Origin of the sequence: Blastococcus sp. TF02-8 (genome assembly GCF_003319175.1) — a bacterium.
GTDB lineage: Bacteria > Actinomycetota > Actinomycetes > Mycobacteriales > Geodermatophilaceae > Blastococcus.
Window position 1 is genome coordinate 505,211 of the sequence record NZ_QOHK01000002.1, and the last position, 90,679, is coordinate 595,889.

At 71.6% G+C, this 90,679-nt stretch carries 96 protein-coding genes, 4 tRNA genes and 3 pseudogenes (1 of these 103 only partly in view); 90 read left to right on the plus strand and 13 right to left on the minus strand.

All coding sequences use genetic code 11. From position 1 onward, the window contains the following. The 7 genes in view from DQ237_RS06585 to DQ237_RS06615 are tightly spaced (at most 46 nt apart) and all read left to right on the plus strand, a layout consistent with a single transcriptional unit that may run on beyond the window. Positions 1–298 carry the end of an NADH-quinone oxidoreductase subunit J gene (locus DQ237_RS06585; protein ID WP_113798325.1) on the plus strand. Its footprint begins 521 nt before the window's first position, so only the last 298 of its 819 coding nucleotides appear in the window; its start codon lies beyond the left edge, outside the window; it ends in the stop codon at positions 296–298. Continuing rightward, positions 295–594, plus strand: a complete 300-nt coding sequence (gene nuoK, locus DQ237_RS06590) for an NADH-quinone oxidoreductase subunit NuoK (protein WP_113798327.1) — start codon at positions 295–297, stop codon at positions 592–594. The genes DQ237_RS06585 and nuoK overlap by 4 nt, the downstream gene beginning before the upstream one ends. Before the next feature lie 16 nt (positions 595–610). Further along, entirely contained in the window at positions 611–2,506 is a 1,896-nt protein-coding gene (gene nuoL, locus DQ237_RS06595; protein WP_240619453.1) for an NADH-quinone oxidoreductase subunit L, read from the plus strand. Between the two features lie 46 nt (positions 2,507–2,552). Further along, positions 2,553–4,151 (plus strand): NADH-quinone oxidoreductase subunit M, encoded by a 1,599-nt coding sequence (locus DQ237_RS06600; protein WP_240619454.1) that lies wholly within the window; start codon positions 2,553–2,555, stop codon positions 4,149–4,151. Then, complete coding sequence (gene nuoN, locus DQ237_RS06605; RefSeq protein ID WP_113798331.1) at positions 4,148–5,695, plus strand: NADH-quinone oxidoreductase subunit NuoN; 1,548 nt, start codon at positions 4,148–4,150, stop codon at positions 5,693–5,695. Before DQ237_RS06600 ends, nuoN begins: the two co-directional genes overlap by 4 nt. Position 5,696: 1 nt before the next feature. Beyond that, complete coding sequence (locus tag DQ237_RS06610) at positions 5,697–6,749, plus strand: polyprenyl synthetase family protein (protein WP_113798333.1); 1,053 nt, start codon at positions 5,697–5,699, stop codon at positions 6,747–6,749. Between the two features lie 13 nt (positions 6,750–6,762). Beyond that, complete coding sequence (locus DQ237_RS06615; RefSeq protein ID WP_113798335.1) at positions 6,763–7,875, plus strand: sorbosone dehydrogenase family protein; 1,113 nt, start codon at positions 6,763–6,765, stop codon at positions 7,873–7,875. Here the strand turns inward: DQ237_RS06615 and DQ237_RS06620 are convergent. Beyond that, complete coding sequence (locus tag DQ237_RS06620) at positions 7,859–8,530, minus strand: pyridoxamine 5'-phosphate oxidase family protein (protein WP_113798337.1); 672 nt, start codon at positions 8,528–8,530, stop codon at positions 7,859–7,861. The two genes, DQ237_RS06615 and DQ237_RS06620, sit on opposite strands and share 17 nt — an antisense overlap. A 73-nt stretch (positions 8,531–8,603) precedes the next feature. Between DQ237_RS06620 and DQ237_RS06625 the strand changes: the two genes are divergently transcribed. Beyond that, complete coding sequence (locus DQ237_RS06625; protein ID WP_113798339.1) at positions 8,604–10,040, plus strand: PLP-dependent aminotransferase family protein; 1,437 nt, start codon at positions 8,604–8,606, stop codon at positions 10,038–10,040. Here DQ237_RS06625 and DQ237_RS06630 read toward each other — a convergent pair. Both DQ237_RS06630 and DQ237_RS06635 read right to left on the minus strand, forming a co-directional pair. Further along, the gene (locus tag DQ237_RS06630) at positions 10,030–11,124 is read right to left on the minus strand and encodes a 2-oxoacid:ferredoxin oxidoreductase subunit beta (RefSeq protein ID WP_205730097.1); all 1,095 of its coding nucleotides are present in this window, start codon (positions 11,122–11,124) and stop codon (positions 10,030–10,032) included. The two genes, DQ237_RS06625 and DQ237_RS06630, sit on opposite strands and share 11 nt — an antisense overlap. After that, complete coding sequence (locus tag DQ237_RS06635; RefSeq protein WP_113798341.1) at positions 11,121–13,118, minus strand: 2-oxoacid:acceptor oxidoreductase subunit alpha; 1,998 nt, start codon at positions 13,116–13,118, stop codon at positions 11,121–11,123. The genes DQ237_RS06630 and DQ237_RS06635 overlap by 4 nt, the downstream gene beginning before the upstream one ends. A 194-nt stretch (positions 13,119–13,312) precedes the next feature. On the opposite strand from DQ237_RS06635, the gene htpX reads away from it, so the two are divergent. Then, complete coding sequence (gene htpX / locus DQ237_RS06640; RefSeq protein WP_113798343.1) at positions 13,313–14,185, plus strand: zinc metalloprotease HtpX; 873 nt, start codon at positions 13,313–13,315, stop codon at positions 14,183–14,185. Positions 14,186–14,365: 180 nt separating this feature from the next. On the opposite strand, the gene DQ237_RS06645 is transcribed toward htpX, so the two are convergent. Further along, positions 14,366–14,857: a YajQ family cyclic di-GMP-binding protein gene (locus tag DQ237_RS06645; RefSeq protein WP_113798344.1), complete on the minus strand. Its 492-nt coding sequence runs from the start codon at positions 14,855–14,857 to the stop codon at positions 14,366–14,368. Positions 14,858–14,971: 114 nt separating this feature from the next. Between DQ237_RS06645 and DQ237_RS06650 the strand changes: the two genes are divergently transcribed. Next, positions 14,972–15,053, plus strand: a tRNA-Tyr gene (locus DQ237_RS06650). A 54-nt stretch (positions 15,054–15,107) separates the two neighbouring features. On the opposite strand, the gene DQ237_RS06655 is transcribed toward DQ237_RS06650, so the two are convergent. After that, positions 15,108–15,539 (minus strand): pilus assembly protein TadG-related protein, encoded by a 432-nt coding sequence (locus DQ237_RS06655; protein WP_113798346.1) that lies wholly within the window; start codon positions 15,537–15,539, stop codon positions 15,108–15,110. 596 nt (positions 15,540–16,135) lie between these two features. Between DQ237_RS06655 and DQ237_RS06660 the strand changes: the two genes are divergently transcribed. The 7 genes from DQ237_RS06660 to DQ237_RS06690 all read left to right on the plus strand — a co-directional run bounded on the left by DQ237_RS06660 (position 16,136) and on the right by DQ237_RS06690 (position 21,551). Next, positions 16,136–18,679: a bifunctional diguanylate cyclase/phosphodiesterase gene (locus tag DQ237_RS06660; RefSeq protein ID WP_113798348.1), complete on the plus strand. Its 2,544-nt coding sequence runs from the start codon at positions 16,136–16,138 to the stop codon at positions 18,677–18,679. A gap of 94 nt (positions 18,680–18,773) precedes the next feature. Beyond that, positions 18,774–18,846: transfer RNA gene (locus DQ237_RS06665), tRNA-Thr, on the plus strand. Between the two features lie 56 nt (positions 18,847–18,902). Then, positions 18,903–18,976, plus strand: a tRNA-Met gene (locus DQ237_RS06670). Positions 18,977–19,080: 104 nt separating this feature from the next. Then, positions 19,081–19,245, plus strand: a complete 165-nt coding sequence (rpmG, locus tag DQ237_RS06675; protein WP_040338575.1) for a 50S ribosomal protein L33 — start codon at positions 19,081–19,083, stop codon at positions 19,243–19,245. A 31-nt stretch (positions 19,246–19,276) separates the two neighbouring features. Next, positions 19,277–19,720 carry a MaoC family dehydratase N-terminal domain-containing protein gene (locus DQ237_RS06680; RefSeq protein ID WP_113798350.1) on the plus strand — a complete coding sequence of 148 codons (444 nt, stop codon included), beginning with the start codon at positions 19,277–19,279 and terminating at the stop codon, positions 19,718–19,720. Continuing rightward, entirely contained in the window at positions 19,717–20,124 is a 408-nt protein-coding gene (locus DQ237_RS06685) for a MaoC family dehydratase (RefSeq protein ID WP_113798594.1), read from the plus strand. Before DQ237_RS06680 ends, DQ237_RS06685 begins: the two co-directional genes overlap by 4 nt. Further along, a complete protein-coding gene (locus tag DQ237_RS06690) occupies positions 20,121–21,551 on the plus strand; it encodes a M1 family aminopeptidase (RefSeq protein ID WP_113798352.1) in 1,431 nt (476 codons plus the stop codon). The genes DQ237_RS06685 and DQ237_RS06690 overlap by 4 nt, the downstream gene beginning before the upstream one ends. A 4-nt stretch (positions 21,552–21,555) precedes the next feature. Here the strand turns inward: DQ237_RS06690 and DQ237_RS06695 are convergent, their stop codons facing one another. After that, a complete protein-coding gene (locus DQ237_RS06695; protein ID WP_113798354.1) occupies positions 21,556–22,812 on the minus strand; it encodes a pyridoxal phosphate-dependent aminotransferase in 1,257 nt (418 codons plus the stop codon). A 229-nt stretch (positions 22,813–23,041) separates the two neighbouring features. Here DQ237_RS06695 and DQ237_RS06700 point away from each other — a divergent pair. The 20 genes and pseudogenes from DQ237_RS06700 to DQ237_RS06795 all read left to right on the plus strand — a co-directional run bounded on the left by DQ237_RS06700 (position 23,042) and on the right by DQ237_RS06795 (position 47,316). Then, positions 23,042–23,114: transfer RNA gene (locus tag DQ237_RS06700), tRNA-Trp, on the plus strand. Between the two features lie 145 nt (positions 23,115–23,259). Continuing rightward, positions 23,260–23,772, plus strand: a complete 513-nt coding sequence (secE, locus tag DQ237_RS19895; protein WP_205730098.1) for a preprotein translocase subunit SecE — start codon at positions 23,260–23,262, stop codon at positions 23,770–23,772. Positions 23,773–23,817: 45 nt separating this feature from the next. Continuing rightward, entirely contained in the window at positions 23,818–24,708 is an 891-nt protein-coding gene (gene nusG / locus DQ237_RS06710; RefSeq protein WP_113798356.1) for a transcription termination/antitermination protein NusG, read from the plus strand. Between the two features lie 100 nt (positions 24,709–24,808). Next, positions 24,809–25,237, plus strand: a complete 429-nt coding sequence (gene rplK / locus DQ237_RS06715; protein WP_113798358.1) for a 50S ribosomal protein L11 — start codon at positions 24,809–24,811, stop codon at positions 25,235–25,237. 86 nt (positions 25,238–25,323) lie between these two features. Next, positions 25,324–26,043: a 50S ribosomal protein L1 gene (gene rplA, locus DQ237_RS06720; protein WP_113798360.1), complete on the plus strand. Its 720-nt coding sequence runs from the start codon at positions 25,324–25,326 to the stop codon at positions 26,041–26,043. 340 nt (positions 26,044–26,383) lie between these two features. After that, positions 26,384–26,890, plus strand: a pseudogene (rplJ, locus tag DQ237_RS06725) (50S ribosomal protein L10); the annotation flags it as partial. Positions 26,891–27,033: 143 nt separating this feature from the next. Further along, positions 27,034–27,426: a 50S ribosomal protein L7/L12 gene (gene rplL / locus DQ237_RS06730; protein ID WP_113798364.1), complete on the plus strand. Its 393-nt coding sequence runs from the start codon at positions 27,034–27,036 to the stop codon at positions 27,424–27,426. A gap of 343 nt (positions 27,427–27,769) precedes the next feature. Beyond that, positions 27,770–28,906 carry an ABC transporter ATP-binding protein gene (locus DQ237_RS06735; RefSeq protein ID WP_113798366.1) on the plus strand — a complete coding sequence of 379 codons (1,137 nt, stop codon included), beginning with the start codon at positions 27,770–27,772 and terminating at the stop codon, positions 28,904–28,906. 80 nt (positions 28,907–28,986) lie between these two features. Then, a complete protein-coding gene (locus DQ237_RS06740; RefSeq protein WP_113798596.1) occupies positions 28,987–29,718 on the plus strand; it encodes an ABC transporter permease in 732 nt (243 codons plus the stop codon). 74 nt (positions 29,719–29,792) lie between these two features. After that, positions 29,793–30,587, plus strand: coding sequence for an ABC transporter permease (locus DQ237_RS06745; RefSeq protein ID WP_113798597.1), 795 nt, complete (start codon positions 29,793–29,795; stop codon positions 30,585–30,587). 7 nt (positions 30,588–30,594) lie between these two features. Beyond that, the gene (locus DQ237_RS06750; protein ID WP_113798368.1) at positions 30,595–31,977 is read left to right on the plus strand and encodes an MCE family protein; all 1,383 of its coding nucleotides are present in this window, start codon (positions 30,595–30,597) and stop codon (positions 31,975–31,977) included. Between the two features lie 49 nt (positions 31,978–32,026). Further along, on the plus strand, positions 32,027–33,094 hold the full coding sequence (locus DQ237_RS06755; RefSeq protein ID WP_113798370.1) for an MCE family protein: 1,068 nt from the start codon (positions 32,027–32,029) through the stop codon (positions 33,092–33,094). Continuing rightward, complete coding sequence (locus tag DQ237_RS06760; protein ID WP_113798598.1) at positions 33,094–34,122, plus strand: MCE family protein; 1,029 nt, start codon at positions 33,094–33,096, stop codon at positions 34,120–34,122. Before DQ237_RS06755 ends, DQ237_RS06760 begins: the two co-directional genes overlap by 1 nt. Continuing rightward, positions 34,122–35,357 (plus strand): MCE family protein, encoded by a 1,236-nt coding sequence (locus DQ237_RS06765; RefSeq protein ID WP_113798372.1) that lies wholly within the window; start codon positions 34,122–34,124, stop codon positions 35,355–35,357. Before DQ237_RS06760 ends, DQ237_RS06765 begins: the two co-directional genes overlap by 1 nt. Further along, positions 35,357–36,616 (plus strand): MCE family protein, encoded by a 1,260-nt coding sequence (locus DQ237_RS06770; protein WP_113798373.1) that lies wholly within the window; start codon positions 35,357–35,359, stop codon positions 36,614–36,616. The genes DQ237_RS06765 and DQ237_RS06770 overlap by 1 nt, the downstream gene beginning before the upstream one ends. Then, positions 36,613–37,881, plus strand: coding sequence for an MCE family protein (locus DQ237_RS06775; RefSeq protein WP_113798375.1), 1,269 nt, complete (start codon positions 36,613–36,615; stop codon positions 37,879–37,881). The genes DQ237_RS06770 and DQ237_RS06775 overlap by 4 nt, the downstream gene beginning before the upstream one ends. Positions 37,882–37,961: 80 nt before the next feature. Beyond that, positions 37,962–38,678 carry a hypothetical protein gene (locus DQ237_RS06780; RefSeq protein WP_147251754.1) on the plus strand — a complete coding sequence of 239 codons (717 nt, stop codon included), beginning with the start codon at positions 37,962–37,964 and terminating at the stop codon, positions 38,676–38,678. A 7-nt stretch (positions 38,679–38,685) separates the two neighbouring features. After that, positions 38,686–39,435: a hypothetical protein gene (locus DQ237_RS06785; protein ID WP_113798379.1), complete on the plus strand. Its 750-nt coding sequence runs from the start codon at positions 38,686–38,688 to the stop codon at positions 39,433–39,435. Between the two features lie 491 nt (positions 39,436–39,926). Continuing rightward, positions 39,927–43,319, plus strand: a complete 3,393-nt coding sequence (gene rpoB, locus DQ237_RS06790) for a DNA-directed RNA polymerase subunit beta (RefSeq protein WP_113798599.1) — start codon at positions 39,927–39,929, stop codon at positions 43,317–43,319. 91 nt (positions 43,320–43,410) lie between these two features. Further along, positions 43,411–47,316, plus strand: a complete 3,906-nt coding sequence (locus tag DQ237_RS06795) for a DNA-directed RNA polymerase subunit beta' (RefSeq protein WP_113798381.1) — start codon at positions 43,411–43,413, stop codon at positions 47,314–47,316. A gap of 149 nt (positions 47,317–47,465) precedes the next feature. Here DQ237_RS06795 and DQ237_RS06800 read toward each other — a convergent pair whose 3' ends face one another. Next, positions 47,466–48,506 (minus strand): LLM class F420-dependent oxidoreductase, encoded by a 1,041-nt coding sequence (locus DQ237_RS06800; protein ID WP_113798383.1) that lies wholly within the window; start codon positions 48,504–48,506, stop codon positions 47,466–47,468. Positions 48,507–49,031: 525 nt separating this feature from the next. On the opposite strand from DQ237_RS06800, the gene rpsL reads away from it, so the two are divergent. From rpsL to truA, 37 genes and pseudogenes are all read left to right on the plus strand, one after another. Next, positions 49,032–49,406 (plus strand): 30S ribosomal protein S12, encoded by a 375-nt coding sequence (gene rpsL / locus DQ237_RS06805; protein WP_012950487.1) that lies wholly within the window; start codon positions 49,032–49,034, stop codon positions 49,404–49,406. After that, positions 49,406–49,876 (plus strand): 30S ribosomal protein S7, encoded by a 471-nt coding sequence (gene rpsG, locus DQ237_RS06810; protein ID WP_113798385.1) that lies wholly within the window; start codon positions 49,406–49,408, stop codon positions 49,874–49,876. The genes rpsL and rpsG overlap by 1 nt, the downstream gene beginning before the upstream one ends. Positions 49,877–49,962: 86 nt before the next feature. Further along, complete coding sequence (fusA, locus tag DQ237_RS06815; RefSeq protein WP_113798387.1) at positions 49,963–52,062, plus strand: elongation factor G; 2,100 nt, start codon at positions 49,963–49,965, stop codon at positions 52,060–52,062. Positions 52,063–52,154: 92 nt separating this feature from the next. After that, positions 52,155–53,348 carry an elongation factor Tu gene (gene tuf / locus DQ237_RS06820; RefSeq protein WP_113798389.1) on the plus strand — a complete coding sequence of 398 codons (1,194 nt, stop codon included), beginning with the start codon at positions 52,155–52,157 and terminating at the stop codon, positions 53,346–53,348. A 131-nt stretch (positions 53,349–53,479) separates the two neighbouring features. Beyond that, on the plus strand, positions 53,480–53,785 hold the full coding sequence (gene rpsJ / locus DQ237_RS06825; RefSeq protein WP_014377994.1) for a 30S ribosomal protein S10: 306 nt from the start codon (positions 53,480–53,482) through the stop codon (positions 53,783–53,785). A 15-nt stretch (positions 53,786–53,800) separates the two neighbouring features. Next, positions 53,801–54,466 carry a 50S ribosomal protein L3 gene (gene rplC, locus DQ237_RS06830; protein WP_113798391.1) on the plus strand — a complete coding sequence of 222 codons (666 nt, stop codon included), beginning with the start codon at positions 53,801–53,803 and terminating at the stop codon, positions 54,464–54,466. After that, entirely contained in the window at positions 54,463–55,236 is a 774-nt protein-coding gene (gene rplD, locus DQ237_RS06835) for a 50S ribosomal protein L4 (RefSeq protein WP_113798393.1), read from the plus strand. The genes rplC and rplD overlap by 4 nt, the downstream gene beginning before the upstream one ends. After that, positions 55,233–55,535, plus strand: coding sequence for a 50S ribosomal protein L23 (gene rplW, locus DQ237_RS06840; RefSeq protein WP_104523787.1), 303 nt, complete (start codon positions 55,233–55,235; stop codon positions 55,533–55,535). Before rplD ends, rplW begins: the two co-directional genes overlap by 4 nt. A gap of 76 nt (positions 55,536–55,611) precedes the next feature. Continuing rightward, positions 55,612–56,445 carry a 50S ribosomal protein L2 gene (gene rplB, locus DQ237_RS06845; protein WP_075013309.1) on the plus strand — a complete coding sequence of 278 codons (834 nt, stop codon included), beginning with the start codon at positions 55,612–55,614 and terminating at the stop codon, positions 56,443–56,445. Positions 56,446–56,468: 23 nt separating this feature from the next. Then, entirely contained in the window at positions 56,469–56,750 is a 282-nt protein-coding gene (gene rpsS, locus DQ237_RS06850; protein WP_089336464.1) for a 30S ribosomal protein S19, read from the plus strand. Positions 56,751–56,770: 20 nt separating this feature from the next. Further along, positions 56,771–57,121 (plus strand): annotated as a pseudogene (gene rplV, locus DQ237_RS06855) (50S ribosomal protein L22); the annotation flags it as partial. 113 nt (positions 57,122–57,234) lie between these two features. Beyond that, complete coding sequence (gene rpsC / locus DQ237_RS06860; RefSeq protein ID WP_113798397.1) at positions 57,235–58,152, plus strand: 30S ribosomal protein S3; 918 nt, start codon at positions 57,235–57,237, stop codon at positions 58,150–58,152. 3 nt (positions 58,153–58,155) lie between these two features. Further along, positions 58,156–58,572: a 50S ribosomal protein L16 gene (rplP, locus tag DQ237_RS06865; RefSeq protein ID WP_014377986.1), complete on the plus strand. Its 417-nt coding sequence runs from the start codon at positions 58,156–58,158 to the stop codon at positions 58,570–58,572. After that, on the plus strand, positions 58,572–58,805 hold the full coding sequence (rpmC, locus tag DQ237_RS06870) for a 50S ribosomal protein L29 (protein ID WP_113798398.1): 234 nt from the start codon (positions 58,572–58,574) through the stop codon (positions 58,803–58,805). Before rplP ends, rpmC begins: the two co-directional genes overlap by 1 nt. Continuing rightward, on the plus strand, positions 58,802–59,092 hold the full coding sequence (rpsQ, locus tag DQ237_RS06875; protein WP_113798400.1) for a 30S ribosomal protein S17: 291 nt from the start codon (positions 58,802–58,804) through the stop codon (positions 59,090–59,092). Before rpmC ends, rpsQ begins: the two co-directional genes overlap by 4 nt. 212 nt (positions 59,093–59,304) lie before the next feature. Continuing rightward, complete coding sequence (gene rplN / locus DQ237_RS06880; RefSeq protein WP_091929103.1) at positions 59,305–59,673, plus strand: 50S ribosomal protein L14; 369 nt, start codon at positions 59,305–59,307, stop codon at positions 59,671–59,673. Positions 59,674–59,708: 35 nt separating this feature from the next. Further along, positions 59,709–60,023 carry a 50S ribosomal protein L24 gene (gene rplX / locus DQ237_RS06885; protein WP_113798601.1) on the plus strand — a complete coding sequence of 105 codons (315 nt, stop codon included), beginning with the start codon at positions 59,709–59,711 and terminating at the stop codon, positions 60,021–60,023. 35 nt (positions 60,024–60,058) lie between these two features. After that, positions 60,059–60,613: a 50S ribosomal protein L5 gene (gene rplE, locus DQ237_RS06890; protein ID WP_205730111.1), complete on the plus strand. Its 555-nt coding sequence runs from the start codon at positions 60,059–60,061 to the stop codon at positions 60,611–60,613. A 19-nt stretch (positions 60,614–60,632) separates the two neighbouring features. Then, positions 60,633–60,818, plus strand: coding sequence for a type Z 30S ribosomal protein S14 (locus DQ237_RS06895; RefSeq protein ID WP_091981751.1), 186 nt, complete (start codon positions 60,633–60,635; stop codon positions 60,816–60,818). A gap of 125 nt (positions 60,819–60,943) precedes the next feature. Continuing rightward, positions 60,944–61,354 carry a 30S ribosomal protein S8 gene (gene rpsH / locus DQ237_RS06900; protein WP_113798404.1) on the plus strand — a complete coding sequence of 137 codons (411 nt, stop codon included), beginning with the start codon at positions 60,944–60,946 and terminating at the stop codon, positions 61,352–61,354. A gap of 14 nt (positions 61,355–61,368) precedes the next feature. Next, positions 61,369–61,908 (plus strand): 50S ribosomal protein L6, encoded by a 540-nt coding sequence (rplF, locus tag DQ237_RS06905; protein ID WP_113798406.1) that lies wholly within the window; start codon positions 61,369–61,371, stop codon positions 61,906–61,908. Further along, positions 61,908–62,309, plus strand: a complete 402-nt coding sequence (rplR, locus tag DQ237_RS06910; RefSeq protein ID WP_113798408.1) for a 50S ribosomal protein L18 — start codon at positions 61,908–61,910, stop codon at positions 62,307–62,309. Before rplF ends, rplR begins: the two co-directional genes overlap by 1 nt. 49 nt (positions 62,310–62,358) lie before the next feature. After that, positions 62,359–62,973 (plus strand): 30S ribosomal protein S5, encoded by a 615-nt coding sequence (rpsE, locus tag DQ237_RS06915; protein WP_026857030.1) that lies wholly within the window; start codon positions 62,359–62,361, stop codon positions 62,971–62,973. A 1-nt stretch (position 62,974) separates the two neighbouring features. After that, the gene (rpmD, locus tag DQ237_RS06920; RefSeq protein ID WP_113798410.1) at positions 62,975–63,154 is read left to right on the plus strand and encodes a 50S ribosomal protein L30; all 180 of its coding nucleotides are present in this window, start codon (positions 62,975–62,977) and stop codon (positions 63,152–63,154) included. A gap of 19 nt (positions 63,155–63,173) precedes the next feature. Next, complete coding sequence (gene rplO, locus DQ237_RS06925; RefSeq protein WP_369832201.1) at positions 63,174–63,611, plus strand: 50S ribosomal protein L15; 438 nt, start codon at positions 63,174–63,176, stop codon at positions 63,609–63,611. 134 nt (positions 63,612–63,745) lie between these two features. Next, complete coding sequence (gene secY / locus DQ237_RS06930) at positions 63,746–65,056, plus strand: preprotein translocase subunit SecY (RefSeq protein ID WP_113798414.1); 1,311 nt, start codon at positions 63,746–63,748, stop codon at positions 65,054–65,056. Continuing rightward, on the plus strand, positions 65,056–65,670 hold the full coding sequence (locus DQ237_RS06935) for an adenylate kinase (RefSeq protein WP_113798416.1): 615 nt from the start codon (positions 65,056–65,058) through the stop codon (positions 65,668–65,670). Before secY ends, DQ237_RS06935 begins: the two co-directional genes overlap by 1 nt. A 40-nt stretch (positions 65,671–65,710) precedes the next feature. Further along, positions 65,711–66,568 carry a type I methionyl aminopeptidase gene (gene map, locus DQ237_RS06940; RefSeq protein WP_240619458.1) on the plus strand — a complete coding sequence of 286 codons (858 nt, stop codon included), beginning with the start codon at positions 65,711–65,713 and terminating at the stop codon, positions 66,566–66,568. Positions 66,569–66,868: 300 nt separating this feature from the next. Next, positions 66,869–67,090: a translation initiation factor IF-1 gene (gene infA, locus DQ237_RS06945; RefSeq protein ID WP_012950459.1), complete on the plus strand. Its 222-nt coding sequence runs from the start codon at positions 66,869–66,871 to the stop codon at positions 67,088–67,090. A 67-nt stretch (positions 67,091–67,157) separates the two neighbouring features. Then, on the plus strand, positions 67,158–67,271 hold the full coding sequence (gene rpmJ, locus DQ237_RS06950) for a 50S ribosomal protein L36 (protein WP_012950458.1): 114 nt from the start codon (positions 67,158–67,160) through the stop codon (positions 67,269–67,271). Between the two features lie 14 nt (positions 67,272–67,285). Then, complete coding sequence (gene rpsM, locus DQ237_RS06955) at positions 67,286–67,660, plus strand: 30S ribosomal protein S13 (RefSeq protein WP_113798418.1); 375 nt, start codon at positions 67,286–67,288, stop codon at positions 67,658–67,660. 140 nt (positions 67,661–67,800) lie between these two features. Continuing rightward, a complete protein-coding gene (rpsK, locus tag DQ237_RS06960; RefSeq protein WP_026857037.1) occupies positions 67,801–68,208 on the plus strand; it encodes a 30S ribosomal protein S11 in 408 nt (135 codons plus the stop codon). 35 nt (positions 68,209–68,243) lie between these two features. Next, entirely contained in the window at positions 68,244–68,870 is a 627-nt protein-coding gene (gene rpsD / locus DQ237_RS06965) for a 30S ribosomal protein S4 (RefSeq protein ID WP_113798420.1), read from the plus strand. Positions 68,871–69,021: 151 nt separating this feature from the next. After that, positions 69,022–70,098 carry a DNA-directed RNA polymerase subunit alpha gene (locus tag DQ237_RS06970; protein WP_113798421.1) on the plus strand — a complete coding sequence of 359 codons (1,077 nt, stop codon included), beginning with the start codon at positions 69,022–69,024 and terminating at the stop codon, positions 70,096–70,098. Positions 70,099–70,245: 147 nt separating this feature from the next. Next, positions 70,246–70,593 (plus strand): annotated as a pseudogene (rplQ, locus tag DQ237_RS20105) (50S ribosomal protein L17); the annotation flags it as partial. A gap of 227 nt (positions 70,594–70,820) precedes the next feature. Further along, positions 70,821–71,129: a hypothetical protein gene (locus DQ237_RS06980; protein WP_240619459.1), complete on the plus strand. Its 309-nt coding sequence runs from the start codon at positions 70,821–70,823 to the stop codon at positions 71,127–71,129. Between the two features lie 7 nt (positions 71,130–71,136). Then, entirely contained in the window at positions 71,137–71,997 is an 861-nt protein-coding gene (truA, locus tag DQ237_RS06985; RefSeq protein WP_113798425.1) for a tRNA pseudouridine(38-40) synthase TruA, read from the plus strand. A gap of 9 nt (positions 71,998–72,006) precedes the next feature. Here truA and DQ237_RS06990 read toward each other — a convergent pair whose 3' ends face one another. Both DQ237_RS06990 and DQ237_RS06995 read right to left on the minus strand, forming a co-directional pair. After that, the gene (locus DQ237_RS06990) at positions 72,007–72,672 is read right to left on the minus strand and encodes an SDR family oxidoreductase (RefSeq protein WP_113798427.1); all 666 of its coding nucleotides are present in this window, start codon (positions 72,670–72,672) and stop codon (positions 72,007–72,009) included. 9 nt (positions 72,673–72,681) lie between these two features. Next, positions 72,682–73,272, minus strand: coding sequence for a molybdenum cofactor guanylyltransferase (locus DQ237_RS06995; protein ID WP_113798605.1), 591 nt, complete (start codon positions 73,270–73,272; stop codon positions 72,682–72,684). A 42-nt stretch (positions 73,273–73,314) separates the two neighbouring features. On the opposite strand from DQ237_RS06995, the gene fdhD reads away from it, so the two are divergent. Beyond that, positions 73,315–74,145 (plus strand): formate dehydrogenase accessory sulfurtransferase FdhD, encoded by an 831-nt coding sequence (gene fdhD / locus DQ237_RS07000; RefSeq protein ID WP_113798429.1) that lies wholly within the window; start codon positions 73,315–73,317, stop codon positions 74,143–74,145. A gap of 1 nt (position 74,146) precedes the next feature. Here the strand turns inward: fdhD and DQ237_RS07005 are convergent, their stop codons facing one another. The 4 genes from DQ237_RS07005 to glp are packed head-to-tail and all read right to left on the minus strand — an operon-like array spanning position 74,147 to position 76,855. Further along, positions 74,147–74,680: a DUF6578 domain-containing protein gene (locus tag DQ237_RS07005; protein WP_113798431.1), complete on the minus strand. Its 534-nt coding sequence runs from the start codon at positions 74,678–74,680 to the stop codon at positions 74,147–74,149. Positions 74,681–74,682: 2 nt separating this feature from the next. Beyond that, a complete protein-coding gene (locus DQ237_RS07010) occupies positions 74,683–75,186 on the minus strand; it encodes a molybdenum cofactor biosynthesis protein B (protein ID WP_113798433.1) in 504 nt (167 codons plus the stop codon). Then, entirely contained in the window at positions 75,183–75,656 is a 474-nt protein-coding gene (gene moaC / locus DQ237_RS07015; protein WP_113798435.1) for a cyclic pyranopterin monophosphate synthase MoaC, read from the minus strand. The genes DQ237_RS07010 and moaC overlap by 4 nt, the downstream gene beginning before the upstream one ends. After that, a complete protein-coding gene (glp, locus tag DQ237_RS07020; protein ID WP_113798607.1) occupies positions 75,653–76,855 on the minus strand; it encodes a gephyrin-like molybdotransferase Glp in 1,203 nt (400 codons plus the stop codon). Before glp ends, moaC begins: the two co-directional genes overlap by 4 nt. Positions 76,856–76,944: 89 nt before the next feature. Here glp and DQ237_RS07025 point away from each other — a divergent pair, with 89 nt between their 5' ends. The 15 genes from DQ237_RS07025 (at position 76,945) to DQ237_RS07095 (ending at position 90,458) form a co-directional block, all read left to right on the plus strand. After that, a complete protein-coding gene (locus DQ237_RS07025; RefSeq protein ID WP_113798437.1) occupies positions 76,945–77,430 on the plus strand; it encodes a carbonic anhydrase in 486 nt (161 codons plus the stop codon). A 119-nt stretch (positions 77,431–77,549) separates the two neighbouring features. Continuing rightward, positions 77,550–79,193 carry a S8 family serine peptidase gene (locus DQ237_RS07030; RefSeq protein WP_113798439.1) on the plus strand — a complete coding sequence of 548 codons (1,644 nt, stop codon included), beginning with the start codon at positions 77,550–77,552 and terminating at the stop codon, positions 79,191–79,193. Positions 79,194–79,409: 216 nt separating this feature from the next. Further along, positions 79,410–79,853, plus strand: a complete 444-nt coding sequence (gene rplM / locus DQ237_RS07035; RefSeq protein ID WP_113798441.1) for a 50S ribosomal protein L13 — start codon at positions 79,410–79,412, stop codon at positions 79,851–79,853. Beyond that, a complete protein-coding gene (gene rpsI, locus DQ237_RS07040; RefSeq protein WP_113798443.1) occupies positions 79,850–80,269 on the plus strand; it encodes a 30S ribosomal protein S9 in 420 nt (139 codons plus the stop codon). Before rplM ends, rpsI begins: the two co-directional genes overlap by 4 nt. 17 nt (positions 80,270–80,286) lie before the next feature. Continuing rightward, positions 80,287–81,633 carry a phosphoglucosamine mutase gene (gene glmM / locus DQ237_RS07045; protein ID WP_113798445.1) on the plus strand — a complete coding sequence of 449 codons (1,347 nt, stop codon included), beginning with the start codon at positions 80,287–80,289 and terminating at the stop codon, positions 81,631–81,633. Positions 81,634–81,714: 81 nt separating this feature from the next. Then, a complete protein-coding gene (glmS, locus tag DQ237_RS07050) occupies positions 81,715–83,592 on the plus strand; it encodes a glutamine--fructose-6-phosphate transaminase (isomerizing) (protein WP_113798447.1) in 1,878 nt (625 codons plus the stop codon). A gap of 128 nt (positions 83,593–83,720) precedes the next feature. Then, entirely contained in the window at positions 83,721–84,110 is a 390-nt protein-coding gene (locus DQ237_RS07055) for a holo-ACP synthase (protein WP_113798609.1), read from the plus strand. Continuing rightward, entirely contained in the window at positions 84,107–85,567 is a 1,461-nt protein-coding gene (locus tag DQ237_RS07060; RefSeq protein WP_113798449.1) for an NAD(P)H-hydrate dehydratase, read from the plus strand. Before DQ237_RS07055 ends, DQ237_RS07060 begins: the two co-directional genes overlap by 4 nt. Next, complete coding sequence (alr, locus tag DQ237_RS07065; protein ID WP_113798451.1) at positions 85,564–86,700, plus strand: alanine racemase; 1,137 nt, start codon at positions 85,564–85,566, stop codon at positions 86,698–86,700. The genes DQ237_RS07060 and alr overlap by 4 nt, the downstream gene beginning before the upstream one ends. Then, positions 86,700–87,881: an alpha/beta fold hydrolase gene (locus DQ237_RS07070; RefSeq protein ID WP_113798453.1), complete on the plus strand. Its 1,182-nt coding sequence runs from the start codon at positions 86,700–86,702 to the stop codon at positions 87,879–87,881. Before alr ends, DQ237_RS07070 begins: the two co-directional genes overlap by 1 nt. Next, a complete protein-coding gene (locus DQ237_RS07075) occupies positions 87,878–88,507 on the plus strand; it encodes a uracil-DNA glycosylase (protein ID WP_113798455.1) in 630 nt (209 codons plus the stop codon). Before DQ237_RS07070 ends, DQ237_RS07075 begins: the two co-directional genes overlap by 4 nt. Further along, complete coding sequence (tsaE, locus tag DQ237_RS07080) at positions 88,504–88,959, plus strand: tRNA (adenosine(37)-N6)-threonylcarbamoyltransferase complex ATPase subunit type 1 TsaE (protein WP_113798457.1); 456 nt, start codon at positions 88,504–88,506, stop codon at positions 88,957–88,959. Before DQ237_RS07075 ends, tsaE begins: the two co-directional genes overlap by 4 nt. After that, complete coding sequence (locus DQ237_RS07085; protein ID WP_113798458.1) at positions 88,956–89,471, plus strand: GNAT family N-acetyltransferase; 516 nt, start codon at positions 88,956–88,958, stop codon at positions 89,469–89,471. Before tsaE ends, DQ237_RS07085 begins: the two co-directional genes overlap by 4 nt. 9 nt (positions 89,472–89,480) lie before the next feature. After that, positions 89,481–90,035, plus strand: coding sequence for a GNAT family N-acetyltransferase (locus DQ237_RS07090; RefSeq protein ID WP_205730099.1), 555 nt, complete (start codon positions 89,481–89,483; stop codon positions 90,033–90,035). Between the two features lie 9 nt (positions 90,036–90,044). Beyond that, on the plus strand, positions 90,045–90,458 hold the full coding sequence (locus tag DQ237_RS07095) for a PPOX class F420-dependent oxidoreductase (protein ID WP_113798460.1): 414 nt from the start codon (positions 90,045–90,047) through the stop codon (positions 90,456–90,458). The last annotated feature ends 221 nt before the right edge of the window (positions 90,459–90,679 follow it).

Below are 90,679 nucleotides of genomic sequence, written 5' to 3' on the forward strand. Positions count from 1 at the left end.
GGCCCACATCGAGCGGGAGCCCGGCAGCCGGCAGACCCAGAAGGAGCTCTCCCGCGCCCGGTTCCTGACCAGCGACCGTCCGCAGACCCTCCCCGGGCCCGGCGTCTACGCCCGGGCCAACTCGGTGGCCGCCCCCGCCCTGCTGCCCGACGGCCGGACGCTCGACGAGACGGTGGCCACCGGCGTCGACCCCCAGGAGGTCCAGCAGATGCCCCGACCCACCGGCCGCGAGCAGCTGGGCAGCCCCGACGCCGCGCTCGGCACGCTCACCCCGGCCGACGGCGGGGAGGAGCGGTGACCATCAGCTACTACCTGGTGCTCGCCGCGATCCTCTTCACGATCGGCGCGGTCGGGGTCCTGGTCCGCCGCAACGCCATCGTCGTGTTCATGTGCATCGAGCTGATGCTCAACTCGGTGAACCTGACGCTGGTGACCTTCGCCCGGGCCGGCGGGACGGTCGACGGCCAGATCATGGCGTTCTTCGTCATGGTCGTCGCTGCCGCCGAAGTGGTCATCGGCCTGGCCATCATCATGTCGATCTACCGGACCCGCAGGTCCGCCTCGGTCGACGACGCCAACCTCCTGAAGTACTGACCGGGACGGACATCCAGTGCCTGCTGAAGGGTTGCTCGCCGCCTCCTGGCTGCTGATCGCGCTGCCGCTCGCCGGCGCAGCGGCGCTGCTGCTGGGCGGGCGCCGCACCGACCGCTGGGGCCACCTGCTGGGGACGGCGACCGTCGTCGTCGCCTTCCTGCTCGCCGTCGGGTGCACGGTGCAGCTGGCCGGGCTGGAGGAGCGTGCCGCCGACGTCGAGCTGTTCACGTTCATCTCCGCCGGCGACCTCGACGTGACCGCGGGGCTGCTCTACGACCCGCTGTCGGCGGTCTTCGTCCTGCTGATCACCGGCGTCGGCTCGCTGATCCACGTCTACTCGATCGGCTACATGGCGCACGACCCCGGGCGGCGGCGGTTCTTCGCCTACCTGAACCTCTTCGTCGCCGCGATGCTCCTGCTGGTCCTCGGCAACAGCTACGTGGCGCTCTACGTGGGCTGGGAGGGCGTGGGTCTGGCGTCCTACCTGCTCATCGCCTTCTGGTACACCCGCCCGGCGGCGGCCACCGCCGCGAAGAAGGCGTTCATCATGAACCGGGTCGGCGACGTCGGCCTGGCTCTGGCCGTCTTCGTCATGTTCGCCCAGCTGGGGACGACGTCCTACGCCGGCGTGCACGCCGGGGTCGCGACGCTGGCCGGCGGCACGGTCACCGCGATGGGCCTGCTGCTCCTGCTCGGCGCCTGCGGCAAGTCGGGCCAGTTCCCGCTGCAGGCGTGGCTGCCCGACGCCATGGAAGGCCCGACCCCGGTCTCGGCGCTGATCCACGCCGCGACGATGGTCACCGCGGGCGTCTACCTGATCGCCCGCTCCGCGCCGGTCTACGACGAGACCCCCACCGCTCGTGCCGTCGTCCTGGCCGTCGGGGCGCTCACCCTGCTGATCGGGGCGATCGCCGGCTGCGCCTACGACGACATCAAGAAGGTGCTGGCCTACTCCACGGTCAGCCAGATCGGCTACATGTTCCTGGCCGTCGGGCTCGGCCCGGCCGGGTACGTCGCCGGCCTGGCCCACCTGCTCGCGCACGGGTTCTTCAAGGCGGGGCTCTTCCTCGGCGCCGGATCGGTCATGCACGCGATGGACGACGCGGTGGACATGCGCCGCTTCGGCGGGCTGGCGAAGAAGCTGCCGGTCACCTTCGTGACCTTCGGCCTCGGCTACCTCGCACTGATCGGCTTCCCGTTCCTGTCCGGCTACTTCACCAAGGACGCGATCATCGAGGCCGCCCTGGACCGGGAGGACGCGTGGGGGTGGGTCCTCGGCGGCGTGGCCGTGCTCGGTGCCGGGCTGACCGCCTTCTACATGACCCGGCTGATGCTCATGACGTTCTTCGGCCGCCCGCGCTGGGAGGACGGCGTCCACCCGCACGAGTCGCCCACGGTCATGACCGCCCCGATGATCGTGCTCGCCGTCGGGTCGGTCTCCGCGGGGGCGCTGCTGGTGTCGGTGTTCCCGCTCGCCGACTGGCTGGAGCCGGTGTTCGGCGAGCCGGAGGAGGCCACGCACGTGGTGGCCCCGGTGGTCGTCGGGCTGGTCGTCACCGTGGTGATGCTGCTCGGCGTGCTGGCCGCCTGGCTGTTCGTCGGCCGCCGCGAGGTGCCGGTCACCCCGCCCGTCCGGGTCTCGCCGGTGACCCGCGCGGCGCGCAACGCCCTGTACGCCGACGCGATCAACGAGTCGCTGTTCATGCGCCCGGGGCAGTGGCTCACCCGCGCGCTGGTGTGGTTCGACAACCGCGGGGTCGACGGCGCGGTGAACGGCCTGGCCGCGGGGCTCGGCGGGTCGTCGTCCCGGCTGGGCCGGGCGCAGACCGGGTTCGTGCGCACCTACGCCCTCGGGATGCTCGGTGGCGCGGTCGTGGTGGCCGGAGCACTGCTGGCGGTGACGGCCGGATGAGCGGTTCCCAGTTCCTCCCGATCCCCGAGACGGTGGTGGCCCTCCCGTGAGCGCGTCCTTCTCCCTGGTCGCGATGATCGCGCTGCCCGCGATCGGCGCCGCCGTGGTCGCGGCGCTCCCGCGCGAGCGGTCGCTGCTGGCCAAGCAGGTGGCGCTCGGCGTGAGCCTCGCCGCCCTGCTGCTGGCGGTGCTGGCGACGATCGCCTTCGATGCGGGCGGCGAGCGCTTCCAGCTGACCACGTCGGTCTCCTGGATCCCCGACTTCGGTGCCGACTTCGCTCTCGGGGTCGACGGCATCGCGCTGGTGATGCTGCTGCTGATCGGCGTCCTCGTGCCGCTGGTCGTCGCCGCGTCGTGGCACGAGGCCGACACCGCGCCGCGGCCACCCCGGGTCTTCTTCGCCTGGCTGCTGCTGCTCGAGGCGATGATGGTCGGGGTCTTCGCCGCCACCGACGTGCTGCTCTTCTACGTCTTCTTCGAGGCGATGCTCGTCCCGATGTACTTCCTCATCGGCAGCTTCGGGGGGCCGCGCCGGCAGTACGCCGCGGTCAAGTTCTTCCTCTACAGCCTGCTCGGCGGTCTGGTCATGCTGGCCGCCGTCATCGGGCTCTACGTCGTCAGCACCAGCCAGCTGGGCGAGGGCACGTTCGCCTTCGACGCGCTGCGGCAGCTCGACATCGATCCCGGCGTCCAGAAGCTGCTGTTCCTGGGCTTCTTCGTCGCCTTCGCCATCAAGGCGCCGCTGGTGCCGCTGCACACCTGGCTGCCCGACTCCGGCGCCGAGGCTCCGATCGGCGGGGCGGTGCTGCTCGTCGGCGTGCTCGACAAGGTCGGCACCTTCGGCTTCCTGCGCTACTGCCTGCCGCTGTTCCCCGACGCATCGCGCTTCTTCGCCCCGTTCGTCCTGGTGCTCGCCGTGATCGGCGTGCTCTACGCCGCGCTGCTCGCCATGGGGCAGAGCGACATGAAGCGCCTGGTGTCCTACACGTCGATCTCGCACTTCGGGTTCATCGCGCTGGGCATCTTCGCGTTCACGACCGAGGCCGGCACCGGCGCTGTGCTGTACATGGTCAACCACGGCATCGCCACCGGGCTGCTGTTCCTCGTCGTCGGCATGCTCATCGCCCGGGGTGGGTCCCGCGAGATCGGCGACTACGGCGGCGTCGCGAAGCACGCCCCGAAGCTGGCCGGGGCGTTCCTCGTCGCCGGCCTGGCGTCGCTGGCCCTGCCGGGCACCAACAGCTTCGTGAGCGAGTTCCTGGTGCTCATCGGCTCGTTCCCGGAGCGCCCGGTCTTCACGATCGTCGCGACCGTCGGCATCATCCTGGCCGCGCTCTACATCCTGCTGATGTACCAGCGCACGATGCACGGACCGGCCCGCGGCGTGCTGCTGGCGGCCGACGAGCCGCCGGAGCCCACCCCCGTCGCCGGTGGGGGTGGGGCCACCGCGGTCGCTGCCGCTCCGGCGCGCGGCGTGCTGCGGGTCCGTGACCTCGACCGGCGGGAGCTGGCCGTCGTCGCCCCGCTGATCGCCCTGGTCATCGGGCTGGGCGTGTTCCCGCAGCCGCTGCTGAACCTGATCGAGCCCGCCGTGAGCGCCACCATGAGCGACGTCGGCGCCGACTCCGGAGGAACGGACCGATGATCGAGGTGCCCGACCTCTCCCTGGCGGCGCTCGCCCCGCTGCTGCTCGTGCTGGGCGCGGCCTGCGTGGGGGTCCTCGTGGAGGCGTTCGTCCCACGCGAGGCGCGCCAGCCGGTGCAGGTCGCGCTCGCGCTGGTGGGCACCGTCGGGGCGCTGGTCGCCACACTGCTGCTCGCCGCCGGCGACCGCGACCACGAGGTGACCGCCGGGGGTGCGCTGGCCGTCGACGGCGCGGCGCTGTTTCTCCAGGCCACCGTCGCCGGTCTGGGGGCGCTGTCGGTCCTGCTGTTCGCCGAGCGGTCGCTGGACCCGGCGCGCTCGGCGTTCGTGGCCAGCGCGGCGGTGCCGGCGGGGAGTCCGCGCGACCGCGAGCTGATGACGGACACCCGCGTGCAGACCGAGGTCTACCCGCTGGCCACCTTCGCCGTCGGCGGCATGATGCTGTTCGTCGCGGCCAACGACCTGCTGGTCATGTTCGTGGCCCTCGAGGTGCTGAGCCTCCCGCTGTACCTCATCAGCGGCATGGCCCGCCGCCGCCGGCTGCTGTCCCAGGAGGCGGCGGTCAAGTACTTCCTCCTGGGTGCCTTCGCCTCGGCGTTCTTCCTCTACGGCCTGGCCCTGGTCTACGGCGCCACGGGCAGCGTCCGGCTGCGCGACATCCGCGAGGCCGGTCTCGAGGGCGGCGGTGACGTGCTGCTCGTGCTGGGCCTGGGGCTGCTCGTCGTCGGGCTGCTCTTCAAGGCGAGCGTCGCCCCGTTCCACACCTGGACGCCCGACGTCTACCAGGGGGCGCCCACGCCGGTCACCGCGTTCATGGCGGCCTGCACGAAGGTGGCGGCGTTCGGCGCGATCCTCCGGCTGCTGTACGTCGCCTTCGGCACCGCCGAGTGGACCTGGCGTCCGCTGGTCTACGCCGTCGCGATCGCCTCGATGGTCGTGGGTGCGGTGCTGGGGCTGACCCAGACCGACCTCAAGCGGATGCTGGCCTACTCGTCGATCGCGCACGCGGGCTTCCTGCTGACCGGCGTCCTGGGGCTGGGCTCCGGGGGCGAGGGGTCGGGTCTGGCGGCGACGATGTTCTACCTGCTCACCTACGGGCTGACCACGCTCGGCGCCTTCGCCGTCCTCACCCTGGTGCGGGACGGCGACGGCGAGGCCACCCACCTGTCGCAGTGGGCGGGGCTGGGCGCCCGCTCGCCCCTCACCGCCGCGCTGATGAGCCTGTTCCTGCTGGCGCTGGCCGGGATCCCGCTCACCGCCGGGTTCACCGGCAAGTTCGCGGTGTTCCGCGCGGCGATCGAGCAGGGGGCGTGGCCACTGGCCCTGGTGGCCCTCCTGGCCAGTGCCGTGGCCGCGTTCTTCTACCTGCGGGTCATCGTGCTCATGTACTTCTCCGAGCCGGTCCCCGACGGGGCGACCGTGGGGGTTCCGGGTACGCCGACCACGATCGTCCTGGCGGTGACGGCGACGGCGACCCTGGCGCTCGGCATCCTGCCCGGGGCGGTGCTCGACCTCGCCGAGCAGGCGGCTATCTTCGTCGGTTGATATGACCGGAGCCCGTGCCGCGACCGACGGCACCCCCACCGAGGTCTGGCACCGGATCTCGACACCGGCGTCGACCATCGGCCCCTGGCTCCCCGAGGGCGAGCTCGGCGCGGCGCTCGCCGAGGGGCTGGCCCGGGTCGAGGCCCGGCTCGCCGTGGCCGTCGGCAGCGAGCACCCCTTCGTCCGCGAGGCGGCCGGGCACCTCATGGCGGCCGGTGGCAAGCGCTTCCGGCCGATGCTGGCCCTGCTGGCCGCCCAGCTGGGCGACGCCGGCGCGCCGCAGGTCGTCGAGGGTGCCGTGGTGTGCGAGCTGACCCACCTGGCCACGCTGTACCACGACGACGTGATGGACGAGGCGGCCGTCCGGCGGGGCGCCCCGAGCGCGAACAGCCGGTGGAGCAACAGCGTCGCGATCCTCACCGGCGACCTGCTCTTCGCCCGCGCGTCGGACATCCTGGCCGACCTCGGCCCCGACGCCGTCCGGGTGCAGGCCCGCACCTTCGAGCGGCTGGTCACCGGCCAGATCCAGGAGACCGTCGGCGCGCAGCCCGGCGACGACCCGGTCGCCCACTACCTGCAGGTGCTGGCCGACAAGACCGGCTCGCTGGTGGCGACCTCCGCGCGCTTCGGGGCCTCGTTCGCCGGGGTGGAGCCGGCACTCGTCGAGGCGCTGACGGCGTTCGGTGAGGAGGTCGGCGTGGCCTTCCAGCTGTCGGACGACCTGCTCGACATCGTCACCGACGGCGCCTCCGGCAAGCTGCCCGGCACCGACCTGCGCGAGGGCATCGCGACCCTTCCCGTGCTGTTCGCGCTGGCAGGCGACGACCCGGACGAGGGGCGGCTGCGCGAGCTGGTCGCCGCACCGGTCACGGACGACGGCGAGCACGCCGAGGCGTTGGCGCTGCTGCGCTCCTCCCGGTCCCTGGCCCGGGCGAACGACGTGCTGCGCGAGTACGCCGACCGTGCCCGCGCCCGCCTGGACGCGGTCCCCCCCGGCGACGTGCGCGACGCGCTGTCCGCCCTCTGCGACTACGTGGTGACGCGCACCAGCTGACGGAAGGACCGCCATGCCCCGCACCGGTCGTTGGCTCGCGGTGGGGGGCGTGCTGCTCCTGGCGGGCTGCTCCACGGTCACCGCGGACGTCGACGACGCGCCGCCGCCCCCCTCGCTGCCGGAGCTGACCGTCGAGACCGTCGTGGGCGGGCTGGACCACCCGTGGGACGTCGTCCAGGCCACCGACGGCACCCTGCTCGTCGACGAGCGCGGCGGCGGGTTCACCGCGGTCCTGCCGGGCGGTGAGGTGCGCAAGGTCGCTGCCGACCTCCCCGATCTCTTCGCCGACGGCGAGACCGGTCTGATGGGCCTGGCCCTGGACCCCGCGTTCGAGGCGAACCGGCGGCTCTACAGCTGCCAGGGCAGCACGGCCGGGGAGATCCGCGTGGTCGCCTGGGTGGTCGCCGCCGACTGGTCCGCGCTGACGCGGGCGGCCGATCCGCTGGTCGGTGGGCTGCCGCTGAACGAGAGCAGCGGCCGGCACGGCGGCTGCCGGCTGGAGTTCGCCCCCGACGGCGCGCTGCTCGTCGGGACCGGCGACACCGCGAACGGGACGCTCCCGCAGGACCCGACGTCGCTCGGCGGCAAGGTGCTGCGGGCCGACCCCGCCACGGGCCAGGTCGCGGTCTGGACGCTCGGCCACCGCAACGTCCAGGGCCTCGCCGTGCGACCGGGCTCGGACCAGGTGTTCTCCGTCGAGCACGGCCCGGACCGGGACGACGAGGTCAACCTGCTCCGCGAGGGCGGCAACTACGGCTGGGACCCCGACGGTGCGGGCCGGTACGACGAGAGCGTGCCGATGACCGACCCGTCGATCGCCGGCGCCGTCGAGGCGGTGTGGTCCTCGGGTTCGCCGACGCTGGCCACGAGCGGCGCCACGTTCGTCAGCGGCGGGGAGTGGGCCGACTACGACGGCCTGCTGCTCCTCGCGCTGCTCAAGGCGCAAGGGGTGCTCGCCCTGCGCCTCGACGAGGCGGGTGCGGTGGTGGACCAGTTCCGCGTACCCGAGCTGGACGGGAGCCACGGCCGGATCCGGACCCTGCAGCAGGGGGTCGACGGCGCGCTGTACGCCGTCACCGACAACGGGGACGACGACGAGCTGCTGAGGATCACGCCCCGAGGCTGACCCGCCGCTCCAGCACGTGCTCGGGCACCGGTACCTCCGCGGGCAGCAGCGGGCAGGGCTCGGCACCGCCGGCGACGGTGCGGAGCGGGAGGACGCCGGCCCACACCGGCAGCGCCAGGTCCCGCTCGTCGTCACCGGGGGGTCCGGTGCGCACCTTGACGCCGGCCTCGGTCAGGTCCAGGGCCAGCACCGTGGTGGCGGCCAGCTCCTTGCGGTCGGGCAGGCGCGCGGCCGACCACGAGCCGGGGGCCAGCTGCTCGGTCAGTGCCTCCAGCCCGAGCAGGCGCTCCTGCTCGTCGTGCACCACCCGGGCGGTGCCGTGGACGACGGCGCAGCGGTAGTTGACCGAGTGGTGGAAGGTCGACCGGGCGTAGACGATCCCGTCCAGGTGGGTGACGGTGAAGCAGACCGGGGCTCCCGCGGCGGCGGCCCGGAGCGAGGCGGCGCCCGTCGAGCCGTGCAGGTACAGGGTGTCCCCGCGCCGGCCGTAGCCGGTGGGGAGCACGACCGGGGCACCGTCCAGCACCACGCCGAGGTGGCCGACGAGTCCGGCGTCGAGCACGGCGTACAGGTCCGAGCGGTCGGTCCGGGCGCGCTTCGCCCCCCGGCGCACGGTGCTGCGGGGAGTGGGGGAGAGCGGTTCGGTGCTGTCCACGGGAGCAGCCTCCTGCCTGCAGTGGCCCCCCGGAACGGCCAATCGCGTACCTTTTCGGCAGTCCACTCCGGAGGTGCTCGTGGTCGACGTCCCACCGGTCGTGCTCGACCGGGCCTCGCGCACGCCGCTGTCGGCGCAGATCGCCGACGCCCTGCGGTCGGCCACCGCCGACGGCACGCTGCGCGCGGGGGATCGGCTGCCCTCGACCCGGGAGCTCGCGGCGGCGCTCGGGGTCAGTCGCACGGTCACCTCGGCCGCGTTCGACCAGCTGCTGGCCGAGGGGTGGGTCGGGGGACGTCGCGGAGCGGGCACCTTCGTGCTGAGCGCGGTGACCCCGGCACCGGGCGGGACCGTTCTGCCCGGCGCCCGCGATACCGGCGTTCCGCAGCTGGTGGACCTGCGTGCCGGCGCCCCCTGCCTGGAGGTGCTGGACCGGTCGGCGTGGCGGCGCGCCTGGCGAGCCGCCGGCGACGCCGCACCGGACCGCACGCCCGAACCGGCGGGTGATCCGGCCTTCCGGGCCGCGGTGGCCGAGCACCTGCTCCGTCACCGGGGGCTCGTGGTCGACGCCGGCCTGGTGCTGGCGTCCACCGGCACCTCGGCCGCGGTCGCGGAGATCGCGCGGGCGCTCCCGCCGGGCTGCCGGGTGGCTGTCGAGAACCCCGGCTACCAGCGCGTGGTCGGGGCTCTCCGCGAGGAGGGGGTCGAGGTCGTGCCCGTGCCGGTGGACCGCGACGGGCTGGTCGTCGACGCGGTGCCCGCCGATGTCTCCGCGGTCTACTGCACCCCAGCCCACCAGTACCCGCTCGGGCGGCGCATGTCGGCGGCGCGGCGCTCGGCACTGGTCGCCCGTGCCCGGGCGGAGGGTTGGTGGGTACTCGAGGACGACTACGACGGCGAGCTCCGCTACGACGTCGCCCCGCTCCCGCTGCTCGTCGCGCTCGGGCCTGATGTCGTCGTCCACCTCGGGACGGCGAGCAAGATCCTGAGCCCGACGCTCGGGGTGGGCTGGATGGTGGCGCCGCCCGCCGTCGCCGAGTCCGTGCTGGCCCGGCGCCTGGGCACCGGGGTCCGCCCACCGCGGGCCGGGCAGCGGGTGATGGCCGCGATGGCGGTCTCCGGTGACCTCGCCCGGCACCTGCGCCGCCTGCGCCGCGAGCTGGCCGGCCGCCGCGCGGAGGTGTGCGCAGCCGTCGAGGCGGCGGGGCGGGCGGTCGAGGGGGATCCGGCGGGCGCGCACGTGTTCGTCCCACTGGAGGGGGCGGCGGAGGAGGCGCAGGTGCTCGCGGCCGCGGCACAGGGAGGCGTGACCCTCGACGGGCTGGGGCGCCACCTCGGGGCCGGTCCGGACGAGGCCCGCGCGGGGCTGGTCCTCGGGTTTGCGGCGCCCGACCGCGAGGAGCTCCGCCGCGCCCTCGCCGTCGTCACGACGGTCCTGCGCCACGACGACCGCGGGCCCGCCTCCCCGGAGGGAGACGGGCCCGTGACGGGTCCGGCGGCTAGGCCGTGACCTCCCACGTGTCGCCGCCGGCGAGGAGGGCGTCCAGATCCCCGGGGCCCTGCAGGCGGGCCTCGTCGAGCTGCTCGCTCATCATCGCCTCGTAGCTCGGCTTCTGGACCTTCCGGAAGACGCCCATCGGCGTGTAGCGGAGGTCCTGCGAGGACAGCCGGGAAAGCGCGAAGGCGTAGGACGGGTCCTCGCGGCTCGCGTCGTGCACCACGATCTGCGAGGCGTCGACCTGGTTGGTCTCGGCGATCCGCAGGCCGCCGAAGTCGTCCCGGACCACGCACGAGGCGCCGTCGGGGCCGAAGACGAGCGGCTTGCCGTCCTCGAGCGGGATCGTCCACATCGGACCGGTCGCCGGGTCCTTGAGCAGCTCGAACGCGCCGTCGTTGAAGATGTTGCAGTTCTGGTAGATCTCCACCAGCGACGTGCCCTGGTGCTCGGCGGCCTGCCGCAGCACCTCGGTCAGGCCCTTGCGGTCGGAGTCCATCGCGCGGCCCACGAAGGTGGCGTCGGCGCCGATGGCCAGCGAGACCGGGTTGAACGGGTGGTCCAGCGAGCCCATCGGGGTGGACTTGGTGACCTTGCCGACCTCGGAGGTGGGCGAGTACTGCCCCTTGGTGAGGCCGTAGATCCGGTTGTTGAACAGCAGGATCGTCATGTTCACGTTGCGGCGCAGCGCGTGGATCAGGTGGTTGCCGCCGATCGACAGCGCGTCGCCGTCACCGGTCACCACCCACACCGACAGGTCGGGGCGGGCGGCGGCCAGCCCGGTCGCGATGGCGGGGGCGCGCCCGTGGATCGAGTGCATCCCGAACGTGTTCATGTAGTACGGGAAACGCGAGGAGCACCCGATGCCGGACACGATGACCATGTCCTCACGGGCGATGCCGAGGCTGGGCAGGAAGCTCTGGACCGCGTTGAGGATGACGTAGTCACCGCACCCGGGGCACCAGCGCACCTCCTGGTCGGTCTTGAAGTCCTTGCCCTTGAGCTCGGTCACCTTGGGACCGTGCTGCTCGAGCGATCGGGCGATGGCGGCGTCGATGGGGGTCGGCGCATCCGGCATGCCGAGTTCGACGGTGGTCACTGCTGAGCTCCGTTCGCAACTGCGTGGTCCACGGCGGCTGGCTGCACCGTGTCGATCGCGTCCTGGATCACCGCGGCCAGCTCGGCCGCGCGGAAGGGCAGCCCGCGCACCTGGGTGTGGCTCTGCACGTCCACGAGGTACTTGGCGCGCAGGAGCAGCGAGAGCTGCCCGAGGTTCATCTCGGGGCAGATCACCCGGTCGTACCGGGCGAGGACCTCGCCGAGGTCGGCGGGGAACGGGTTGATGTGCCGCAGGTGGATCTGGGCGACCTTGCGACCCGAGCTGCGGATCCGCCGGGCGGCGGCGCCGATCGGGCCGTAGGTGGAGCCCCATCCGATGACGGCCACCCGGGCGTCACCGTCGGGGTCGTCGACGTCGGTGGGCGGGATCGACGCCGCGATGCCGTCGATCTTGGCCTGCCGGGTGCGGGTCATGAAGTCGTGGTTGGCGGGGTCGTAGGAGATGTTGCCGGTCTTGTCGGCCTTCTCCAGCCCGCCGATCCGGTGCTGCATGCCCGCCGTGCCGGGGATCGCCCACGCCCGGGCGAGGGTCTCCGGGTCGCGCAGATAGGGGAGGAACTCGGGCGTGCCGTCGGGTGCGCTGCCGTTGGGCTCGGTCGCGAAGGCGACGGCGGACGTGAGGTCCGGCAGCGAGTCGGCGTCCGGGATCGCCCAGGGCTCGGCGCCGTTGGCCAGGTAGCCGTCCGACAGCAGCATGACCGGGGTGCGGTAGGTCAGCGCGATCCGCGCGGCCTCCACGGCGGCGTCGAAGCAGTCGCCGGGGGAGCGCGGGGCGATGACCGGGACGGGTGCCTCGCCGTTGCGGCCGAACATGGCCTGCAGCAGGTCCGACTGCTCGGTCTTGGTCGGCAGGCCGGTCGAGGGACCACCGCGCTGCACGTCGACGACGACCAGCGGCAGCTCGGTCATGACCGCCAGCCCGAGCGCCTCGGACTTCAGCGAGACACCGGGGCCCGAGGTCGTCGTGATGCCGAGCGCACCACCGAAGGAGGCGCCCAGGGCGGCACCGATGCCCGCGATCTCGTCCTCGGCCTGGAACGTCCGCACGCCGAAGGCCTTGTGCCGGGACAGCTCGTGGAGGATGTCCGACGCCGGCGTGATGGGGTACGCGCCGAGGAAGACCGGCAGGCCCGAGCGCTGGCCGGCGGCAACGAGGCCGAGGGCCAGCGCCTGGTTGCCGGAGATGTTGCGGTAGCGGCCCGGCTTCATCGGGGCCGGCTTGATCTCGTAGGAGACCGCGAACGCCTCGGTGGTGTCGCCGTAGTTGTAGCCGGCCCGGAAGGCGGCGATGTTCGCCGCGGCGATCTCGGGCTTGCGGCGGAACTGGCGCTCGAGGAAGCGGATCGTGCCCTCGGTCGGCCGGTGGTACATCCAGCTCAGCAGGCCGAGGGTGAACATGTTCTTGCTGCGCTCGGCCTCCTTCTTGCCCAGGCCGGAGTCGGCGAGCGCCTCGAGGGTCATCGACGTCAGCGGCACGCTGACGGTCTGCCACCCCTCCAGGGAGCCGTCCTCCAGCGGGTTGGTCGCGTAGCCGACCTTGGCCAGGTTCCGCGGCGTGAACTCGTCGGAGTCGACGATGAGCAGGCCGCCGCCGGGGAGCTCGGAGAGGTTGGCCTTGAGCGCGGCCGGGTTCATCGCCACGAGGACGTCGGGAGCGTCACCCGGCGTCATGACGTCGTGGTCGGCGAACTGCAGCTGGAAGGAGCTGACGCCCGGCAGGGTGCCCGTTGGCGCCCGGATCTCGGCGGGGAAGTTGGGCAGCGTCTTGAGGTCGTTGCCGAAGGACGCCGTCTCGCTGGTGAACCGGTTGCCGGTGAGCTGCATGCCGTCGCCGGAGTCACCCGCCAGGCGGATGACCACGCGGTCGAGTTCGACGACGCTCTTCACCAGCCCGCCGGGGGCCGAGCTGGGCACCGGGGTGGCCAGGGCGCCGTTCGAGTCCGACGGCGCGACGGTCGGGTTGGTGCCAGTCATCAGTGGTGTACCTCCACCGGGCGAGGTTACGTGCGTGTGTCCGCGCCCGGCTGTGCAACCGGACACGCTGTGCAGCGGGGAGGATCCCACCACGTCCGGGGGTGCCAACCAAGGCAGCCCTTATCTCATTCCGCCGGGTGACGACCCGGCCATCGGTGGGGAACGGCAGCCCGGAGGACGGCGTTGGACGGGGCGTGCAGCGCTGGAACAACGGACTGAAGACCGCCCTGCTCCTCGGGCTCATGGGCGGTCTGATCCTGATGGCCGGGGCGCTCATCGGCGGGCGGGGCGGGCTGTTCATCGCGCTCGTCGTGGCGCTCGGCATGAACGGCTACGCCTACTTCAACTCCGACAAGCTCGCCCTGCGCTCCATGCGGGCCTTCCCGGTGACCGAGACGCAGGCGCCGCAGCTCTACGCGATGGTCCGCGAGCTGGCCACCTCGGCCCGGCAGCCGATGCCTCGCCTGTACGTGAGCCCGACCGACCAGCCCAACGCTTTCGCCACCGGTCGCAACCCGCGCAACGCCGCCGTCTGCGTCACCCAGGGCATCCTCGAGCTGCTCGACCGGCGGCAGCTGCGCGCGGTGCTGGCACACGAGCTCTCGCACGTCTACAACCGCGACATCCTGATCAGCTCCGTCGCCGGCGCCATGGCCACGGTCATCACCTACCTGGCGCACATGGCGATGTTCGCCTCGCTGTTCGGCGGTCGCTCCGGCGACGACCGCGGCGGCGGCAACGCCGTCGGCGGCCTGCTGCTGATGCTGCTCGGTCCGATCGCCGCGGGCCTGGTGCAGATGGCGGTCAGCCGCAGCCGGGAGTTCCAGGCGGACGCCTCCGGTGCCGAGCTCTCGCAGGACCCGCTCGCGCTGGCCGATGCGCTGCGGGTGATCGAGCGGGGCACCGCGGCCCGGCCGCTGCCGCAGGAGGAGCGGCTGGTGACCCAGAGCCACCTGATGATCGCCAACCCCTTCCGCGGCCAGGGCATGGCCTCGCTGTTCGCCACCCACCCGCCGATGGCCGAGCGCATCGCCCGCCTCGAGCAGATGGCGGGGCGGCAGGGCTGACGAACCTGATGGCCGAGGAGTGCGGCGAGGCGTGCACCTCGACAGGCTGCGCTGCTGTGAGGGGTCAGCGCCCGTGCCGACCGGAGAGCTGTGGACGACGCCGGCCACGATGTCCCCGGGACCGCCGTTCCGGCCCGCGGAACGGCGGTAGGAGGGACACCGTGCCGGGCGTCGCCGTCCTCAGCGGTAGTTGTCGAACTGCAGGGCGACGTCGAGGTCGGCCCCGCGGAGCAGCTGCTGGACCGCCTGCAGGTCGTCGCGCTTCTTGCCGCTGACCCGCAGCTGGTCGCCCTGGATCTGCGCCTGCACGCCCTTCGGCCCCTCGTCGCGGATCAGCTTGGCGATCTTCTTCGCGACGTCGGACTCGATCCCCTGCTTGATCGTGGCGCCGATCTTGTAGGTCTTGCCCGAGGCCTGCGGGTCGCCAGCGTCGAGCACCTTCAGCGAGATGCCGCGCTTGATCAGCTTCTCCTTGAACACCTCGAGCGCCGCGACGACCCGCTCCTCGGTGTCGGCCTGCAGGCTCACGCCGTCCTCACCGGCCCACGCGATGGTGGCGTTGGTGCCGCGGAAGTCGAAGCGCTGCGAGAGCTCCTTGCCCGCCTGGTTCAGGGCGTTGTCGACCTCCTGCCGGTCGACCTTGCTGACGACGTCGAACGATGAGTCGGCCATGTCTCCCTCTCCGTGCGGGCGCAGCCCGCCACCGGACTCGTGTGGTGGGGACCCGTCACCGACGGTCCCCGCGTCTTGTAGTCTCTCCCGCGTACCGAGCACCGCACAGTGCACGGCGGGTTGCCCGAGTGGCCAATGGGAGCGGACTGTAAATCCGTCGGCTTAGCCTACGAAGGTTCGAATCCTTCACCCGCCACACCCGGTACGACGGCCCCCGACCAGCAGGTCGGGGGCCGTCGCCGTGTCCGGGTCAGGGGAGTGTCGGCGCCCTCGCGCTGGCGACGGCGGTGCGCTCCAGCGGCTCCCCGCCGAGGAAGAGCCAGTCGAAGGCGATCTCGACGTACCGCGTGCAGCGCACGGTCACCTCGGCGCCGTCGGTCTCCGCCGACCAGCTGTCCAGCTCGATGCCGCCGTCGGCGAGCTGGTCGGCGACCGCCGCCTGGGCGGCCGCACGGGTCAGGGGGAGCTCGGTGCCGACGCCGCGCGTGTAGACGGCGGCCTCGTCGGCCTGGTTGGCGGCGGCCAGCGCCGCGCCGTCGCAGATCGACTGGACCTCCTGCTGCTCCAGGAAGGCGTCGGACGCGGCGATCGCACCGAAGGCCATCAGTGCCGCGACCAGCCAGCAGACCAGCACGAACGGCAGCGTCGAGCCCCGCTCGGGGTCATGGGTCGGGCCGTGCACGCGGGGGAGCTAAGCAGCCGGCCGCGGTTGTCCACCACCTGTGGACACGATCTGTGGACACTGTGGACGGACTCTCACCCGGTCGCCTGATGCGGGCCCGTCGGCTGTGGACGACGACGGCGGATGGAGCGTTCTGCGTCACCGAACGTGGGATCCGAGTGGCGGAAGGTCACGACATGACGTAGGCGCGCGGCGTGTCGACGCCGGCGTGCTTGTCCTCGGCCGTCACGGGAAGCATTGTCTCCGGCGCGGTCCGTATTCGACGACGCTCTGTCCCCGCGCGTGGATGGCTGCCGCGCCAGCCAGTCTTTTCGTGCCCAGAGGGAGGCGCCATGAACAGCACCGTTCAGCGTGGAGGTCAGTCGGCTCGCGGGTTCAAGTGGACTCGCGGGTTCAAGTGGACTCGGCAGGCGGGCTGACCGCACCCGTCCACGGGCTCACCCGCGAGGGGCAGTCGTTCTGCTGAACGGCTGCCCCGACTCATGTTCGGCGTGCGACGTGCCGAGGTCTTCCCGGATCGATCCTCGACCGGAAGGTCTTGCGGCGGCCGTGGTCGCTGCTAGCCTTCGCCCGCCTGACGACCTGGGGGAGTCCACTTGCAGGTAGCTGAGCAGCAGGTTCACGAGCGCGGACGGGGGCGCACGCCGCGCAGCCCGTGGTTCGTGGCACTGCTCGGGCTCGTCGTCGGGGTCCCGGTCGCCGTGTTCGTGCTGCTCGGTGGCCCGTTGACCGTGGACGTCCCGGTGCTCCTGGCGGTCCTGTGCACCGCGATCGTGGCGGAGCGGCTCAACGTGCACGTCGAGTTCCGGCGGCAGAGCTTCCACAGTTCCGCCAGTGAGCTCGCCTTCGTGCTCGCCCTCGTGGAGCTGGGCGGGGCGTGGACGGCTGTGACCCGAGCGGCAGCGGTCGCGTTGGTCCTGTCCACACAGCGCCTCCCCGCCGCCAAGGTCGTCTTCAACGCGGCCGTCGCCGTGATCGAGGCCGGGGTCGCGGTAGCGGTTCTCGCCGTTCTGCCCGCCGGTGACGTCACCGAGCCCCGGTCGTGGGTCTCCTACCTGCTCGCGATCTTCGCGGCCAACGTCGTGTCCGCGGTCCTCGTGGCAGGCGCCATCACGTTGGCGCAGGGATACCCGGGGCGCGCGATCTGGGTCGGCATCCTCGTGCCACTGGTGGTGGTGGGCCCGGTGGCCGTGCTCATCGGCCTGGCCATCCTGCTCCTGCTGCACGTCACCGTCTGGGCGTGGCTGATCATGACGCCGCTCGCGGCGGCTCTGGTGCTGCTCCACCGCCGGTTCGCGGCAGTCACGCAGGAGAGCCAGTCCCTGGAGCGGGTGTACGACTTCGCGCGCCGCGTCGAGGAGGTGCAGTCCGACGAGGCCGGTACGCGGCAGATCGTCCAGGCGGTGCGCGAGCTGCTCAACGCCGAGCGCGTCGCCCTCTGGCTGCCGCCCTACCTCGACGAGGGGCCGCGACTCGTCGTCGTCACCGAGGACGGTGCCGACTGGTACGACGGCCCCGGCGACCCGGACGACCTGCTGCGTCGCCGCGCGGTCGCTTCGGCCGACGGCGTCATCCACGTCGCCGCCGCCCGGGCCGACGAGGCCGAGCGTGCCGCCCTCGCCCGGCGCGGGGTCTCCGACCTGCTGGGGGCGCCGGTCACGACGGCGGCCGGCGAGCCGGGCTACCTCGAGGTGTGCGACCGCCGCAGCGACCTGGTCACGTTCAGCACCAGCGAGCGGGGCGCGCTCGACTCGATGCTCACCCACGTCAACGCGGCCATCCGGCAGCAGCAGCTGCTCACCCGCATCCGCTACGACGCCGACCACGACCGGCTGACCGGCCTGCCCAACCGCCAGCGGCTCTCCGCGGAGATCGACGAGCTCCTCTCCGCCGGTTCCTCCCGTGTGCGGGCCGGGCTGATCCTCGCCTCCCTCGGCACCTACGCCGACGTCACCGACACCCTCGGCCACGCCGCGAGCGACGAGCTGCTCCTGGTCACCGCCGGGCTGCTCCGGGAGCACGCCCCGCCGCGCGCGCTGCTGGCCCGCATGGAGCGGGAGCAGTTCGCCGTCCTCCTCCCGGGCCTGTCCCTCGCCGCCACCGAGCAGGCCGCACGCCGGCTGCGCGAGGCCGCGGCCACCCGTGTCCGCGTCGCAGGGCTGGACCTGGAGGTGTCGCTCAGCCTCGGTGTCGTCGCCACGCCGATGCACGGCACCGACGCCGGCGTCCTCATGCAGCGGGCCGACGTCGCGCTGCTGGCCGCGGAGGAGTCCGGCGGTGTGGCCAGCTACCACCCCGTCCTGGACCAGCAGAGCCTCCGCCGTCTCCAGCTGGGGACCGAGCTCGAGCAGGCGATGGCCGACGGTCAGATCACCGTGGTCTTCCAGCCGGTCGTCGAGGCCCAGTCCAACGACATCGTCTCGGTCGAGACGTTGGTCCGGTGGGTCCACCCGCGCTACGGGAACGTCCCGCCGGAGGAGGTCATCGGGCTGGCCGAGCAGATCGGTCGCATCGGTGCGGTGACCGACCACGTCCTGGACCTCGCACTCGCCCGCTGCCGCCGCTGGCTCGACCAGGGCATCGCCCTGGCGGTGGCGGTGAACGTGTCCGCGCGCTCGCTGGCCGAGCCGGACCTCGTCGACCGCATCCGCGGCGCGCTGGAGCGCCACCAGGTCCCCGGTGAGCTGCTGATCCTGGAGCTCACCGAGAGCAGCGTCGTCGACGACGCCGTCCGCGAGTCCTCGGTGCTCGACGACCTGCACGACCTCGGGCTGAGGCTGTCCATGGACGACTTCGGCACCGGCTACTCGTCGCTGTCGCAGCTGCGCCAGCTGCCCATCGACGAGCTGAAGATCGACAAGTCCTTCGTGCTCACGATGGCGACGAGCCAGGGGGAGTCGTTCATCGCCCGGTCGATCATCGAGCTCGCCCACAACCTGGGGCTGTGCGTCGTCGCCGAGGGCGTCGAGGACGAGATGACCCGCAACCAGCTGACCACGATGGGCTGCGACAAGCTGCAGGGCTTCCTGATCAGCCGCCCGCTGCCCGAGGACCGGCTGGAGAAGTGGCTCCTCGCCCGGGCGGGCGTTCGGTCGGCAGCGCCCGGCGACGCCCACCGCAGGCTCTTCGTCCGCACCTGACCCCTGTCGGCGCGACGCGGCGCGCGGGCTCCCGGGGGTCCCTGCAGAGGGGGTGCGGGCGTCGGGTACAGTCTTCGATGGCTCCTCGGAGCAAGCCCCTTTAGCTCAGTCGGCAGAGCGTCTCCATGGTAAGGAGAAGGTCTACGGTTCGATTCCGTAAAGGGGCTCTGGCAGTAAGCTGACCGGCCGGTCCAGTCGCGAGACCGGGCCGCACGGTCGTCCCGGCGGTGTAGCTCAGCCTGGTAGAGCAAGCGGCTCATAATCGCTGTGTCACCGGTTCAAGTCCGGTCACCGCTACTCCCGACGGACCCCGCACCCCGGGGTCCGTCGTCGTGTCGGCCTCGCCGGCGCGACACCAGGTCCCGTTCCCGGGACCTGTCCCACAAGGCTAGGAGCACTCCATGGCAGCCACCGATGTCCGTCCGAAGATCACCCTGGCCTGCCAGGACTGCAAGAACCGCAACTACATCACCCGCAAGAACCGTCGGAACGACCCCGACCGGCTCGAGCTGATGAAGTACTGCCCGCGTGAGCGCAAGCACACGTTGCACCGCGAGACCCGCTGACGGTCTCCGACAGCTGAGCGAGGGCGGGAGCATGGCGCTGGACCGGGAACTGGTCGGGCGCAGCTACCCGCCCTCTGCCGTCTACGAGGTCGGCCGCGCCAAGATCGCGGAGTTCGCGGCCGCGGTCGGCACCGACGACCCGGTGCACCGTGACGTCGAGGCGGCCCGCGCGGCCGGGCACCCCGACGTGATCGCGCCGCCCACCTTCGCCGTCGTGGTGAGCCTCGAGGCCGCCTTCGTCGTGCTGGGCGATCCCGACGTCGGCCTGGACTACAGCCGGGTGGTCCACGGCGAGCAGAAGTTCGTCCACCACCGCCCGATCCGGGCCGGGGACCGGCTGGTCGCGGTCACCACCATCGATGCCGCCCGGACGGTCGCGGGCAACGACCTCCTCACCGCCCGCGTGGAACTGACCACCGAGGACGGCGAGGCCGTGTGCACCGCGACGTCGATGCTCGTGGCGAGGGGCGCATGACCGCCGAGGTGGGCACCGAGCTCCCGGAGCAGGTCTTCCGCGTCACCCGCGCGGACCTGGTCCGCTACGCCGGGGCGTCCGGTGACTTCAACCCGATCCACTGGAACGAGCGGGTCGCGCGCGAGGTCGGCCTGCCCGGCGTCATCGCCCACGGCATGTTCACGATGGCGCTGGCCGGCCGTGCCGTCACCGCCTGGACCGGGGATCCCGCGGCTCTCGTCGAGTACCAGGTGCGCTTCGGCCGTCCGGTCGTCGTGCCCGACGACGACGCCGGCGCCGAGCTCACCGTCCGCGGCAAGGTCGCCGCCCTCCTGGACGACGGCCGCGCGCGGGTGGACCTGACCGTGACCAGCGAAGGGGAGAAGGTCCTCTCCCTCGCCCGCGCGGTCGTGCGCCTGCCGTGATCGGGCGGCGGTCGGGCTGCGCCCTGGCCGGCCTGCTGCTGCTCTCGGGGTGCACCTCGTTCGCCGAGGGTGATCCGGAGCGCGACCACGCGCCGCCTGCCGCCTCCCCGACGTCGTCGGACCCGGCCGCGTGCCCGGACGGGCGCGCTGCGCCCGATCCCGACCGGCCGGAGATCGCCTACGACTTCCGCCTCGCCGACGACCTGCGCACGGTCACCGGCAGCGAGACCGTCGTCTTCACCCCGGACCTGCCCACCGACGAGCTGGTGTTCCGGCTCGTCCCCAACGCACCGGAGTCCGCGCCGGCCGGCAACCGGCTGGTCGTCGACCGCGCGCGCGGGGACGACGTCAGGGACGGCGGCTACGAGGAGGCCGGTGGCGCGGCGCCGGGCGGGCTCTACGTGGTGCGCCTCGACGACGAGCTGGCCGCGGGGGAGTCCACCGAGGTCCGGCTCGACTTCACGCTCGCCATCGGCGAGGGCGGGTTCGAGCGCTTCGGGGTCGCCGAGGGCATCACCTGGTGGGGGAGCGGTGCCCCTCTGCTCGCCTGGGAGCCGGGCACCGGGTGGGCGCGGGACCCGTTCGTCGGACTGACCGGGGAGACCGCGACCAGTCCCGCCGCGGACACGAGGGTCACGGTGTCGGCTCCCGAGCAGCTCACCGTGCTGGTGACCGGTGCGATGACGAGCCCGTCCGAGCCGCGGGACGGACGTCGGACCTGGCGGTCGACGGACCCGGTGGCCCGCGACGTCGCCGTCGCGGCCGGCCCGTTCGCCACGGCGGAGCAGCGGACGCCGGGAGGCGTGCTGGTCCGGGTCGGGGCGCTGGTCGACGGCGAACTCGAGCCGTCGGACCTGCTCGCCGACACCCTGGACGCGATCGCGCGGCTCGAGTCGTTCCTCGGCCCCTTCCCGTACGAGACGCTCGGCGTCGCCCTGCTGCCCGACTTCGGCGGCGGGATCGAGTACCCAAGCATGATCCTCGAGGCCACGCCGAGCGCCGACGTGCTCCTCCACGAAATCGCGCACATGTGGTTCTACGGAATGGTCGGCAACTCGCAGTTCCGCGACCCCTGGCTCGACGAGGCGTTCGCGACGTGGGCCGCGGCGGTGCCCGACCCGCCGCCGGCACGCGCCCTGGAGTCGGCGCTGGCCCGGGACGGCGACGTCGGTGGCGCCATGGACGACTTCGACCGCGACGGGTCCTACGTGGCCACCGTCTACGGGAAGGGCGGGGCAGCGCTCCTGGCCGCGCGGGAGGCCGCCGGCCCGGAGGCGTTCGACGCGGCGATCCGGTGCTACGCCGACGCCACGGCGTGGCAGATCGCCACGCCGGCCGACCTCGGCGCGGCCCTGGCCGAGCTTCCCGCAGCGGTCGAGCTGCTGGTCGAGGCCGGGGCGCTCGACCCCCCGGACGTCCCCCGCTGAGCGGTCAGCCGGCCGAGCCCAGCAGGCGCTGCATGCGCGTCACGCCCTCGACGAGGTCGTCGTCGCCCAGCGCGTAGGACATCCGGATGTAGCCCGGGGTGCCGAACGCCTCGCCGGGGACGACGGCGACCTCCGCCTGCTCGAGGACGAGCTCCGCCAGCTCGGCGCTGGTCTCCGCGGTGCGCCCGCCGATCGGCCGACCCAGGAGCCCCTTCACCGAGGGGTAGACGTAGAACGCGCCCTGCGGCTCGGGGCAGGCGATGCCCGGGATCTCGCGCAGCATCGACACGATCGTCGTCCGACGACGGTCGAAGGCCTCGCGCATCGCGGCGGCCGCCGAGAGATCGCCGGTCAGCGCCGCGATCGCCGCGGCCTGGGAGACGTTGGCGACGTTGGAGGTGGCGTGCGACTGCAGGTTGGTCGCCGCCTTCACGACGTCGGCCGGGCCGGCGATCCAGCCCACCCGCCAGCCGGTCATCGCGTAGGTCTTGGCCACACCGTTGACGACCACGCAGCGGTCGGCGAGCTCGGGCACCACGACCGGCATCGACGGCGCGCCGACCCCGCCGTAGGTCAGGTGCTCGTAGATCTCGTCGGTCAGCACCCAGAGCCCCGCCTCCAGGGCCCAGCGGCCGATCTCCTCGACCTGCTCTGCCGGGTACACCGCGCCGGTGGGGTTGGAGGGCGAGCAGAAGAGCAAGGCCTTGGTGCGCGGGGTGCGCGCGGCCTCCAGCTGGGCGGCCGACACCAGGTAGCCGCTCTGCTCGTCGGCCACGACCGGGACCGGGACGCCGCCGGCCAGCCGGATCGCCTCGGGGTAGGTCGTCCAGTAGGGCGCGGGGACGAGCACCTGGTCGCCCGGGTCGAGCATGGTCGCGAAGGCCTCGTACACGGCCTGCTTGCCGCCGTTGGTCACCAGGACCTGCGACGCGGTGAGCTGCAGCCCGGAGTCGCGAGCCGTCTTGGCGACGATCGCCTCCTTGAGCGCGGGCAGCCCGCCGGCGGGCGTGTACCGGTGCATGGCCGGGTTCCGGGCGGCGGCGATCGCCGCCTCGACGATGTAGTCGGGGGTGGGGAAGTCCGGCTCCCCGGCGCCGAACCCGATGACCGGCTTCCCGGCCGCCTTGAGGGCCTTCGCCTTGGCGTCGACGGCCAGCGTCGCGGACTCGGCGATCGCGCCGATGCGACGGGAGACGCGGCGCTCGGCAGGCGGCAGCGCGGTCGAGGGGGCGGCGGACTCCGGGGCGGAGGCGGCGGTCATGGGACCCATCGTGTCAAAGTCGGCGCGTGGGCGGAGGGCCCGCCCGCTCGGGACCCGGTCCGGCCACCGGCAGGGGTGGGACCGGTGGGACGTTGGCTGCACACCGGGACGGTCCCGTACACTTGCGTCCCTGGGGCTGTTGACCCCGCCACCGGCGTGCCCCGGATCTCCTCGGAGGTCGGGGTGCGGCTGCGGCGAGGCGGTCGCCCCGGAGCCCTTCCCAGGGCACAGGGGTGTAGCTCAATTGGCAGAGCAGCGGTCTCCAAAACCGCAGGCTGCAGGTTCAAGTCCTGTCACCCCTGCCCGTGCCGCCGGTCCACCGGCGACGAGCACGCCCGCACCACAGCGCGACCCGGCAGCACAGCACGACCCAGCAGCACAGCACGAGGCACCACCGACCGACGGCCCTCGCGGGAGAGGCCACCACCACGAGGCGAGCGAGGCGCAGTGAGCGACGAGAAGCCGGGCCGCGACGACGACGCGCGCGCCGCCTCTGACGCGGAGCTCACCGACGAGCAGCTCGACCGCGAGGCGCCGGGTGTCGACGACGCCGCGGCGCTCGAGGCGGCCGAGGACGAGGTGGCGAGCGAGGCCGCGACCGACGAGGACAAGGTCGTCGCGACCCCGTCCCGCCGTCGGGGCCGGATCACCGCCGACGACGAGGACGAGGAGCCGGCCGGTCGCGCGGCGCGCAGCGCCTCGCGGCCCGTGCGCGAAGGCGCCGGCACCCGCTCCCGCGCGGCGGCCGAGCGGGCGCGGGCGGAAGAGCTCCGGCCTCGCCGCTCGATCATGCGGTTCCTCCGCGAGGTCGTCGCCGAGCTGCGCAAGGTCATCTGGCCGGGCCGTCGCGAGCTGATCACCTACACCACCGTCGTCATCGTGTTCGTGACGTTCATCGTCGCGCTGGTGGCCGGGCTGGACCTGCTCTTCGCACGGGGCGTGATCGCCGTCTTCGGCTGACCTCCGCACCGTGCCGCTCCGCCCCCTGACAAGGAAGAGACCTCTGTGACCGACCCCCGCGAGCCCTTCGAGACCGACAGTGCGGTCGAAGGCACCGACCTGGACGACGCCCGCTTCGACGAGCGCGGTTCCGCCGACGTCGAGACCGGCGCCGGTGAGACCGGTGCCGCCGAGGGGTCCAGCGACACCGCCGACCTGCAGACCGACACCGAGGTCTCCGACGTCGTCCCCGAGATCGAGGACGGCGACACCGACAGCCTGGCGAGCGACCCGCTGGCCGCCCCGGCCCCCGACTCCGACGTCACGGCGGAGGAGGACGAGGACCCGGTCGAGGCGATGAAGAAGGCGCTGCGGATCGCCCCGGGCGACTGGTACGTCGTCCACTCGTACGCCGGTTACGAGAACAAGGTGAAGACCAACCTCGAGGCGCGCATCCAGTCCCTCGACGTGGAGGACTACATCTACCAGATCGAGGTGCCCACCGAGGAGGTCACCGAGATCAAGAACGGCAAGCGCTCGCAGGTCAACCGCAAGGTCCTGCCCGGGTACCTGCTGGTGCGCATGGAGCTCAACGACGAGTCGTGGGGCGCGGTCCGCAACACCCCCGGCGTCACCGGCTTCGTCGGCGCGACCTCCAAGCCGTCGCCGCTGACGATCGACGAGGTCGTGAAGATCCTGGTGCCGGCCACCGCGCCCCAGGCGCCCCGCACCGCCGAGGCCGCCGCCTCCGGTGGTGGCGCCGCAGCGGCCGCGCCGGCGCCCGTCGTCGACTTCGAGGTCGGCGAGTCGGTCACCGTCATGGACGGCCCGTTCGCGACGCTGCCCGCCACCATCAACGAGATCAACGCCGAACAGCAGAAGCTGCAGGTGCTGGTCTCCATCTTCGGCCGCGAGACGCCCGTCGAGCTGTCGTTCAACCAGGTGTCCAAGATCTAGGACCCCCTCGCCCCCGCGCCTCGCAGGCTCGGCACGGGCCCCTGCGAGGGGGCCTTCCAGCCAAGACCACGAGCACACGTCACGACACAGAAGGAAAGTCATGCCCCCCAGGAAGCGGTTGACCGCGGTCATCAAGCTCCAGATCAACGCCGGTGCGGCCACCCCCGCGCCGCCCGTGGGTCCGGCGCTGGGCCAGCACGGCGTCAACATCATGGAGTTCTGCAAGGCGTACAACGCCGCGACCGAGTCGCAGCGCGGCAACGTCATCCCCGTGGAGATCTCGGTCTTCGAGGACCGGACCTTCACCTTCGTCACCAAGACCCCGCCGGCCGCGCGCATGCTGCTCAAGGCCGCCGGTGTCGACAAGGGGTCGGGCGAGCCGCACAAGACCAAGGTCGCCACCGTCACCCGTGACCAGGTCCGCGAGATCGCCACCACCAAGATGGCCGACCTCAACGCCAACGACCTGGACCAGGCCGAGAAGATCATCGCCGGCACCGCCCGGTCGATGGGCATCACGGTCGTCTGAACCAGCACCACCCAGCAGTAGTGGGAGGGCCGCGCCGGCCCGTTCACCACGTGACCGGGGCGCCCAGCCCCCGGAGAGGAACCACCATGGCGAAGCACGGCAAGAAGTACCGCTCCGTGGCCGACAAGGTCGACCGCGACAACCTGTACAGCCCGCTGCAGGCGGCTGCGCTGGCGAAGGAGACGTCGACGACGTCCTACGACGCCACCGTCGAGGTCGCGATGCGTCTCGGCGTCGACCCCCGCAAGGCCGACCAGATGGTCCGCGGCACGGTCAACCTGCCCCACGGCACCGGCAAGACCGCCCGCGTCATCGTCTTCGCCACGGGCGACAAGGCCGCCGAGGCCGAGGCCGCCGGTGCCGACGTCGTCGGCTCGGACGACCTGATCGAGCGCATCCAGGGCGGCTTCCTGGACTTCGACGCCGCGATCGCGACGCCGGACCAGATGGCGAAGGTCGGTCGCATCGCGCGCGTCCTCGGCCCCCGTGGCCTGATGCCGAACCCCAAGACCGGCACCGTGACCCCCGACGTCACCAAGGCCGTCAACGACATCAAGGGCGGAAAGATCAACTTCCGCGTGGACAAGCAGGCCAACCTGCACCTGGTGATCGGCAAGACGTCGTTCGACCAGGAGAAGCTGGTCGAGAACTACGCCGCCGCACTGGACGAGGTGCTCCGCGCCAAGCCCGCGGCCGCCAAGGGGCGGTACCTCAAGAAGGTCACCATCTCCACGACGATGGGCCCGGGCATCCCGGTCGACCCGAACCGCACCCGCAACCTGACGGTGGACGAGCCGACGGCGTGATCCGCTGAACACCGGGGCCCCGCAGCGCACGTCGCTGCGGGGCCCTCGTCGTCGTCCGGTCACCCGCTCGGTGCCGGGTGCGACGCCTCTCCTCGAGGCGCCGTCGTGACGACATGTATGCTTCTGCTGTTCCCCCCAAGACCGCTGGTCGTCGCACGTCCGCGTGCGATCGAAGGTCCCGGAGCTCCGGGCGACCCGCGCAGGAGGACGGTTCGATCGTCGGGCGCTCGCGCCCGCCCTCGCCCCGTGCGCCCTGCGCCGGGGCGTTCTCTGTCTCCGGGCGTCGATCGCCCGTCGTCGTGCAGCGTCCAGGGGTCGCCCGACAGACGAGAGGAGGCCCATGCCCACGCAGGCGAAGGCCGCGGTGATCGACGAGATCACCGAGCGGTTCCAGAACTCGAGTGCGGCGGTGCTCACCGAGTACCGCGGGCTGACCGTGGCCCAGCTGACCCAGCTGCGCCGTTCCCTCGGTGAGGGCAGCAGCTACGCCGTCGTCAAGAACACCCTGACGAAGCGTGCGGCGGACTCGGTCGGCTTCTCCGACCTCGGCCCGCTGCTCAACGGCCCCACCGCGATCGCCTTCATCGAGGGCGACCCGGTGAACGCGGCCAAGGCCATCCGTGACTTCGCGCGCGCCAACCCGCTGCTCGTCGTCAAGGGTGGCGTGGTCGAGGGCCGCACGGTCGACGCCGCCGAGGTCACCCGCCTCGCCGACGTCGAGAGCCGTGAGGTCCTGCTGGCCAAGCTGGCCGGCGCGATGAAGGGCAACCTGTCCAAGGCGGCCGGGCTGTTCCAGGCCCCGCTGTCGCAGGTCGCCCGTCTCGCCGCCGCGCTGCAGGAGAAGAAGCCCGCCGCCCCGGCGGACGACGCGGCCCCGGCCGCGGAGGCTCCTGCCGCCGACGACACCGCTGCTGCTGACACCACCCCCGACACGACCGACGCTGCCGCGGACGCCGCGGCCAGCGACGCCTGACCCACAAGGAGATAGAGATGGCCAAGCTGTCCACCGCGGACCTGCTCGACGCGTTCAAGGAGATGACCCTCCTCGAGCTGTCCGACTTCGTGAAGCAGTTCGAGGAGACCTTCGAGGTCACCGCTGCTGCCCCCGTCGCCGTGGCTGCCGCCCCGGCCGCCGGTGGTGGCGACGGCGGCGCTGCCGCTGCCGAGGAGCAGGACGAGTTCGACGTCATCCTCGAGAGCGCCGGCGACAAGAAGATCCAGGTCATCAAGGAGGTGCGCGGCCTGACCTCGCTCGGCCTCAAGGAGGCCAAGGACCTGGTCGACAACGCGCCGAAGCCGATCCTGGAGAAGGTCGCCAAGGACGCCGCGGACAAGGCCAAGGCCGCCCTCGAGGGCGCCGGCGCCACCGTCACCGTCAAGTGACCGACCCCGTCCTGCCCACCCTTCGCTAGCTCAGGGTGGGTCCCGGGACGGGCCCGTTCCATCGCGTCGCCTCGCGGCTTCGCCGCACAGGGGTCGTCCTCCCGTTCGGGAGGGCGGCCCCTGTCGCATTTCCGGGTGGTTCTCGATCGGGAGGAGAGATGGGGGTCACCCGTTTCGCGTGATGCACGTAACCTTGGCTCCACACGTTCGTTACTGACCGGTAGTGGTGCGGGGCCGGGCATCTCGGGATGCGCGGGTATCCGGTCTGCCGCACACTGCCGGGGCCTGCCATAGCGGCGGGGCGGGGACCGGCAGCAGAGCCGGAGCAGGAGGCGGGAGACACGTGGGCGTCGCAGTCGAGGTCACCGGGCTGACCAAGTCGTTCGGCAGCCAGAACATCTGGAGCGACGTCACGCTGACCTTGCCCCCGGGCGAGATCTCGGTCCTGCTCGGCCCCTCCGGGACCGGCAAGTCGGTGTTCCTGAAGTCCCTGGTCGGGCTGCTCAAGCCCGAGAAGGGCTCGATCATCATCAGCGACACCGACATCGTCACCTGCAGCGAGCACAAGCTCTACGACGTCCGCCGGCTGTTCGGCGTCCTGTTCCAGGACGGTGCCCTGTTCGGGTCGATGAGCCTGTACGACAACATCGCCTTCCCCCTGCGCGAGCACACCAAGAAGAGCGAGTCCGACATCCGCAACATCGTCCTCGAGAAGATGGAGATGGTCGGCCTCCAGGGCGCCGAGGGGAAGCTCCCCGGCGAGATCTCCGGCGGTATGCGCAAGCGTGCCGGTCTGGCCCGGGCGTTGGTGCTCGATCCCGAGGTCATCCTCTTCGACGAGCCGGACTCCGGCCTGGACCCCGTCCGCGTGGCCTACCTCAACCAGCTGATCGTCGACCTGAACGCCCAGATCGACGCCACCTTCCTCATCGTCACGCACGACATCGGCACCGCCCGGACGGTGCCCGACAACCTGGGGCTGCTCTTCCGCCGCCACCTGGCGATGTTCGGTCCGCGCGAGCAGCTGCTCACCTCGCAGGAACCGGTCGTCCGGCAGTTCCTGAACGGCCGTCGCGAGGGCCCGATCGGCATGAGCGAGGAGAAGGACGTCGCCCAGGTGGAGGCCGAGATGGCGGCCCTGGAGGCCCGGGGTGGCGACGCCCACAACGGGGTCGGGCCCAAGGGTGCTTCCGGCGGCGACGCCGTTCCCCCGCAGCTGGACCCCTCCCCGGGCCTGCCCGAGCGCAAGGCCGTCCGCCGCCGCCAGGAGCGGGTCGCCCGCATGCTGCACGAGTTCGACGAGGAGACGCAGGCCGCGATCCGCAAGTCGCTGCCCGAGGACCTGCTCGCCCAGGCCGAGTCCGGTGCCTTCACCCCCACCCCCGGCCAGGGTGGCCGCCACTGGGCGCCGGAGGCGAACGCAGGTCAGGGGAGCTCCACCGCCACGGCCGTCCTGCCCCGGTCCGGCGGTGAGGGGTGACCACGACCGACAAGCCCAAGGCGCCCGGGCTCCTCGACGGGAAGCTCTCCCCGACGCGGCCGGTCGCGGCCAGCGGGAAGCTGTTCGCCTTCGCGCTCGACGTCGTCCGTGCGCTGCCCAAGCGACCGTTCCAGCTGCGCGAGTTCATCCAGCAGACCTGGTTCATCGCCAGCGTCACGATCCTGCCCACCGCTCTGGTGGCGATCCCGTTCGGCGCGGTCATCGCGCTGCAGCTGGGCTCGCTGACCCGTCAGCTGGGTGCCCAGTCCTTCACCGGGTCCGCGTCGGTGCTGGCGGTGCTCCGCGAGGCGAGCCCGATCGTGACCGCCCTGCTGATCGCCGGTGCGGGTGGCTCGGCGATCTGCGCCGACCTGGGCGCACGCAAGATCCGCGACGAGATCGACGCGATGGAGGTCCTGGGCATCAGTCCGATCCAGCGCCTGGTCGTGCCCCGCGTGCTCGGCGCGATGCTGGTCGCCGTCCTGCTCAACGGCCTGGTGAGCGTCGTCGGCGTGGCCGGTGGCTACTTCTTCAACGTCATCCTCCAGGGCGGGACGCCCGGGGCCTACCTGGCCTCGTTCAGCGCGCTCGCGCAGGTGGCGGACTTCTGGTCGGGTGAGATCAAGGCGCTCGTGTTCGGTCTCATCGCCGGCATCGTGGCCGCCTACAAGGGCCTCAACGCCGGCGGCGGGCCCAAGGGCGTGGGTGACGCGGTCAACCAGTCCGTGGTCATCACGTTCCTGCTGCTGTTCGCGGTCAACTTCGTGATGACCGCGTTGTACTTCCAGCTCGTACCGCCGAAGGGGGCGTGATGGCGCTCCTCTCACCCACCGACCGCGTCCGGGTCGGTGCCCGGAAGGTGGCCAACGTCGTCTACCGGCGTCCGATGTCCACGCTCGAGGACCTCGGCGACCAGCTCAGCTTCTACGGGCGGGCCCTCGGCTGGGTGCCGCGCACGCTGCGCCGCTACATGCGGGAGACCTTCCGGCTGCTGGCCGAGGTCACCTTCGGTTCCGGGGCGCTGGCCGTGATCGGCGGCACCGTCGGTGTCATCGCCTTCCTCTCCTTCTTCACCGGCACCGAGGTGGGCCTCCAGGGCTACGCGGCGCTGGACCAGCTCGGCACGTCGGCCTTCACCGGCTTCCTCTCCGCCTACTTCAACACCCGGGAGATCGCCCCGCTGGTGGCCGGGCTGGCGCTGTCGGCGACCGTCGGCTGCGGCTTCACCGCGCAGATCGGCGCCATGCGGATCAACGAGGAGATCGACGCCCTCGAGGTGATGGGCGTGCCGTCCCTGCCGTTCCTGGTGACGACGCGCATCGTGGCCGGCTTCATCGCCGTCATCCCGCTGTACGTCCTGGGCCTGCTCAGCAGCTACTTCGCCACCCGCACCATCACCACGCAGGCGTACGGCCAGTCGGCCGGCACCTACGACCACTACTTCAACCTGTTCCTGCCACCGCAGGACGTGTTCTGGTCGTTCATCAAGGTGCTCGTCTTCGCCGTGGTGATCATCCTCAGCCACTGCTACTACGGCTTCCGGGCCGGCGGAGGCCCGGCCGGTGTCGGCCTCGCCGTCGGCCGGGCCGTGCGCTTCTCGATCGTCGCGGTCATGGTCATCGACCTCTTCCTGTCCCTGGCGATCTGGGGTTCCACGACGACCGTGCGGATCGCGGGGTGAGCGAGCGATGAGCAAGCGGGGGCTGGTCATCCGCCGGCGGCTGCAGGGGGTCGCGTTCCTCGCGACACTGGTCCTGCTGCTGGGCCTCGCCGTGGCGGCCTACCAGAAGGCGTTCACCGACATGGCGGAGGTGACGCTGCGCACCGACTCCGTCGGCAACCAGCTGCAGGAGGCATCCGACGTCAAGGTCCGTGGCGTCATCGTGGGCGAGGTCCGGGCCGTGGACGCCGACGTCGACGGCGCGGAGATCACGCTCGGCATCCGCCCGCAGTACCTCGAGCAGATCCCGGCCGACGTGACCGCCCGGCTGCTGCCCAAGACGCTGTTCGGCGAGCGGTTCGTCTCCCTCGAGCTGCCCGTGAGCCCCAGCTCCGAGCGGCTGGCCGACGGAGACGTCATCGACCAGGACCGGAGCGAGAACGCCATCGAGCTGCAGCGGGTGGTCGACGACCTGCTGCCGCTGCTCCAGGCCGTCGAGCCGCAGGACCTCTCCTACACGCTCGGGGCCGTGGCCGACGCGCTCCGCGGTCGCGGGGACAAGCTGGGGGAGAACCTGGCCGAGGTCGGCGACTACACCGGCCAGATCAACACGGTCCTGCCGCAGCTGCAGGCCGACATTAGCGCCATCGCCGACGTCGCGGACACCTACGACGCCGCCGCCGACGACCTGCTGGGGCTCCTCGACAACCTCGCGATCACCAGCACCACCCTGGTGGACCAGCAGGAGCAGCTCCGGCGCACGTTCAGCGTCGGCACCACGACGGGCAACGTGACCGCCGGCTTCCTCGAGACCAACGAGCGCAACCTCATCACGCTGGCCGACAGCTCGCGGCCGGTCCTCGGAGTGTTCGCCAAGTACTCCCCGGAGTACCCGTGCCTGCTCAACGGTCTGACCCGGTTCAACCCGATGATCAGCGAGGCGTTCGGTGCCGACGGCGACCCGTCGCTGAACCTCAACATCGTCGTCAGCCTGCCGCCGCGGAACCCCTACGTGCCCGGCGACCAGCCGGCCTACCTGGACAAGAGCGGGCCGGACTGCCAGGGCCTCGACGACATCGACGGGATGATCCGGGCCGCGGCCCGGGGCGAGTACTACTGCCCTGCCCCACCCGCTGACGGCGTGGACTCGGTCGACAACCCGGTCTACGGCAACCCGGTCTGCATCGGTGGCCGCAACCCCGACGACGCCCCCGAGGGCGCCGGCGAGCCGAACCCCGGTGCGTCAGCGGGGAACTCGCTGCCGTTCAACCTCGCCGGATCGACGGCGGAGCTGGACTTCGTGCGGAACATCCTCGCGTACCAGACCGGTGAGGACCCGGGGAAGGTGTCCGACCTGGCCGCGTCCACCATGGCGCCGCTGCTGCGCGGCACGCAGGTGGCCCTGCGATGACCGCACGAGGAACGGGGAACGGGATGGACCGCGGAACGGGGGTGACGTCGTGAAGGGTGCGCTGCGCGGGCTGGCCGGCCCGCTCACCAAGCTCGTGGTGTTCGGCCTGGTGACCGTGCTCGCCAGCTACGTCCTGGTCAGCACCATCACGAACGCGGGGTACGGCGAGCAGCTCACCTACCGGGCCGAGTTCAGCGACGTCGCGGGGCTGGTCGAGGGCGACGAGGTGCGCATCGCCGGTGTCCGCGTCGGCCAGGTGAGTGCCATCGGCCTGGGGGAGCGCACCGACCGTCCGATCGCCGAGGTCGAGCTCGAGGTGAGCGCCGACGTGCCGCTGCCGGCCGGTGTCCGGGCCACGATCCGCTACCGGAACCTCGTCGGTCAGCGGTACATCGCACTCGAGGAGGGCGACGGCTCCTCGGGACGCACCCTGGAGGAGGACGACGTGATCCCGCTGGCGCAGACGCGGCCGGCGCTGGACCTCACCACCCTGTTCGGCGGGTTCCAGCCGCTGTTGCAGGCGCTCTCCCCGGCGGACATGAACCGACTGTCGTTCGAGATCATCCAGGTCTTCCAGGGCGAGGGCGGGACCGTGCAGAGCCTGCTCGCCCACGTCGCCTCGCTCAGCAACTCCCTGGCCGACAAGGACGCCGTCATCGGCGACGTCATCGACAACCTGACGAAGGTGCTCGGCACCGTGGCCCAGCGGGACGAGCAGCTGTCCGGCCTCATCGTCAGCCTGCAGCAGTTCGTGACCGGGCTGGCCGGCGACAAGGACGCGATCTTCGACTCGCTGCAGACCATCGACGGCCTCGCGCAGTCGACGGCGGACCTCCTGGTCGACGCCCGGGCGCCACTGGCCGCCGACATCCGGGGGCTCGGCGACCTCTCCAAGAACCTGGCCGACACCGGGGACGTCGTGGAGGACTTCCTCCAGCTGGCTCCCACCAAGATCGACCTGATCACGCGGACCGCCGTGAACGGCAGCTGGTTCAACTTCTTCCTGTGCGGGGCCTCGGGCAACCTGGTCCTCCCCGTGACCGGCGACGACGGCAAGGACACCGAGGTCGAGATCCCGACCGGCGGTCTCCGCAACGGCGAGCAGGGGTGCAGCTGATGGCCCGCTACGCGAAGCCGTTCCGCGACCGCAACCCGGTCGTCATCGGCGCGATCAGCCTCACCGTCATCGCCACGCTGGTGTTCCTGGCCTTCAACGCGCAGTCCCTGCCGCTGATCGGCGGGGGGACGGTCTACCGCGCCCAGTTCTCCGAGGCGGCCGGTCTGCTGCCCGACGACCCGGTCCGGGTCGCCGGGGTCAAGGTGGGCACGGTCGAGAGCCTGTCCCTCGAGGACGGCGCGGTGACCGTCGAGTTCCGCGTCGAGGACGCTTTCGTGGGCGACCGCTCCGAGGCGGCGATCAAGATCGAGACCGTGCTCGGCGCGAAGTACCTCGCGCTCGTGCCCCGCGGTTCCAACGAGCTGGACCCCGACGAGCGGATCCCGCTGTCGCGCACCGCGTCGCCCTACGACGTCGTCGAGGCCTTCGCCGACCTCTCCACCACCGTGGAGGACCTCGACACCGCTCAGCTCGCCAGCTCCTTCGAGGTCCTCGCCGACACCTTCGCCGAGACCCCCGACGAGGTGCGGAGCTCCCTGCAGGGCCTGGCCCGGCTGTCGGACACCATCGCCTCGCGGGACCAGCAGCTCCAGCAGCTGCTGACGGCGACCCGGTCGGTCACCCAGGTGCTGGCCGACCGCAACGGCGAGTTCACCCAGCTCATCCTGGACTCGAACACGCTGCTGACCGAGGTCCAGGAGCGCCGGCAGCTGATCGACTCGATCCTGACCAGCACCCAGGAGCTGTCCACGCAGCTCTCCGGGCTGGTCACCGACAACCGCGAGGCGCTCACGCCTGCGCTGCAGCAGCTCTCGACGGTCACCGACATCCTGTCCCGCAACCGGGACAACCTGTCGGCGACCATCGACAACTTCGCGCCGTTCGTCCGCGTCTTCACCAACACGCTGGGCACCGGCCGCTGGTTCGACAGCTTCGTGGACAACCTGCTGCCGGGCGTCGTGGGCAGCGTCGTGTGCGGCGGGCCCGGCGTGGCCGGGATCCCCGTCTCCTGCCGAGGGGGCAACTGATGAGCGGCTCGCTGCAGCGCGGGGTCGCCCTGGCCGCGGCGCTGGTCCTGGTCGGCGCGCTGGGCTGGACGGTCCTGCGACCGGCCGGCCAGTACCGCGTGACCGCGTTCTTCGACCAGACCGTCGGCCTGTACCCGGGGTCGGACGTGCGGATCCTCGGCATCGACGTCGGTGAGGTCACCGACGTGGTCCCCGAGGGCGACAAGGTCCGCGTCGAGATGGAGATCGAGGACGACTACGACGTGCCCGCCGACGCGGACGCGATCGTCCTCGCGCCGTCCCTGGTCTCCGACCGCTACGTGCAGTTCTCCCCGGTCTACGACGGCGGACCGACGATGAAGGACGGCGCCCGGGTCCCGGTGGAGCGCACCGCGACGCCGGTGGAGCTGGACGCCGTCTACGGCGCGCTGGACGAGCTGTCGGCGGCTCTCGGCCCGAACGGCGCGAACGAGAACGGTGCGCTGTCCGATCTCGTCGACGTCGGCGCGGCCAACCTCGAGGGCACCGGTGAGGACCTCAACCGGACGCTGACGGGGTTCAGCCAGGCGGTCGAGACGCTGGCCGACAACCGCGACGGACTGTTCGACTCGGTGGACAACCTGCAGAAGTTCACCAGCGCGCTGGCCACGATCGACGCCCAGGTCGGTCAGTTCAACACGAACATGGCCGCCGTGGCCGACCTGCTCGAGGGGGAGCGGCAGGACCTCGCCGCGGCCATCCAGCTGCTGTCGCAGGCGCTGGGTCAGGTGGCCGGCTTCGTGCGCGACAACACCGACCTGCTGCGGGCCAACGTCGACAAGCTGGCCGACGTCACGCTCGTGCTGGTGCAGCAGCGCGACGCCCTCGCCGAGATCATGGACGTCGCACCGGCTGCTCTGGGCAACCTCGCCCACGCCTACAACCCGGACTACGGCACGCTCGACACGCGCGACAACTCACTCGGCGCGACGAGCCCCGAGGTGATCGTCTGCCAGATCCTCGGGGCCACCGGGAAGCTGAAGCTGGACCTCGACATCCTCCCGGACGTGCCGGACCTGCAGCTGCCGCCGATCGAGCAGATCTGCACCCGCCTCCTCTCCGGGGACACGAACGCCGACGGATCCCTCGACGACTTCAACGGCAACGGGGTCCCCGACCTGCAGGAGCTGCTCACCGCCCTCTACGGAGGAGGGGCCGCGCCGGGCCGCACCGGCCCCCCGCGGATCGGGCTGCCGAACGTTCCGGGAGCGCAGTGATGAACCGACCGCTCACCCGCGTCGCCGCCCTGGCCGGTGGGGTCCTCCTGCTCGCCGGCTGCGGGTTCCGGGGCGCCTACTCCTTCAGCCTCCCCGGCGGTGCCGACCTCGGGGACGACCCCTACACCGTGGAGGTCGAGTTCCTCGACGTCCTCGACCTGGTCCCGCAGTCCGGGGTGCGGGTGGCCGACGTCCCCGTCGGTCGGGTGAAGAGCATCGACCTCGCCGACGACTGGACGGCCGTGGTGACGCTGGAGGTCAACGGCGACGTCGAGCTGCCCGAGAACGCGGTGGCGAAGATCCAGCAGACCTCGCTGCTGGGTGAGAAGTTCGTCGAGCTCGCGGCGCCGGGCACGGAGGAACCCCGCGGGGAGCTGGGCGACGGTGACCGGATCGGGCTGGACCGGACGAACCGCAACGTCGAGGTCGAGGAACTCCTGGGCGCGCTCTCCCTGGTGCTCAACGGGGGCGGGCTGACCCAGCTGCAGACCATCACCCGTGAGCTCGGTGAGGCCATGGAGGGCCGGGAGTCCGCGCTGCGCGGCACGCTCGAGCAGCTGAACACCCTGGTGGGCGGGCTCGACGAGCAGAAGAACGAGATCAACCGGGCGCTCGACAGCGTCAACGCCCTGGCCGCCAGCCTCGCCGCGCGGACCCAGACCATCCAGACGGCGCTGGACACCATCGGCCCGGGGCTGGACGTGGTGAACCAGCAGCGCGACCTCCTCGTGTCGATGCTGGAGAGCCTGGCCCGGCTGGGCGACGTCGGGACCCGGATCATCAACCAGTCCGGGGCCAACACGGTCGAGGACCTGAAGCTGCTGCAGCCGATCCTCACCCAGCTGGCGGCGGCCGGACCGAACCTGGCCGGGTCGCTGGACCTGCTGCTGACCTATCCGTTCCCGGCCAGCTCGCTGTCGGCGCTGAACTACCGGCAGGACCTGCGCACGGGTGGCTACGGCCTCTTCACCAACATGACGGCGACCCTGGACCTGGACCTCACCGAGGTGCTGTGCCGCTACGCGGTCGACCCCCTCACGGGGGCGCTGGAGGAGGTGCAGCCGCCGGACCTCACCGGGGAGAAGTGCGGGGTCCCCGGCACCCCACCGGGGAACGGGGCGGGCGCCGCCTCCACGGGTGGGTCGTCGGCGCCGCAGAGCTCCGCCCTGGGCGGGCTGCTCCCCGATGACGCGGTCCGCGTGATCCCGGACGGCTCCGGCACCATCGGTCTGCCCGACGTCCTGGGAGGTCAGCGGTGATCACCCGCACCACGAAGCTCCAACTCGCCGCGTTCGCCGTGGTGGCCGTGCTCGGCATGGCCTACCTGGGCTTCAAGTACGTCGGGCTGGACCGGCTGGTCCTCGGCAGCGGGTACGAGGTCGCCGCCGACTTCCGCGACTCCGGAGGGATCTTCGTCAACGCGGAGGTCACCTACCGCGGCGTGGCGGTGGGTCGGGTCAGCGACATGCAGCTGGTGGACGACGGTGTGCGGGTCACCCTCACCATCGACCCGGACACCGCCCCGATCCCCGCGGACACCGCGGCGCTGGTCGCCACGCGCAGCGCGGTGGGAGAGCAGTACGTGATCCTCGAGCCGGACGACGACAAGGGTCCGTACCTGGAGGACGGCTCGGTCATCCCGCAGGACCGCACGTCCATCCCGATCCCGGTCGAGCAGCTGCTGCTCAACGTCGACGAGCTGGCCGGCTCCATCGACCAGGACAACCTGCGCACCGTCGTCGACGAACTGGGCAAGGCCTTCGCCGGGTCCGGGGACGACCTCGGCCGGCTGATCGACAACGGCGACCTGCTGCTCACCCGCGCCCAGGAGTCCCTGCCGCAGACGCTGGACCTCATCACCGACAGCCAGACCGTCCTGCAGACCCAGGTCGACAGCCGCTCGGCGATCCGCCAGTGGGCCGCGGACCTGCGCCTGGTCAGCGACACCCTGGTGCAGAGCGATCCGGATCTGCGCAGCCTGCTCGTCAACGCCCCGGACGCGGGAGAGGCGCTCACCCGGCTGGTGAACGACGCCGGACCGGGGCTCGGGTCGCTGGTGCGGAACGTGGGGATCCTGAACGGCGTGACGATCCCGCGGCTCGACGGGGTCGAGCAGCTGCTGGTCACCTATCCCGACGTGGTCTCCGGCGGGTTCACCGTCGTGCGCAACGACGGCGGCACGATGCGGGCGCACTTCGGCTTCGTGCTGAACTCCGACGAGCCGGCGGCCTGCACCAGCGGGTACGTGTCGACGGGGCAGACGCCGAGCCCCGGGGCCGTCCGGGCCCTCGACGTCGACGGGGTGCGCTGCACCGTGATCAACGGCGCGGACCCGAACCCGGGGGACGACAAGGACGAGTCGGGCTCCAACATCCGCGGCGAGCAGAACATCGGCCGCAGCGGCGGCGTCGGGGGGAGCGGCTCGGCCGGCGGAGGGGCGGCCGGTCCGCCGGCACTCGGGGCCCTGGACGGCCTGCTGGGCTCGCTGCTGCACGCCAGCCCGTTCGCCCGAGCAGCCGGCTGACGCGCAGCGATGACACCGTGGGCCGACGGCGGGACGTCGCACGCCCTCCGCACGACCGGACAGGAGAGGATGCGCGGGTGATGAGTGACGCGCGGGACCGTGCGCTCGACGGCGATGCGGCCGGAACCTCGACCACGCTCGCCGAGGACGACGCGGTGACGACGAGGGAGGATGCCGAGGCCCCGGCCACCGGTTCGACCGTCCGGGGGACGGACGAGGCCCCGGCCGTCGACGAGGAGCCGGGTGCCCCGGCGGAGGACGAGCCCGCCCCGCGCCGGCGAGGCCGCCGTACGGGGAAGGGGAGTGGCGGGGCCGCCCGGGTGTCGCTGCCGCTGGTGCCCGTCCTCGCCGTCCTCCTGGTGCTGCTGCTCGCCGCCGGTGCCTACCTCTGGTTCACCCGTCCCGAGGGGTCGAACCTGCGCACCGACGACTACTCCCAGGCCTGGGCCGCCGCGCGGGCGAACATGGTCGACCTGACCTCCTACGACCACCTGACCCTCGACGACGACATCCGGCAGATCTCGAGGATCACCACCGGTGACCTCACCGAGGAGGCCACCGACCGGCTGGACGAGAGCCGGCAGGAGATCCTCGACACCGAGCGGGTCAGCAGCACCAAGGTGGTGGCCGCCGGCGTGACGCGCGCGGACGACGACGAGGCCACCGTGATGCTGGTCCTCGAGCAGACCCAGAAGGACAACACCAACCCCCAGGCGCAGGTGGCGCAGTACCGCGTCGAGGTCGAGCTGAAGAAGGTCGACGACCGCTGGCTGCTCTCGGCCATCCGGGGAGCGTGAGGACGCGATGACGCAGACACCCGAGGACCGTCCCCGTCCCACCCCGCGGCCCCGCACCGCCGCGGCCCGGCCGAGCCCCCGCCCGCGGGTCGCCGGCAGTCGCCGTGACCGGGAGGACGGCGGGGTCGCCGAGCGGCCGGCGCCGGCCCCTCGTCCCACCGCTGCGCGCCGCGGTGAGCCGACCGCCGGGGCCACGACCGCGGCCGTCGCCGACGGCGCTGCCGCCCCGTCCCGGGCCCGCAAGGTCCCGGCCCTCGTGCTGGTGCTGGCCACGCTGTGCCTCCTGGCGGCGGCGGGCACCGGGGTCCTGCTCTGGCAGCGCCTGGACCCGCGGTACGTCGACGGGTCGGTGCTCGCCGCCGCGGGGGAGGGGGTGCAGGCCCTCTACGCCTACGACTACAAGGACTCCGACGGGAGCATCCGGCGCAAGCTCGACGTCCTGACCGGCGACCTCAAGGAGCAGTACAAGGGCGAGCTCTCCCAGGGCGGCATCATCGACACGTACGAGCAGGTGTCCGCCACGACCAAGTTCGACCTCGTCGACGTCGGCCTCCAGGAGATCAACCCGGCTCAGGACGACGCGACCGTGGTGGTCTTCGGCGCCTACGTCGTGAAGTCGGTGAACTCCGGCACGCAGCCGGCGCCGGAGAGCTCCGGCTGCCAGGTGACGCCCGACGGCGCGCAGTCGTGCGTGCAGACCGTCCGGGTGCACCTGGTCCGGGTCGACGGCGACTGGAAGATCGACGAGCTGACGTAGCGGGTCCGGCGTCGCGTCTCCTCCGGCGTGGCGATCCCCGTCGGGGGCCCCGGCTGTCATCATGGGTCCGGCGCACACCCCGCCGGCCCCGTCGCGGGGCGGCGCGTCCTGCGGATGTGGCACCGGTCGCACCGGCCCCCCCGACGTGGACAGCGCTCCTGACCAGGGGTAGGGTCTCCTGTTGCGCTGCCCTCTGACTGCCTGCCCGCCGAGACGGGTCACGTCGGGTGCCCGGGAACGTTCCGGGCGTCGCCCACGCTGACCGGTCCAGCGGGCGTTCGCGGCCGTCGCGGACAGCCTCGCCATCACCGACGACGACCCAGGACGACCCCGCAGCCCACCGCCCGCACGTCGTGAGGTCCTTGGAAGGACGCATCTTGGCAGGCTCTCGCCCCACCAGCATCACCCCCGGCACCACCGAGTCCGGCACCACCAGGACCACCCCGGTCCCGCAGAGCGGCCCCCGCAGCGGCGAGGCCGATCAGCAGAAGATCCCCGGCGCGCCGCTGCGCGTCTCGTTCGCCAAGATCTCCGAGCCCCTCGAGGTCCCGGATCTGCTCGCCCTGCAGACCGCCTCGTTCGACTGGCTGGTCGGCAGCCCCGAGTGGCGCGCCACCCTCTCGCCCGAGGAGCAGGAGACCGCCGTCGGCGGCCTCGCCGAGATCCTTGAGGAGATCTCCCCGATCGAGGACTTCAGCGGCTCGATGTCGCTGTCCTTCTCCAACCCGCGCTTCGAGGACGTCAAGGCGTCCCTCGAGGAGTGCAAGGACAAGGACATGACCTACGCGGCGCCGCTGTTCGTCACCGCCGAGTTCATGAACAACACCACCGGCGAGATCAAGTCGCAGACGGTGTTCATGGGCGACTTCCCGATCATGACGAACAAGGGCACCTTCGTCATCAACGGGACCGAGCGCGTCGTGGTCTCGCAGCTGGTCCGGTCGCCGGGCGTCTACTTCGACAAGACCCTGGACAAGACGTCGGACAAGGACGTCTTCTCCGCCAAGGTCATCCCCAGCCGCGGTGCATGGCTCGAGTTCGACGTCGACAAGCGCGACACCGTCGGCGTCCGCATCGACCGCAAGCGCCGCCAGCCGGTGACCGTGCTCCTCAAGGCCCTGGGCTGGACCGAGGACCGGATCCGCGAGCACTTCCAGTGGTCCCCGACCGTCCTGGCCACCCTGGAGAAGGACCACATCGCCGGGCAGGACGAGGCCCTGCTCGACATCTACCGCAAGCTTCGGCCGGGCGAGCCGCCGACGCGTGAGTCGGCGCAGGCGCTGCTGGAGAACCTCTTCTTCAACGCCAAGCGCTACGACCTGGCCAAGGTCGGCCGCTACAAGGTCAACAAGAAGCTCGGTGTCGACGTCCCGCAGAGCACCTCCACGCTCACCGAGGACGACATCGTCGCCACCATCGAGTACGTCGTGCGCCTCCACGCCGGCGAGCCCGACCACGGCGTCGACGACATCGACCACTTCGGCAACCGCCGCCTGCGCACCGTCGGCGAGCTGATCCAGAACCAGATCCGGGTCGGCCTCTCCCGCATGGAGCGCGTGGTCCGCGAGCGGATGACGACCCAGGACGTCGAGGCGATCACGCCGCAGACCCTGATCAACATCCGGCCGGTCGTCGCCTCCATCAAGGAGTTCTTCGGCACCAGCCAGCTGTCCCAGTTCATGGACCAGACCAACCCCCTCGCGGGCCTGACCCACAAGCGCCGCCTGTCGGCGCTGGGTCCCGGTGGTCTGTCCCGCGAGCGGGCCGGCATGGAGGTCCGTGACGTCCACCCGAGCCACTACGGCCGCATGTGCCCGATCGAGACGCCGGAAGGCCCGAACATCGGTCTGATCGGCTCGCTGTCCTCGTTCGGCCGGGTGAACGCCTTCGGCTTCATCGAGACGCCGTACCGGCGGGTCGAGAACGGCAAGGTCACCGACACGATCGACTACCTGACCGCCGACGAGGAGGACCGCTTCGTCGTCGCGCAGGCCAACAGCCCGCTCGACGCCGAGGGTCGTCTCGCCGAGGAGCGCGTCCTGGTCCGCACCAAGGGCGGTGAGGTCGACTACCTCGCCCCCGAGAACGTGGACTACATGGACGTCTCGCCGCGGCAGATGACCTCGGTCGCGACGGCGATGATCCCGTTCCTCGAGCACGACGACGCCAACCGCGCGCTCATGGGCGCCAACATGCAGCGCCAGGCCGTGCCGCTGCTCCGCTCGGAGGCCCCGCTCGTGGGCACCGGCATGGAGCTGCGTGCCGCGGTCGACGCCGGTGACGTGGTCGTGGCCGAGAAGGCCGGCGTCGTCGAGGACTCGACCGCCGACTACGTGACCGTCATGGCCGACGACGGCACCCGGCAGACCTACCGGCTGCTGAAGTTCCGCCGCTCGAACCAGGGCACCTCGATCAACCAGACGCCCGTGGTCCACGAGGGCCAGCGGGTCGAGGTCGGTCAGGTCATCGCCGACGGCCCCTGCACCGACCAGGGCGAGATGGCGCTGGGCAAGAACCTGCTCGTCGCCTTCATGCCGTGGGAGGGCCACAACTACGAGGACGCGATCATCCTGTCGCAGCGCCTCGTGCAGGACGACGTCCTGTCCTCGATCCACATCGAGGAGTTCGAGGTCGACGCCCGCGACACCAAGCTCGGTGCCGAGGAGATCACCCGGGACATCCCGAACGTCTCCGAGGACGTGCTGGCCGACCTCGACGAGCGCGGCATCATCCGCATCGGTGCCGAGGTCGTCCCGGGCGACATCCTCGTCGGCAAGGTGACACCGAAGGGCGAGACCGAGCTGACCCCCGAGGAGCGCCTGCTCCGCGCGATCTTCGGCGAGAAGGCGCGCGAGGTGCGCGACACGTCGCTGAAGGTCAAGCACGGTGAGTCCGGCAAGGTCATCGGCGTCCGCGTGTTCTCGCGCGAGGACGGCGACGAGCTGCCCGCCGGCGTCAACGAGCTGATCCGGGTCTACGTCGCCCAGATGCGCAAGATCTCCGACGGCGACAAGCTCGCCGGGCGCCACGGCAACAAGGGCGTCATCTCGAAGATCCTGCCGCAGGAGGACATGCCGTTCCTCGAGGACGGCACCCCGGTGGACATCGTCCTCAACCCGCTCGGCGTGCCCGGCCGCATGAACGTCGGCCAGGTCCTGGAGATGCACCTCGGGTGGATCGCCAAGCAGGGCTGGGAGGTCAACGGCGACCCGGACTGGGCGAAGAACCTGCCCGAGGCCGCCAAGGCCGCCGCCCCTGGGACCCGCACCGCGACCCCGGTGTTCGACGGCGCCAAGGAGGACGAGCTCATCGGCCTCCTCGGCTCGACGATCCCGAACCGCGACGGCAACCGGATGGTCAAGGAGACGGGCAAGGCGCGGCTGTTCGACGGCCGTTCCGGTGAGCCCTTCCCCGAGCCCATCGCCGTGGGCTACGTCTACATCCTGAAGCTGCTGCACCTGGTCGACGACAAGATCCACGCCCGTTCGACCGGCCCGTACTCGATGATCACGCAGCAGCCGCTGGGTGGTAAGGCGCAGTTCGGTGGTCAGCGCTTCGGCGAGATGGAGTGCTGGGCGATGCAGGCCTACGGCGCGGCCTACGCGCTGCAGGAGCTGCTCACCATCAAGTCCGACGACATCCTCGGCCGGGTCAAGGTCTACGAGGCCATCGTCAAGGGCGAGAACATCCCCGAGCCGGGTATCCCGGAGTCGTTCAAGGTGCTGCTCAAGGAGCTGCAGTCGCTCTGCCTCAACGTGGAGGTGCTGTCCGGCGACGGGCAGGCGATCGAGCTGCGCGACACCGACGACGAGGTCTTCCGGGCCGCGGAGGAGCTGGGCATCGACCTGTCCCGCCGCGAGCCGTCCTCGGTCGAAGACGTGTGATCGGCCGCCGGCCGGCCCGCCCGGGCCGGCCGGCGCGCCCCCACCCACAGTCATAGAAGCGAAGAACTAGCCCCGGAAAGGGGTCACCACCTTGCTCGACGTCAACTTCTTCGACGAGCTCCGCATCGGTCTGGCCACTGGCGACGACATCCGTCAGTGGAGCCACGGTGAGGTGAAGAAGCCCGAGACCATCAACTACCGGACCCTGCGTCCGGAGAAGGACGGTCTCTTCTGCGAGAAGATCTTCGGTCCCACCCGGGACTGGGAGTGCTACTGCGGTAAGTACAAGCGGGTCCGCTTCAAGGGCATCATCTGCGAGCGTTGCGGCGTCGAGGTCACTCGCGCCAAGGTCCGCCGCGAGCGGATGGGCCACATCGAGCTGGCCGCTCCGGTCACGCACATCTGGTTCTTCAAGGGTGTGCCGTCCCGGCTGGGCTACCTGCTCGACCTGGCACCCAAGGACCTCGAGAAGATCATCTACTTCGCGGCCTACATGATCACCTCGGTCGACGACGAGGCGCGCCACCGCGACCTCCCGACCATCGAGGCCGAGATCAGCGCCGAGAAGTCGAACCTCGAGGGTCAGCGCGACGCCAACGTGGAGGCCCGCCAGCAGAAGCTGGAGGCCGACCTGGCCGAGCTCGAGGCCGAGGGCGCCAAGTCCGACGTGCGCCGCAAGGTGCGCGAGGGCGGCGAGCGCGAGATGCGCCAGCTGCGCGACCGCTCGCAGCGGGAGATCGACCGCCTCGACGAGGTGATGGACACCTTCCGCAAGCTCGAGGTCAAGCAGCTCATCGCCGACGAGTCGCTCTACCGCGAGCTGCGCGACCGCTTCGGTGAGTACTTCGAGGGCGGCATGGGTGCCGCGGCGCTGCAGAAGCTGCTCGCCAACTTCGACCTCGACGCCGAGGCCGTCTCGCTGCGCGAGGCCATCCGCAGCGGCAAGGGCCAGCGCAAGCTGCGTGCCCTCAAGCGGCTGAAGGTCGTCGCGGCGTTCCAGCAGACCCGCAACTCGCCCATGGGCATGGTGCTGGACTGCGTCCCGGTCATCCCGCCGGACCTGCGCCCGATGGTGCAGCTCGACGGTGGCCGCTTCGCGACCAGCGACATGAACGACCTGTACCGCCGCGTGATCAACCGGAACAACCGGCTGAAGCGTCTGCTCGACCTCGGCGCGCCCGAGATCATCGTGAACAACGAGAAGCGGATGCTCCAGGAGTCCGTGGACGCGCTGTTCGACAACGGCCGCCGCGGCCGTCCGGTCACCGGCCCGGGCAACCGTCCCCTGAAGTCCCTGAGCGACCTGCTCAAGGGCAAGCAGGGCCGGTTCCGCCAGAACCTGCTCGGCAAGCGCGTCGACTACTCCGGCCGTTCGGTCATCGTCGTCGGCCCGCAGCTGAAGCTGCACCAGTGCGGTCTGCCCAAGCAGATGGCGCTGGAGCTGTTCAAGCCCTTCGTCATGAAGCGGCTGGTCGACCTCAACCACGCGCAGAACATCAAGTCCGCCAAGCGGATGGTCGAGCGCGCCCGCCCCGTCGTCTGGGACGTGCTGGAAGAGGTCATCACCGAGCACCCGGTCCTGCTGAACCGTGCGCCGACGCTGCACCGCCTGGGCATCCAGGCCTTCGAGCCGCAGCTGGTCGAGGGCAAGGCCATCCAGATCCACCCGCTCGTCTGCACCGCGTTCAACGCGGACTTCGACGGTGACCAGATGGCGGTGCACCTGCCGCTGTCGGCCGAGGCGCAGGCCGAGGCGCGGATCCTGATGCTGTCCAGCAACAACATCCTGTCGCCGGCCGACGGTCGCCCGATCACCGCGCCGACCCAGGACATGGTGCTGGGTCTGTACCACCTGACGACCCTGGTGCCCTCGCGGCACGAGGCCGACGGCGGCCAGCCGGCGGCCTACGCCTCGACGGCGGAGGCCCTCATGGCCTTCGACATGGGCGCCCTGGGCCTGCAGGAGCGTGCGCTGATCCGCCTCGACGAGGTGTTCGGCGTCGACAACGGCAAGGTCAACGAGGCCTGGACGCAGCCCGAGGACTGGACCCCGGGTCAGGCGGCCGTCGTCGAGACGAGCCTGGGCCGGGTGCTGTTCAACGAGGCGCTGCCCGAGGACTACCGCTTCGTCAACTACCAGGTGCCGAAGAAGGAGCTCGGGGCGATCGTCAACGACCTCGCCGAGCGCTACCCCAAGGTGCAGGTCGCGGCGACGCTGGACGCCCTCAAGTCGGCCGGCTTCCGCTGGGCGACCCGCTCGGGTGTCACGATCGCGATCGACGACGTCGTCACGCCGCCGGTCAAGCGGGACATCCTGGACCGGCACGAGGCCGAGGCCGCCAAGATCGAGAAGCAGTACGAGCGCGGCGTCATCACCGACGCGGAGCGCCGTGGCGAGCTGATCGAGATCTGGACCCGCGCGCGGGCCGAGGTCTCCCAGGCGATGGTGGACAACTTCCCGACCACCAACCCCGTCTGGGTCATGGTCAACTCGGGCGCCCGAGGCAACATGATGCAGATCAGCCAGATCGCCGGTATGCGCGGTCTGGTCGCCAACCCGAAGGGCGAGATCATCCCGCGGCCGATCAAGGCCAACTTCCGGGAGGGTCTGTCCGTGCTGGAGTACTTCATCTCCACCCACGGTGCCCGCAAGGGTCTGGCCGACACCGCGCTCCGTACCGCCGACTCCGGGTACCTCACCCGTCGTCTGGTGGACGTCTCGCAGGACGTCATCATCCGCGAGGAGGACTGCGGCACCGACCGCGGCGTGATCATGCCGATCGGCACCGTCGTCGACGGTGTGGTGACGCGTGACGCGCACGTCGAGACCAGCGTCTACGCCCGCGCCCTGGCTGCCGACGTGGTGGCCGAGGACGGGACGGTCATCGCCCCGGCGAACGCCGACCTGGGCGACGTCCTGATCCAGACGCTGATCGACGCCGGTGTCGCGGAGGTCAAGGTCCGCTGCGTCCTGACCTGCGAGTCGCTGCTCGGCACCTGCGCCACCTGCTACGGCCGGTCCCTGGCGACCGGCAAGCTCGTGGACGTCGGCGAGGCGGTCGGCATCATCGCCGCCCAGTCGATCGGTGAGCCCGGCACCCAGCTGACGATGCGCACCTTCCACACCGGTGGTGTCGCGGGTGAGGACATCACCCACGGTCTGCCGCGTGTGGTGGAGCTCTTCGAGGCCCGCGTCCCCAAGGGCAAGGCCCCGATCGCCGAGCTGGCCGGCACGGTCCGGATCGAGGACGGCGAGCAGTTCCGCAAGCTCACCATCACCCCGGACGACGGCTCCGACGAGGTCGTCTACGACAAGCTGTCGCGCCGGTCGCGGCTGCGTGTCGAGGACGGTGCCCACGTCGAGGTGGGCGAGCAGCTCACCGAGGGTGCTGTGGACCCGCACGAGGTGCTGCGGATCATGGGCCCCCGCGAGGTGCAGCTGCACCTGGTCCGCGAGGTCCAGGAGGTCTACCGGAGCCAGGGTGTGTCGATCCACGACAAGCACATCGAGGTGATCATCCGGCAGATGCTGAAGCGGGTGACCATCATCGACTCGGGCGCGACCGAGTTCCTCCCCGGTGCGCTGGTCGAGCGGACGCTGTTCGAGACCGAGAACCGCCGCGTCGTCGCCGAGGGCGGCGAGCCGGCCTCGGCCCGTCCGGTGCTGATGGGCATCACGAAGGCCTCGCTCGCGACCGAGTCGTGGCTGTCGGCCGCCTCCTTCCAGGAGACGACCAAGGTGCTCACCGACGCGGCGATCCAGGGCAAGAGCGACAGCCTGCTCGGCCTCAAGGAGAACGTGATCATCGGAAAGCTGATCCCGGCGGGTACGGGCATCAGCCGCTACCGGAACATCACGGTCGAGCCGACCGAGGAGGCGCGTGCCGCCGTCTACACCATGGCCGGTTACGACGACGGGCAGTACTACAGCCCGGACGTCTTCGGTCAGGGCTCCGGCGAGGCCGTGCGCCTCGAGGAGTACGACTGGCGGTGCTGAGCGCCTAGCTGAGTGACGAAAGGGCCCCCGAGTCTCCGGACTCGGGGGCCCTTTCGCGTCGGGCCGCCCTGTTGATCAGGGTCCCTGATCGTTCTGGGTCCTCCCTCGTGGTCGACCGCGAGGGAGGACCCAGAACGGTGAGGTGGGACCTATCCGGCGAGGCGCTTCATCGTCTCGACGGTCGTGAGCCGGGCCTCGCGGCTGCCGTCGAGGGGCTGGAGCATCAGCGTGGTGACGCCGGCCTCGGCGAACGCGGCGATCCGCTCGGCGACGTAGCCCTCGGGGCCGATGAGCGAGGACGCCCGGACCAGGTCGAGGGGGACGGCCGCCGCAGCCTCGTCCTTCTTGCCGTCGAGGTAAAGGTCCTGGATGGTCTTCGCCTCGGCCTCGTAGCCGTAACGGACCGCGAGGTCGTTGTAGAAGTTCTTGCCCCGCGCACCCATGCCGCCGATGTAGAGGGCCAGCGCCGGGCGGACGAACTCCAGCAGCCCCTCGACGTCGTCGCCGATGGCGACCGGGACCCCGGTGACGACCTGGAGCTCCCCGAGCGCCGGGTCGCGCTTCGCCCTGCCGGCGGCGAGGGAGTCGCCCCAGACCGAGGCAGCCTTCTCCGGGTAGAAGAAGATCGGCTCCCACGCCTCGGCGATCTCGGCGGCAAGCTCGACGTTCTTGGGGCCGAGCGCAGCCAGCATGACCGGCACCCGGTCGCGGACGGGGGTGTTGATGAGCTTCAGCGGCTTGCCGAGCCCCGTGCCCTGGTCCGCGGGCAGCGGGATCGTGTACTTCTTGCCCTGGTGGTCCAGGCGCTCCCGGCGCCACACCTGACGGCAGATCTCCACGACCTCGCGCGTGCGCTGCAGCGGGGCGTCGTAGGGGACACCGTGCCAGCCCTCGATCACCTGGGGGCCCGAGGCGCCCAGGCCGAGCGTGAAGCGACCGCCGGAGACGAAGTCCAGGCCGGCCGCCGTCATGGCCGTCAGCGCGGGCGTGCGGCTGTAGATGGGGAAGATGGCGCTCAGCAGCTCGACCCGCTCGGTCACCGCGGCCAGGTAGCCGAGCTGGCTCACCGCGTCGAACGTGTAGACCTCGGCGACCGCTGCGACGTCGAGGCCGGCCGCCTCGAGGTCGCGGATCTCCGCCGCCGTCTCCTGGAAGCCCCCGCTGTAGCTGGCCTGGATGCCGATGCGCACGTGCACTCCTCATGGTCCCGGCACCACCGTTGGTGCCGTCCCGCACGCTATCGGGCGGCGACCCGCGGGGAGCCGGGGAGCTGTCGCCGGGGCACCGGCAGCGGTACGGTGCGACGGCGCAGGAGGTCGTGCAGTCGACCTGTCGACGGGTGTGAGGCACCCGGCTTTGACCGGCCCTGAGGGCACGGGTATCGTGGTCAGCCGTGCCCAGGGTGCCCTGGGCCTGCTCCCGTTCGCGGTGCGCCTGGGTGACCAGAGGCTGATGCCTCCGGACCGCCGAGGACCAGCCGCCGGGCCGCGTCCGACGCGGTGCCCGGAGGCTGGCGGCGCCGAGTCGCGAGGGGCAACCGAGTTCGGTCCTCCGCGGGCCGGTCCCGGGAAGGGCGACACGCCCGACCGCGTGGACCGGTGGTGGAACATGGCAGGAGTCGGGAAGGTTCCCCACCGGGATCCGGCACCCAGCACCACGAAGCAGCGAATACCAGAGAGCACCACCCCAGCGCAGGTAGGAGATCCAGGCCACCCATGCCCACGATCAACCAGCTGGTCCGCAAGGGCCGCGAGGACAAGGTCGAGAAGACCAAGACTCCGGCGTTGAAGGGTTCGCCCCAGCGCCGCGGAGTCTGCACGCGCGTGTACACGACCACGCCGAAGAAGCCGAACTCGGCGCTGCGCAAGGTCGCTCGCGTCCGCCTCACCAGTGGCATCGAGGTGACCGCCTACATCCCGGGCGTCGGCCACAACCTGCAGGAGCACTCGATGGTGCTCGTGCGCGGTGGTCGTGTGAAGGACCTCCCGGGCGTGCGCTACAAGATCATCCGCGGCTCGCTGGACACCCAGGGTGTCCGCAACCGCAAGCAGGCTCGCAGCCGCTACGGCGCGAAGAAGGAGAAGAGCTAATGCCGCGCAAGGGCCCCGCGCCGCGCCGCCCGCTCGTCGCCGACCCGGTGTACCAGTCGCCGCTGGTGACCCAGCTGGTGAACAAGGTGCTCGTCGACGGCAAGCGCTCGGTCGCCGAGGCGATCGTCTACGGCGCCCTCGAGGGGTGCCGCGCCAAGAACGACACCGACCCGGTCGTCACGCTCAAGCGCGCGCTGGACAACGTGAAGCCGGCCCTCGAGGTCCGGAGCCGCCGCGTCGGTGGCGCCACCTACCAGGTCCCGGTCGAGGTGCGCGCCTCCCGCAGCACCACGTTGGGCCTGCGCTGGCTGATCCAGTACAGCCGGGCTCGTCGCGAGAAGACGATGACCGAGCGCCTGATGAACGAGCTGCTCGACGCGAGCAACGGTCTGGGTGCCGCCGTGAAGCGGCGCGAGGACACGCACAAGATGGCCGAGTCGAACAAGGCCTTCGCGCACTACCGCTGGTGACATCCGTCCATCAGCGCCCGCGGCCGGCGGGCACTCCGGGACAACCCCGGAACCCGTACGCGGACCAGGACAAAGAGGGGTAAGGAATGGCCGACTCACAGGCCCAGCTCGCCAAGACCCGGAACATCGGGATCATGGCGCACATCGACGCCGGCAAGACCACCACGACCGAGCGCATCCTCTTCTACACCGGTATCACGTACAAGATCGGTGAGGTCCACGACGGCGCGGCCACCATGGACTGGATGGAGCAGGAGCAGGAGCGCGGCATCACCATCACGTCCGCCGCGACGAAGTGCTCCTGGAACGGCTACGACATCAACATCATCGACACCCCCGGGCACGTCGACTTCACCGTCGAGGTGGAGCGGTCCCTCCGGGTGCTCGACGGTGCGGTCGCCGTCTACGACGGTGTCGCCGGCGTCGAGCCGCAGACCGAGCAGGTCTGGCGGCAGGCCGAGAAGTACGGCGTCCCGCGCATGTGCTTCGTCAACAAGCTCGACCGCACCGGTGCCAACTTCTTCCGCTGCGTCGACATGATGGTGGAGCGCCTGGGTGCCAACCCGGCCGTCCTCCAGCTGCCGATCGGTGCCGAGGCCGACTTCATCGGCGTCGTGGACCTCGTCCAGATGCGTGCCCTCACCTGGCGCGGCGAGACCAAGATGGGTGAGGACTACGCGGTCGAGGAGATCCCGGCCGAGCTCGCCGACCAGGCCGCCGAGTACCGCGAGAAGCTGCTCGAGACCGTCGCCGAGACCGACGACGAGCTCATGGAGGCCTACCTCGGTGGCGAGGAGATCTCCGTCGAGCGCCTGAAGGCCGCGATCCGCAAGGCGACCATCTCCGCGCAGATCAACCCGGTCCTCACCGGCACCGCGTTCAAGAACAAGGGCGTGCAGCCCCTGCTCGACGCCGTCACGGACTACCTGCCCAGCCCGCTGGACATCGAGGCCATCGTCGGCACCGCGCTCGACGGCGAGACCGAGGTCCTGCGGCACGCGGACGAGAACGAGCCGTTCTCCGCGCTGGCCTTCAAGATCCAGACCGACCAGCACCTGGGCAAGCTGACCTACGTCCGCGTGTACTCGGGCAAGCTCTCCTCCGGGTCCCCGGTGCTCAACAGCACCAAGGACCGCAAGGAGCGGATCGGCAAGATCTACCAGATGCACGCCAACAAGCGCGAGGAGCGCGAGGGCGTGGGTGCCGGCCAGATCGTCGCCGTCGTCGGCCTCAAGCAGACGACCACGGGTGACACCCTCTGCGACCCGCAGAACCCGGTGATCCTCGAGTCGATGACCTTCCCGGCCCCGGTCATCTCGGTCGCCATCGAGCCCAAGACCAAGGGTGACCAGGAGAAGCTCGGTACCGCGATCCAGAAGCTCGCCGAGGAGGACCCGACGTTCCAGGTCCGCCTGGACGAGGAGACCGGCCAGACGGTCATCTCCGGCATGGGCGAGCTCCACCTGGAGATCCTGGTGGACCGCATGCGCCGCGAGTTCAAGGTCGAGGCCAACGTCGGCAAGCCGCAGGTCGCCTACCGCGAGACCATCCGCAAGGCGGTCGAGAAGGTCGACTACACCCACAAGAAGCAGACGGGTGGCTCCGGCCAGTTCGCCAAGGTGCAGGTCAGCATCGAGCCCCTCGAGGTCTCCGGCGACGGGCCGACCTACGAGTTCGTCAACGCCGTCACCGGTGGTCGCATCCCGAAGGAGTACATCCCCTCGGTCGACGCGGGCATGCAGGACGCCATGCAGTACGGCATCCTCGCCGGCTACCCGATGGTGGGCGTCAAGGCGACCCTCATCGACGGCCAGTACCACGAGGTCGACTCCTCGGAGATGGCCTTCAAGATCGCCGGCTCGATGGTCTTCAAGGAGGCCGCACGCAAGGCCAGCCCGGCCCTGCTCGAGCCGATGATGGCCGTCGAGGTCGTCACGCCCGAGGACTACATGGGCGACGTCATCGGCGACCTGAACTCCCGCCGCGGGACCATCCAGGCGATGGAGGAGCGCTCCGGCGCCCGCGTCGTCCGGGCCCTGGTGCCGCTGTCGGAGATGTTCGGCTACGTGGGCGACCTGCGCAGCCGCACCCAGGGACGGGCGAGCTACACCATGGTGTTCGACTCGTACGCCGAGGTCCCGGCCAACGTCGCCAAGGAGATCATCGCCAAGGCGACCGGCGAGTAATCCGGAATGCGGGCCCGCCGGCCCGCGCTCCTGCGAGCACCACCCCACCCCAGAGCACGCACCACCTGCGTAACCACGAGGAGAGGAACCCAGTGGCCAAGGCCAAGTTCGAGCGGACCAAGCCGCACGTCAACATCGGCACCATCGGGCACATCGACCACGGGAAGACGACGCTGACCGCGGCGATCACCAAGGTCCTGCACGACAAGTACCCGGACCTCAACGAGGCGTCCGCCTTCGACTCGATCGACAAGGCGCCCGAGGAGAAGGCCCGTGGCATCACGATCTCGATCGCTCACGTCGAGTACCAGACCGAGTCGCGCCACTACGCGCACGTCGACTGCCCGGGTCACGCCGACTACATCAAGAACATGATCACCGGTGCGGCGCAGATGGACGGCGCCATCCTGGTGGTCGCCGCCACCGACGGCCCGATGCCGCAGACCAAGGAGCACGTGCTCCTGGCCCGCCAGGTCGGCGTCCCCTACATCGTCGTGGCGCTCAACAAGGCCGACATGGTCGACGACGAGGAGATCCTCGAGCTCGTCGAGCTGGAGGTCCGTGAGCTCCTCAGCGAGTACGAGTTCCCGGGCGACGACGTCCCCGTGGTCCGCGTCTCCGCGCTGAAGGCCCTCGAGGGCGACGCCGAGTGGGGCGACAAGCTCATGGAGCTGATGAACGCCGTCGACACCGCGATCCCGGAGCCGGAGCGCGAGATCGACAAGCCGTTCCTCATGCCCGTCGAGGACGTCTTCACCATCACCGGTCGTGGCACGGTCGTCACCGGTCGCGTCGAGCGTGGCATCGTCAAGGTCTCCGAGGAGATCGAGATCGTCGGTATCCGCGAGGGTTCGACGAAGACGACCGTCACCGGCGTCGAGATGTTCCGCAAGCTGCTCGACCAGGGTCAGGCCGGTGACAACGTCGGTCTGCTGCTGCGCGGCATCAAGCGCGAGGACGTGGAGCGCGGCCAGGTCGTCGTGAAGCCTGGCTCGATCACCCCGCACACGAACTTCGAGGGTTCGGTCTACATCCTCTCGAAGGACGAGGGTGGCCGTCACACGCCGTTCTTCAACAACTACCGTCCCCAGTTCTACTTCCGGACGACGGACGTCACCGGCGTGGTCACGCTGCCCTCGGGCACCGAGATGGTCATGCCCGGCGACAACACCGAGATGACGGTGGAGCTCATCCAGCCCATCGCCATGGAGGAGGGCCTGCGGTTCGCCATCCGTGAGGGTGGCCGTACCGTCGGCGCCGGCCGCGTCACCAAGATCATCAAGTAACACCCCCTGACGGGGCGGCGGCCGCACAGCCGGCCGCCGCCCCCTCTCGGGACCGGGTCCAGCGACCCGGACCCAGGGTCAGCAGACCCACTCGAACTTTCACAACCGATCGGCAGGAGCAGAAGACAGCGATGGCGGGACAGAAGATCCGCATCCGGCTGAAGGCCTATGACCACGAGGCGATCGACGCCTCGGCGCGGCGCATCGTGGAGACGGTCACCAAGACCGGAGCGCGTGTGGTCGGCCCGGTGCCTCTGCCGACGGAGAAGAACGTGTACGCGGTGATCCGCTCGCCGCACAAGTACAAGGACTCGTTCGAGCACTTCGAGATGCGCACGCACAAGCGGCTCATCGACATCCTCGACCCGACGCCGAAGACGGTGGACGCGCTCATGCGCATCGACCTGCCGGCCTCGGTCGACGTCAACATCCAGTAAGGGCAGTCAGCAGACATGGCGAGCACATTTCGTGGTCTCCTCGGCGAGAAGCTGGGGATGACCCAGGTTTTCGACGAGAACAACCGCCTCGTGCCGGTGACCGTCGTCAAGGCGGGTCCGTGTGTGGTGACCCAGGTGCGCACCCCCGAGGTCGACGGCTACTCGGCCGTCCAGCTCGGGTTCGGTGAGATCGACCCGCGCAAGGTGAACAAGCCCGAGGGTGGGCACTTCACCAAGGCGGGCGTGACGCCGCGGCGCCACCTGGTGGAGCTGCGCACCAAGGACGCCGGCACCTACACGGTCGGCCAGGAGCTGACCGCCGACGTGTTCGACGGCGTGGCCAAGGTCGACGTCATCGGCACCAGCAAGGGCAAGGGCACCGCCGGTGTCATGAAGCGCCACGGCTTCAAGGGCCTGGGCGCCGGGCACGGCACCCACCGCAAGCACCGCGCGCCGGGCTCCATCGGTGGCGCGTCCACCCCGGGTCGCGTGTTCAAGGGCCTGCGCATGGCCGGTCGCATGGGTGCGGTCAAGACGACCACCCTTTCGCTGCACGTCCACAAGGTGGACGCCGAGCGCGGCCTCCTGCTGATCAAGGGCGCCATCCCCGGCCCGAAGGGCGGCCTCGTGCTCGTCCGTTCGGCCGTCAAGGGCGGTCCCGTGGGGAGTGACAACAAGTGACCTCAACCGAGTCGCGCACCGACCGCCAGGTCGACGTCCGCACCCCGGCGGGGGAGACCTCCGGCAGCGTCACGCTGCCCGGTGAGCTCTTCGACGCCAACGCGAACGTCTCCCTGATGCACCAGGTGGTCGTGGCCCAGCTGGCCGCCGCCCGTCAGGGCACGCACGCGACCAAGACGCGTGGCCAGGTCAGCGGTGGTGGCGCCAAGCCGTACCGCCAGAAGGGCACCGGCCGTGCTCGCCAGGGCTCGACCCGCGCGCCGCAGTTCGCCGGCGGTGGCGTGGTCCACGGCCCGCAGCCGCGGAACTACGAGCAGAAGACCCCGAAGAAGATGAAGGCCGCCGCCCTGCGCGGTGCCCTCTCGGACCGGGCCCGCGAGGGCCGGGTGCACGTGGTCTCCGCGTTCGTCGACGGCGACGCCCCGAAGACCAAGGCAGCGCTCGCCACGCTGAACGCCGTCACCCAGGCCAAGCGCGTGCTGATCGTGCTCGACCGCGACGACGTCCTGAACTGGGTCAGCCTGCGCAACGTGCCCGAGGTCCACCTCATCGAGGCCGGCCAGCTGAACACCTACGACGTGCTGGTGTCCGACGAGGTCATCTTCACCGAGGCCGCGCTGGCCGAGTTCGTGGCGGGCCCGGTCAAGGGCAAGCGCTCCGGCTCCGACCTGCCCGACGTCTCGACCCACGAGATCTCCGGCGGCGTCCCGTCCATCGCTCCCGCCGCCGGCGAGGGCACCGTCGAAGAGACCACCGAGGAGAAGGCATGAGCGTCCGCGACCCCCGGGACGTCCTGCTCGCCCCGGTCATCTCCGAGAAGAGCTACGGCCTGATCGACGGCAACCAGTACACGTTCATCGTGCGCCCGGATGCCAACAAGACGCAGATCAAGATCGCGGTCGAGCAGATCTTCAACGTGAAGGTCCTCGGCGTGAACACGATCAACCGCCAGGGCAAGCGCAAGCGCAGCCGGGGCGCACAGATGGGCAAGCGCAAGGACACCAAGCGCGCCATCGTGTCGCTGGCCGCGGGCGACCGCATCGAGATCTTCGGGGGCCCGGGCGCCTGACGCCGGTCGGGCACCTGCCCACCGGCGTCCACCCGGACCCACGGACCAGAGATAGAAGACAGGGACTGAGTCAGCAATGGCTATCCGCAAGTACAAGCCGACGACGCCGGGCCGCCGCGGCTCCAGCGTCGCCGACTTCGCCGAGGTCACCCGCGACCACCCCGAGAAGTCGCTGGTCCGGCCGTTGCACGGTCGGGGCGGGCGCAACGTGCACGGGAAGGTCACCGCTCGTCACCAGGGCGGCGGTCACAAGCGCGCGTACCGCCTGATCGACTTCCGTCGTGCCGACAAGGACGGCGTGCCGGCCAAGGTCGCGCACATCGAGTACGACCCGAACCGCACGTCGCGCATCGCGCTGCTGCACTTCGCGGACGGCGAGAAGCGCTACATCATCGCGCCGGCCCGCCTGAAGCAGGGCGACACGGTGGAGTGCGGCCCCGCCGCCGACATCAAGCCGGGCAACAACCTGCCGCTGCGGAACATCCCGGTCGGCACCGTGGTTCACGCCATCGAGCTCCGTCCCGGTGGCGGCGCGAAGATCGCGCGCTCGGCGGGTACCAGCGTCCAGCTGGTCGCCCGTGAGGGTCGCTTCGCGCAGCTGCGCATGCCGTCGGGCGAGATCCGCAACGTCGACGTCCGCTGCCGCGCGACCGTCGGCGAGGTGGGCAACGCCGAGCAGTCGAACATCAACTGGGGCAAGGCCGGCCGCATGCGGTGGAAGGGCAAGCGCCCGACCGTCCGTGGTGTCGCCATGAACCCGGTGGACCACCCGCACGGTGGTGGTGAGGGCAAGACCTCCGGTGGTCGCCACCCGGTGAACCCGAAGGGCAAGCCGGAGGGCCGGACGCGCAAGCGGAAGGCAAGTGACGCCCTGATCGTGCGCCGCCGGCGCACCAACAAGAAGCGCTGAGCGGGTAAAGGAGTCCGACAGACATGCCACGCAGCCTGAAGAAGGGCCCGTTCGTCGACGACCACCTGCTCGCCAAGGTGGACGCACAGAACGCCAAGGGCACCAAGAACGTGATCCGCACCTGGTCGCGTCGCTCGACGATCATCCCGGACATGCTGGGTCACACCCTCGCGGTGCACGACGGCCGCAAGCACGTCCCGGTGTTCGTCACCGAGGCGATGGTCGGGCACAAGCTCGGCGAGTTCGCCCCCACGCGCACCTTCCGTGGGCACATCAAGGACGACCGCCGCTCGCGGCGGGGCTGACCAGGTAGAGAGAGATTCAGATGACTTCCCAGTTGGGACAGGAGGCGCCGGTCGCCCGGGCTACGGCCCGGTTCGTCCGCGTGACCCCCATGAAGGCCCGCCGGGTGGTGGACCTGATCCGCTACCTGCCGACCGACGAGGCCCTGGCGCTGCTGCGGTTCGCCCCGCAGGCGGCCAGTGAGCCGGTCGCCAAGGTCGTCGCCAGCGCGGTGGCCAACGCCGAGCACAACCTGCAGCTGGACCCTGCTGCACTCGTGGTCAGCGCGGCCTACGTCGACGAGGGCCCCACGCTCAAGCGGATCCGTCCGCGTGCGCAGGGCCGGGCGTTCCGCATCAACAAGCGGACCAGCCACATCACCGTCGAGGTGAGCGAGGTCGCGACCAGCGACGTCCTCGCCCAGAAGTCGCGCAAGGCGCGCCGGGACACCGGCATGTCCGGCCCGGCGACCCAGCAGACGAACAACACGAGGGGAGGGACCCGCTAGTGGGTCAGAAGGTCAACCCGCACGGGTTCCGGCTCGGGATCACCACCGACTACAAGTCCCGGTGGTACGCGGACAAGCTGTACAAGGACTACGTCAAGGAAGACGTCGCGATCCGCAAGCTCATGTCCAAGGGCATGGAGCGGGCCGGCATCTCCAAGGTGGAGATCGAGCGCACCCGTGACCGGGTCCGCGTCGACATCCACACCGCCCGGCCGGGCATCGTCATCGGCCGCCGTGGAGCCGAGGCCGACCGCATCCGCGGCGAGCTGGAGAAGCTCACCGGCAAGCAGGTGCAGCTGAACATCCTCGAGGTCAAGAACCCCGAGTCGGATGCGCAGCTGGTCGCCCAGGGCGTCGCCGAGCAGCTCTCGTCCCGTGTGAGCTTCCGTCGTGCCATGCGCAAGGCGATGCAGTCGGCCCAGCGCAGCCCGCAGGTCAAGGGCATCCGGGTGCAGTGCTCGGGTCGCCTCGGCGGCACGGAGATGAGCCGCTCGGAGTTCTACCGCGAGGGCCGCGTGCCCCTGCACACGCTCCGCGCGAACATCGACTACGGCATCTACGAGGCCCGTACGACCTTCGGTCGCATCGGCGTCAAGGTGTGGATCTACAAGGGCGACGTCAGCGGCTCGCGCGCCGAGCGGGAGGCCCTCGAGGCCCTCGCCCAGCGTCAGCAGCGTCGTGAGCGCGCCCAGCGTCCGCAGCGTCGTTCCGGTTCCTCGGGCACCACCGCCGGTGGCACCGAGGCCGGCCGCGCCGCAGCGGAGTCGACGACCGGCCCGGCCGTCGACACCACCGAGGCCGTCGTGGCGCAGACCTCCGGTGAGGTCGCCGCCGAGCAGACCGTGGCCGAGGCCGCTGGTCCGGAGGCCACCGCCGCGGCCGAGACCACGGCCACCCAGAACACGACGGAGGGCTGACACGTGCTGATCCCACGGCGCGTCAAGCACCGCAAGCAGCACCACCCGAGCCGTTCCGGCCGGGCCAAGGGCGGCACCGAGATCAACTTCGGTGAGTACGCCATCCAGGCTCTCGAGCCGGCGTACGTGACCAACCGGCAGATCGAGTCCGCCCGTATCGCCATGACCCGGCACATCCGCCGTGGCGGCAAGGTGTGGATCTCGATCTACCCCGACCGTCCGCTCACGAAGAAGCCCGCCGAGACCCGCATGGGTTCCGGTAAGGGTTCGCCCGAGTGGTGGGTGGCCAACGTCAAGCCCGGCCGCGTGCTGTTCGAGCTGTCCGGTGTCGCCGAGCCCGTGGCCCGCGAGGCCATGCGCCGCGCGATCCACAAGCTGCCGATGAAGTGCCGCTTCATCACGCGTGAAGGAGAAGTGTGATGGCCGCCGGTCTGACCGCTCCCGAGCTGCGCGAGCTCTCTGCTGACGAGCTCACCGCGCGGCTGCGCGAGTCGAAGGAAGAACTGTTCAACCTGCGGTTCCAGGTGGCCACCGGCCAGCTGGACAACAACCGGCGACTGCAGACCGTCCGCCGCGACATCGCCCGGATCTACACGATCATGCGCGAGCGCGAGCTGGGTCTCTCGGTCGCCCCGAACGAGGGTGTGGCATGAGCGAGACCCAGCAGTCGACCGGGCCCGGCCTGGCCGGCCGGGGCTACCGCAAGGTCCGTGAGGGCCTCGTCGTCAGCGACAAGATGGAGAAGACCATCGTCGTCGAGGTCGAGGACCGCGTGAAGCACGGCCTGTACGGCAAGGTCATCCGTCGGACCAGCAAGCTGAAGGCGCATGACGAGCAGGGGGTCGCCGGCATCGGTGACCGCGTGCAGATCATGGAGACCCGTCCGATGTCGGCCACCAAGCGGTGGCGGCTCGTGCAGGTCATCGAGAAGGCCAAGTAACACCTGCCCGAGCGGCCCTCCGGGGCCGCGGGACAACCGTCCAGCACTGACGAGTACGCTGGACGACTGGCACGCCCTCGGGCGCGCCGCATCCCGGTTCTCGCGCTTCGGACGCACCGGTGGCCCACGCCGCCGGTGCGTCCGCACGCGGGTCCCGGACAGCCGGTTCACCGTTCCGGCCCGGCTGTCACCACAAGTTTTGGGAGTAGGACGTGATCCAGCAGGAGTCGCGGCTGCGAGTCGCCGACAACACCGGTGCGAAGGAGATCCTCTGCATCCGCGTGCTCGGCGGCTCCGGGCGACGCTACGCGGGCATCGGTGACGTCATCGTCGGCACCGTGAAGGACGCGCTGCCCGGCGCCGGCGTGAAGAAGGGCGACGTGGTCAAGGCCGTCGTCGTCCGCACGGTGAAGGAGCGCCGTCGTCCCGACGGTTCCTACATCCGCTTCGACGAGAACGCCGCGGTCATCATCCGCGACAGCGGCGACCCGCGCGGTACCCGCATCTTCGGCCCCGTCGGCCGCGAGCTGCGTGACAAGCGCTTCATGCGGATCATCTCGCTCGCTCCGGAGGTGCTGTGATCATGGCTCAGGCAGCCAGCGGGAAGACCCCGTCGATGAAGGTCAAGAAGGGCGACACCGTCCTCGTGCTGTCCGGCAAGGACAAGGGTGCGAAGGGCCGCGTCATCGCCGCCTACCCCAAGGACCAGAAGGTGCTCGTCGAGGGCGTGGGCCGGGTCAAGAAGCACACCCGGATCAGCTCCAACCAGCGCGGTGCCCAGCAGGGCGGGATCGTCACGCAGGAGGCTCGCATCCACGTGAGCAACGTGATGGTCGTCGACTCCGAGGACAAGCCGACCCGGGTCGGTTACCGCAAGGACGAGGAAGGCCGCAGCATCCGGGTCTCGCGGCGCACCGGTAAGGACCTCTGACGACCATGAGCGCACCCACTCGTGAGCTGCCCCGCATGCTCGCCCACTACCGCGAGGCCATCGTGCCGGCCCTCCAGCAGGAGTTCGGCTACGACAACGTCATGCAGATCCCGCGTCTGACCAAGATCGTGGTCAACATGGGCGTCGGCGAGGCCACCCGTGACGCCAAGCTGATGGACGGCGCGGTCCGCGACCTCACCGCTATCACCGGCCAGAAGCCGGCCGTCGTCCGGGCCCGCAAGTCCATCGCCCAGTTCAAGCTGCGCGAGGGCATGCCGATCGGCGCGAAGGTCACCCTCCGCGGCGACCGCATGTGGGAGTTCCTGGACCGCCTGCTGGCCCTGGCGCTGCCCCGCATCCGTGACTTCCGTGGCCTGAACGCCAAGCAGTTCGACGGCCACGGCAACTACACGTTCGGCCTGACCGAGCAGTCGATGTTCCGCGAGATCGACGTCGACAAGATCGACCGGCCGCGCGGTATGGACATCACGCTGGTCACCACCGCCACGACCGACGAGGAGGGTCGCGAGCTGCTCCGCCAGCTCGGGTTCCCCTTCGCCGGCCTGACCGTCGTGAACACGACCCGCTGAGCCGGGGCAGGAGAGACAGATGGCCAAGAAGGCTCTGATCAACAAGGCGGCCCGCAAGCCCAAGTTCGCGGTCCGCGGTTACACCCGCTGCCAGCGGTGCGGTCGCCCGCACTCGGTCTTCCGCAAGTTCGGCCTGTGCCGGATCTGCCTGCGGGAGATGGCTCACGCCGGGGAGCTCCCCGGCGTGAAGAAGTCGTCCTGGTAGCAGCACGCCGGTGACCCACCCGGGTCGCTGACACACCCGAGCACCACTGATCGCCGAGAGGCCCGCGCGCCAAGTCTCCGAGACCCAGCGCATGAGGAACCGCGGCGAGAGAGGCAACACCCGACATGACGATGACCGACCCGATCGCGGACATGCTGACGCGTCTGCGCAACGCCAACCAGGCGTACCACGACTCCGCGGTCATGCCGTCCTCGAAGCTGAAGACGCACATCGCCGAGATCCTCCAGCAGGAGGGCTACATCGCCGGCTGGACGGTGAGCGACGTCGAGAAGGACGGCTCCACCTTCAAGCAGCTGCAGATCGACCTGAAGTACGGCCCGAACCGCGAGCGGAGCATCGCCGGCGTGCGGCGCGTCTCCAAGCCCGGTCTGCGGGTGTACGCGAAGTCCAACTCGCTGCCCAAGGTCCTGGGTGGTCTCGGCGTGGCGATCATCTCGACGTCGACCGGGCTGCTGACCGACAAGCAGGCGAACAAGAAGGGCGTGGGTGGGGAAGTCCTCGCCTACGTCTGGTAAGGGAGCGAACGAGAATGTCACGGATCGGACGACTCCCGATCGCCGTGCCCAGTGGTGTGGACGTCGCCATCGACGGCCAGACGGTGAGCGTGAAGGGCCCTAAGGGCACCCTGAACCACACCGTCGCGGCGCCGATCACCGTCGAGCGCGACGAGGACGGCACGCTGCGGGTGCAGCGCCCCAACGACGAGCGGCAGAACCGCGCCCTGCACGGGCTCTCGCGGACCCTGATCGCCAACATGATCACCGGCGTCACCGAGGGCTACACCAAGACCCTCGAGATCGTCGGCGTCGGCTACCGCGTCCAGGCGCGGGGCTCGGACCTCGAGTTCGCCCTGGGCTTCAGCCACCCGGTTCCGGTGAAGGCGCCCGAGGGCATCACCTTCGCCGTCGAGTCCCCGACCCGCCTGCGGGTCAGCGGTATCGACAAGCAGCTGGTCGGCGAGGTCGCAGCCAAGATCCGCAAGATCCGCAAGCCCGACCCGTACAAGGGCAAGGGTGTGCGGTATCAGGGCGAGGTCATCAAGCGCAAGGTCGGGAAGACGGGTAAGTGATGGCTCAGGCAGAGAAGGCCGGTCGGGTCCACAAGCCCGTGGGCACCGACATCAGCACGGCGCGTCGCGTCTCGCGGCTCCGTCGTCACAACCGGCTGCGCAAGCGGGTCTCCGGCACGTCGGAGCGTCCCCGCCTGGTGGTCAAGCGCAGCTCGCGGCACATCCACGTGCAGCTGGTCGACGACACGGTCGGTCGCACGGTGGCCAGTGCCTCGACGATGGGGCTCCGCGGTGCCGAGGGCGACAAGAGCGCCCTGGCCCGCCAGGTCGGCGGTCTGATCGCCGAGCGCGCCAAGTCCGCGGGCATCACGGCGGTCGTCTTCGACCGCGGTGGCAACCGTTACGCCGGGCGCATCGCGGCACTGGCCGACGGTGCCCGCGAGGGTGGGCTGGACTTCTGATGACCACCCACCTCACCAGCACGAGCGAGCAGATCGAGAGGGACGTCTGATGCCAGGACCACAGCGACGCGGCGGCGGCGCCGGCGGCGGTAACGACCGCCGCGACCGTCGTGACGGCGGGCGGGGCCCCGGAGGCGCTCCCGCCGAGAAGAGCAACTACATCGAGCGCGTGGTGGCCATCAACCGCGTGTCCAAGGTCGTCAAGGGTGGTCGGCGCTTCAGCTTCACCGCCCTGGTGATCGTGGGCGACGGTGACGGCACCGTGGGCGTCGGTTACGGGAAGGCCAAGGAGGTGCCCGCGGCGATCGCCAAGGGCGTCGAGGAGGCCAAGAAGCACTTCTACAAGGTGCCCCGTATCGCCAGCACCATCCCGCACCCGGTGCAGGGTGAGGCCGCCGCGGGTGTCGTGCTGCTCAAGCCGGCCAGCCCCGGTACCGGTGTCATCGCCGGTGGCCCGGTGCGCGCCGTGCTGGAGTGCGCGGGCATCCACGACGTGCTCTCCAAGAGCCTCGGTTCGTCGAACCCGATCAACATCGTGCACGCCACCATGCAGGCGCTGAAGGACCTCGTCCGCCCCGAGGAGATCGCGGCCCGCCGCGGCCTGCCGCTCGAGGACGTCGCCCCGGCCGCCATGCTCCGTGCCCGTGCGGGTCAGGGGGTCTGAGATGGCGCAGCTGAAGGTCACCCAGGTCAAGTCCGCGATCGGCACCAAGCCCAACCAGCGCCAGACGCTGCGTTCCCTGGGCCTGAAGCGGATCAACGACTCGGTCGTCCAGGAGGACCGTCCCGAGATCCGCGGGATGGTCGCTACGGTGCCGCACCTGGTCACCGTCGAAGAGGTCTGAGGAAAGACTCGCTATGACTCTGAAGGTCCACCACCTGCGCCCCGCCCCGGGCGCTCACACCGCCAAGACCCGCGTGGGTCGCGGTGAGGGCTCCAAGGGCAAGACGGCCGGTCGCGGTACCAAGGGCACCGGCGCGCGTGGCAACACCCACGCGCGGTTCGAGGGTGGGCAGACCCCGCTGCACATGCGGCTGCCCAAGCTCTCGGGCTTCAAGAACAACAACAAGGTCGTGTTCCAGGTCGTCAACCTGGACCGCATCGCCGCCCTCTTCCCGCAGGGTGGTGCCGTCAACCCGGACACCCTGGCCGAGGCCGGCGCGGTCCGTCGCGGCCAGCCCGTCAAGGTGCTCGGCACCGGCGAGCTGGGTGGCGTGAAGGTCGACGTGCAGGCGCACGCCTTCTCCGCGTCCGCTGCCGAGAAGATCGGCGCGGCCGGGGGCAGCACCACCCGCATCTGAAAGTAGAAGGACCCCGTCCTCCCCACCCTGGACAGGCTCAGGGTGGGACCCGGGACGGGGCCATGTCGGCCCGCCCTGCACTAGTGCGGGGCGGGCCGATTGCTAACCTCGACCGACCGACTAGGGGAGGGCACGTGCTGCAGGCGTTCGCCGCGGCGTTCCGGACGCCAGATCTCCGGCGCAAGCTGCTGTTCTCCCTGGCGATCATCGCCGTCTACCGGCTCGGCGCCCAGGTGCCCGGCCCGGGCGTCTCGGTCAAGGCGATCAACAGCTGCCTCGAGCAGGCGCAGAACTCCGACCAGCGGGACATCTACTCCCTGGTCAACCTGTTCTCCGGTGGCGCGCTGCTGAAGCTCTCGATCTTCGCGCTCGGCATCATGCCGTACATCACCGCGAGCATCATCGTGCAGCTCCTCGTCGTGGTCATCCCGCGCTTCGAGATGCTGAAGAAGGAAGGGCAGTCGGGTCAGGCGAAGCTGACCCAGTACACCCGCTACCTGACGATCGCTCTCGCCATCCTGCAGAGCACCGGCATCATCGCGCTGGCGCGCAGCGGCCAGCTCTTCCCCAACTGCAGCGAGCCGATCATCCCCTCGGACTCGGTGTGGACCACCGTCATCCTGGTCGTCGCACTGACCGCCGGCACCGCGCTGATCATGTGGCTCGGCGAGCTGCTGACCGACAAGGGCATCGGCAACGGCATGTCGGTCCTGATCTTCACCTCGATCGCCGCGCGGATCCCGGCCGAGGGCGGCGCGATCCTGCAGGCCCGCGGGGGCGTCGTCTTCGCGGTCGTCTGCGTGATCGCGGTGCTGATCATCGGCACCGTCGTCTACGTCGAGCAGGCGCAGCGCCGGATCCCGGTGCAGTACGCCAAGCGCATGGTGGGACGCCGGATGTACGGCGGCACCTCGACCTACCTGCCGCTCAAGGTGAACCAGGCGGGCGTCATCCCGGTCATCTTCGCCTCGTCGCTGCTGTACCTCCCCCAGCTGATCACCCAGCTCCAGGGGAACGAGACCGGCACGGTCCGTCGCTTCGTCGAGAACTACATCATCTCCCAGAGCAGCCCGGTTCACGTGGCGCTCTACTTCGGCCTGATCGTCTTCTTCACGTACTTCTACGTGTCGATCACGTTCAACCCGGAGGAGCGGGCCGATGACATGAAGCGCTACGGCGGCTTCATCCCGGGTATCCGCCCGGGGCGGCCCACCGCGGAGTACCTGCAGTACGTCCTGTCCCGGATCACGCTGCCGGGGTCGATCTACCTGGGCCTGGTCGCCGTCCTGCCGAACCTCTTCCTGTCGCTGACGCAGCCGGGGCAGAACCAGAACTTCCCGTTCGGCGGTACCGCGGTCCTGATCATGGTCGGAGTGGGGTTGGAGACGGTGAAGCAGATCGAGACGCAACTGAACCAGCGCAACTACGAAGGGTTCCTGAAGTAGTGCGCATCGTCCTCCTGGGCCCTCCTGGAGCGGGCAAGGGCACCCAGGCTCAGATCATCGCCGGCACGCTCGGCGTCCCGGCGATCTCCACCGGCGACATCTTCCGCGCCAACGTGAGCGGGCAGACGGAGCTCGGCAAGAAGGTCAAGACCTTCCTCGACGCCGGCAACCTCGTCCCCGACGAGATCACGGTTGCGATGGTCAAGGACCGGCTGGCCGAGGCCGACGCCGAGGGCGGGTTCCTCCTCGACGGTTTCCCGCGGAGCATCCCGCAGGCCGAGCAGCTGCGTGACTCGCTGGGCGAGCTGGGGCACAAGCTGGACCGTGTCGTCGAGCTGGTCGTGGAGGAGGACGAGCTCGTCCGCCGCCTCTCCGGTCGCCGCATGATCGTCGACGGCAAGGAGGTGCAGCGGGACGACGACAAGCCGGAGACCGTGCGCCACCGGCTGTCGGTGTACCGCGAGCAGACCGCGCCGGTGGCGGGCTTCTACGAGGGCGAGGGTCTGCTGGCGCGCGTGGACGCCATCGGCGAGATCGACGAGGTCACCTCCCGGGTGCTGGCGGCGCTCGGTGTGGAAGGTGGCGGCGAGGCCGGGCAGCCGGCCGCCGTCTGAGCCGGTCCCTCCGGGACCGGACGAAGGAGCAGCACGGCAGATGACGACGGGCATCCTGGGTCGCATCCCGCTGCTGGCGAAGTGGAGTGGACGCATGATCCAGATCAAGACGGCGCACGAGATCGAGCTCATGCGGGCCTCAGGGCTGATCACCGCCGGGGCGCTCGAGGCGGTCAAGGCCGCCGTGGCCCCGGGTGTCAGCACCGGCGAGCTGGACGCCGTGGCCGAGGACTACATCCGCTCGCACGGTGGTGTCCCGAACTTCCTCGGCTACCACGGGTTCACCGGCACGATCTGCACGTCGATCAACGACGAGATCGTCCACGGCATCCCCGACCCGGAGCGGCGTCTCGCGGCAGGGGACAACATCTCCATCGACTGCGGAGCGATCCTCGACGGGTGGCACAGCGACTCGGCCGTGACCGTCACCGTGGGGGAGCCCTCCGCGGAGGACGCCGCCCTTCTCGACGTGACGGAACGGTCGATGTGGGCCGGCCTGGCCCGTGCGGTCGCCGGCGGGCGGCTGACCGACATCAGCCACGCCGTCGAGGAGTCGATCCGGTCCCACTCGCACCAGTACGGGATCGTCGACCACTACGGCGGTCACGGCATCGGTACCGAGATGCACCAGGACCCGCACGTGCTGAACTACGGACGGGCGGGCCGGGGGCCGAAGCTGGTCCCCGGGCTGGCGCTGGCGATCGAGCCCATGGTCACCATCGGCGACCCGTCGACGGCGGAGCTGGAGGACGGCTGGACCGTCGTGACCAAGGACGGCTCCCGGGCGGCGCACTTCGAGCACACCGTGGCGATCACTCCAGAGGGACCCTGGGTCCTCACCGCGGAGGACGGCGGCGTGGCCGGGCTCGCGCCCTTCGGCGTCACCCCGCGCACCTAGGAGGAGAAGACCCCCGTTCCCCCACCACTCGCTCCGTTCGTGGTGGAGCCCTGAACGGGGGCCGGTCCTGCACGTCACCATCGTCACTGCGGGGGCGGGTTGGTGACGCGTGGTGCGCCGGGGTACGATCTTCGATGGCGCTAGCGCCGTCCTGTCGTCGTGCTGTGGCCGCATGACCCGGGACGCCCTCTGCGAGAGCGTCAGCACCACCTGTTCTGCAATTTCCGAGCGCGTCCTGCCGGGTACCGGCGTGGGCGCAGGAGGATCCAGTACCACCGAGTCAGGGAGCGCGCACAAGGCATGGCGAAGAAGGACGGGGCCATCGAGGTCGAGGGTCGCGTCGTCGAGCCGCTGCCCAACGCGATGTTCCGGGTCGAGCTGCAGAACGGGCACCGGGTGCTCGCCCACATCAGCGGCAAGATGCGGCAGCACTACATCCGCATCCTGCCCGAAGACCGCGTGGTCGTGGAGCTCTCGCCCTACGACCTGACCCGCGGTCGCATCGTCTACCGCTACAAGTGACCGTCGGCCGTCCGCACGCCTGGTGCGGGCCCGGCACATCGATTTCGAGGAATGAGGGGCGGCACCGGTGAAGGTCCAGCCGTCGGTGAAGAAGATCTGCGACAAGTGCAAGGTGATCCGCCGGCACGGCCGGGTCATGGTCATCTGCGACAACGCCCGGCACAAGCAGCGCCAGGGCTGAGGGAGTACCTGAACATGGCACGACTGGCTGGCGTCGACCTGCCCCGCGAGAAGCGGATGGAGATCGCGCTCACCTACATCTATGGCATCGGCAAGCACCACGCCAAGGAGGCCCTGGCGGCGACGGGCGTGAGCCCGGACCTGCGCGCCAAGGACCTCGGCGACGAGGACCTGCTGAAGCTCCGCGACTACATCGACGAGCACTTCCGCGTCGAGGGTGACCTGCGCCGCGAGGTGGCGGCCGACATCCGTCGCAAGGTCGAGATCGGCTGCTACCAGGGTCTGCGGCACCGCCGCGGTCTCCCGGTGCACGGTCAGCGCACCAAGACCAACGCGCGCTCGAGCAAGGGCCCGCGCAAGACCATCGCGGGCAAGAAGAAGGCCCGCTGACCCAGGCATGACGGCGCGCCGCCGCAGGTCCGAGAGGGCCGGACCGGCGGTGCGCCGAAGCCGAACCGCCTCCGCGCGCAGCGCGCCGCGGAGGCACCCGCACCACCCAGGCCACGAACACAGACTCAGACCGGAGAGACATGCCTCCCAGGGCTCGCACTGCGGCCGGCGCCAAGAAGGTCCGCCGCAAGGAGAAGAAGAACGTCGCCCACGGCGCCGCGCACATCAAGAGCACGTTCAACAACACGATCGTCTCGATCACCGACCCCAACGGCAACGTGATCAGCTGGGCCTCCGCCGGCCACGTCGGCTTCAAGGGCTCGCGCAAGTCCACGCCGTTCGCGGCGCAGATGGCTGCCGAGAACGCCGCGCGCAAGGCGCAGGAGCACGGCATGCGCAAGGTCGACGTCTTCGTCAAGGGCCCGGGCTCCGGTCGTGAGACGGCCATCCGCTCCCTGCAGGCGACCGGCCTCGAGGTCGGCCAGATCCAGGACGTGACGCCCCAGCCGCACAACGGCTGCCGCCCCAAGAAGCGCCGCCGGGTCTGACCGGTCACTGACGAGACGAAACAGGAGTATTTGACGTGGCCCGTTACACCGGAGCCGATTGCCGCCTCTGCCGGCGCGAGAAGATGAAGCTGTTCCTCAAGGGCAGCAAGTGCGAGTCCCCGAAGTGCCCGATCGAGATCCGGCCGTACCCGCCGGGCGAGCACGGCCGTGGCCGCACCAAGGACAGCGAGTACCTGCTCCAGCTTCGTGAGAAGCAGAAGGCCCGCCGCATCTACGGCGTGCTGGAGAAGCAGTTCCGCGGCTACTACGAAGAGGCCAACCGCAAGACCGGCAAGACCGGTGAGGTCCTCCTGCAGATCCTCGAGTCGCGGCTCGACAACGTGGTCTACCGGGCCGGCTTCGCCGAGTCCCGCGACATGGCTCGCCAGCTGGTGCGCCACGGCCACATCCGGGTCAACGGTCACAAGGTCGACATCCCGTCGTACCGCGTGAGCGAGAACGACATCATCGAGGTGGCCGAGAAGTCGCGCACGATGATGCCGTTCGAGGTGGCTCAGGCCCGCGCCGGCGAGCGCCCCGTGCCCGCGTGGCTCGAGGTCATCAGCAGCCAGCTGCGCGTGCTCGTGCACAGCATCCCGGCCCGCCAGGTGATCGACACCCCGGTCCAGGAGCAGCTGATCGTGGAGCTCTACTCCAAGTAGTCGAAGGACCCCGTCCTCCTCGTCCCTCGCAAGCCCGGGACGAGCCTCGGGACGGGGCCAGGCTCCGGCGGGCGGACAGATGCCCGCCGGAGCCAGCACCACCCCCTCACGGCGTCATATGGCGGGTGCCGGAGGACATGAAGGAGAAGCAATGCTCATCGCACAGCGCCCCACGCTGACCGAGGAGATCATCTCGGAGCAGCGCTCGCGGTTCGTCATCGAGCCGCTCGAGCCGGGTTTCGGTTACACCCTCGGCAACTCCCTGCGGCGCACGCTGCTGTCGTCCATCCCCGGTGCGGCTGTCACCAGCATCCGCATCGAGGGCACCCTGCACGAGTTCACCACCGTGCCGGGCGTCAAGGAGGACGTCACCGAGATCATCCTGAACCTCAAGGGTCTCGTGGTGAGCTCCGACTCCGACGAGCCGGTGACCATGTACCTGCGCAAGCAGGGCCCCGGTGAGGTGACCGCCGCGGACATCGCTCCGCCGGCCGGCGTCGAGGTGCACAACCCCGACCTGCACATCGCCACCCTGAACGGCAAGGGCCGCCTCGAGATCGAGCTGGTCGTCGAGCGGGGCCGCGGTTACGTCCCGGCGCCGCAGAACAAGCAGCCCGGCCAGGAGATCGGCCGCATCCCGGTCGACTCGATCTACTCGCCGGTCCTCAAGGTCACCTACGCCGTCGAGGCGACCCGCGTCGAGCAGCGGACCGACTTCGACCGCCTCGTGGTCGACGTCGAGACCAAGCCGTCGATCGCCCCGCGTGACGCCATCGCGTCCGCCGGTTCCACGCTGGTCGAGCTGTTCGGCCTGCTGCGCGAGCTGAACGTCGACGCCGAGGGCATCGAGGTCGGGCCCAGCCCGGCCGAGGCCGCCGACATCGCGAACTTCTCGATGCCGATCGAGGACATGGACCTCACCGTCCGGTCCTACAACTGCCTCAAGCGCGAGGGCGTGCACACCGTCGGTGAGCTCGTCACCCGCTCCGAGGCCGATCTGCTCGACATCCGGAACTTCGGGGCCAAGTCGATCGACGAGGTCAAGATGAAGCTGGCCGCCATGGGCCTCGCGCTCAAGGACAGCCCGCCCGGGTTCATCCCCACCTCGGTGGAGAGCTACGACGAGGGCTACGAGACCGACGCCTACCAGGGCACCGGCGAGTACGCCGCGGGCTACGACCAGGCCCAGTACGACGAGGGCTCCTACCAGGAGACCGAGCAGCTCTGAGGTCGTGTGCCGGACGGCGGGTCACCCGCCGTCCGGCACCGCCCCGCGGGCAGCCACACTGAACGCGAGCACCACCGCAGTACGGACGACAGCAGCACCACGGATGCAGCCGGCAGCGAGCGCCCGGCAGCCTGAGGAAGGACCGACATGCCCACCCCCACCAAGGGTCCCCGTCTCGGCGGCGGCCCCGCGCACGAGCGGCTGATGCTGGCCAACCTGGCCACGTCGCTGTTCGAGCACGGCCGCATCACCACGACCGAGGCGAAGGCGAAGCGGCTGCGTCCGCTGGCCGAGAAGCTGGTCACCTTCGCCAAGCGCGGTGACCTGCACGCCCGTCGTCAGGTCATGACGACCATCCGTGACAAGGACGTCGTCCACACCCTCTTCGCCGAGATCGGTCCTCGCTTCGAGAACCGCCCCGGTGGCTACACCCGCATCACCAAGGTCGGACCGCGCAAGGGCGACAACGCCCCCATGGCGGTCATCGAGCTGGTCGAGGCCCTGACCGTGGCCCAGCAGGCCGTCGGTGAGGCCGAGCGCGCCCGTGGCACGAAGTTCGCCTCCGGCGCCGGTGCGTCCGCCGCCTCCGGCGAGGTGACTGCCGACGCCGTCGAGGAGACTCCGGCGGAGGAGACCGCGGAGGTCGCCGAGGCCACCGAGGCACCGGCCGAGGACTCTGCTGACGAGGCCGCTGCCGACGAGGCCGAGGGCACGGACGTCAAGTGACCGAGCCCGAGGACACCACGACCGGCCCCGGTGGCGACACCTCGCCGGCGGTGACCGACGGCAGTGTCACCGACGAGGCGCAGGAGATCGTCACCGACGTCTTCACCCCCGACGGTGAGCGCCAGGACGACGGTGCCGTGACCCCTCAGCCGACCGCGCACAACACCGCGGTCGTCGAGGACCCGGCTCTCTCGCAGGAGGTGGCCGATGCCGCCGCCGCGGAGGTCAACGCCGCCGAGATGGGCGACGCCGCCACCGCCAGCCTGAACGCCCCGGGCGGCGAGTCGGCTCCCGACCCGAAGTGATCTCTCGCTGAGCACTCAGCACCCGGACGAGCCCGCCACCGACCCCGGTGGCGGGCTCGTCCGTCTTCGTCTCGCCGTCCAGTACGACGGCACGGCCTTCCACGGCTGGGCCCGGCAGCCCGCGCTCCGGACCGTGCAGCAGGAGCTCGAGCAGGCGCTCGCGACCGTCCTCCGGCGCCCGGTCGAGCTGACCGTCGCCGGACGCACCGACGCCGGGGTGCACGCGACCGGTCAGGTGGTGCACTGCGACGTCCCCGGGGAGCTGTGGGAGGAGCAGGGCCCCAAGCTGGTGCGCCGGCTGCGGGGCGTGCTCCCGCCCGATGTCGCCGTCCGGTCGGTCGTCGAGGCGCATCCCGACTTCGACGCCCGATTCGGCGCCCTGGCCCGGCACTACGTGTACCGGCTGACCGACGACCCGGCCGGGCCGCCCCCGCTGCGCCGGTCGGACACCGTCGCCTGGCCGCGCACGCTCGACGCCGGTGCGATGGACCTGGCCGCCGGGCTGCTGCTCGGGGAGAACGACTTCGCCGCCTACTGCAAGCGCCGGGAGGGCGCGACGACGGTGCGCACCCTGCTGCACCTGGCGGTGGCCAGGCGGCGCGAGGACGACTCCGAGGTCATCCGGATCGAGGCCTCCGCCGACGCGTTCTGCCACTCGATGGTGCGCAGTCTCGTCGGCGGGCTGATCGCCGTCGGCGAGGGCCGGCGCCCGCTGGACTGGCCGGCGAGCCTGCTCAGCCGCACCGAGCGGGCCAGCGAGGTTCCGGTGGCACCGGCACACGGGCTGGCCCTCGTCGCCGTCGACTACCCGGCGGACGCGGAGCTGGCCGCCCGCACCCGGATCACCCGCGCGCGACGAGGCGAGTGACCCGGCTGCTCACGGAAGGGCGCTCACGGCCTCCTCGACCGGGGTCGTTCCGGAGACGAGCTCGACGACGGCGCCGTCGCGCCGGGCGTCGAGGAGGGTCAGCAGCACCGCGGCCACGTCGTCGCGCGGGATGCTGCCGCGGTCCGCGTGCCGCGCGAGGGTCACCCGGCCGGTTCCCGGCTCGTCGGTCAGCCCACCCGGACGGACGACGGTGACCGCCAGGCCCTCACGCGCGAGGAGGTCCTGTTCCGCGGCCAGCTTGGCGCGCAGATATGCGGCGAAGACCTCGTCCACCCCCTCGGGCTGCGCGCCGTCGGCGACCAGGTCGACCCCCATCGACGAGACGAGCAGGTAGCGGCGCACCCCCGCGCGCTCGGCGGCGTCGGCCAGGAGCACGGCGGCCCCGCGGTCCACGGTGTCCTTGCGCGCCGCACCGCTGCCCGGCCCGGCGCCCGCGGCGAACACGACGGCGTCGGCGCCCGAGAGCACCTCGGCCACCTCGTCGACGCCGGCCGATTCCAGGTCGAGCACCGCGGGCGTGACGCCGTCGGCCTCCAGGTCGGCCTGGTGGTCGGGGTTGCGGACGAGGCCGGTGACGGAGTCCCCGCGGGCGGACAGCAGGCGGCCGAGGCGGCGGGCGATCCGACCGTGGGCGCCGGCGATGACGATGCGCATGCCCGGCCCCTACCCGTGCCGGTGGGCGGCTACCTCCCTGGCCGCGGCCAGCTCCTCCGGTGTGTCGCAGTCCACCCACGGGGCGGGCGCGCCCGGCGGGACGGTCGGGCGGTGCCGGTCGACGTCCAGGCCGCTCAGGGCGCGGTGGAGGGCGGTCGGGCCGTCCGGCGCGCCCACCGCGGCCCGCAGCGCGGCCGTCCGCCAGACGCCCAGCAGCAGCTGGTCCCGGCCGGCGTCGTCGACGACGAGGACGCCGTCGCCGCGCAGTCGGCTCCGCAGCTGCGCGACCAGCGCCGCGGTGAGGAAGGGGAGGTCGCCCGCGAGGACGGCGACGACGTCGGTGCCGACGTCGCGGAGGCCGGCCCGGAGGGCGGCCACCGGACCACCGCCGGGCGGATCCTCGCGCACGACGACGACGTCCGGCGCCGTCGGCTGCGGTGGCCCGACCACGACCCGGCCGGCCGCGTCCGCCACCGCCTCGAGGACGGCGGCGAGCATGGTCCGCCCGCCGACGTCCAGCTGCGGTTTGGCCTGCCCGCCCAGCCGGGCGGCGCGACCGCCGGCCAGCACGACGGCCGTGTAGGGCGGCAGCTCCTCCATGCGCAGCACCGTAGAGCTCCGAGGCTGGGTACCGTCGCCCCCGTGGGACGAGTCACCAGCCGCACCCCGGTGCTGCGCATCCGCGGCGCGCAGCACACCACCCGGCCCGACACCGTGGCGGCCGAGGAGCCGCTGGAGATCCGGCTGGGCGGCACCGCGCTCGCGGTGACGATGCGGACCCCCGGTGACGACTTCGACCTCGTGCACGGTTTCCTCGCCACCGAAGGGGTCATCTCCGGCGCGGACGACGTCGCCGGGCTGCGGTACTGCGACTCCGTCGACGCCGACGGGCGGAACACCTACAACGTGGTCGACGTCGACCTGGCGCCCGGCGTGCCCATCCCCGACACGGGGCTGGAGCGGAACTTCTACACCTCCAGCTCCTGCGGCGTCTGCGGCAAGGCGAGCATCGACGCCATCCGGACCAAGACCTCCTTCGACGTCGCCGGCGACCCGGCCCGGCTGCCGCTGGAGGTGCTGCTGGCGTTGCCCGACCGGCTGCGCGCCGAGCAGCAGGTGTTCGACAAGACCGGGGGCCTGCACGCCGCCGGGCTGTTCACCGCCGGCGGCGAGCTGCGCGCCCTGCGCGAGGACGTGGGGCGGCACAACGCCGTGGACAAGGTGATCGGCGACGGCGTGCGCGCGGGCCGGCTCCCGCTGGCCGGCCACGTGCTCATGGTGAGCGGGCGGGCGAGCTTCGAGCTCACCCAGAAGGCGGCGATGGCCGGCATCCCGGTGCTCGCCGCGGTGTCGGCCCCGTCGTCCCTGGCGGTGGAGCTGGCCCGCGAAGTCGGCATCACGCTGGTCGGCTTCCTGCGCGGCGACGGCTGCAACGTCTACACGCATCCCGAGCGGATCGTGCTGCCCGACTAGGTCACGGCGCCACGTCGACGTGCACGACGACCCCGGACGGCTGCCGGTGGTGGTTGTGCGGGAGCGGGCCCGCGAGCGCGGCGTAGTCCTCCCAGTCGGTCCACGAACCGCCGTCCGTGACCGGCCAGGTGGACCACCCGTCCGGCACGTCCTCCCAGTGGCCATCGCGCGTCTTCCGCTGGGTCCCGATCACCAGGGACACCTCTCCGGCCCGCCCTCGGGTCGGGGGGACCGCCGCGGGCACGAAGCCGTGCGCCAGGGCCAGCAGTGCGCCCCGGAACGGGACTGCGCCGGGCTCCCGCCGCCACGCCGCCACCGGCCCACGCGTGATCACCAGGCCCGACTCGACCCCGATGTGATCGCTCTCGTAACCGCCGAGACGCAGGGTGGCCTCGGCCGCCCAGCGGATCTCGAACGCCGCTGGGTGCTCCGGGTCGTCGTACCAGGCGAGCCTCCACTCCACGGCGTCCCCGACGGACGGGACCGGTAGGCAGCAGTCGATCTCCCAGGCGCTCAGGAACACCGGGATGCGCACGGTCAGCCCTGCGGGTGGTCGCCGCCGCGGAGCTGGCTGACCACGTGGGGGAGCAGCGGTCCCAGGACCGCCAGCCCGTCCTTCACGCCGCCGGTCGAGCCGGGCAGGTTGACGATCAGCGTCCGTCCGGCCGTCCCGGCCAGCCCGCGGGAGAGCACCGCCGTCGGGACACCGCTGTCGGCGCCGTACCGGCGGACGGCGTCGGCGATCCCCGGCGCCTCGCGCTCGAGCACGGCGCGGGTCGCCTCGGGGGTGACGTCGGTGGGGGAGAGGCCGGTGCCCCCGGTGGTGACGACGAGGTCGGCGCCCAGGTCGACTGCGTTCCGCAGCACGGCGGCGAGCTCGTCCACGTCGTCGGGGCGCACGTGGGGGCCCTCGACCGCGAAGCCGAGCTCGCGCAGACCGGCGGCGAGGACCTGACCGCTGCGGTCCTCGTAGACGCCGGCCGACGCCCGGTTGGAGGCGGTGACGACGACGGCGCGCGCCCCCGCCGGGAGGTCGCTCATCGCGTCCAGACCCCGCTCTTGCCGCCGGACTTCCGGAGCAGGCGCACGTCGGTGATGGCTGCCCGCGGGTCGACCGCCTTCACCATGTCGATCATCGTCAGCCCGGCCACGGTGACGGCGGTCAACGCCTCCATCTCCACCCCGGTGCGGTCGGCGGTGCGGGCGGTCGCGGTGATCTCGACCGCCTCGTCGACGACCTCGATGTCGACGGTCACGCCGTGGAGGGCGATCGGGTGGCACAGCGGAACCAGGTCCGGCGTCCGCTTGGCGCCGGCGATGCCGGCGATCCGGGCGACGGCGACGGCGTCGCCCTTGGGCACGCCCTTCCCGCGCAGCAGGTCGACGACCTCGGCGCTGACCAGGACCCGGCCCGCAGCGGTGGCCTCGCGGGCGGTGACCTCCTTGGCGCTGACGTCGACCATGCGCGCCGCGCCGGTCTCGTCCACGTGCGTGAGGCGGGCATGGGTCACTGGAGGGCTCCTTCGATCAGCACGACGTCGACGTGTGCTCCTGCCGGCAGCTCGGTGACGTCCTCGGGCACGACGACCAGGCAGTTCGCCCGGGCGAGGTGCGCCACGAGGTGCGAGCCGGGACCGCCGACCTGGGAGACGTCGCCGCCGTCGTACCGCCCGCGGAGGAACTGGCGGCGGCCGGCGGGGGACCGCAGGGGGCCGGTGAGCCGGGCGGGCGCCCTCAGCCGGGCAGGGGAGGAGTACCCGAGCGCGCGGCGCAGCGCCGGACGGACGAACACCTCGAAGGACACGAAGGCGCTGACCGGGTTGCCGGGCAGCGTCACCACGGGGACGCCGTCCACCGTGCCCGCGCCCTGCGGCCCGCCGGGCTGCATCGCGACCTTGCCGAACTCGACGGTGCCGAGCGTCCGGAAGGCGTCCTTGACCACCTCGTATGCGCCCGCGCTCACCCCGCCGCTGGTCACCAGGAGGTCAGCGGTGGCCAGCTCCCGGCGGACGGTGCTCAGGAACTGGTCGACGTCGTCGGGCACGAAGTGCAGCCGGCGGGGGATGCCCCCGGCCTCCTCGACGGCCGCGGCCAGGAGTACCGAGTTGGACTCGTAGATCTGGCCCCGGGCCAGGGGGCGGCCGGGCTCGACCAGCTCGCTGCCGGTGGACAGGATCAGCACCCGCGGACGGCGGCGCACGGTCAGCTCGGTCACGCCGACGGCCGCCGCCAGCCCCAGCTGCGCCGCGCCCAGGGGCGCCCCGGCGGTGAGGGCGACCGCCCCGACCGCGATGTCCTCGCCGGCAGCGCGCAGGTGGGTGCCGGCGTCGGGGCGGTCCCGGATCTCGACGACCTCCGTGCCGCCGTCGGTCAGCTCCACGGGGACGACGACGTCGGCACCGGGCGGCAGCGGGGCGCCGGTCATGATGCGGTGGACGGTGCCGGGTGCCAGCGGCACGACGTCGCTGCGGCCGGCGGGGATGTCCTCGGCCACCGGCAGCCGGACGGGGCCGCCGTCGGGACCGGCCAGTTCGGCCCAGCGCCCGGCGTAGCCGTCCATGGCGGAGTTGTCGAAGCCGGGTAGCGGGACCTGGGCGACGACGTCGCGCGCGAGCACCCGCCCGTGCGCCTCGGCGAGCGGGATCGTCTCCTCGGGCATGGCGGGCAGCAGGGCGTCGACCACCGCCTGGTGTTCCTCGACCGTGCGCACGCGCCCATCCTGGCCGATCACCCCGTGGCGCACCTCGGCGGCCGCCGGATTACTGTCCCGGCACACAACGGGACGACCTGGAGGGTGACGTGGCGGAGATCGACCGGATGCTCGAGGCGAACGCGGCCTGGGCCGAGCGCTTCCCCGGCAGCAAGCCGGTGCGACCGGCTCGCAAGGTGGCCGTCGTCGCCTGCATGGACGCGCGCATCCCGCTCTTCGGCGTGCTGGGCCTCGAGGTGGGTGACGCGCACGTCATCCGCAACGCCGGCGGAGTCGTCACCGAGGACGTCATCCGGTCGCTGACCCTGAGCCAGCACGCGCTGGGCACCCGCGAGATCGTGCTGGTGCACCACACGAACTGCGGGCTGCAGACCACCGACGACGTCTCCTTCGCCGACACGGTCGAGGCAGCCACCGGCCGTCGTCCCCCGTGGGCGGCCCGGACGTTCACCGACGTCGACGACGACGTCCGCGAGTCGATCCGGCTCATCAAGGAGAGCCCCTACCTGCTCTCGCACGAGGTGCGCGGCACGGTCTACGACGTCGACTCGGGGCGGCTGCGCGAGGTCGTGTGACCGGCCGGCGCGCCGCTCCGTGAGGAGCTGCTCGCTCGGCGTGCGAGTGATCTGGATCACCGCTAGCGTCCGATCCGCCGTGCTCACGGCGCGTATCCGGACCGAAACGGAGCAGCAGCATGCACTTCTCCGGACGGCGACTCGGTCGCCTCCTCGTCGGCACCGCGGTCATCGCCGCGACCGGCGTCATCACCCCGACGGCGGCCACCGCCGCACCCGCGGGGAGCACCGGCCCTGCCCAGACCTACCTGGTCGTGTTCAAGGGCAGCGCCAGTCCGGCCGACGCGGCGCGGACCGTCGCGGCGGCCGGCGGCAGCGTCGTCACCGACTACCGCCAGATCGGCGTCCTGGTCGCGCGCAGCGGCAACGCCGCCTTCGCCGACCGGGTCGAGGCCGACCGGCGGGTCGAGGGCGTCTCGGCGACCGCGGGTTACGCCACCCGGCTGGAGGACGTCGAGGCCGAAGGGCCCCCCGCCGGGGACCTGCCGAACGCGCCGGCCACCGACGCCGACACGTTCAGCGGTCTCCAGTGGGACATGCGCCAGATGCACACCCCGGAGGCGCACGCCATCACCGGGGGCAGCCGGGAGGTCGTGGTCGGGACCATCGACACCGGCGTCGACTACCGCCACCCGGACCTGCGGGCCAACATCTCCGACGCCGACAGCGCCAACTGCCTCAGCGGCGCGCCGGTGCAGGGTGCGGCCGCCGCTGCCGACGACAACGGCCACGGCACCCACACCGCCGGGACGATCGCCGCGGCCTCGAACGGGGCCGGGATCGTCGGCGTCGCGCCGAACGTCCGGGTCGCCGGCATCAAGGCCGCGACGGCCGAGGGGTACTTCTTCCCCGAGGCGGTGGTCTGCTCGTTCGTCTGGGCCGGTGACCGGGGCATCGACGTGACGAACAACAGCTACTTCGTCGACCCCTACCTCTTCAACTGCCGCAACGAGGCCGACCAGCGGGCCATCTGGAAGGCCGTGCAGCGCGCGGTCCGCTACGCCCAGCAGAAGGGCGTCACCGTCGTCGCCTCCGAGGGCAACAACTCCGAGGACCTGTCGCACCCGACGGCGGACGCCACCAGCCCCGACTTCCCGCCGGGCTCCGAGCAGGAGCGCGAGGTCACCAACGCGTGCGTGGTCCTGCCGGTCGAGCTGCCCGGCGTCATCGGTGTGACCGCCACCGGAAGCCTCGAGCAGGGCACCGCCGCCGGTCGGTACGCGGACGACCTGAAGTCCTACTACTCCTCCTACGGTGTCAGCACCGCGGACGTCGCCGCTCCCGGTGGGGACTTCTACTTCCGCGGATCCGACGCGGGTGCCCAGGCGATCCAGGGCCAGGTGCTCTCCACCTGGCCGTCGGACCTGCCCTGCTCCCGCAGTCGGCAGGAGCCGACCGGGGACGCGAGCTACCCGACGGCCGTGTACTGCGGCATCCAGGGCACCTCGATGGCGGGGCCGCACGTGGCGGGCCTCGCCGCCCTGGTGATCAGCCGCTACGGCGACCTGCGCAACGGGTCGGCCTCCATGCAGCCGGGCCGGGTGGCCTCGATCATCGAGGGCACGGCCGACCCGCAGGCATGCCCGACGGTTCTGCCGGTGGCCACCTCCGGCAGCCGGGCCGGTACGCCCTACGCCGCGTTCGTGGGCTCGGAGAGCGGCGCCGTGCAGCAGTGCCAGGGCAACGGCGGCCACACCTCCTGGTACGGCGCCGGGCAGGTCGACGCCCTCGCCGCGGTCACGGGGAACCGCGCCAACGGCTGACCCGGGCGGGTTGCACGGCGGGGCCGGTCGCGGGGGACCGCGGCCGGCCCCGTCCCGTCCGCACCCGCGAGGGGAAGGGGCGCACCGTGCTGCTGGTATCGTGGGCGGCTGACGCGCGCGAGCCGGCTGGTGCTGCGCGCGTCGTTCCACGTCTCCCGTCCTCGGTGAGGCGAACCGACCAGCCATCCCGACGACGACGCAAGGAGTCGAGCGCCCGTGCGCACGTACACCCCCAAGCCCGGCGAGGTCGCCCGGGCCTGGCACGTCATCGACGCCACTGATGTGGTGCTCGGTCGACTGGCCAGCCAGACCGCGCAGCTCCTGCGCGGCAAGCACAAGCCCCAGTACGCCCCGCACGTCGACGTCGGCGACTTCGTCGTCATCGTGAACGCGGGCAAGGTGGCGCTGACCGGTTCCAAGCGCGACGACAAGCGCGCCTACCGGCACTCCGGTCACCCGGGTGGTCTCAAGACCATCAACGTGGGCGACCAGCTCCGCACGCACCCCGACCGCGTCATCGAGCGCGCGATCAAGGGCATGCTGCCGCACAACACCCTCGGCCGTCAGATGATCAAGAAGCTGAAGGTCTACGCCGGCCCGGAGCACCCGCACGCCGCGCAGCAGCCCCAGACCTACGAGATCAAGCAGGTGGCCCAGTGACCAGCGCACTGACCGTGACCGACGCCGACGGGCGTCCGGTCCAGACCGTCGGCCGGCGCAAGGAGGCCGTCGTCCGCGTGCGGCTGCTGCCCGGCACCGGCCAGTTCAAGCTCAACGGCCGCACCCTCGAGGAGTACTTCCCGAACAAGGTGCACCAGCAGCTCATCCGTGAGCCGTTCGTGACCCTCGAGAAGGGCGAGCAGTACGACGTCGTGGGCATCCTCAAGGGTGGCGGCGTCACGGGCCAGGCCGGCGCGCTGCGCCTGGCCATCGCCCGCGCCCTCATCGAGGTCGAGGCCGAGGACCGTCCGGCCCTCAAGAAGGCCGGCTTCCTGACCCGTGACGCTCGCGTCAAGGAGCGCAAGAAGTACGGGCTCAAGAAGGCCCGCAAGGCGCCTCAGTACTCCAAGCGCTGACCGGTACGGCGTCGTCCATGGGGGGGAGACTCTTCGGGACCGACGGCGTACGGGGTCGGGCCAACTCCGACCTCACGCCGGAGCTGGCTCTCTCGGTGGCTCGTGCCGCCGCAGGCGTGCTCGCCGACCGCGACGGGACCTCGCGTCCCGTCGCGGTCGTCGGCCGTGATCCCCGTGCCAGCGGGGAGATGCTCGAGGCCGCCGTCGTGGCCGGCCTGACGAGTGCCGGAGCAGAGGTGCTCCTCGCCGGCGTGGTCCCCACGCCGGCGCTGGCCTACCTGACCGGTCGCAGCGGCGCCGACCTCGGCGTCATGATCTCGGCCAGCCACAACCCCATGCCGGACAACGGCATCAAGCTCTTCAGTCGCGGCGGGCACAAGCTCCCCGACGCCCTCGAGGCCGCCATCGAGCAGACCGTCGCCTCCGCGTCCTCCGCGGGCCACCGGCCCACCGGCGCGGGGATCGGCCGCGTCCGCGCCCTCGCCGACGGCACCGAGGCCTACCTCGAGCACCTGCTCTCCACCGTCGACCGGCCGCTGTCCGGTCTCTCCGTCGTCGTCGACGGCGCGCACGGCGCGGCTGCCGGCGCCGCGCCCGAGGTCTACCGCCGCGCCGGGGCCACCGTGCACGCGATCGGCTGCGAGCCCGACGGCTGGAACATCAACGACGGCATCGGCTCGACGCATCTCGGCCCGCTGGTCGAGGCCGTGCGAGCGCACGGGGCGGACATCGGCATCGCGCACGACGGTGACGCCGACCGCTGCCTCGCCGTCTCCGCCTCCGGCGACGTGGTCGACGGCGACGCGATCCTCGCGATCTGCGCGCTGGCGCTGCACGAGCGGGGCGGGCTGAAGTCCGACACCGTCGTCGCGACCGTGATGAGCAACCTCGGCTTCCACCACGCGATGCGAGACGCCGGGATCGCGGTGCACACCACCGCCGTCGGCGACCGCTACGTGCTGGAGGCCCTGCGCGCGCAGGACCTCAGCCTCGGCGGCGAGCAGAGCGGGCACCTGGTGTTCCTCGAGCACGCCACCACCGGAGACGGTCTCCTGACCGGGCTCGCGCTGCTCTCCCGCATGGCCGCGACCGGTTCCTCCCTGGCCGAGCTCGCGTCGGTGGTCCGCCGGCTGCCGCAGGTGCTGGTCAACGTGCCCGTGCACGACCGGCTGGCCGTCGCCGAGAGCGACGAGGTCGCCGCCGCGGTCAACGCCGTGGAGGAGGAGCTCGGGGAGTCCGGCCGCGTGCTCCTCCGCCCGTCCGGCACCGAGCAGCTCGTGCGGGTCATGGTGGAGGCGCCGACGCAGGAGCTGGCCGACGAGGTCGCCCACCGTCTCGCCGATGTGGTGGCCCGGGTCGGCTGACCCACCGGGGCCTCACCCTCGGGGGTCCCTCGCGGTCGTGGTTCTCCGCTGGCCGAGCCGGACGCCGGTACCCTCGGTCCAATGTGCGGAATCGTGGGTTACGTCGGTCCGCAGGGCGCGCTGGACGTCGTCCTGGAGGGCCTCCGCCGGCTGGAGTACCGCGGGTACGACTCCGCCGGTGTCGCCGTCCTCTCCGACGGAGAGCTGAGCACGGCCAAGAAGGCCGGGAAGCTGGCCAACCTGGAGAAGGTGCTCGCCGAGGAGCCACTCCCGTCGTCCACGATCGGCATCGGGCACACCCGCTGGGCCACCCACGGTGGACCGACCGACCGCAACGCCCACCCGCACCTCTCCGCCGACGGCAAGGTGGCGGTCGTCCACAACGGGATCATCGAGAACTTCGCCCTGCTGCGGGCCGAGATCGAGGCCACCGGCACGGAGTTCAGCTCCGAGACCGACACCGAGGTCGTCGCCCACCTGCTGGCCGCCGTCTACCGGGAGACGCCTGCGGGCGAGGGCCGGCTCGCGGAGGCCATGCGCGCGGTGAGCCGCCGCCTGGACGGCGCCTTCACCCTGGTCGCCACCCACGCCGACGAGCCCGACACCCTGGTCGCGTCGCGCCGCAACAGCCCGCTGGTGGTCGGCATCGGAGAGACGGCCGACGGTACGGCTGAATACTTCCTGGGCTCCGACGTGGCCGCGTTCATCGGGCACACCCGCAACGCCCTGGAGCTCGGGCAGGACCAGGTCGTCGAGCTGCACCGCACCCGCGGCGCCACGGTCACCGACTTCGCCGGCGCCCCGGTCGAGCCGACGTCCTACACCGTCGACTGGGACGCCGCCGCCGCCGAGAAGGGCGGCTACCCCTGGTTCATGCTCAAGGAGATCGCCGAGCAGCCGCAGGCGGTCGCCGACACCCTGCTGGGCCGGCTGGGTGAGAGCGGCGAGCTGGTGCTCGACGAGGTCCGGCTCTCCGACCAGGAGCTGCGCGACATCGACAAGGTGTTCGTGGTCGCCTGCGGCACCGCGTACCACGCCGGGCTCATCGCCAAGTACGCCATCGAGCACTGGACCCGCATACCGGTCGAGGTCGAGGTCGCCAGCGAGTTCCGCTACCGCGACCCGGTGCTGGACCGGTCCACGCTGGTCGTCGTCATCAGCCAGTCCGGCGAGACGATGGACACCCTGATGGCGCTGCGCCACGCCCGCGAGCAGAAGGCGCGCGTGCTGGCCATCTGCAACGCGAACGGCTCGACCATCCCGCGCGAGTCCGACGCGGTGCTCTACACGCACGCGGGCCCGGAGGTCGCGGTTGCCTCGACGAAGGGCTTCCTGACCCAGGTCGTCGCCTGCTACCTGGTCGGGCTCTTCCTCGCCCAGGTGCGTGGCGTGAAGTACGAGGACGAGATCGCCGCCATCGTCGACGACCTCCGCCGGCTGCCCGAGGCCGTGGCGAAGGTGCTCGAGCAGATGGAGCCGGTGCGGGAGCTGGGCCGCGAGCTCGCCGATGCGAACACGATCTTGTTCCTCGGCCGGCACGTCGGGTTCCCCGTGGCGCTGGAGGGTGCACTCAAGCTCAAGGAGCTCGCCTACATCCACGCCGAGGGCTTCGCCGCCGGGGAGCTGAAGCACGGGCCGATCGCGGTCGTCGACCAGGGCACCCCGGTCGTGGTCGTCGTCCCGTCGCCCCGCAGCCGCAACTCCGTGCACGGCAAGGTGGTCTCCAACATCCAGGAGGTCCGCGCCCGCGGGGCCCGCACGATCGTGATCGCCGAGGAGGGCGACGAGGACGTCGTCCCCTTCGCCGACCACCTGATCCGGGTGCCTCGCACGCCCACCCTCATGGCGCCGGTGGTCACCACGGTGCCGCTGCAGGTGCTCGCCTGCGAGATCGCCGACACCCGCGGCTTCGACGTCGACCAGCCCCGCAACCTGGCGAAGTCCGTCACCGTCGAGTGACCTCCCTGGTGATCAGGTCTCCTGATCACCACGGGTCCTCCCTCGTGGTCGACCGTGAGGGAGGACCTCACACGGTGAGGGAGGACGGCGGTCCGGCGCTCGGGACGCCGACCCGGCACTATGGCCTCGTGATCATCGGGGTCGGGATCGACGTGGTGCCGGTGGAGCGGTTCGCGGAGTCGCTCGTCCGTACGCCGGGGCTGCGCGACCGCCTGTTCACCGCGGCGGAGCAGGTGACGCCCTCCGGCAGTCCGCGCACCGGCGAGTCGCTGGCTGCCCGGTTCGCCGCGAAGGAGGCCCTCGCCAAGGCGTTGGGCGCTCCCGGCGACCTGCACTGGCACGACGCCGAGGTCACCGTCGGCGAGCACGGACGCCCCCACCTGGAGGTGCGCGGATCGGTCGCCGGCCGGGCTGCCCAGCTGGGCGTCACCGGCTGGCACGTCTCGCTCAGCCACGACGGCGGCATCGCGTCGGCGGTCGTGGTCGCCGAGGGCCTCGCGACGGGCGCCGGCTCGTGATCGGACTGCACACGGCCGCGCAGGTGCGTGGTGCAGAGGAACCGCTCCTGGCCGCACTGCCCGACGGCGCCCTGATGCAGCGCGCTGCGACCGGCCTCGGCACCTTCTGCCTGCGACTGCTCGGCAGCCCCTACGGCGCCCGGGTCGTCCTCCTCGTCGGCGCCGGCAACAACGGCGGCGACGCCCTCCACGCCGGGGCGCTGCTGGCCGGGCGCGGCGCGCGGGTCACCGCCGTCCTCCTCGATCCCGACCGCGCCCACCCCGGCGGGCTCGCCGCCCTCCGCCGGCAGGGCGGGCGCACCGCCTCCCCGCACGCCGCCGGGCCGCTCCTCGACCGGGCCGACCTGGTGCTCGACGGGATCGTCGGCCTCGGCGGCACCGGCGGACTGCGGGCGCCGGCGGCCGCGGTGGTGGAACGGGCGGCGGCCGGACCGGCGCTGATGGTGGCCGTCGACGTCCCCAGCGGGGTGGACGCCGACACCGGCGCGGTCGAGGGCGCCGCTTTCCCGGCCACCCACACGGTGACGTTCGGTGCGGTCAAGCCCGGGCTCGTCGTGGGGGAGGGCCGCGCGCACGCCGGCGAGGTGCACCTCGTCGACATCGGCCTCGACCTGCAACCCCCCTCGGCGTGGCAGCTCACCGATGCCGACGCCGCCGTCCGGCTGCCCGTGCCGGAGGCCGGTGACGACAAGTACTCGCAGGGCGTCGTGGGCGTGGTGGCCGGGTCGGCCACCTACCCGGGTGCCGGCGTGCTGTGCACCGGGGCGGCGCTGCGCACCCGGCCGGGCCTGGTGCGGTACGCGGGGGCGGCCGCCGACGGAGTACGGGCCGCCTGGCCGGAGGCGATCGTCACCGACGGGCGTCCCTCGGACGCCGGCCGGGTGCAGGCCTGGGTGATCGGCCCGGGGATGGGAACCGACGACGCCGCCCGCGCCGTGCTGACCGAGGTCCTGGCCACCGACCTGCCGGTGCTGGTGGACGCCGACGCGCTGACGATGCTCGCCCAGGCACCGGACCTGGTCCGGGGCCGCGCGGCGGCCACCGTGCTGACCCCGCACGACCGGGAGTTCGCCCGCTTCGGCTCCGAGGTGGACGGCGACCGCGTGGGCTCGGCCCGGCGGCTCGCGGGCGACCTGGGCGCGGTCGTCCTCCTCAAGGGCGAGGCCACGGTCGTCGCCGACCCCGACGGCACCGCCTACGTCAACGCGACCGGCACCACGTGGCTCGCCACGGCGGGCACCGGCGACGTGCTGTCCGGGATCGCGGGCGCGCTGCTGGCGACCGGTCTGCCGCCGGTCGAGGCGGCCGCCGTGGCCGCGCACCTGCACGGCCGGGCCGGGCAGCTGGCCGCGGCGGAGGGCCCGCTCATCGCCGGGGACGTGGTGCGGCACCTGCCCGCCGCGATCGACCGGGTGCGCGTCGGACGTCCGGTCCGCCTGCCAGACTCGGAGCCGTGACGAACGGGACGGGGGCCGAGATCGTCGTCGACCTCGATACGATCGCAGCGAACACGGCGGTGCTCCGCGAGCGCGTGGGCAGGCCGCTGATGGCGGTGGTGAAGGCCGACGGGTACGGGCACGGGCTGTTGCCGGCCGCGCGGGCCGCACTGGCCGGGGGCGCCGACCAGCTCGGTGTCGCCGTCCTCGCCGAGGCCCTCGCCCTGCGCGCCGGGGGCGTCACCGCCCCGGTGCTGGCCTGGCTGCACGGCCCCGGTGCCGACTTCGCCGCGGCGCTCACCGCCGACATCGAGGTGTCGGTCAACGCGGTCTGGGCGCTCGACGAGGTCGTCGCCGCCGCACGGGCCACGGGCCGCACCGCACGCCTGCACCTGTTCGTCGACACCGGGCTCTCCCGCGAGGGCGCCACGACGACGGAGTGGCCGGAACTCGTGGCGGCAGCCGCCCGCGCCCAGGCCGACGGCGACGTCACCGTCGTCGGCGTCTGGAGCCACCTGGCCTACGCCGACGCACCCACCCACCCGACCATCGCCGCCCAGATCCGCGTGTTCGAGGAGGCGGTCGGCATCGCCCGCGCGGCCGGTCTCACCGACGTCCGCCGGCACCTGGCCAACTCGGCGGCCACCGTCGCGCTCCCCGACACCTGGTTCGACATGGTGCGGCCCGGTGTCGCCGTCTACGGGCTGGACCCCCTGGGTGGCGACGCCGCCGCGCACGGTCTGCGGCCGGCGATGACGGTGCGGGCGCGGGTGGCGCTGGCCAAGCGGGTCCCCGCCGGGTCCGGCGTCTCCTACGGCCACACGTACACGACCCCCGCCGAGACGACGCTGGCGCTCGTCCCGGTCGGGTACGCCGACGGCGTGCCCCGGGCCGGCGGGAACCGCGCCCCCGTCCTGGCGGCCGGCGCGCAGCGGTCCATCGCCGGCCGGGTGTGCATGGACCAGTTCGTCGTCGACGTCGGGGACGCCACGGTCGCGCCCGGTGACGAGGTGGTGCTCTGGGGACCCGGCGACGGAGGGGAGCCGACGGCGCAGCAGTGGGCCGATGCGACGGGCACCATCCACTACGAGCTGGTCACCCGCATCGGCGGGCGGTTCTCGCGCCGCTACGTCGGCACGGCGGGAGCGGTCTGATGGTCCGCGGGGGAACACCGGCCCACAAGCACCCGCGGGCGCACACCGCCGGGGTCGTCGGCGCCGTCCTCGGCCTGGCGGCGGCCGGGACGGCGGCGGGCGTGGCGGTGAGCCGGATGGCCGCGCGGCGGGTGCGGGCGACCGAGCTCGGCCCGGCCGCACAGCTGCCGGAGAACCTCACCGAGGGACAGCTGCGCCAGGCCGACCCGCTCGGCCTCGAGTCGCGGCCCGCCGACCGCACCGCGCTGGTGCAGACCGACGACGGCGTACTGCTGGCGGTCGAGGAGATCGGGCCGCGGGACGCCCCGCTGACCGTCGTCTTCGTGCACGGCTACACCCTCTCGATGGCCTCGTGGACCTTCCAGCGGCGCACGCTGGCCGAGGAGCTGGCCACGGAGAACGGTCACCGGCCGGACGCGCGACTGGTCTTCTTCGACCAGCGGGGGCACGGTGCCTCCGGCCGCGGGAAGTCGGAGAACTCGACGATCGAGCAGCTCGCCCGCGACCTGACGGCGATCCTGGACGCCCGCGTGCCGCGTGGCCCCGTGGTGCTGGTGGGGCACTCCATGGGTGGCATGACGATCATGGGCCTGGCCGCCCTGCGGCCGGAGCTCTTCGGCAGCCGGATCGTCGGCGTCGCGCTGCTGTCGACCTCCAGCGGCAACCTGGCCGACCTGAACTTCGGCCTTCCCGAGCTGCTCACCCGGGTGCGCGCCACGGTGCTCCCGGTCGCTGCCTGGACCATGCGGCACCGGCCCGCCTTCGCCGAGCGCACCCGCCGGGTGGCCGCCGACCTGGTCTCGGCGGCGACGCGCGCGCTGTCGTTCGGCTCTCCCGACATCGATCCGGCGCTGACCCGCTACGTGGACGCGATGATCGCCGGCACCCCCGTCGACGTGATCGCGGAGTTCTACCCCGCGCTCGCGGGCCTGGACGAGACCGGATCGCTGGAGCCGCTGCGGGGGATCCCCACGCTGGTGCTCACCGGTGACGCGGACAAGCTGATCCCCCAGCAGCACAGCGACCTGATCGTCGAGCGGCTGCCGGACGCCGAGTACGTGGTCGTGCCCGGTGCCGGGCACATGGTGCAGCTGGAGCGGCCCGCGGAGGTCAGCGCCGCGCTCACCGCCCTGCTGCGCCGAGCCGGAGCCGTCCGGCCGAGCGGGCGGACGACGCGGTGAGCCCGGTGGGTCTGGACCACGACGCCCGCACGGTCGCCGCGACCGCAGCAGCGGCTCCCGACTGGACGGCGCTGGCCGCGGCGGCCCGTACCTGCGTGGCGTGCCCGGAGCTCGCCGCGACCCGGCAGCACGTCGTGGTCGGGGACGTGCCGGCGACCGGGCGGCCGCGGCTGGTGCTGGTGGGCGAGGCGCCGGGGGCGACGGAGGACGAGACCGGCCGCCCGTTCGTCGGGAAGTCCGGGGCGCTGCTGGACCTGCTGCTCGCCGAGTCCGGGCTGGACCGCGCCGAGGCGGCGGTGCTGAACGTGGTGAAGTGCCGGCCGCCGGCCAACCGCACCCCGAAGGCGCCGGAGGTGGCGCGGTGCAGCGGGTGGCTGAGGCGTCAGCTGGACCTGCTCGATGCCCCTGTCGTCGTGGCGCTGGGACTGTCGTCGGCCAAGTGGTTCCTCGGGCCGCGCACCGTGCTCGCGGCCGTGCGGGGGCGCCCGCACGAGGTCGACGGCCGTGCGGTGTGGGCCACCTACCACCCGTCCGCGGCCATCCGGTTCGGCCCGAACGGTGCACCGCGGGCGGGCCTGCTGGCCGACCTCACCGCGGTCGCCGCGACCCTGGAAGGAGCCGCGTGAACCGCGAGCACGTGCTGGCGACTCTCGCCGCCACCCACGACCTCGGCCGGCGGTTGGCCGCGATCGCGCGGCCCGGCGACCTGCTCGTGCTGGTCGGCCCGCTCGGCGCGGGCAAGACCGCGCTGACCCAGGGGATCGGCGCCGGTCTCGGCGTGCGGGAGCCGGTGACCTCGCCGACCTTCGTCATCGCCCGGGTCCACCGGGACGGCCGGATCCCCCTGGTGCACGTCGACGCCTACCGGCTCGGCGGGCACGCCGACGTCGACGACCTCGACCTCGACGCCTCGACCGAGGAGTCGGTCACCGTGGTCGAGTGGGGGCAGGGGCTGGTGGAGCAGTTGGCCGACGAGCACCTCGAGGTGCGCCTGGACCGGCGCGAGGACGACGTGCGCACCGCGGTCCTGGTGCCGCACGGCCCGGGCTGGGAGCAGCGCCTGGACGCGCTCGGGTGACGCGCCCGTCCGTGCGCGTCGTCCTGGCCCGCCACCCCCGGGAGGACGACGACCTCGCCACCGCGCTGTGGCGGTTGCAGCGCGCGGCCTACGCCGTGGAGGCTGAACTCATCGGCGACGACCGCATCCCGGCGCTGCACGAGGGCGTCGGAGATCTCGCGTCGGCGCCGCTGCACTGGGTGCTGGCCGAGGACGACGGGCGCCTGCTCGGGGCTCTGGCGTGGCGGGAGTCGACCGAGCAGCTCGAGGTGGACCGGCTGGTCGTCGAACCGGCCGCGCACCGGCGCGGCGTCGGGCGGGCGCTCGTGGAGGCGGTGGTGGAGCGGGCCGACGGCAGGGACGTGGTCGTCTCCACCGGCCGGGACAACGCGCCCGCACGGCGGCTGTACGAGCGCGCCGGCTTCTGCGAGCGCGGGGACCGCGAGGTGGTCCCCGGGCTGTGGGTGACCGACTACCGGCTGACCGGCGGTTCTCGTCCCGCTCCGGGAGCGGATGACCGCGAGGGTCGTTAGCCTGCCGCCGTGGCCACGGTGCGCCCGCCCCGGGTGGAGCTGGTGCAGCTCAGCGGCGAGACGCTGCGCGCCCTCGCCGACGGCGACCTGGCCGCTGCGGAGGCCGGGGCGCCGGTTCCGCTGAGCGACTACCTGGCCGGTCCGGAGTGCCGCTCGGTGTGGGAGATCCGCGCGGTGCAGGTCGTCGTCGACCCGCCGTCGGCCGGCTGGATCACCCGGGTGGTGTGGGACCCCGACCGGCAGCTCGCCGTCGGTCGGGCCGGCTTCCACGGGCCTCCGGACGAGCGCGGCATGGTGGAGGTGGGCTACGGGATCGACCCGGCCCACCGCCGCCGCGGCTACGCGGGGGCCGCCCTCGGGGCGATGCTGCAGCGAGTGGCTGCCGAGCCGGACGTCACCGTGGTCCGGGCGGCGGTCAGCCCGGAGAACACCGCCTCGCTCCGCGTGGTGCGCCGCCACGGGTTCGTGCCCGTCGGGGAGCAGATCGACGAGGTCGACGGTCTGGCGATCGTGCACGAGCTGCGCGTCCGGAACCGCGGGCATGACGGAGGCCCGCGCGGGTAGAGCGCGCACGTGGCAGACACCCAGGACGGCCCCGAACTCCACCCGGTCACCCGCGAGCTGGCCGAGGGGCCGAACTACGCGGCCATGAGCACGTTGCTGCCCAGTGGGCGCATCCAGACCCAGTACGTGTGGGTGCACACCGACGGTGCGCGGGTGTGCGTGAACACCGAGGTGCACCGGCAGAAGTTCAAGGACCTCGAGCGGGACCCGCGCGTGACCCTCGCGATCCTCGACGCCGGCAACCCGTACCGGTACGCGGAGGTGCGGGGTCGGGTGGTGGAGACCGAGCGGGGTGAGCGGGCCCGGGCGCAGATCGACGAGCTGTCGCAGAAGTACGACGGGCGGCAGTACCCGGCGGAGAACATCCACAGCGAGCGGGTCATCGTCTGGATCGAGCCGGAGCGCCAGACCATCGCCGGGTGACAGCCTCGGGAGCATCGCAGCGAGGGACGAGCGAGGAGCGGACCGGGGCGCGGAAGCCGGCGGTGTTCTCAGCCGGGTGACAGCCTCGGGAGCATCGCAGCGAGGGACGAGCGAGGAGCGGACCGGGGCGCGGAAGCCGGCGGTGTTCTCAGCCGGGTGACAGCCTCGGGAGCATCGCAGCGAGGGACGAGCGAGGAGCGGACCGGGGCGCGGAAGCCGGC

Excerpts from the sequence above, each read along its gene's own strand:
- nuoN (WP_113798331.1), top strand. The coding sequence starts at position 4,148 with ATGATCGAGGTGCCCGACCTCTCCCTGGCGGCGCTCGCCCCGCTGCTG.
- DQ237_RS06610 (WP_113798333.1), top strand. The coding sequence starts at position 5,697 with ATGACCGGAGCCCGTGCCGCGACCGACGGCACCCCCACCGAGGTCTGG.
- DQ237_RS06615 (WP_113798335.1), top strand. The coding sequence starts at position 6,763 with ATGCCCCGCACCGGTCGTTGGCTCGCGGTGGGGGGCGTGCTGCTCCTG.
- DQ237_RS06635 (WP_113798341.1), bottom strand. The coding sequence starts at position 13,118 with ATGACTGGCACCAACCCGACCGTCGCGCCGTCGGACTCGAACGGCGCC.
- DQ237_RS06645 (WP_113798344.1), bottom strand. The coding sequence starts at position 14,857 with ATGGCCGACTCATCGTTCGACGTCGTCAGCAAGGTCGACCGGCAGGAG.
- rpmG (WP_040338575.1), top strand. The coding sequence starts at position 19,081 with ATGGCAGCCACCGATGTCCGTCCGAAGATCACCCTGGCCTGCCAGGAC.
- DQ237_RS06680 (WP_113798350.1), top strand. The coding sequence starts at position 19,277 with ATGGCGCTGGACCGGGAACTGGTCGGGCGCAGCTACCCGCCCTCTGCC.
- DQ237_RS06685 (WP_113798594.1), top strand. The coding sequence starts at position 19,717 with ATGACCGCCGAGGTGGGCACCGAGCTCCCGGAGCAGGTCTTCCGCGTC.
- DQ237_RS06695 (WP_113798354.1), bottom strand. The coding sequence starts at position 22,812 with ATGACCGCCGCCTCCGCCCCGGAGTCCGCCGCCCCCTCGACCGCGCTG.
- rplK (WP_113798358.1), top strand. The coding sequence starts at position 24,809 with ATGCCCCCCAGGAAGCGGTTGACCGCGGTCATCAAGCTCCAGATCAAC.
- rplA (WP_113798360.1), top strand. The coding sequence starts at position 25,324 with ATGGCGAAGCACGGCAAGAAGTACCGCTCCGTGGCCGACAAGGTCGAC.
- rplL (WP_113798364.1), top strand. The coding sequence starts at position 27,034 with ATGGCCAAGCTGTCCACCGCGGACCTGCTCGACGCGTTCAAGGAGATG.
- DQ237_RS06745 (WP_113798597.1), top strand. The coding sequence starts at position 29,793 with ATGTCCACGCTCGAGGACCTCGGCGACCAGCTCAGCTTCTACGGGCGG.
- DQ237_RS06750 (WP_113798368.1), top strand. The coding sequence starts at position 30,595 with ATGAGCAAGCGGGGGCTGGTCATCCGCCGGCGGCTGCAGGGGGTCGCG.
- DQ237_RS06760 (WP_113798598.1), top strand. The coding sequence starts at position 33,094 with ATGGCCCGCTACGCGAAGCCGTTCCGCGACCGCAACCCGGTCGTCATC.
- DQ237_RS06765 (WP_113798372.1), top strand. The coding sequence starts at position 34,122 with ATGAGCGGCTCGCTGCAGCGCGGGGTCGCCCTGGCCGCGGCGCTGGTC.
- DQ237_RS06770 (WP_113798373.1), top strand. The coding sequence starts at position 35,357 with ATGAACCGACCGCTCACCCGCGTCGCCGCCCTGGCCGGTGGGGTCCTC.
- DQ237_RS06780 (WP_147251754.1), top strand. The coding sequence starts at position 37,962 with ATGAGTGACGCGCGGGACCGTGCGCTCGACGGCGATGCGGCCGGAACC.
- DQ237_RS06785 (WP_113798379.1), top strand. The coding sequence starts at position 38,686 with ATGACGCAGACACCCGAGGACCGTCCCCGTCCCACCCCGCGGCCCCGC.
- rpsL (WP_012950487.1), top strand. The coding sequence starts at position 49,032 with ATGCCCACGATCAACCAGCTGGTCCGCAAGGGCCGCGAGGACAAGGTC.
- rpsG (WP_113798385.1), top strand. The coding sequence starts at position 49,406 with ATGCCGCGCAAGGGCCCCGCGCCGCGCCGCCCGCTCGTCGCCGACCCG.
- fusA (WP_113798387.1), top strand. The coding sequence starts at position 49,963 with ATGGCCGACTCACAGGCCCAGCTCGCCAAGACCCGGAACATCGGGATC.
- rpsJ (WP_014377994.1), top strand. The coding sequence starts at position 53,480 with ATGGCGGGACAGAAGATCCGCATCCGGCTGAAGGCCTATGACCACGAG.
- rplC (WP_113798391.1), top strand. The coding sequence starts at position 53,801 with ATGGCGAGCACATTTCGTGGTCTCCTCGGCGAGAAGCTGGGGATGACC.
- rplW (WP_104523787.1), top strand. The coding sequence starts at position 55,233 with ATGAGCGTCCGCGACCCCCGGGACGTCCTGCTCGCCCCGGTCATCTCC.
- rplB (WP_075013309.1), top strand. The coding sequence starts at position 55,612 with ATGGCTATCCGCAAGTACAAGCCGACGACGCCGGGCCGCCGCGGCTCC.
- rpsS (WP_089336464.1), top strand. The coding sequence starts at position 56,469 with ATGCCACGCAGCCTGAAGAAGGGCCCGTTCGTCGACGACCACCTGCTC.
- rpmC (WP_113798398.1), top strand. The coding sequence starts at position 58,572 with ATGGCCGCCGGTCTGACCGCTCCCGAGCTGCGCGAGCTCTCTGCTGAC.
- rpsQ (WP_113798400.1), top strand. The coding sequence starts at position 58,802 with ATGAGCGAGACCCAGCAGTCGACCGGGCCCGGCCTGGCCGGCCGGGGC.
- rplX (WP_113798601.1), top strand. The coding sequence starts at position 59,709 with ATGAAGGTCAAGAAGGGCGACACCGTCCTCGTGCTGTCCGGCAAGGAC.
- rplE (WP_205730111.1), top strand. The coding sequence starts at position 60,059 with ATGCTCGCCCACTACCGCGAGGCCATCGTGCCGGCCCTCCAGCAGGAG.
- DQ237_RS06895 (WP_091981751.1), top strand. The coding sequence starts at position 60,633 with ATGGCCAAGAAGGCTCTGATCAACAAGGCGGCCCGCAAGCCCAAGTTC.
- rpsH (WP_113798404.1), top strand. The coding sequence starts at position 60,944 with ATGACGATGACCGACCCGATCGCGGACATGCTGACGCGTCTGCGCAAC.
- rplF (WP_113798406.1), top strand. The coding sequence starts at position 61,369 with ATGTCACGGATCGGACGACTCCCGATCGCCGTGCCCAGTGGTGTGGAC.
- rplR (WP_113798408.1), top strand. The coding sequence starts at position 61,908 with ATGGCTCAGGCAGAGAAGGCCGGTCGGGTCCACAAGCCCGTGGGCACC.
- rpsE (WP_026857030.1), top strand. The coding sequence starts at position 62,359 with ATGCCAGGACCACAGCGACGCGGCGGCGGCGCCGGCGGCGGTAACGAC.
- rpmD (WP_113798410.1), top strand. The coding sequence starts at position 62,975 with ATGGCGCAGCTGAAGGTCACCCAGGTCAAGTCCGCGATCGGCACCAAG.
- map (WP_240619458.1), top strand. The coding sequence starts at position 65,711 with ATGACGACGGGCATCCTGGGTCGCATCCCGCTGCTGGCGAAGTGGAGT.
- infA (WP_012950459.1), top strand. The coding sequence starts at position 66,869 with ATGGCGAAGAAGGACGGGGCCATCGAGGTCGAGGGTCGCGTCGTCGAG.
- rpsM (WP_113798418.1), top strand. The coding sequence starts at position 67,286 with ATGGCACGACTGGCTGGCGTCGACCTGCCCCGCGAGAAGCGGATGGAG.
- rpsK (WP_026857037.1), top strand. The coding sequence starts at position 67,801 with ATGCCTCCCAGGGCTCGCACTGCGGCCGGCGCCAAGAAGGTCCGCCGC.
- DQ237_RS06970 (WP_113798421.1), top strand. The coding sequence starts at position 69,022 with ATGCTCATCGCACAGCGCCCCACGCTGACCGAGGAGATCATCTCGGAG.
- DQ237_RS06990 (WP_113798427.1), bottom strand. The coding sequence starts at position 72,672 with ATGCGCATCGTCATCGCCGGCGCCCACGGTCGGATCGCCCGCCGCCTC.
- DQ237_RS06995 (WP_113798605.1), bottom strand. The coding sequence starts at position 73,272 with ATGGAGGAGCTGCCGCCCTACACGGCCGTCGTGCTGGCCGGCGGTCGC.
- DQ237_RS07010 (WP_113798433.1), bottom strand. The coding sequence starts at position 75,186 with ATGAGCGACCTCCCGGCGGGGGCGCGCGCCGTCGTCGTCACCGCCTCC.
- DQ237_RS07030 (WP_113798439.1), top strand. The coding sequence starts at position 77,550 with ATGCACTTCTCCGGACGGCGACTCGGTCGCCTCCTCGTCGGCACCGCG.
- glmM (WP_113798445.1), top strand. The coding sequence starts at position 80,287 with ATGGGGGGGAGACTCTTCGGGACCGACGGCGTACGGGGTCGGGCCAAC.
- glmS (WP_113798447.1), top strand. The coding sequence starts at position 81,715 with ATGTGCGGAATCGTGGGTTACGTCGGTCCGCAGGGCGCGCTGGACGTC.
- DQ237_RS07070 (WP_113798453.1), top strand. The coding sequence starts at position 86,700 with ATGGTCCGCGGGGGAACACCGGCCCACAAGCACCCGCGGGCGCACACC.